Here is a 115343-nt window from a genome sequence, read left to right as displayed (position 1 = left end):
GACTGAAATAATCCAGGCATTGTTGCACTCTGAATATTGGCTTCTTTTTTCAGTGTGAATAACCAAAAGTTTTTCACTGACGGCCCCGGCATAAATTCCGGGTATTCTCTTTTGAATTCTTTGAAGAATATAAACATAATCTCAGGTCGTTTTGCGTGAATATTATCCTTTTGTTTCCACTACCCCAACATCGTATAGGAAGACGTCCCACCATAAACTCGTGGTACCACTAATCATCTCTTCAGAAACTTTAACCACAACGGTATGATTTTTAACAGTTTTGTCCTGATAAACTATCCTTCCGTCACGATAACCTGTAAAGGCCTGTTCAAAAGAAACAATGCCGTAATACAAGCCATTGGCTGCTTTTCTGAGCTTGCCTACATATTGAATATTAGAATATGACACCTCAACATTATCATACTTTAAAAGCTTGATTCGTTTGAGGTATTCACGGATCAGGTATTTCTTTTTTTCAGGACGACTGATACTACTTACTTCAACCCTGGCTTTATCGTCGAGGAAAAGCTCTATGGTCTTCTCAATGATTTTATTAGATTCATTAAAATCTGTTTCCTTGTTGGCCAGTATGGTAATTACGTTGGTAAATTCCCTGACCTTTGCCATTGCTTTCTCACTGTAATCTTCGAATTTAACCATCCCCAGTTCCCCCATGTCAATATCAGACATGTTATTCTGTATCGGAGCCAACACCGTTTTTTCGCTGTTTTCTTTATCAGCCTGGCTGATTGCAGGGTTTTTCATACCTGTTTCATGGCTTTTCAGCTTCGTCAGAATTTCTGCCACTTTCTCGGGATCAGCGATGAGTTTATGATGACCATCTTTGTATAAAACAGCCAGCACTTCCGACAAAACAATACTCTTACTTTCTCCGGATTGTGAAATATAGATTAACGGATCAATATCCTGATCTATTGTAACTTTCAGCATGTCAGAATTAGTAATAATCTGATCATACTGAGGTGAAGGAGCATTTAGTGTTATATTAAAATGTTCAGTAATACTTGTCGGATCAACGGCACCGTCAGTCAATTCAGCACTCGTCAGATAAGAGCCTTTTTCAGAAATAATCAGCAATGTTGTCTCCGTTTTTACCGAATAATTCGGTCCTTCCGGATTATCCGGCCTTTTATATTTGATTTTCTCGGGACTAACTTCCTGAATTTTACATGCCAGACTGGTATGATCTTTCAGGTAAATAACGTCCTGCCCCCAAACTGACGGAACTATATATAGGTTCATCAATATAAATTTCAATAAGTTCTGTTTTGTTATTTTTTTCATCGGATTTCAGATCAATTGATTTAAGATTTATGGCTTTTTCAAAGTATTTATCCTGGTAAGGGCAAAGGTGTCCTCTTTATCCGGAAATGCTCCGGACAGGAAATTATGTTCTGACTGTTTCACTATTTACCGGAAGATTATGCCAGTTTGATGACATATGGCATCCAGAATTTCTTACCATTCGGAAGGCTTACCTGTAAGTACAATAATTTACTGAAAGTCGGTAAACTGCCGGCACTTGCTTCGAACGTCAGGGTATAGTATTCTGCATTCCCTCTTAATAAATTTCCCAGTGTTCCGAAATAACTGATAAGCTGTTTAGCATCTTTCGCCCACATGAAACTACCTCCGGTATTGAGAGCCATGTTATTAAGTACATCAAAGCCAACATCTGTGCTCAGACCTACCGTATAGACCGGCACTTTTTTTTGAAGAGATAATGATTCTACGGCAGACTGACTGGAGCCTCCGTTATTCTGTCCGTCTGTAAACAAAATAACAACTTTATTTTGGGCTTTAGCATTTGCAGCAGTGTAATTAATTGCCCAGGCTGTTGATGTAAATAAAGGCGTATTTCCTTTAAGAATTGTATTCTTAAGTGAATCTAATGCCGGATAAAAAGTTGTTCCTTTAGCATTAAACCCTCCGTGTAAATGCACATTTCCACTCAATGAAGGATAAAGCTGACCTGTAGTAAAACTTCCTAATGCTACTTTATCATTATTTCCCATAGATTCAAGAAAAATCTGGCTTGACCTGATTCTCAGATTGTCCGGATCTGTATCATCCGTACTTCCGCTTTGATCCAGTAAGAGGAATGCATTGTAATCACCTTTTACGGGAGTTCTGTTGCCCCCTTTGATATCAAGTAACCTAAAAGAAAGCGAATATTTTCTTCCGGTTGTATCTTCCATCATCGTGAAATTTTGCGCTCCTAATCCACTCGCATAATTTCCGGCGCCATCTACTACATGCACATCTATCGTGAAAGTAGCTGTTTGTCCGGATCTGGAAGGAGTGCCAACTCTGATAATAGCCCCGGAAGCTTCTCCTGCGATCGGTACTTCAATAATACGCTCACAACTTTGCAGTATAGCCAATATTGTGATGATAAAGGCAGACCGGTAAATTAATTGTCTCATCATATCAGTTGTTAAAAATAGAATTAAAACACCCTGATAGTACCACTACAATTTTATTGGTTACATAAAGATTAATATTTTTTTAGTTTGTTTTAAACTTCAGTTGTTTGCTGTACACAACTCGCCCGGTGTTATCCTTAAAATAACCTCTCAGATAATAGCTGGTACCGGATTTCAGTGAGTCTAGCGGGAATTGTCTGTTCAAACCGATCGGAGAGCCATAAGGGTTAGTTTTTATCACATTTCTGTCTAATACTTTAATTCTTGCATATTTATCAAGGGTTGGAAACTGAAAATCAGTTGAAAGAAGAAATCCGTTTTCAAAAACAAGCCCTTCCGGGTTATTTCGCATGCTAAGAACATGATTCAGGTCTATCCCGGAATCTGAGGCAGAAGTAACAATATTGAAGAAAATTTCCTCCTTACATTTATTCTGAAGCAGATTCTTAACAGTTTCCAGGTCTTCACTACCGGGAGCATTTTTAGTATTTAACTTTGAAACGTCCTCATTCAGTATTGACCCAGGAACTTCAGATACCTGTAAGCCTAGGACTTTTCCGGTGAGAAACAGGATAACCCCCTTGAAGGTAGCCTTGTCCCAGTGATAGTTTTCATTAAGTACGAATTTCACAAAAGGCTGGGTGTCTGAAAGACGGATAATGCTTAAAACATCTCCGGTTTTAAACTTTAACAATCCGGCATTTTTCTGTTTACCGGAAAACAGGTTTTCAGCGGAAAACTCAATGGCAAAATCTTTTTTTTCGTTAATTCCGGCCTGTGCAAAATACAACTTTGTAATTTCAGGCTGCCAGCTTTCAAAGGCTTCTGCTATAGCTTCGTCCTGTTCTTTTAAGGTAAAATTCCCGGAATAATTAGTAATTCCGAACTTAATAAAGCAGGATTTCAGTGAACTTTGAATTTCTTCATCTTTCACAATACTATAATAAGAGAAACTATCTCCGGTTTTTAACTCTTCTACGCAGGCGAATACCAAAAACAAAGAAATTATCGCAACAATACTGGCTATCAAATACTTCATTCTTTTTTTATTAAAAACTTAGGTAAAATTCCAAGTGTAAAGTCAAGCCCCAGCAACCAGAAACCCGCTGAGTAATTTTGATTTACAAGCTGCTCACTTTCAAATTTAAGTGGCTGGTATCCTCCATTTAAAGATACCCTCCAATGATTCCAGGTACTTCCTGTCAGTTTTCTGTGCAAATACTCATAACCCAGGCCAAAATTAATTCCTGCCGACGGTTTCATCGTAACACCAAGTGTATTCCCCCCTCCTACGGAGAAATTCTGATATTTAAAATTTAAAGGATACATCAGCGAGGGGCCTACAGAAAGAATCAGACCTCTGGTATTATTATCTCTGACGTCAGAAATCAGTTTAAAGGCAATTCTGGGTTGAATATAGATTGAGGAACTGTTAAACCGTTCAATAGCAGATGCCTCATCTTTATAAGTATCAAACTGAAGTGTCTGAAGAGCATATTTAAAATCTATCTCATAACCAAGTTTTCGGGTATAACTATATCTCCCCAGTCGTAGCCCTGCAAACCCGATTCCGGCATTTGTGGCGTTAACTGACTCATTTCCTGAAACCAGATGAGGCTTAATAAAATCCAATCCTCCCAGCAATGACAATCTTGAAAAGGATCTGACTGATAAAATCTGCTTAAGTTCTTCCAGTTTTTGTGCCACATCTGCTGAGTCTTCCGGATAAACCAGATTAGAATAAATGGCAATTGATTGCTTAAAATATGAATCAGCTTTCAGGTATTGTTCCTTATTCAGAAAATGCTCTCCTATCCTCTTCAGAGAATCTCCGGTAATTTTCTCTCTTGCTCTTTTAGCAATCTGCCCCATTTGTTCAATCTCTTTTTTAGACAAAATGGTATAGGTTGAATCGATATACTCTGAAGCAAAACTTCTTATGTTCTTTTTAAAATTCATTACCTGCTCCCAATTCCCGGAAGCCATTAACTTACTGATGAAATATTGTCTTCTTTTACAACCCGGATGAGAATCTGACTCCTTACACTTTGCAGGTTCAAGCTCTTCAATGGACGGGAAAATCTGTAATAAATTCTTCGGATCAAATTGTCTGGCAATGGCTTTATTACTCTGATTTTTTTCGTAAAACTTCCGGAGAAACCAAATAGCAAAACCATCAGCTGTCAGTTCCTCAAGGTGTTTTTCACTGATAGTCATTTTTTTCTTGTCACGGTTATCCTGCTCTTCTCTGTAATAACTTTTGTTCAATTTTTTCAGATAATTATCGTAAGACTCATCATAGGGAAGCGTGCTGTGATAGTGATCAGAAACGATATGACCTAATTCATGAGCCAATACAAACAAAGTATTCAGCTCATTTTTCAGATCTATTTTATTGATAAACTGTTCATCATAAAGGATCATTAAAGGGTTCCCGTTAATCTTTTCCTTTTCGCATTTTTTTGCCAGAGCTCCATAGCCGGATACACAGTTCACGCTAAAAACATTCACTTCCAGTCTGATAAACTGAGGCAACCCTCTGGCTCTGAGGGCTTCGTTATAAATAGGTAAAAATATCTTGTTTACCCATTTATCTATTTTTTCCTTCGTAGCATCTTTCAGGGGAAAAAAGCTCTTATCCGGATTTCTGTTATTCAGTACATCCTCACATTCACATTTTGTGTTCTGACAAAATGCCGAAAAGTTAGTTATCAGAATTATTGCTATCAGGCCGTAAATTTTCTTCATTTTTATGAGGGACTAACTTTTCCCAATCATGGGTTTTATTGATAAAAAAGACTTGGTTATCCATTTTCAGGATAAACTTTTTATGTGACCAGCTATAAAATAATATCGCTCCTTTCGCAAAATCTTTAGTCAGGTCAGGAACTCTGAAAATGATTTCTGTAGGACTGGATAGAGAGTCCGGGTAAAAAAACTGATACATGATATCTTTTCCCTCATACTTTTCAGCCCGCCAGTTTAATGGTACTTTCGCCTCAACGGATCCATCTCCCTCAAATGCTCCTTTCCCGGTATTAGTGTTACCTTCAATATAACTCATTTGTCCGGTAACCAGCTCAGAACCACTTTCATAAAACCTTACATACCAATACATTAAACCTCCAAAACAAACCATCAATACCAGCATAACTAATACCGGTTGTTTTTTATTCGTCAGCATTTTCAAAACAATTCCCTTATTTTCACCTTCATGACGGGCGCTCCCCATCGGCTGAATATTAACAGCAGCTTTTATTTCATTTTCTGTAACCTCTTCCAGCCAGTCTTCCAGATTGGTCCACAGTTGAAAATCTCTTAAAAATGCTTCATCGGTTTTAAGTCTCTGATAAAAAAGTAATTCTGCTTCAGGACTAAGTTGTCCATGAAGAAACTTTTCTATTTCCTCAAAATTTCCGTCATTATTCGTTTTACTCATTTCTTTCCGGGTTTTTTACAAATGAAATCAATCAAATTCCGTCCTCTGTTCCCATACCAGTTGCTCTCAGGATCATCTACCTGAAGATTCATCCATTGAACCAGAGCTTTCTTACAGTCCTGCCTTTGCTGCGCTTCAGAAGCTTTATTTCCATAATCAGGGTCGGGGCTTTTTTTTAGCCAATCCGGAATATTATCAAATGTGGCAGCCATAACAATTATGGTAAACCTGCCTGGTCTTCCTGTCAAAAGTAACTTCATGGCCTTTCCACCATGAACATCCTTTATAGCCTCCAGCCCTTCCTGAATAAATGCAAATATTTCTTCTCTCAGATTCTGACGACCGGAGTAATCTATTTCATCATCAATATTTACCTTACTTTTATTCGGGTTAATTTCTTTTTTGCCTTCTTTCAGCTGATTCCTTAAAATACCCAGCCAGAACTGAATTATTGTTGTTTTGAGAACTGTATCACTTTCTTTTAACTTATTGAGCAGGATTTCCAGCGATCTGGAAAAAATATCGGGAAATGTATCAATCGTCTTCATTTCCTTCTCAAATCTGCCAAGCTGGAGGCGAACATTAAACCCTATTTCTCCCTCAATTCTGGTTCTCGAATTTTTATTCTGAGAAAAACGAAGCATAAAAACTGCGAAGGAATCCGTCACAATATTCTTTAGCTTCCGGGTCCTGTTATGTTTAAGATTTCTTTCTCCCGAAAGAATTTTATACAGGTATATATTGAAAGTAAACTCATTAATCCAGTCATGGCTGAGTTTGGCTAATGCAAAAGGCTCTTCCTCAGGAGTTTCTGACAATTCATTTCGCAAATGTTTTTCAGATAAAAAATTCAGCAAAGCCTGATTAACCTTTCTGAGTTTTCTTTCCGTACTCAACAGAGTTCTGTCTTTATGCGAAAGAAAAACCTTAAAATCGTTGTACAGTTTTTCTTCGTAATAATCAATAAGTAAAAAGTCTTTCAATGATTTGAACACTTCATCTGGAATATAATTGCACCCAATTACGGTGAGCAAAAAATCCTCAAAACTTTTGTTCACTGCACTACTTACTTCATCATTCCCGAATTGATCTTTTGCATATTTCGTCAATTTATGCGTAAATTCTGCCTTAAATTTATCAATAGCTTTTCTCCTGACTACTGAGTCTGTCCCCTGGTATGCCTGTATTACCTGCTGTAAGAGTAAATTTTCCTTCATATTTTCCTTTTTATTAAATATTCCCGGCATGAAATCAAAAGTTACTGCGTTGCAGCAAATCATTCACTCTTAGCTTTTCCGGTGAAAAACCTGACTCTTAGCAATATGGCTGAACTGATAAGCGCCAATGTAATCAATACAATCAGCCAGACAGGTAATCCGACCTTATCAGCAATCGGTTGATTACTTCCAGTAAGGATTAAATTCGCCCAGTAAAAAGGATGATCCAGATCCAGTCCAACGGAAGATTGGATAAAATCTACCTTTGCTTTTTGCAGGGCAATATCTTTCGGAAAACCCTTATTCAGGTATTCAAAAAACAACCCGCTGATGTAGGCACTTGAGCGGTCATGTGCCTTCCACTGTGCACCAACTACCGAACGACAGCCTGCTCTTGTAAAAGCATAGGTTAATGAAATAAGCCCTTCATTTGCCTCAAACTGACCATTTGCACTATTGCATGAGCTTATTTCCAGTAATTTACAGTTCTGTAAGGGTAAAGAGAGAGATTCGTAAAAGCCCAGTTTCCATTTCTCTTTTTTCGAATCCGGATAAAAATATACATAGGAATTTGCCGGATCCGAAGGATCCATGTCTGAATGAACCACCAGATTCAGCAGGTTATTTTCTTTAATATTTTGAATAAATGCTTCTTTGGTAGCCATTTTATCGCTGATCCAGCGATGACTCATTTTTTTAATCTGCTCGGAAGTTCTCAGTGCTTTTAAGGTATCTCCCTCTGCTGTAATCCGCTGGTGGTTAAATGGTACCATCGTAAGCAATCGATTCTTCGAAGTAGTTTCATTTTCATGCCGCAGCACATAACTTAATCCGGAATAAACATAGGTAACAGCATAATGATTAACCAGGTAATCGTCTTTCTTCTTCCCTGTTTCCAATACCTCGAAAGGAAGGTAATTAAGCGCACCATCACGGCAAATTATTAAACGCTCAATTCCGGCCAGAAAATGTTCTATGGGTTTGATCAGGTAATTATACAGCCGGATTCCCTCCTTATTCCCGAGGTATCCCTGAAAAATAGGATTAGTATGTAATTTTGGAATTAAACCGGAAACTTCGTCATAGAATTCTTTTGAAACAGGTATTTTCCTGATTATAAACGACTTACTACTTAATCCCATGACGAGTAAATTCCCGGAATCGGTAAATGTATAGCTCAGATAGGCTGTTTCTTTACTTAGTAATGCCGTTAGTTCCTTCAATAAAAATGTCTTTTCTGTATTCCGGTAAATATTAAACGGAAGGTGTTTTGAAATAGTCGCTTTTATCTGATAAAGTCTCAATTCGCTGTCTGTCAAAAGCTTTTTCAGACTATCGGGTTTTTCCCTGCCGGCATTTTGCAGGATCATTTGCCTCAGTCCTGAATTGATAGCCATCTCTTTCTTTTCATTGGAAAGCAGATCACCTGGTATCTTTGGTTCTTCAGTTTTATAACGTTCAACAAAATCATTCAATGAAACCGCTTTGTTGCTTTCAATTAATTCAAATAAAATAGTAGCTTTTTCCCTCGAAGGACTTTTGATATACCATTGATAGGTCACTTCTATCGCTTCATGGAAAACAGTTGTATTCGACTGTGTAAAATACACTTTATCATCCTGAAAATCAATCTCTTTTCTGTAATTATCTGCAAGCATAACGGCCAGCTGAAAAGTCTTGACTGAAGACTTAAGCAATTCTTCATTATGTGTTTTTTCATACAGTTGAAAAAGTAGTTTTCCTTTAAATGCCAGTAATTGAAATAATGTCTGCTGTCCGAGGTTTATCTGCGACAGCTCCGGATTTTTTTTAGGATTCAAATCGTCAAAATTCAGGACTACAGCCATCAAACCCTGCTGAATAAAAGACAATGCCTCTGAAATTTGTCCGTTTTCTCCGGCATTTCTTGCTTTTCGGTCATAACATAAGGCAAGGTATCGGCCTTTTAATAATCCTTTGGATAATTGCGCATTAATGCCATTGGTTAAAAAAAGATTGCTTTGCTGATAGGATTTAGTTCTTGATTCACAAAGACCAATATGATACAGAAGTCTCGTTTCCAATTCACTGTCCTCTGAAATGGCTTTCTTTCTGAGGAGTTTTCTGTAGAATTTCAGGCTTTTCTTAAAGTAAAATGCTGCGCTGGTATTTTGTTTAAGCCTTAACGAGTTCCAGCCCATAGATGAAAGTATATAAACCTGTTGAATATCTTCGGGTAAACCGAGTCTTTCAATCTGCTTATACAGGGTAAGGGCTTTCTCAGAATTACCCATCAGATCATAACTGTTGGCAAGATTATTCAGTAAAATCGGCCTGTAACGCTTTAGTCTATACTGATCCACAATCTGAATAGCTTTATTGATGCAATTAACAGATTGGATAAAATTTGCTTTATCTCTGTAGAACACTCCCTGATTACCCCAATGTGCGCAGACATAGTCGGGAATCTTCTCTGTCAGCTCATGAGAAATACCCGATAATTCGTTGCCGCGCTGAAAAAAGAATACTGCGGAATCTTCACGATCCTGCTTTACATAATTTGCCGCAAGGAATGAATACACTTTAAATTTAGAGACAAAATGCGGAGAAGGGGATTTTTCAATCAGTTTTAAAACAATTCTTCCTTTTGTATTGGCTCCGGGAAGATCATTACTGCTGTAGAGTTTCTCTAGTTCATCGATTAAGGTTTCAAAGAATTTCTGCTCTTTTTTGTTATTTTGGATAAGGGTAGATTTGTTATCAGACTGACCAGGGGTTTCTGATAAAGGCACAATAAGCGAACAGATCAGTGCAAGATAAAATGCTTTTGTATAACAGAGAAAATCGTTTACCCGATATTTCATAAATTTCAAACCCGTATTATTTTGGTGGTATTAAATGGTTAGGAGTAAAACCTTTTCAAATCGAAGGCTCCTCAACAAAAATGTTCAAAAATACCCAAAAAAGCAATCGGGAAGCTGATGTTTCAACCTATTAAAATTTAATATTTCTCCCTGAAACATGAATACAAAAACAAACCTTAATTTATTGACCACCAGATTTTTGCACAATTCTCTCTTTTTAGTGCTTTATCTAAAATTCTGATGAAAATTTCTCAGACAAAACACTTCATGGCAAAATCTGCGGCTCATTCATATTTACCATTTGGTAACAAAAAAAACAGATTATTTATAATTTATCAGAATATCAAATTCACCGGCATTATCTCCCTTTTCATTATCATTGACATCGAGACTTAAATCCAGGTACTGATTTGCTCCTACCTTAAATTCACATTCCGATCCGCAGGGATGCCAGCTTTTTTCCTGATTAAGTTTGTACATCAATGCCCCGAAATTTAACTCCGGAACGATTTTGTATCCTGTCAGCGGAAAACCAAACAAACCATCTGCCCTGCCATCAGGTTTGCCATATTGCAGCCATTGCCCGAACCAGATTTGTCCGGAGGCTTTAATGACAACCGTTCCCTCCTTTTCAATTTTCAGGCATTTATTTACCAGCGTATTTAACTTAAAAGATATGGGTAAAAAATTGCAATCCAGATCACGACATGAACTGGAATATAGCTGATTATATGATAATGAATCTTTAAGAGAAAGTGTTTTTATCTTATCATTCAGATACGGATTCATGATTGAGCTGGCATTGTCGGAGGTACCCATTCCTAAAAAAAGGCCAGCATGATAAGCAATGGCACGGCTAAGACTTTCCTTCGTCCAGGGATAAGTGTTATCAATTGAAATGATAAATTGTTTGCCGGCAAATTTACCGGAGGTAAGATTAGCAATTCCAATCGGGAATAAGCCGCCGCCTGAAAAGACCCGATCCCCTCCTATTTCTGATGGTTCAACAAATTTTATCAGTATTTCTGCCTTTTCAGGCACACTATAATTCAAAAAAAGTACATTTTTATTGGCTTTCTGCCAGACAGAAAACGCATCAGAAACAGCACTTAACTGAACTTTATCACTCAAACCGATAAAATTATTCCCCTGAGCATAGCGGATTAAACAGGCATCTGTCGCTTTTCTTGGAATATCATTCCTCACTCCGCTGATTGATTTGCTTAAAATGACGGGAGGCAGTTCCGTTTTACATTCAGTCAGGATCGCAACCGAAAGAACAGGTACAAAAGACATTATCCGGAAAAATGCTTTGCTTTTCATAGCAATCGGGTTAGGATTCAATCAAAGTTATAACATTATATAAAAATGTACTATCGATACGCCTGGGATTATTCATGGGTTCAATAGTACATTCATCACTCTTCTAAATCAATTTTCACCTTGGAAAATTATCTTTAAGCTCTTCTGCAAACCAGAAGAGCCGGTCATTTCCTGAATGCTATTGCCCCAACTTAAAAGTCAGGCCTAATCCGAATTGAGAACCATCCACTGTAAGAGCATAACCTTTAGACAAACCGAAACGAACTTCAGCATGTGCTCCTATCTTATCATTAAACATATATCCGCCACCTATTTGTCCGAGAATACCGATGTCCTTAAGACCTTCTGCGAAATATTTACCAATTGAAACCCCTCCGTAGATATTCACATTATCCTCTAATCCCATTAATTGTGCAAAATGATAATTTGCCCGTCCGTTCAATCCGAACTCACTGCTTCCGGTTCCTGAAGCCAATTCTACCTGACCTCCGACACTGATGTTATTGGCCACACCATACATCAGATTCGCTTTGAAAACCGTAAAGCCGCTTGGCAGATAAAGGCCTGCATCTACAGTTCTTGTCCCGGCAGACATATACTGGGCTTTAGAAGCCTGCGAGGTCAATGAGATAACAACAGCCACAAACAATACTTTGAGTAAGAAGATTTTTTTCATGAATTTTTGAATTTAAATTAAAAAATATGTTTAGGTAATCCGTTAGTTTGCCAGCCTTTCAAAATGCCGGAGTTTATTTGTTTGTTTTTACAACTATATTCCCCGCGGCAGGCGGCAGGTTACATAAAAAATAAATATTTCCTGCGTTTTTTTCACAAAATCCTCTTTCAGGCAGCTAACACACTCTTTATTAAGCCTTTCTATATTTTTTGCATCTGATATTTTAATTTAAATATCCTCCCTCTCAAAATTTTGCATGACTATGAGAGGTACTTTTAGTCCGATAATAAGGATTTTACACGTAAGTTTGTAAAAGGAAGCGGAAGGCTAAATACCATTTTGGGTGAGAAATGGCCTGTATTCAGTTTCACCTGAAGTATAAACCAGCGAAAACATAGGAAAATCGTTAAAATCTAATGGTTTCTCTTTCAGGGATTTGAAGAATTTCAGAAAGCTCAGCAGGCATTTGCCTGATTTTTTTCCGAAAACCGGATTAAAGCAGGCTTTTCAAGCGCTGAATCAGATTCTTCTCATACCGGAAGAATAAATTATTTAATTCATTTTTATTAATTGCAACAATTTTCAACAGTACTTTTATACATATTCTAACCAATTCGATTATTAAATGGCACAATCTCTGGCTGAATTACGCATTCTTTCCGTTGACATAGGAGGATCCAATATAAAGGCTACCGTTCTGAACAATAAAGGAGAACTTCAGGTAGAATATCAGAAAACGCCTACTCCCTCGCCGGCCGATCCGGATAGTCTGATAAATGCTTTAAAAGGACTAATCAGGAATTTCCCTGAATTTGACAGGGTTTCTGTGGGTTTTCCGGGTTATGTGCGGAATGGTGTGGTAATGACTGCTCCTAATCTTGGAACACAGCTTTGGGCTAAAACTGATCTGGTGAAAAAACTGGAAAAAGCACTTGGCAAGCCGACAAGGGTTGTAAATGATGCAGATATGCAGGGTCTGGGGGTTGTTGACGGAAAAGGTTTTGAAATTGTGATTACCCTAGGAACAGGATTCGGGACAGCAGTGTTATTAAACGGACAGCTTCTTCCTCATCTTGAACTTGCTCATCATCCGGTTACTAAAAACAGTACCTACGATGATTATATCGGAGAAAAGGCATTAGAGAAAGAAGGGGCCGAAAAATGGAATAAACGTATGAAAAAGGTACTGGACTATCTCAAAACCGTTTTCAATTATGATACTTTGTACATTGGTGGAGGTAACTCCAACAAACTGAATTTTACCTTAGACAGTAATATAAAAATTGTCAGCAATAAGGATGGAATCAAAGGAGGAGTCAGGTTATGGACTAATGATGACAAATTATAGAAATTCTTAAAACAAGCGATATAAGGCTAACTAACATATCTCTCAATATGAAAATAGGAATAGCAGCTGACCATGGCGGATACGAACTGAAAGAAAACATCCATTCATATCTGGTATCTTTAGGCCATGAAGTGCAGGATTTCGGAGCTTTTGAGTTAAACAATCTGGATGACTATCCGGATTTTGTAGTACCATTGGCAAGAGCAATTGCAGACCAGACTGTAGAGAGAGGGATTGCTGTTTGTGGCAGCGGTGTTGGGGCTTCAGTGGCAGCCAATAAAATTTCAGGAGTCAGAGCGGCGCTGATCAATGATCATTTTTCAGCCCATCAGGGTGTAGAAGATGATGATCTCAATATGCTTTGCCTCGGCGGAAGAGTAACCGGAAGCATGGCAGCCAGAGAATTAATTACTGCTTTTCTGAATGCCCGCTTTACGGCAGAAGAAAGACATATGAGAAGGCTTGGAAAAGTCCGTCTCCTTGAACATGAAAACCTGAGAACTTAGTCTGCATCCCCGGCAGAGGGTTTTACCATACAGAACTGACACAGTTGTCTGATCCCCCGACAGGCTTCAGTAAAATTCTGACATAAATTAACTATCAAAAATCTTAAATTAAACTTTCATTCAATAATGAGCAATTCAGCGGATAAATACAATTTTGGCATGATTGGCCTTGGAACAATGGGTCGCAACCTTTTGCTTAATATGGCTGACCACGGAGTAGCCGGAGCAGGATATGACAAAGATGCCTCTAAAGGGGCTTTATTGGAAGAAGAAGGCAAGAACACCAAGGTGAAAGGATTTAGTGATGTAAAGGAATTTACAGCCAGTCTGACAAGTCCGAAAGCCATTATGATGCTTGTTCCTGCCGGAAAAATCGTTGATAGCGTAATCGAAGAACTATTACCATATTTAGATAAAGGTGACATCCTTATTGACGGAGGAAACTCTCATTTCACTGACACTAACCGCAGAGTTGAATACCTTGAAAGCAAAGGCTTCCATTTCTTTGGCATGGGTATTTCAGGCGGCGAAGAAGGTGCAAGAAGAGGCCCTAGTATGATGCCTGGTGGTGACAAAGAGGCTTATAATGTAATGAAACCTATTCTTGAATCAATTGCGGCAAAAGTAGAAGGTGCTCCCTGCGTAACTTATATCGGACCAGGTGCAGCAGGCCACTTTGTTAAAATGGTTCACAATGGTATCGAATATGGCTTAATGCAACTTCTTGCTGAAACCTATGAAGTGATGCAGAGAGGCCTGCAATTGAAAAATGAAGAAATTCACCAGGTTTTCATCAAATGGAATGAAGGCCGTCTGCAATCATTCCTGATGGAAGTAACCAGAGATATCTTTGGTTATATCGCTCCCGGAAGTGATCATTTATTACTTGATGACATCAAGGATGAAGCCAAGTCGAAAGGAACCGGAAAATGGACTTCACAGGTAGCTATGGACCTTATGGCTCCGATTCCTACAATCGATACTGCGGTTTCGATGCGTGATCTTTCAAAATATAAAAGTTTAAGAGAAAAAGCGGATCAGATTTATAACCAGAGTTCTTTGGCACTTGATGTTGACAAAGAGGCATTTCTGACCGAATTAGAGCAGGCTTTTTATTTTAGCATGGTACTTTCATATGCTCAGGGTCTTCATTTGTTATCTAAAGCATCTGAAGAATTTGGATACGACCTTAAACTCGATGAAATTGCTAAAATCTGGCGTGGCGGCTGTATCATCAGATCCGGCTTCCTGAACGAAATTTATAACGCTTTCCAGAAAGCACCTGCATTACCACATCTTTTACTGGATGAAGCAGTAGCAGCACTGATCAAAGAAAGCCTTCCGGGCATGAGATCGGTAGTATCTAAATCCACTGCTGTAGGAATTGCCATTCCGGCATATACAGCTTCACTAAGTTATTTTGATGCTTTCAAAAGCGGAAGAATGCCTTCTAACCTTGTACAGGCACAACGTGATTATTTCGGAGCTCATACTTACGAACTAATTGGTAAGGAAGGTGTGTTCCATACGCAGTGGGTGGAGAAAATCTAACAAACAATTCTTTAAATTTTACTGATTAAATTTTATAATCATGTATTCGACAATCAAATCGCAACCAACGATATTTATTATTTTCGGTGGTACAGGTGATCTCAATCAGAGAAAACTGGCCCCGGCTTTATACAATCTTTTCCTTGAAGGCTGGCTGCCAGAGCAGTTTTCAATTATTGGCACAGGACGTACCCCATTATCTGACGAGCAGTTTGCTGAAAAACTACTGGACGGAATCAATCAGTTTTCAAGAAGCGGGAAAGTACAGCAGGAAAAATGGGATGAGTTTTCAAAACACATCTTTTATCAGGTTTCAGATGCAAAAGATGCCAGTACTTATCAGGAATTCGGTAAGAGAATTGAAAATCACAATGCAGAATGGAACACTAAAGCAAACGTAATTTATTACCTGGCTGTTTCTCCGAACTTTTTCCCGATTATTGCCGAAAACATTAAGAAAAGTAAATTGGCAGATGATCCTGAAAAATCCAGAATTGTTATTGAAAAACCTTTCGGACATGATCTTGAATCTTCAAAAGAGCTTAACAAATTATTGGCAAGTATATTTGATGAGCATCAGATTTATCGGATCGACCATTATTTAGGGAAAGAGACTGTTCAGAATATCATGGCCTTCCGTTTTGCCAATTCTATTCTTGAGCCAATCTGGAATCGTAACTATATTGAGCACGTTCAGATTTCTGTAACAGAGCAATTAGGTGTAGGTGACCGCGGAGATTATTATGACGGCGCAGGTGCTATGCGTGATATGATCCAGAATCACCTGTTGCAGTTACTTTGTCTGGTAGCCATGGAATCTCCGGTAAGCTTTAATGCAGACGAAGTACGTGACCGTAAGGTAGATGTGCTGAAAGCGATGCGCAGATTCTCTCCTGACGATGTCCGTTTTTCTGCGGTAAGAGGTCAATATTCAAAAGGATGGATTGAAGGCAAGGAAGTTCCGGGATACAGAGAAGAATCAAAAGTAAATCCTGATTCCAATACTGAAACTTTTGCGGCTGTTAAATTCTTTGTTGACAACTGGCGCTGGCATGGTGTTCCGTTCTATGTAAGAACCGGAAAAAGAATGCACCAGTCATCTTCAATCATTACCATTCAGTTCAAAGATGTTCCTCACATGATTTTCCCTACGGAAGCTTCTGAGAGCTGGCAGCAAAACAGATTGATTATCAGTATTCAACCGGAAATGAGTATTCGTCTGCAGGTTCAGGCAAAACGTCCTGGTCTGGATATGGTGCTTAATACAGTTGATATGGTATTTGATTACAAAGGTACTTATACCAATCAGGCACCTGAAGCGTATGAAACACTTCTTTTGGATACAATGCTGGGGGATCAGACTTTGTTTATGAGAGGAGATCAGGTAGAAGCTGCCTGGGATCTGATTATGCCGATTCTGAGTACCTGGGAAGCTAAGAAAAGTTTAAGTTTCCCTAATTATTCAGCTGATTCATGGGGTCCGGAAGTAGCGGAAGCGCTTATCGCCCGTGACGGTTTTCACTGGTTTTCTTTACCATTGGCAGGGAAAAAATAATATCATATGAAAATTAACGTATTTAAATCTGCCGATGAAGTACTGAGCGGTCTGGCAGAATATTTTGTTGAAACAGCAAATCAGTCAATCAAAGGAAAGGGCAAATTTTCAGTTGCTCTTTCCGGAGGTTCTTCTCCAAAGAAGTTATATGAACTTCTTGCCTCAGATGCCTTTAAAAACCGGGTAGACTGGAACCATGTATATTTCTTCTTCGGAGATGAGCGCAATGTTCCGCATACGCATGCCGACAGTAATTACCTGATGGCTAAAACAGCTTTGTTTGCGCCTTTAAATATTCAGGAATCTCATGTTTTTCCGGTAGATACAGCACTTTCTCCTGAGGCCGCTGCTGAAAAATATACGCAGGAAATTCTGGCATTTTTTGGTTCAGAGGATTTGCGTTTTGATTTGGTATTACTTGGTCTGGGAGACAATTCTCATACGGCATCTCTGTTCCCTTATACGCCTGTATTACATGACAAAACGGCTTCGGTAAAATCAGTATTCCTGCAAGATCAGCAGGTTTTCAGAATTACCCTTACTGCACCCTTGATTAACAAGGCTTTCAATATTGCGTATCTGGTTTACGGAGAAGGAAAAGCAATTGCTGTTCATCATATTATTGAAGATGAAGAAGACATTGATAATTATCCTGCTCAGTTAATTATCCCGGAAGAAGGGGGTGATTTACAATGGTTTCTTGATGAACCGGCAGCTTCAGAATTAAGCCATAAATCTGCTTAAAAGAAGTATTTCATGTCTATAAAAAAGGTGGCTGTTTCTGATTGGAAACAGCCACCTTTTTTGTATTTTCAGGAAGTAGTTTCAGAAGATTCTCTAATATAAATTCCATAGAGCCATTTTCACAGAACCTGTCTGCCGGCTATTGTTTCAACCCGAAAAAATCCAATTAAGTCAAAAGTAAACCGTTCTTCACAAATCCGTATAATGAGCTGGGTATCTCGCCATATTTGACCCACAAATTCATCAGGAAGGCCTTCTTAAGTGCTCAGATTCCTGTATTTTAAATATACTTACAACCAAAACAATTAAGCAAATGTCCATTTCTATTCCTACTATCATAAGCATTGCTGTGCCATTGCTATGTGTGTTTTTTTACAAATCTTTATTTCGTCTGTTGGGAATAATCATTGTGCCGGAAGACCGGATCGGGCTTGTTACTAAAAAGTTCGTCTTATTTGGAGACAAGAAGTCTTTGCCGGAAGGCCGCATTATTGCCATTGAGGGAGAAGCCGGATTTCAGGCAAAACCGCTCGCTCCCGGGATTTATTTCTGGTACTGGATCTGGCAGTATGATATTACACTTCAGCCATTGACAATTATTCCTACCGGAACAATCGGGTTAGTTCTGGCCAAAGACGGAAAAGAGCTTGAAACAGGATTTATTCTGGGTCGTAAAGTAGAATGTGACGGTTTTCAGGATACAGAAGCATTTTTACGAAATGGTGGCAGAAAAGGCCGGCAGTCGGCAGTCATCACTGCGGGGTCCTACAGGATTAATACATTCCTGTTTGATGTGGAAGTTACCAGTATGATCGAAATCCATGAAAACATGGTAGGAATTATCACAACAATGGATGGTGCATCAATTGAAGCAGGACAGATTGCCGGGAAATGGGTAGATGGTCATAATAATTTTCAGGATGCTGATGCCTTTCTGAGCAAAGGAGGAAATAAAGGACTTCAGCAACAGGTGATTCTGGCAGGATCTTATAACCTGAATCCCTGGTTTGCGAAAATTCAGGAAATCCATATGACCGAAATTCCGATTGGAAATGTTGGTGTAGTTATTTCATATGTAGGGGAAGAAGGTGTTGACGTCAGCGGTTCAGAATTTAAACACGGAAACATATTTTCCAAAGGCTTTAAAGGTGTTTGGGCTGAACCACTTGGTCCTGGAAAATATCCTGTCAATACTTATATCCAAAGAATTGAGATTGTTCCGACTACCAATCTGGTGTTGAACTGGGCAAGTGCGAGGTCAGAATCACATCAGTTAGACAAAAATCTTTCAACGATAACCGTCCGGTCAAAAGATGGTTTCCCATTTAATCTGGACGTTTCTCAAATTATTCATATTCCAAACTTTGAGGCACCCAAAGTAATTGCCCGATTCGGAAATATGAACAACCTTGTAAGTCAGGTTCTGGAACCAACAATCGGTAACTATTTCCGTAACTCCGCTCAGGATTCAGATGTAATCTCCTTCCTTGGTTCAAGAAAAGAACGTCAGGAAACAGCCAGAAGATATATCGGGGATGTTTTATCTCAGTACAATGTAAACGCTGTAGATACATTAATCGGAGATATTGTTCCGCCTGAATCATTGATGAAAACGCTGACTGACAGAAAGCTGGCAGAGGAGCAAAAAGTAACCTATGAAACTCAGAAACTGGCTCAGGAAACACGCCAGGCATTGGAAAAAGAAACTGCCATTGCTGAAATTCAGAAGGACATTGTTAAAGCTGATCAGGGTGTTGTTATTGCTGAAAGAGTTGCAGATGCCTCAGTGAAAAAAGCACAGGGAGAAGCACAAAGCGTAAAACTGCAAGCGGGTGCGGAAGCGGAGCGTGTAAAAGTTGCCGCCAGTGCGGAGTCTGAACGGATTAAGTTAATCGCAAATGCGGAAGCGGAGAAAATCAGTAAAACAGGTGCCGCGGAGGCCGGGAAAATTCTGGCAATCGGTAAAGCAGATGCTGAGGCCTATCAACTTGCGGTTTCAGCGATGGGTGAAAGTAATTTCACACAATTGAAAATCACGGAAAGTATTGGTAAAGAGAAGATTAAAGTAATTCCTGATATTTTAATTACAGGTGGTTCCGGAGACCAGAATGGCGCTTTAAGTGGTTTGTTAGGATTACGATTAATGGAGGAAGTCGGCAAAAAAGCAGAATCGGTTTCATCAAAATCCACCAAAGAAGAGAACCAGTAATAATTGATTACTTAATGGGATTGAAAAGCGCATTTTCAATCCCGTTTTTGTCAAATCCTCAAAACTTATCCAGCAGTTTCATCAATTCTTCTTCTTCAATCTTTGTGAGCTTTATTTCAACCACCTGATTTGCTTCAACGATATATTCCTTGATAAAGGCAAATATCGTTAATTCGCTTGTTGCTGCTATGGAAACGATCTTAACATGTTCTCCGACAGGAACAGGTAATGAAATATCGCCGTACACCTGGGCTAACGACTTGATTCTGTCAAAATACATGAATGTATAGATATATGAGATATTCGGAAATTCTGAAACAAATTTCACATTGGTTTTAGCGCCCTGAAAATCATAGAACCTGTCGCAATTTATCCAACCCAATTCTCTGGGAAACATCTGATATGCTTTCTGTCTGAAAAGTATTTGAGATACGGAATCTTTTGGCGCACCGGATGAATCTGAGGGTACCCAGTTTACAATTCCTTTTGATTCCTTTCCATAAAAAATACTCATCCTGGTGTCAACAGAATCCGCTGATATTATGACAGAATAACCTCCCGGAACAACTGTTAAACTCTGGTTATCTTTGAACGCCTTTATATTTATCTCTCCTCCGGTTACCAGTAATCTCTTATCGGAAACAGTAGGCATCTGGTTCGTTATCATGTCTTTAGGAGTAAGCAGTTCAATAATCTCCAGATCTACCGGATATTGAACAACCCGTCCATTCTCATCCACAAAAGTATTTGGCATAAATTGAAGAGAGGTACCGCCTTCACATTTTACAGTAGAATCAGGTTTAAGTTTTAAGGTGGCTTTTACAGGCTTTTTCTTCCATTTCATAAAAAGCGTGATGGGTGGTGCCGCAATAGCCTTAAGCTTCAGCTCATCCGCCGCTTTTTCTGCAACTTTAACTGCTTCAGGATCTTCTTTCTTCAAAACATCAAAACGTTCTTTGGAACAGGAACACATAACAAATACTACCAGAAATGGCAGAAAAGGGCCGAGGGATTTTAGAACTTTATTCTTCATATCAATTTATTGTTTAATATAGACGCGGACATTTATTGCTTTTATTCTGTTTAAATATCTGGGAAGGACAAACCAGTAAACCGGCTTCCAGATAACTCTCATTCCAGAGGATATTATATTTTACTTCTCCGAAAAAACGAATGGTCTTATTCCCATATGAAATGCCCATGCCGGCTTCAGGAAGGATGTTATTCCGGCCGGAATTGGATTTTTTGGTTTCTACATAGTCAATCCAGCGATTATACTCTACTCCTGCTGCGAGGTAAATATCAGGACGGGTTCGCTCATATAACGGTTTACGGCCATTGATTTTTTCATTTCCTTCTATGAGCAGGAAATGAAGGTTGGCTCCACCGTATAATTCATGGATCTTGTTAAATGACGGGACATACTTAACCTGCGGAACAAGTTCAACCCTATCCCAAACAGGAATTTGCGCCCTGACTCCTATTCCAATGTTTTTCAAAGGAATATTATACATTCCGGACACTCCGTAAAAAATCTCATTCTGAGCTTTGCTGTAAAAATTTGTGGAAGCAATAAGTAAAACTATTATACATATCTTTAAAACAGAAGGGTAAAATAATCGCATAGAATATAATTTAAAAATAAATCCGGGTTAGTTTTAAGCGTAATAAAAACTGGTAAATCTTTGAATAATAAAATCCGTAAGTCTTTATATCATTGAGATTAAACTCAAAGTAAAACAAAATTTCCGACATCCTTATCCTCGCTTACGTATATTTATTAAGTGGCTCGGAACGGATAACGCTGTAAATACACGTCTAATTAAAGATATCCGGCATTTAACTCATTGTTTCAATGGGTTATCAGGTTTTTTCTTCCGGAAAGGCTCCTGATTTAAGTCAAAATAAAAATGGCCGGCATAATGCCGGCCATTTTCAGGAATTCAGAATTTTATAATTATCGGGCTTATTTTGCCGGTTTTGTATAAAACTGGTCAATAAACAAATAGCGGTCTCTGTGTTTCTCAGTCATGGCTTTCGACTCAACATTCAAATGCATCACTTCCGCAGGAACGTTAGGTGTAACAGCCGGCCATTTAGGCAGGTCTTTTCCGTTTGGATTATGAGTTTTAATGAAGTTGGCAAAGTACTCCTGCATGGTTTTAGATACTTTATAATCATCTGCCGTCCAGTCATATACTTTATTTGAAGCAAGGTTTCCTAAAGCATACTCAATTTCAGCAGAGTGAACAGCCCCACGTGCAGGAGGCATTTTCGGAGCATCTCCCTTCACTACACCTCCGGCCAAACCGGCGCTGGCATTACCCATCTCAGCTCTCATAGCAGGTCTTGGTCGGTCATACATATATCTGTAAACAGGGTGTTTTCCGGTTTTGCTATGTAAATCACTCCATTTCCAGGTACTGAAACCAATAAATCTATCACTTGATAAATTAGTAGCTGCCTGTGCAACATCTTCATCCGTTGAAGCAGGGTATAATTTCAGAACCTCCTCTGCTTTATCATTGTAAAGCGCTTTTACTGCTTTTTCATAATTTTCTTTCGTTGGTTTTTCTTTTCCTAATATTCCGAAAAAGCCCAATTCCTCCGAATTCCAGCCTACTAATAATGGTACTTTCGACTGCATTCCTTCTGTGTAAAGTTCCATCGGAGATTTCGGAAAGAAATAATTGTCAACATTAGCCATAAATCTCGGAACTCCTGGTTTAGCGGTAGCTTCAAGCAACTGTTCTGCAGGAATAGCTCTCAATTCTGCCAGTGTTTTCGCTCCGGCAATTTCAGCAAATTTAATTCCGATTTGTTCTCCTTCAGTAAGAGAAATAGCTGGTAACGTACCAAGCATTGAGCCACTTTCACCTATCGCTGCAGAGAATAAATTCTGAGAAAGTGGTGAAACCATTTGGGCATTTACTGAAATTGACCCGGCAGATTCTCCGGCAATTGTTACTCTTTTAGGATCTCCTCCGAAAGCAGCCACATTTTCCTGAACCCATTTCAATGCAGCATACTGGTCCAAAAAGCCATAATTCCCTGAAGAATGTGTTGGAGACTCTTTACTCAACTCAGGATGAGAGAAAAATCCGAAAACTGTCAGACGATAATTAACGGTTATAGAAACGATACCCTTCTGAGCCATACTTTCGCCATCATAACGTGGTTCTGAACCATCACCCGCCATAAGTCCGCCTCCGTAAAAATATACCAGTACAGGCAGACGCTCCTTTGATGAATTTGCAGGCGTCCATACATTCAGATACAAACAATCTTCGCTTACCCCGTCTGAACGGAAACCCATGTCACCGAAAAGGGCTCTCTGCATCGCTCTCGGTCCGAATTTATCTGCTTTACGAACACCAGTCCAATTCTTTACCGGTTGCGGCTCTTTCCATCTTAAATCTCCGACCGGAGGCGCAGCGAACGGAATGCCTTTGAATGAACGTACTCCGGTATTTTTATCCAAAACACCTTCAAGCTGTCCGTTCCTGGTCTTTGCGCGTGCCTGAGAAAGCTCATCCTGCGCCTGCGCTGCCGACAAAGACGTTAATAATAGTAAAAAGGCAAAAATTCTTTTCATAATCAGGGATTGTTTTAGTAAGAAAATGGAATAATGAAACGATTCTTAACAAGATATTAATCAGGCAATTACAAGAAAAACTTATTATTGTCTCATTTTGTGACAATAATAGAGGAATTATTATTAATTACCAAAAATCCGGCCAGATACTCCGATTTTTTTTTGTTAATTGCGGGTAAATTATTTGAAATGAAGAATCAGCAACCTATTGAAGTAATTACTCATGACGGCGAAGGCTTACTTCCCGGATTAGCCATTGATGCCGTAATTTTCGGGTTTCAGCAAAATCAGCTGAAGATCCTGTTACTTGAACATAGTAACACGGGATTATTTGCGCTGCCCGGTGGTTTTATCCGCAATCAGGAAAATCTGAATGATGCTGCCAGAAGAGTACTTGCCCAGAGAACCGGATTACAGAATATTTACCTTGAACAATTTTATGTTTTCGGAGATTGCAGCCGTCATAACGCTGAGACTTTGCGAAAGATCATGATCGGAAAAGGGAATATTCCGACAGAAAATCACTGGCTGCTGAGAAGATTTGTTTCTGTCGGATATTATGCCTTGATTGATTTTGAGAAAGTAGTTCCTGTTTCTGATTTTCTTTTTGACAATTGCAATTGGTATGACCTTGAGAATCTTCCGGATCTGATTCTCGATCACAGAGATATGGTAGATAAAGCCCTTGAAACACTGAGAGCAAATCTTGACAGTAAACTGATTGGTTTTAATCTGCTGCCCGAAACCTTTACGATGGCAGATTTACAAAGTCTGTATGAAACAATTTTAGGAGAAAAACTACGCAGAACCAGCTTTCAGCGTAAAATATTAAGTCTGGAAATATTGGAACGGCTCGACAAGAAATGGACCGGAGAAGCTCATAAAGCTCCTTATCTGTACAAATTCATTAAAGATCAGCTATAAAGTTTCCTGATCAGCCAACACTTAAAAAGGGCAGATCAGATGAGACTGACATGCCCTTTTACTAAAATATAAAATGTCTGGTTTTTAATTCAAACTTCCTCTGAAAGGCATAAATCCTGATAAAAAAGCTTCTTCTTTCGCTCTTACAATTACCTGGATTCTATGACTGAAACGACAGAAATCACATTTAGCCTGATGATGAATTGCCATTAACTGGTTAATCATCTGTTCATCTTTCTCTCTGATTTTAAGGCTTGCTTCCTGATACAGTCCGATTCTTTCTCTGATGTCTTTTTCTCCCGAACTAAACTTTTCAAGGAAGGTACTGATCAGCGCATTATTCTTTGAGAAAACGTTAAATTGCATTTTGGAAAGATTGAGTGTCTCAGCCGTTAAACGGAGCTTTTCAATCCATAATTCATAATCTTTCAGCATAGCGGACAAATTAATCTGCCCTGAGGTAAAGAACGTCTCACAACATTCATTCGATTGATTTTCCATAAGTTTAACCGGTATGTTTATATAAATTCACCTGAATATCAATTCTATCTGCAATTTAATATGTATTTTGGATTTTTAGAAGAAAAAGCCGAATTTGATAATCGGTAAATGATCTTCTTCTGAAATTGAATACATTGCTGAAATCACGGCCACGTTAAATGGAGCGAACCAGAACCCGCCTCCGTAAGCATGATGCCATTTTGATGAGCTTTCATTCCGGCTCCAGACTCTCCCGATATCGTTAAAAGCCAGGATGCCTGCATAAGCCGGGAAAAAGTAATTTCTGACATTAAATAGTTTTAACCCGACTTCAGTATTATTGTAAAAAGAGGACTGCCCGGCAAACCTGTTTCTTCTGAAACCTCTGATATTGGATAATCCGTCAAGATAATTGGCCTGATAAAATTCATAATCTGTAAAATTGACGGCTCCCCCGAAACGGGTTGCAAAAATTACAGTTGCCGGAATTCTGGCTGACCAATAAAAAGCAAGATTCGTTTTCAGATTCATATATTCGTCCCTGGCAGAAGAACTTATACCATGTTGATACGTTGAAGCAAAATCCCATAAAATACCTCTGGTAGTCCAGATTTTTGAATCCCGGTTATCGATTGTGAATCCTGTTTTTACACCAAGGAAATCCTTCTTTTGATATACATCAGAACCGGGAGGTGCATATTCACTGAGGTAATGACCTGGATTTTCATCAATTTTAAAGGCATTCTGAATAACGCCATAGGAAAACACTGTTTTTCCCAGGTGATTTCTGAACATGACTGAGCTTTCGTAATTACTGTAATTAAACCGATAATAATCTATCTTCTTCTCTTTCTGATAAACCGTTTCATTTCCTATTCCGAAGAAATTACTGGTCATACTCGACTGTTGTACGGTAGATTTCAGTTCCAGATCCGTTGACCCGATTAAGTCAACAAATTCTCCGGTATAAGAAAGGTTAAAAGCATGAGTATTAAAGGCAAAATCACCCGATAAACTATGCTGACTGGCAAAAGGTTCTTTCCGGAACCCCTGTCTGGTATATTGCAAACCCGCTCCCGCAAAGATACCATCGTCCGGATTATAGGCAAAAGTCAGAAGCGGAGACAAACGGTCATACTTAAAGGAAAGCCGATCAAAATCATTGTCTCTCAAATACTTATCAGAAGTCATATCTTTTACCTCCGAACGGTTATAAATCGTTGTTCCCTTAATCCAGTCATAAATATAATCTTTTTTCCTTCCTTTTCTGATTCGGGAACTGTCTGCAAACAGGTCATTTCCTTTTCCTCCGAATAAGCGCAATTTTATAGCTCTTTCAGCCTCTCCATTTATGGTAAATTTATCAGCTCCGTCCAAACCCCAGATTCTTATTTCTCTGGTAAACTCCGGACTGAAAATTCTGTGATACAACTGTCTTGGTACTTCATCTTTTTTCGGATTATCGAATATGCTCACTTCGGTCTGCCCATCTTCCAGCCTTTTTACCTGAATAGTTTCACTTTTATTACTTCCCAGAATATCGACTTCTTTTGCCAGAAAATCATGCTGAATTAAAGCATAATCAGGCAAATGGTCTCTTCTGGATTTAAGTCTTTCGGCGATCAGCGCCGCATGATCATCCGGTTTCGGTAAATTTGTTACAGCAGAATCTATCAGTTTATCGCTCAGTTTCTGTTTAATTTCAACAGCCATATTCAACCAGTCTTCCCGGTTCATTCCGGTAAGAAAAGAGCGGTCAAAATACCTGGCGTTAAAATTCAGTCCGGGGACATCACGGATTTTACTATGAAAACCCTGTAATTTGGGCATAATCCATTTCCGGGAAAGTAAATTCAGTAAAATCCCGTCTCCCAAAAAGAAAGCCTGGTCTCTGTCTCGGGGAATTGGTTTCAGAATCAGCTCTTTTCCTTCCTCAAAACCCGCCCAACGCCATTGGTCGTCATGCCTGTCCCAATCGCCAATCAGCATGTCAAAAAGCCTTGCTCTCAAAACCTCTTTCTGATCTACCCGGTTATGATTATCCTGCGCCAGTTTTTCTACGACCTTCGGTGTTGAATAGTTTTTGGAAGAACCCTGAAAACCTTCGTCCGGTCTTTCCTCAAACAATGCCAGCTGGTTAGAAAACTGTTTTCTGTACTGTCTTAAAGTCGTATCTTCAGGAATAACTACCAATCTTGGATTGGTATGGAAAACTCCGGCGGCTTCAGCCAACGGCGGAATGACCAATGCGGCAAAAGGATGCGCTGCAGAAACCTGATCTCCGACAATATCCAGTGTAAAAGGGCTGAGAAGCGGAGGTGGAATAGCCTTTTCAGGAAACTTTTCAATGGAACGGGTAACAAATTTACCGCCGTTCCCGGCTTCATATCTTAGTGAAAGTGTCTGAAATCCCCCTCCTTTCTGAATAATATGCAACCCTCCCTGTTCTTCCTGAAAATTAAGCATCGGTACTGTAATAGGTTTTGTCCAGATATCCCGGTAATTTTTACCCAAAAACAGCCTTTTTAAACCTTTTGCCTTAAATTTCTTATTGGGCACTACTGTCAGCGATTTCAATTGATTTTGACGAAACTCCTCCCTTTGCTGAGTCAATCCGGATTTAACATTCAGCTCTGTCCTGAATAATTCTTTGCCTTCCTGCCCGTCTCCTTCATAGAAAAGCAGCATTATTTTACCATTTTCATAAAAATCCAGCCGGGCAAAACCTTTCACTGAAGCCACAAATTTTGTATCCTTTCCCTCCCTCGCCGCAGAACTTTCTGAGGCGGCACCAGAGGTAATATAATTAATTGAATCTCTGACAATTAATTGCAGATTATGGTCATGACCGTTTGCATAAATTACATTTTTATGGTTTTTCAGAATGTTAACCAATCCATTTCTCATTTCCTGATATTTCGGATGCTGAATATCCTGAATATTTCCGATAAATTTCCGGTAAAGCGGATAAACAGACCCGATTATGGGTAAAGGGATATTCAGACCCAGGGCATGAAGCGGCAGCAAATGATCTTTCAAAGTAAAATACCCTCCGTGCGAACCATGTGAATACATCGGATGATGTCCCATGACCAGCACTCTTTTATCCCGGTTTCTTTCCAGGATATCACTGACAGCACTGAATAGCCCGTCAAGGCTTTTTACCTCGCAGTCCGATTCAGGCCCGGGTTTATCCCATTGATGAAGAGGCCATTGCGTATCGAGTAAAATAAGACTCAATTGATTATTTACATAGATTTCCTGTGGCGTAGGGCAACCTCCTTTCGGGAAGAAAACCTTATCATCCTGCAGAAATTCTTCTACAAACTTTTCCTGATTTTTAACATATTCCCAGCCATTTCTACCGCCTTGCTGCCAGTCATGATTTCCGGGGACGATAAAAGATTTTCCTGCAAAATCCCTGATTATCTTAAGCTGTTCTGAAAGTCTTAATTCTGCCTCAGCTCTCTGATGGTTACCTTCCTCTACCAGTCCTTTCGGATAAATATTGTCCCCCAGCCATACGAGTGTCCCATTTTTACCGGATTTTTGTAATTGTGTCTGCAAGGACCTCAATACAGGATCCTTCCCTCCATGTATCGGTTCACCTCCGTCGCCCATCAAAAAAACAGAGTAAGCCGGCCCTGTATTTTGTGCAGAAAGCGGTATCTGAATGAGTATAAAAATAAGTAAGCTGTAGATTTCTTTTTTCATCTGGTCCAGGTTTTCTGTAATCGGAATTATTTACAAGACCCAAAACACTATTCCTCTGAAATACAAGCCGGTATCATCCCGATACTTCTAATTAAGATCAATAAAATAGGATATTCCAAAAGCAATTACCGATACTACAAAACCAAACATAAAAATATTATAAGAGATTCTGAGCATTTTATATTTATGAGCGAGAATCTGTCCTAAATCATAAAGATCTTTGGTCATTGAAGCATATAAAAAATCGGAATCATTCATCATTTTGTTGATTCCCGATTCATAATCCTTCAGTTCCATTTTATAAAAATTTCCGAAATACAGAATATTTGCCGTTTTATTATCAATCTGTTCCTGGGTAAAAATTCCCTTTGCCAGTTTGGGTCTGGTAGCCAGAATAGCAAAAACGATGGTTAAAAGACTGACAATTGTCAATAAAATAATCGGAATAAGCAATCCCGGCAAATCATCGAGTTTTCTTACTAAAATACTGATTACCAAAGAAACAATTACAGCATTTATAGAAATCATAATATGTGCTTTATGATCCGCCAGAGCAGCAAGGTTGAAATGATTTACAGAGGTAGATTTAAACATTGTCTCGACCCCTCTTACAGGCAGATCGGGCTGCTTTTTCAATATCGCAACCTCCTTATTTTCAGCAATCTGCATTCCTTTACGACTCTTTCCTACCTCATTATCAATCAGATCCGGCAAAACGATATCTTTCTTCCCGATATTTTTTTCAGACTTTTTCTCCTTTTTTTCCTGTTTCAGCTCATCCAGTTTCAGAAGAATCCTGCCTATATTCAGGGCTTTTTTATCTTCAAAATTTGCTTTACCGTAAGGACTGAAATATTCCACAGCGTTAATCTGCGCAAGGATGTATTTCAGCCATTTGCGCTTACCGATATGTCCTGTTGAAAAAATGGTTTCTTCCCTCAGCTTTTCCAGTTGTTCAAACAGATTATCCTGTGCATAAAAAGCATTAAAAACATCACACATAATCATTTCCGGCAGGTTTCCTGGTCTTTCAGGTGGTTTAATGACTTTGATGAATTTCAGGACTTTTTTGATCTTTCCGGCATCATAATCAATGCTTTTCAAAAAATCTTCGGCCATTTCCGCACTTCTCTTTTCAGGGGTATCATTTCCATTGGTATAACCTAAATCTATAAACCAGACAGCAACCATCAGTTTTTCAAAATCCTCAGCTTCCAGATCCGATTCAGCCCCAATTTTTCCGGCCAGTTTTACCGAATCAACAGTATGGGCATAGTTATGAAAAGAATATCTGACAGGCAGAGCATTCAGAATGGGTTCAACATGATTTTGCACAGCCTCAAGTACAGACTTCTTCATAAATGGTTTTTTAACGGTAATTTCCTTCTGTTTTCAGTCAGATTTCAATAAATGCTTTGATTTCACAAGCGATTTTCAGCGTTTTCCGGTTTAAAAGTCAGGGGCTGCCGTAACCTTCAATCCGATTCCAGTGAAGGTTATCTCTAACCATATTTCATATACGTCAAAGATTCCCCTGTTTTTCCGGAATGATGAAACTGATTACCTGTTTTAAGTTTCTTTTCTTTGATCTTTTTAATGTACAGAAATTTACAAAGAACTAAGCAAATTTAATAATTCCAGCCGGAAATGCGGGAATTATTAAAACTGTGTTCTTAACAGACAGGTCTATTTTAAATTATTGAATAAGAAAAGTACAACTTTGTTTCGGATGTACTCCGCATCAAACATCTTTCCAAAATGTGGCGCATCGGGCACGACGATCAACTCATGGCTAAGGCCGTTTAGCTGTAACCAGGAATTTAACAACACAGATTGATTGACCGGAACAGAAGCGTCTTTCTCCCCGTGAATAATCAGAAAAGGAGGATCATTTTTGTCGATATAACTAACAGGACTGGCAATTTTTGCCAAATCCGGCCTTTGCAGGGGAGCAGCTCCCAATAATATGGATACCGGATCTTTTAAATCTCCGGTTATTTTATCTTCATTTCTGATTCCTGCCAGAAAATCAGCAGGGCCGTAAAAATCAACAACAGCTTTTATGCTGAATCCGGCTTTTGCATTTTGCGGATAAAAGGATTTAATCTGGTTATTGTTCGATAAACCAATCAGGGAAGCCAGATGTCCTCCGGCGGAAAAACCCATCAGGGCAAATTTTTCTTTGCTCAGACCATATTTCCCGGCATTATCGTACAAAAATGCTATTGCCTGGTTACAATCCTGCACCTGCGCCGGAAATATTGCCTCTGTGCTGTAACGATAATCAATTGAAGCCAGGGCATATCCATTATCAAGAATTGCTTTCAGGGTATTTTCCATATACCCCATATCGGCATACTTGTTATTGAGCATCCAGGCACCTCCGTGAATCCAGATAACCAGCGGTGTATTTGCCTTTGCCTTTTCCGGCAGATAAATGTCTAAAAGATGCTTTTTCAAGGTATCATTTGCATAAGGAACGTTCTCTATAACCCTGGTATTGGGAGGAAAAAGTCGTAAAACAGGATTTGAAGACTGTGCTTTTCCATGGAAACCTGTAAAAATCACCAGCCATAAAGTAAGCTGAAATAAAGATTTGGAACGTAAGGTTTTAATCATTTTCATAGTTTTTAATTTTCAGGAGAAATGAGAATATCTGCTAAGAATCCAGGCCTAAAATAGATTTTACAGATATTTTCATAAAGATAAACGGTTAATTTTATTCTGAAAATAATCAGGCTTTGCATTGTAGAATCAGACCATTATTTCACAATTTTTCCCGAAATCATAGTAATTCCGCTACGCTGGATAAATAATAGCAATGGAAATATTGCAATGTTCAGCTTTTACTTACATTTACCTTGAATGATAACTATAAATCATTGGTAATCAAAGAAAACCATACCATGAAAACAATCATACTGAGCATTTTCCTGATCTTTATCGGGTCTGAAATAATCCTGTCACAAACAATTTCTCATCAAAACCCGAATACCATTGTGCTGGTACATGGTGCCTGGATGGATGCTTCCGTCTGGGATAAGGTTGTTCCTGTTCTCCGATCAAAAGGACATGAGGTAATTGCAGTTAATCTTCCCGGACATGGAAAAGACCAGACTGCTCCGGAAAAAATTCAACTTGATGATTATGTTATTGCTTTGAAAAAGGCTATTGGTTCCAGGAAAAACGTTACACTCGTCGGACACAGTATGGGAGGAATCGTAATCAGTCAGGCAGCAGAGCAAATTCCTGATCAGATTCATCAACTGATTTATGCAGGAGCGTATTTACCTAAAAACGGAGAGGCAATTATTCAGCTTGCCGACCTTGATAAAGGAAGCCTGATCGGAAAATACCTGAACATTGATAATCAACATGGTTCCGGAAGCATTGCCAAAGACGGTATTAAAGAAGTTTTTGCTGCTGATGCTCCGGAAAATGATGTCAGTAAACTGATTAAAAATCATAAAGCCGATCCTTTAAGTCCGCTGGCCACTCCGGTCAGCTTAACGGATTCCCGTTTCGGAAAAATACCAAAAACTTACATATATACTATTAATGATCAGGCGGTTACTTATTCACTACAACAAATAATGGTGAAAAATTATGGTTTAACAAAAACCTATAGTTTGCCAAGCAGCCATTCTCCCTTCTTTTCTATGCCGGGTGTTCTGGCAGCGATTATTTTGCAGGAAAGTCTTTAAAGTTATTCCGGAAAATCAATAAAAGTCCTGATTCTCCGGAATGATAAAACGGATGTTTTTATTTAGTTAACTCCAGTCTTCTGGCATTTTTCTGTGCTTTTAAGGCAAGCTCTGTTGCCAGAAAACAATGTTCCTGCGACATAGCTGTTTCAGTTCTGTTTAAGACATCATTAACAAGTTGTTCTCCGTACGGAAGAGGTTCTTTACTGCAATCCATATAAACCGTTTCCTTCTGATTTACCAGAAAAAGGTGGCTTCCTCCTTCCCGGCCGGCAATGTCAATATTCTTGCGAATTTCAATATAACCTTCTGTCCCTAAAATAGTTAATCTTCCATCACCCCAGGTTTTCAATCCATCCGGCGTAAACCAGTCAACTCTGATATAACCTGTTCCTTTGTCTCCTTTGAGCATCAAATCTCCAAAATCTTCAAATTTAGGATATTGAGAATGGTTCACATTTCCAATCTGAGAAGCTACCACTTCTGCCTTGGTAGAACCGGTAAAAAACAAAAACTGATCACACTGGTGCGAGGCAATATCGCAGATAATTCCTCCAAAATGTTTGCTGTCGAAAAACCAGGCAGGGCGGGAACTGGCGTTAATTCTGTGAGGTCCTAAACCAATCGTTTGAATTACAGTACCGATGGCTCCGGATTTTACCAATTCTCCGGCTTTTACCGTAGCACGGTTTTCAAATCTTTCACTGAACATGATAGAATAAATACGACCGGTTTCTTTCTGGACTTTACGCACTTCTGTCAATTGTTCAAGGGTAGTGATTCCCGGTTTATCAACCATAAAATCTTTGCCATGCTTCATAACTCTGATTCCCAATGGGGCTCTTTCATCTGAAATTGCGGAACTTAAGACAAGCTGTATCGTTTTATCTTCCAGAATTTCCTTCTCTCCTGATGCAAGTTTCGCCTGTGGATATTTCTTTGCAAAAGCTGTCAGTAAATCGGCTTCTTTGGCATAATATGAAACAAGCTGTCCTCCACCTCTGATCACTGCTTCTACCTGCGAATAGATATGCCCGTGATTCATTCCGATTACTGAAAATCTGATTCTGGGTTCAGCATAAACCTTTGGCAAATCCTCCGGAAAAGAAGATGTTTTGGAATGGCCATAGGCTTCTGATCCGATGGCAGAACCTACCATTAATCCTGCGGCAGTGCCTAATGAGTTTATTAGAAATGAACGTCGGTTATTCTGTTGTTTTTCCATCAGTTAAATAAAATTTTAGTACAAGTTTTGAATGTGCTGAAAAGATAAGAAATGCTGTAATTTCATCATTTTTTCATTTTATGCAATCGGTTGCTTTATGCATTTATCTGTTAAAGTCTTAAGTGTTTAATCTTTACCCAATTTTTATAATATTTTTAACAACTTAAGAAAAAACCCCTGATTTTATACTGATTATCAGCATATTACAAAAATTCATCCGGAAAACTTCATAAAACAGGTCATGCAACAATCCATAAATTAAGTACATTCGCTGAAATTATGAAATACAAACGGGATACTGTTTAAAGAACTTCTGAAAAACTATTTTAAAATCTCCTGTAGCATACCATTTAACTGAATTTTATAAACAATCTTCCTACTATGAACTGCAAAGTATTACTCAAAACGCTATTTTTCTTTATCATTTATTTTTGTTTCACTACTGTTTTACCGGCCCAGAAAAGTCCTTCCAAATTTAAGGTCATTGCTTTTTATACGGCTAAAAATGATCAGGCTCACATCAGCTATGTACATGAAGCGAACCGGTGGTTTCCGGAAATAGCAAAGAAATATCATTTTACTTATGACTCAACGAATAACTGGAACAATCTTAATGCAGAGTTTCTTGCCAAATATCAGGTAGTGCTTTTTCTCGACACCCGCCCCGAAGAACCTGCTCAAAGAGAGGCTTTTCAAAAATATATGGAAAATGGCGGTGCCTGGATGGGTTTTCATTTTGCAGGATTCGCCCTCACTCCTTCTACATATCCTCAAAACTGGGACTGGTATCATAATCAGTTTATCGGTGCCGGTTCTTATAAAGGAAATACCTGGAGACCTACTTCAGCTATTTTAAGGGTGGAAGATCCAAAACATCCGGCAATCAGACACCTTCCGGCAACATTCAAGTCTTCTCCGAATGAATGGTATAGCTGGACTAATGATTTGCGCAAAAATCCTGATATTAAGATCCTTTTGTCAATCGACTCTACAAGTTTTCCATTGGGAACCGGCCCCAAATTGCATGAAATCTGGCATAGTGGCTATTATCCGGTGGTTTGGACTAACAAAAACTATAAAATGCTTTACGTCAATATGGGTCATAATGATATTGATTATGAGCATAAGACAAACAAAGAACTTTCTTTCCAGTTTGCCAATGAGACTCAAAACAAGCTGATTATTGATGGGTTATTATGGTTGGGGAACCGGGCAAAGCGTTAATTGTAACTACATTGTAACTACATAGAAACATTGTAACCACATAGGAGCATAGGGCACATAGAAATATTATTACCACATTGTAACCACATAGGAACATTGTAACCACATAGGAACATAGGGCACATAGAAACATAGGGCAAGATAGCAGATACATATAGGTGCATAGAAAGGAAAGGGTGGAAAGAATTGAAACTTCCTGCTCCTTACTCTGTCGGGTATCAGGTATAAATAAAAATAGAGGTCAGTTAAACCATTTTATCAGGTTTATTTCCAATTAGCTCAAGGGTCCTTTAAAATAATTGTTCCAACTTTTCAGTAATATTTCATGAAGCTATCAATTATTTTATGGGCCTTATTGCTTTGGCAAATTGGTTTTGCTCAGACGAATAATTACTGGGAAATTAAAGGCAGAGTTCTTGATGAAAAACAAAATCCTGTTGAGTTTGCCAATGTATATGCAAACAATACCTCATTACATACTGTCAGTAATGAAAAAGGGGAATTCAGATTAAAAATCCCTAATACTATTCCTAAAATAAATCTGATTATTTCCTTTACCGGATTCGCTGCGATAAATCATACAGACCTCACAGTTCGGCTCAGGTCTAATATGCTGGAGGAAGTTAAAGTTGTTGCTAAAAGAGACAAGAGCTTCAAACATAAATGGAGGATTTTCGAAAGCGGGTTGCTGGGTGAATCTGAGTTTACCAGAAGTTGCAAAATACTCAATGCGGATGTTATTCATTTACAATACGATGAAGATAAAAATGTAGTAGCCTCCGCAGAAGAACCATTCTATATTCAGAATAATGCTTTGGGTTATAAAATGACTCTGCAAATGTCTTTGTTCATTTCTAACGGCATTGAAACCTATTTCACCATCGACAAGTTTTTTGAGAAGCTACAACCTGCCAGCGAGGAGCAAAAGATTTTGTGGGAGACAAACCGAAAAAAAGCCTATCAGAATTCATTTCGCAGTTTTCTTGTTTCACTTTCCCATAATAACGTGCAGGAAGCCTGTTTTGTCATTTTTAAAACCAATCACCTTAACAGAAAGTTTATTGCCAATAATAATACGATAGGAAAAGAAATTGCCTATCAGAATATTTCCAAATGTGATTTAGAGGATATATTCTTTTACGATGAAACTAATGAGGAATATGTACTTCATTCCGATAAACCTCTGATGATATTTCTTACGGATATTCCTGATTATCAGAACATATATCTCGACTATCCTTATAAATATGCGACGGTTGTCCTCCCCAATTCATCTATGTCATTTACTAAAAACGGCTGGATTCTAAAACCCAACAGGGTCTCTTTGCACGATTACTGGGGAAATGAAGGCTTTTCTGTACTTTTACCCGATGACTATGGCACAGAGTCTGAGTAAGAGCCGGGGCATAAAAAACGGAGACTGAAAACAAGTTTCAGTCTCCGGTAAATCAAAGGAAATTTCATCAGAAATACTAAAGGATATCTCCAACCAATGTGGTAACAGAACGGGCAGGAATGGTAATGACCTGATCCGATTTCGTTAATGCCGCAGGTTTTAAATCTGCATCTTTTGAAGTAATAAACGGACGAACAGCCGTTACCTTCAGATTTCTGATAGCAAGTTTTATATTGACCGGATTGATTCCTGAGTTTACAATAACCGTGACAAGCTGTTTTGCTGCAAGGTCTTTATAGGAAGAAACCAGAAACAGATTGCTTTGAGCGTCAGCGTTTTCAAGCGAGGCTGAAATACGCTCCGCTCCGGGTCTGATAAATCTGCTGAAATTGCCAAAGCCCCACAACATTTTACTGGTATTAAAACTACCGTCTGTTTTCGCTTTATCAATATAAATCAGCCCATCCTTATAGTCGTAAGGAGAAATCGCTACCCACCAGTGCCATGCCGAAGCATTTCCGTTTACCAGGTCATTATGGATAGTTCTTGCCACATACAATGCCGGATCAATACCGAGGTCTTTTTTATTACCGTTCATTTCACCGGAATTATCCCCAAGAATACAATATTCTGACATCCAGTACTTTAAAGAAGGAATAGCAGAAACACTTCCGGCCAATTGTCTTCTTTTTTCCGAAGCCTGTTCAAAAGGAGAACTGGTGAAATAGCTATGTCCGGAAATTGCTTTTTCAAGATTAGGCAGATTTCCGAGGTAATTAGGAGAATCCGTTCTGAAAAAATCTGTAACCTGATTTCCTTTCACAGGATTATTGCCGGCAGAATAAAGAAAGTCAAGCTGCCCTGCTTCTGCCACACTAATTTTGGTCGAGAGATTTTGTTTAATCAGACTTGCACTGAGTGATCGGGTAATGCCGGCAATTTCACTGTTATTAAAAGGCGTTCCTTCCTGTCCGCCATCACTCCATTCCCACTGAGGTTCATTGACCGGACTTATGTAGTCAAACAAAATCCCTGTTTTATTTTTCACCCCTTTGATAACATTGGTAAGGAAGCTGGCAAAAGCATCAAATTTATCGACACTCAGATTCGATTTCCCTGCTGTGGCAAAAGCTTTTTTATTGACTGTATATTGAACGGGCGGAGAATTTGTAAAAGCCAGGAACTGATTTACCCTGCGCTTTTTAGCCGCATTCAGAAACCATATTTGTCCGGCTTGTCTATCCCAGTTATAACTTCCGTCATCATTCAAGAAGGAATCCGCCCTTCTCCATTCATCGCCAATACCGCTTCCCTCATCTTGCAGGGTACTTCCTGCTCCGATATTGAAGCGCCAGACAGATAATCCTATTCCCAGAGGCTGGCCATTAGCGGTGGTATCCTGACTAAAAAGCAAATCCGCGATTGCATTTCTTCCGGCATCAGGCCAGTTTCCTACAAACTGACATGACCAGGCATCCGAAGCACCGAAATGATCTATTTTCTGGTATGTTCCGGAGGCATCAATCGTTATGACAACCTCCTTATTTTCCAGACCGGATTTTGCATTATCTGAGCTGATCTGCGCTTTAGAACAGCCTGTTACTGAAAATAGAAAACCGTAAATCAGCAGCCATTTCTTCTGCCGTGCGAATAATGATACTTTTTGTCTTTGCTGCGTTCTTAAACTCATTATTTTAGATTTGTGATTGACCGGCATTACAGCCTTTATTCATTTTAAAGCAGACTAAACTGCCAATTCTGATTAGTATTTCCTGAATATTGCCATTGTAAAATTCCTGCACCATTGGCTGTGCTCTGACCATTTACATCAAATACTTTTCCGCTGTGTTTGGCGACAATGGCATAGTATCCTCCTCCAATGCTCACAATTGCAAATTTCTGATTATCTCCTCCGTAATAATCCCATTGCTCAAGGTATGCGCCATTACTGTAAGCGGTTGCTCCTCCGTTCACATCGAGACCTTTACTGCTATGCTGCGCAATAAATTTATACACACCCGGATCTGTTTCTGAAATAATCCATTTCTGGTTACTCCCGTTTGCCCAATCCCATTGCTGTAATATGGCTCCGTTGGTAGTGGCAGCCGCGTTGATATCCAATACTTTTCCGCTATGTCTTGCCGAAACTTTATAAGTAGAACCGTTTGTTACCGGAATCATACTCCAGCCGTACTGGATTCTGGCAAGGGCTGAAATATTATTAAGCGACATTACTGATCCATTGAAAGTAAATAAACTATAGCTGTCTCCATCTCTGAGACCCGGCCAGTAAATACTTCCCATCTGGCTGCTTTTGATTTTATTAGTCATTCCCTGCAAATAGGCAACCTCAACGTCACCATTTGCTGCTCCAAGATAGTTTTTGCCACCTGTAAGTCCGGCACCAAATTCAGTTACAATGGTACGGCTGCCATAACTTCCGATGTGGTTCTGTACATTCTGTTCCCAGGCAGAGGGAGTTGTAAGGTTTCCGCCAAACCATGTATAATTATGCAAGGATAACAAACAACTGTTGAATCGGCTGTCCGCCCCTATATCTGTTACATTATCAGCATAGCCCGTACCATCCAAAATAATCCTGTCTCTCGGAACATTCGGATAATTAGTGAGGAAATCCGCATAAAGTGTTCTTAATTCAGTGGAAGAATAACCGTATGGTTCATTAAATACTTCAAAAAGCACTTTATCATTTGAACCGTATTTGGTAATAACGGTTTGCCACATATTCCAGAACTGGGTGCTGTCATCAACCTTTCCGTCTTTCGAAGAAGCAGATTCCCAGCAGCACAACACCACATTCATACCTTTACCGGTAGCTTTGTCGATCGCTCCGGTATAGGCATTCCACCATGATTCCAGTACAGAGTTTGGGTTGATCGGAAGTCTGATCGTATTCGCTCCTGCATTTTGAAAACCTGTCAGAACAAGATCGGATTTCGTCTGAACAGCAGCATAATTATCAGAAGCACTCAGTCCGGAAGGAATAACCCATCCGTCCACAAAATTGTCTCTGCCATCAGCCCAATTCATTCCTTTGACAGTATTGGCAACTACAGCAATCCGGCTGCTACTGTTTTGAAGCACCTTTGTATCATTCCGGATTTCACTCAAATTCATTTCGCTCTTGCAATTGCTAAGCAAACAAGCGATACTGAGGACTGTTAACAGATTTGTTCTTTTCATAGTTAGTTATAATCAGAGTTGTATTTAGTTTAGATAGAAACACCTTCCATTCAATCAAATAAGGTGAGGAATGGAAGGTGGTAAATTTATGGTTTAATATCCGGCCGTTTGTGCCAGTTTTCCGTTGGAAGCCTGAATTTCTGCTCTGGGAATCGGAAGGAAATAATTCTTTTCTTCAAAATGACGACCAGTCAGCGCCTCTTTGCGGTTATAGGTAACTGTATTGCCGTTTTTGATCACTTCAATACCGTATGCAGGAACATTTTCGGTAACGCCGGCAACCTTCCAGCGACGAACATCATAATACCGGTGTTCTTCAAAGGCCAATTCTACCTGGCGTTCCCGACGGATTATTTCCCGCATTTGAGCCTGAGATAAACCTGCCTGCAATGCCGGCATATTTACACCTGGTCTGTTTCTTATAGAATTTACTGCCGTATAAACTGTCTGATCCGGTCCGGCCGCCTCATTCTGTGCTTCTGCATAATTCAGGAGTATTTCGGCATATCTGAAATAAATCCAGGGTTGAGTTCCTGCAATATCCCAGGGATTATCAATCGGCAGGTTGTCATTCATGAATTTTTTAAGATAATACCCTGTTTTCGAAGTATTCCAGTTAGACGGGCCATCCTTACTGTCTTTCCCTCCCGGAAGATAGGATTGAACAGAGTTTGCTCTGTAATCTGCATTATTGTAAAGCACCGTCATGTAAAAACGAGGATCTCTGTGCTTATAAGGGTCCTGAGGATTATATCCCGAGGCAGGGTCGGTAATAGGCTTGCCATTATCCATTTCATAAGAATCCACAAAGTTCTGAAGCGGCACATTTCCACCCCATCCTCCATAACTATTCGGACCATTTGAAATTTCCAGACATACGTGACGTGCACCTTGTGTGTATAATCTTTCAAAAATGATTTCCGGGTTGTTTTCCGGAGTCAGGAATAACTTATCATAACCATTTGAAAAAAGGCTGTATTTTCCCATGTCCATAACTTCTTTGGCAGAAGCCGCTGCCGCCTGCCAGGTTCCGGTATTGTACAAAGGACTTGCTGCATACAATAACAACCTCGACTTTAATGCCAGTGCTGCCCCTTTTGTAGCTCTTCCCAATTGCCAGGAGTTACTGTTATTTACAGGTAAAAGTTTACTTGCCTCATCTAATTGTGCCACAGCATAGTCGATACAATCCTTGATGGGAGATTTGGTATAAATCGGTGCGTTGGCAAAGTCATCTCCCAGCTCAAGTACTTTATCGCTCATCAAAACTACTCCTCCGTAATTACGGATAAGATCCTGGTAACGAAATGCACGAAGAAATTTTAATTCTCCCGTCAGACGGTTTTTCTGTGCCACACTCATCGGTACTTTTGCAATATTGGTAAGGGCATAATTAATTTCCCTGATACTGCGATAACTTCTTCCCCAAAGTGTACCGGCAATTCCGGTATTTTCCGGAGCTAGCTGCCCTTTTTGTACAAGCCAGGTATTATCGTCATTGTTATAAATAGACTCATCTGTAAGAGAAGACCACATGGCATATTCGAAACCTCTTCCAAATCCCGGAGGGGTACCTTCCGCTTCTTTATCAGTTAATCTTACGCCCATGTAACGGTTTATTACATAAGATTCGAATAAAGATGAATCGGTAAGAATGGAGGCATCAGAAACTCTGTCCGTCGGAACGACATTCAGAAAATCCGTTTTACAGGCAGAAACAGAAAGGAATATCCCTGCAAGAATGGATGATACAGCAATTATATTTTTAGATTTCATTTTCAGATATTTTAACATTAAAACTTAACATTTACCCCAAGATTGATGATTCTCTGCTGCGGATAAAACTGACCGCTGGTACTGTTTCCTTCAGGATCATAATCTTTCACACCTGTAAATGTCAGGAGGTTGAAGGCGTTGGCATACACACGAATCTGTTGAATTTTAAGCGAACTCAGCAAAGATTTAGGCAAAGTGTATCCAATTTCAACATTTTTCAAACGGACGAAAGAAGCATCATTTAACCAGAAAGTACTGTTATACAAACCTCCGTTAATGGAAGAAGAAGCTCTGGTATCTACACGCGGATAAGTTCCGTCAGGATTACTCGGACTCCAGCGGTTATCTGCCCAGCTGCTGTAGAAGTTCCCTACCTGACCTGATTCCGGCAATACATACTGGCTCACTTTAGCCTGTCCGGATAAAACAAAAGAAAGATCGAAGTTTTTATAACCTGCATTGAATACAACGCCATACATAATCTGAGGCACATTTCCGTATTCTGTTCTGATCTGGTCATCTGCTGTAATCTTACCGTCTTTGTTATAATCCTCCAGAATTAAGTCTCCTAGTCTGGCTCCGTTTACATGCGGATATTTATCCAGATCTGCCTGTGTTCTGAAAATACCTATGGCATTATACAATTGATAGGTGTACAAAGGACGACCTGTCTGACGCTGATAAGGCAAAGCTCCCGCAGCTTCATCTATGAATACCACATTACTTTTGGCATAAGTAAAATTCGCAGAAATATTATACCTGAAATCTCCGGAATGGCTATACCCAACGCTGGTTTCAAAACCGCTGTTATCTACTTTTCCGATATTCTCATCAGGAACCAGTGCTCCTGAACCGTAAGGGTTAACTATTCCGGAAATATTAGGAATAGAAGCATTTCTGGTGGCAAGAATGTTAGAACGCTGCTGCTGAAAATAGATAAACTCCCATGAAATATTTCTGAACAATACTGCATTTAAACCAAGATCCATCTTTTTAGCAACTTCCCAGGTAATATCCGGATTAGCTAATTTGGTCAGGTCAATACCCGGGTGAATTACATTCGAACCGATTACATAGGTATTATTGAAGGAATAATTGTTATAATACTGGAACTGACCAACGTTATCATTCCCCAATGAACCATAAGAAGCTCTCAGTTTCAGGTCATCGACACCTTTTACCCTGTTTTTAAACCAGGGTTCTTCAGAGATTCTCCAGCCTGCCGAAACAGATGAGAAGAAACCATACTGTTTACCTTCCGGGAAAATAGAAGAGCCATCCACACGCGCCTGCACTTCTGCCAGGTATTTCTCATTGAAATTATAAGCGATTCTGCTGATATAACTTTTTCTGGTGAAGTTATAACTGCTTCCATAGTTGTTTTTATCAGTTGCAGCAGCTCCACCCTGTGATAATTCCGGTGTTGAAACTGTCGGGTAATTGATTCTTGAAGCACCGAACTTTTCCTGTTTGTTCTGGCTTTGCTCATATGATACCAGGGCAGTGATATTATGCTTTCCGGTATGTAAAGCATAATTCAGCTTAATGTTCTGCACGATATTCGAAATATTCGTTTCATCCTGCGTTAATGTCGCTGCTCCGGCAGATCCTCCCGTAATCACGCGGTTATAAACATCGTTTGCTTTGTCATATGAATAAAGCGGATATGGCGTATTGAATGTTTTGGTGAAATTATAAGACCTGTCAACCGAGTAAAAACCATCTATTGTTAAACCATTAACAAATGGAAGAGCATAACTTGCTCTCAGTATTCCGTTGAAAACAGTAGTCGGGTTTTTACTGAGTCCTCCGACTGAAGTACCCAGCATCACAGGGTTATTATTTTCAACACCCGTAGAAGGCAGTCCGTTCGGGTAAACTGAAACTACTGTAGGATATGCCCGGTAAATAGAACGGAAGATATTTCCTGCTCCTGAGGTAGGATATTGACGATCTTCCTGACGACCCGCCAATGACAAACTTACTTTCAAACGTTCAGTAATATTGGCATCTACGTTAGACCTGAAATTATACTGGTTGTATTGAGTTGCTCCGTTTTTGTACAATCCATCCTGGTAAATTGTCCCGATCGACAAATAGTATTTCGTATTATCCGACCCTCCGTTGATACTGAGGTTATGCTGATTTTGAAGAGCTACACTTTTGAGCGTTTCTTTCTGCCAGTCGGTATTAGGGTAATTAATCGGGTCTGACCCATTTCTGAATTTATTGATTTCATCTGCACTGTAATGCTGATTCATCCCTCCTGCCGGATTGTTGTAATAATCAATTTCATTAAGAATTGCAGCGTAAGTGGGGGCATCTGCCAGTTTCGGAAGTCTGGTAGGAGAACTGAAGCCCTGGTTAAAACTATATGAAATGGTAGGTTTACCCTTTCCTCCTCTTTTTGTTGTAACCAGAATTACACCATTCGCTGCCCTGCTTCCATATACGGCGGCAGAAGCATCTTTCAGAATTGAGATACTTTCCACATCATTCGGGTCAAGGCGCTCTAAACCACCAACCTGACCCGGCACCCCGTCAACTACAATCAGTACATCGTTGTTACCTGTAGAAGCAAAGCCTCTTACCGTATAGCTTGATCCATCATAACCTGGTTCACCTCCGCGGTTATTTGCCACAAAACCCGAAAAGCGACCCGCTAAGGAGTTCGATAAATTGGGCTGGGGACTTTTCACAATTTCTGTTCCTTTTACTTCAGAAACCGAACCGGTCAGTGTGGCCTTTTTCTGCGTACCGTATCCTACAACCACTACTTCTGTCAGGGCTGTATTTTCAACATTTAATTTAGCATCTACCACAGATTTTCCGGCAATAGGTATTTCCAAAGGACTATAACCTACAAAGGAAAATACCAATGAACCCGTATTATTCGGGACATTCAGGGAGTACTTTCCGTTTGCATCAGTAGAGGTACCGATGGAGGAACCTTTAAACTGAACACTTGCACCGGGAAGTGCCAGACCTTGTTCGTCAAGTACCGTTCCGCTGATCTTTTTTTCAGACTGGGAAAAAGCCGGAACGGACGTAATAAGCAGCAGTAAAAGATAAAAAAGCAAAGAAAATCCCGGGTTGAACAGGTTCATTTTTGCCGATTTTTTGCAGGGTAAGACCTGCCGGTCAGATAAAGTTTTTTTCATTTCTTAATGAAATTGTTTAAATGGAGAAAAATCGTGAGAATTATTATTGTAATTTTTTGTAGCAAAACTAGGACTATATCTATACAGCATAGGGGGTAAAATCCTTATAAAAAAGGGGGTATTTAAAGAAAAAGGCCTGAACAGATGCTGTTCAGGCCTTTTTCTTTAAATTTTTATAATAAAGCTATTCCGATTTCTTATTGAAAAGGTCTTTATTGATCTGAAGGTTATTGTGGAAAGATTTCCTGTATTTCTTTACATAAGCCGAAGGGTTCATCCCAAAGAGTTTAAAGAATTGCTCCCTGAAATACTTCGGATCATTGATACCCACCTGATAGGCAGTTTCAGCAACGGTACTGTCCGTAGTAATAAGGATTTCCGCTGCTTTTTTAAGCCTGATAAAGCGGATGAAACTATTTGGCGACTGTCCGGAGATTGATTTGATTTTATTGTATAAACCTGATGGACTCATGCCTATTTCAGTAGCAAGTACCCCTACTCCAAACTCTGAGTCGGTCAGGTATTTTTCTACGATTTCAATACAGCGGTTTAAAAACTCCTTGAACTCGGGAGAAATCCTCAGGGTATTAGACTGAAGCGTAATTTCATTATAGAAATACTTTTGCAGGTCGTTTCTGTTTTTCAGTATTCCTGTCACTCTTGCCATCAGAATTTCTTTTTCGAAGGGCTTGCTGATATAGTCATCAGCTCCTCCTTCGATGCCTTTCAGCTTAATCTCAGGAGAAGTACTGGCTGTAAGCAAAATCACAGGAATATGGTTTAAACTACTGTTTTGTTTAATTCTGTTACAAACCTCTATACCGCTTATACCCTGCATCATTACATCACTGATGACAATATCCGGCAAATACTCTTCCACTAACTTTAAACCCTCTTCCCCGTTGTCAGCTTCCAGGAGTTTGAAATCAGGTTTAAATATCTGTCTGAGGTATTGCCTGATCTGAGGATTATCGTCAATAATGACCATTGTTCTGGTGTCAGCATAAAGTTCTTCCATCAATTCTCCTCCCTCTTCTTCTGAAGAGACAGTTTCTTCCGGAATAAGCGGCTCCTCATGATCTTCCAGCAGTTCTTCCAATATTACAGAATTTACTTCCTCATCATTCAGGATTATTTCCGGGTTGAGGTGTTCATAGCCTTTCAGTAATTTAATGGTAAAAACTGTACCTTTTCCTGCTTCACTTTCATAACTGATTTCTCCCTTATGGTTATTGATAAAGGTTTTTGAAAGGTATAATCCGATGCCAAAACCACCTTTTGAAGGCGCATTGGTATTTTTCACCTGATAAAACATGGTAAATAACTTCTCCCCGGTTTCAGGGGCGATACCTACACCACTGTCTTCCACCTTAATAATTACATTATTTTCAGCTTCTTCTATCGTAAAATTGACGATTCCATATTCAGGTGTAAATTTCAAGGCATTCGAAACCAGGTTAAATAAGGCAATTTCCAGTTTTTCCCGGTCTCCGTAAACCTCAACTTTCTCTTTCTCACAAATGAAGTTATATTGTATATGCTTGTCTCTGGCCTGATAGGTAAAACATAAGAATACTTCTTCACAAAGGCTTTTCAGGTTGAGTTTGACTACTTTTAAAGCATCCCCTTCAGTATCTGCTTTTCTGAAAAGGAGCAATTGATCCACCAGACTTAGCAGACGGCGGGCATTGCGGTAAACGATATTTAAGTTGCTCGTATCTTTATCCTTTGAATCAATATAAAGTAGTTCTTTTACAGGATTGATTATTAAAGTCAGAGGTGTACGAAACTCGTGTGAAATATGGGTGAAAAATGAGAGTTTTTTCTCATTGAGTTCTTTCTCCTTTTCAGCCTCAATTTTTGCAATCTGAATCTGATAGGTAAGCCGGGTCTGCTTGTTTTTGTAAAGCTGATAATAGTAAATCAATACTCCGATCAGCGTAAAATAAATAATATAGGCCCACCATGTTTTATACCAGGGAGGCAGAATCGTGATTTTGATGCTGGCATAATCCTCGAACCAGATATTATCCTGATTGGCAGCTTTAACTTTAAAAACATAGTCTCCCGGATCGAGGTAACGATAAGTAGCAGACTTCTGCTTGTTTACATAATTCCAGTCGTTATCAAGACCTTCCAGTTTATAGGCAAACTGATTTTCATCCGGATAAGAGTAATTAATGGCACCATACTGAATTGAGAATACCGATTGACTGGGTTGTAAAACCATTTGTTGGGTTCCATTCAATTGCTCTGTAAGAATATGGTCTTTCTCCTCATTTTCTCCGGAAATAAGGGCTTTTCCAAACAACTGCAATCCGGTTATCAATATTTTCGGCTTGTAATTCAGCAGTTTTATCTGTCCGGGATAAAAAATATTCCAGCCTTCCGTTCCTCCGAAACACATATATCCCGACTCTTTGTTATAAATAGCTGAGCCACCATTAAACTGCCCGTTCTGAAGCCCGTCTCCCTGATCAAAATTATAAATTTTATTGGTTGCCAGGTCAATTTTAGAAATACCTTTATTCGTACTAAACCAAACTTTATCCGGGCTTTCTTCTTTTATTGCAAGAATGGTATTATTTGCCAATCCATTTTTTTCGCTGAATTTTCTTGACATCTGCTGCCGGGTATCATATAAAATCAGCCCGTTTTCCTGCGTACCGATCCAAAGGCGGTCTTTGTCATCGAAATGCAGCGCAAAAATTACCTCTCCCGACAAGTCCTGTGTATCTCCGCTTTTAGCCTGATACTGTAAATAGGTTCTGTCAGGCATAAACTGATATAAACCTTTTCCATAGGTTCCTATCCATAAATCGTTATTTTTCCCGCTGACAATAGATCTGACATCATTGGAAGGGAAATTTTTATTGACCGGATTATAGTTGGTAAAACTGCGGGAAGATGGGTGGAATAAGCTTAAACCTCCACCGTTTGTGCCAATCCACAGGTTTTTGGCAGCATCTTCATATATTACTCTTACATCATTGGCGGCAAGGCTGTTTCTGTCTTTGGCATCATGCCTGAAATTGATAAAAGAATCTGATTTTTTATCATAAAGGAATAAACCTCCTGAGTATGACCCGAACCACAGGTTTTCCTGACTATCCCTGAATGCCGAAATAATGGCATTGTCGGTCAGACTTCCTTTTCTGCCATCCGCTTTATAATGTTTTTGCGTTTCTCCGTTGATTGTTGTTTTATAAATACCATCACCATCCGTTCCAAGCCATAAAAAGCCATTATGATCTACTGTCATTCCGTAATATCGCTGATAGCTTTCTGAATTATTCTCGGTTATTTTCTGCTCAAATTTGAAAAAACGTTCCCGGTTATTATCAATCATATAAATACCTTCTCCGTACGTACCGACCCAAATATTTTTATCCTTATCGGCATACAATGCCTGCACTGATCTTTTCGTAAAGGCATGGGCATTGTTTCCTTTTACTTCCTGAAAAGAGAGCATTTCCGGACGGATTTCCTGTTTGCTTATATCAAGCCTGTAAAGTCCTCCGTCCTGAAAACCAACTAATAACTGCTTATTTTTATCTTCCAGCAAAGAAAGAAAGACATTACTTTTCAGATGAGAAGCCGAAGCCCGGATTATGTAAAATTTATCTTCTGTTCTTTGGTAAAAAACAAGGCCGTTCGAAGTCGCAATCCAGATATTATGAAGATGATCTTCGCAAATGCTGTTTATTCTGCCCGAAGCAATTTTATCTGAATTAACAGGTTTCTTAACAGTCAGTTTCCCGTTTTTCAGACTAAATACATTTAACCCTTCACTGTGCGTGCCTACCCACAGGAGTCCATGAGAATCCTCATAGGTGGTCAGAATGGTATTGCTTGATAAACCTCTGAGTGTTGATTGTCTGTAATTAATGCTGGTATTTGTTTTTTTATGATATCTGAAAAAGCCTTCGGAGGAGGACGAAACCCATAAATTGCCGTTTTTCCCTTCCGAAATACTGCTGACATCATTATTGGGTTGGACTTTACCATTCAGCCGGTAAGTAATAAAACGCTCCGTTTTAGTATCAAATTTTACCAGGCCCTTTCTGGAAGTAACCCATATCAAACCTTCAGCATCTTTGAAAATCATCTGAATATAATTGCCGGGGATACTGAACGGATTGTCTGAATCAAATTTAAATACTTTAAAATTAATACCGTCGAAACGATTCAGCCCATCCCCTGTAGCGAACCACATAAACCCATTGTCATCCTGAACGATACCGTTTACAATGCCGAAAGAAAGTCCTTCATTTAAATTATAATGTAACACCCTATGGCTTTCTGAAAACTGAGCCAAAGTATTGAATGAAAAGAGAAATAATGATATTAGAAATATTTTCATCCCTAAATATATAGATAATTCCCTATTAATCCGGTACAATCGGAGGACGGGCATGAGCGTTTAACTTTACTTAAAACGAAAAGTTTAAAATCTTACAGATATTTCCGGTAAATACGTATTAGGAGTAATATTATTTAATAAATGGTTCTTGCGAAAAGGATTTTTATTTGTTTAAAATCCGGAATATAGTTATTCCAAATAGAAAATTTTCAGTAAAACAACGTCAGTGGGTTTCCGGAGAAAAAGATGTTTCCGGATTGGATAGAGGTGGTATAATGAAGCGGGTAAGCTAACACATATTAATAATAAACTTATCAATCAGAATATTTAACTTTTACGGAATATCAGAATGCAGCTCCTTTTAAAAAACTTCCCGGAGCAAAGCCGGAGCTTTCATTTTACAGTCTTTCTTCTCTTCTCTAAAAATCTCTTTTCTTATCTAACTTTTCTATCAGACTGAAGCTATAGGAAATCTTACATTCTACGGCAAAAGTTTTGATGACATTATCATAAAGTTCTTCATAGGAATCGTAATAAGCATTATCAGAAATACAAAGTAATTTTTGTTCTTCTTTGAAAGGCTTCACTCTTTTCACAGCCAGGACATCATCTGTAACGATAACATAAACGTGGCCTGCCCTGATACTTGACCTGTCAATCTCTCTGATTATCAGGCAGTCACCATTTTGAATACCCGGCGTCATTCCATCTCCATAAACCTGTAAAGCCAGGTATTTTATCTTGTTACTGAACATTCCGGCGGGGAAAGTAAAGGCCGGTAAATCGTCTGTTTCTTTTATTTTCTCTAAAAACTGAGGAGCTCCGGCTTCGCTTACTGAGTCGATAATGGGTATTCTGACGTTCAGCTGATTGAATTCACTTTTTGTAAAATATTTAATCTTTCCCTCATATGCAATCGGGATGATTTGTTCCTCTGTCTTTTCCGGTTTCTCTGCAATAACTTCTTTCTGAAAAAGCATTTCTCCTTTTCCGGTCAGAATCCATTGCGGATTTAATTCTTCAAATTTATTGACTATTTTCGCTAGTGATTCAGAACCAATATTTTTCCTGGTTTTTATTGATTTTGATAATGATCCGTTGGAAAGTCCCAATTCAGCCTCTAATCTCGTCGGAGGGTAATTTCGAACCTCAAGAAAATGTCCTATTCTTTCTATGACTGAATTCATTTTTATAGAAAATAAATTATTTATTATTTGGATATATAGAAATTTATCTACACATTTGTATCATCATTGACGCCCCAAAATAATATAATCAATTTCAAAAAACAACACACACACCACGTAGTATCGCCACAATATGGTGATACTGTCTATAAATACTCTTTTTTTATCATTCCTCCTTTTCAAAATACAATCTTTTGGATTGTTTAGATGATGTATGATAAGAAAACAGAGCTACCTTTTTTCTTTAGTTTGTTTTCCGTTTAAATTGCTTTTGTTTTTTCACTTTTAAACTGTTTTAAGATTCGAATAAATTTATTCTGACATAGATTTTAATAGCTTCCTACTGTCCTCTCGAAGCGAAAACTGGTAATTTTTAGGGTGGGAGAAGTAGGCAAATAGCTCACGTTCCTAACGTGGGCTTGTTTGCTTCGCCCGAAGGCATACCAGTGCCCTGCTTCGAATGCATTCAGGTTCCACGTTATTTTCTTTCTCCGGAAATAAATTCATGGTGTTTCCTTTATCAAATTATAGCGTTTTGCTTATTTTTGTCTGACCGTGAATTGCTAAACGCATAGCTTCATCATATGCAGATTGCCCCCGCTCCCATTCTTGCAAATATTATCAGGCATTACCTGATTCTGGAAAATGATTCCGGCGGACAGGTAAATTATCGCTTGTTTTCGGATGGAAATACAGGAATGGTTTTTCATTTCGGGATACCTTTCTGGCAAATTTCAGAGAGAGATGCTACTTCATTCAAACAGCCTGAAAGTTTTGTTTACGGCCAGATCAGCCATTTTCAGAATACTTTTTCCAACGGTAAGGTCGGCATGCTGATTGTCGTTTTTCAACCTTATGGCGTTTATGCTCTTTCCGGTATTTCAGCCGGAGAATTAAGAAATTCTGTTATCCCGCTGAAAGAACTGATCGGTGCCGAGGCCTTACAGCTTGAAGAACAGGTTTTAACTGCTCCAGACCACTTTCAAAGGATACAACATATTGAGAATTTTCTGATAAAGAGGGTTAAAAAAGGGTTAAAATCTGTAGAAATTGTACAAAATGCCAGTCAGGTTATCACTTTTCACAAAGGACTTGCCTCCATAGAAATGCTCTGTGAAAAACTTCAGGTCGGTGAAAGACAGCTTGAAAGGAAATTTAATGAACATATCGGAATCTCTCCCAAACATTTTTCAGGAATCGTCAGGTTACAGGCCTTTCTTAAATTACTTCAGGCTGGGGTTGCAGATGAAGATAACTTAACACAAAAAGGATATGAGGCCGGATTTTATGATCAGGCGCACACTATCAGGGAGTTTCGGAAAAATGCCGGACTTACACCCCGTCAGTATCTGTCTCAAACCCGTTTACTGGCTATTAATTTCATGCAATTACCTGATTAAGGTTTCATCTCTGTCGGTTTTGTACAATTTCTCCATTAGCCACTCTTTTAGATTTGTGTTGAAATAATCCCCACAAACATCATTATGGAGCATATTAAAATCGCCACGGCTCAGTTTGAGCATAAAAGCAATGATAAAACCTATAATCTGAAAGTAATTGAGCAGCTTGCAGAAAAGGCAGCGAACCAGGGTGCACATGTTATTGCCTTTCATGAATGCTCAATTACCGGTTATACTTTTGCCCGCCACCTTTCCAATGCAGAAATGGTGGAACTGGCAGAGCCGATTCCTGACGGTCCCAGCATTAAACGGCTGATTGAAATAGCTGAGCAGCATAATATTGTTATCCTGGCAGGCTTATTTGAGAAAGATGCGGAGGACAACCTTTATAAAGCCTATGTCTGCGTAGACAAGAATGGACTGGTAGCCCGCTATCGTAAAATTCATCCATTCATTAATCCTAACCTGAAGCCCGGAGATAAATATGTCGTTTTCGATCTGTTCGGGTGGAAATGCGGTATTCTGATCTGTTATGATAACAATATTATTGAAAATGTAAGGGCCACGAACCTGCTGGGGGCAGATATTATTTTTATGCCTCACGTAACTATGTGCACACCTTCTACCCGTCCGGGAGCAGGTTTTGTAGATCCGGAATTATGGAAAAACCGGGAAAAAGATCCTACTTCATTAAGGGAAGAATTTAACGGTTTAAAAGGCAGAAGCTGGCTGATGAAATGGCTGCCTGCCAGAGCTTATGACAATGCCATTTATGCAGTATTTTCAAATGCTATCGGAATGGATGACGATCAGCTTAAAAACGGATGTTCAATGATTCTTGATCCTTTTGGGGATATTATTGCAGAATGCAGGCAATTAGATAATGACATTGCCATTGCTCTGATAACACCGGATAAAATTGAAAAAGCCGGGGGAACAAGATATAAAAAAGCCAGAAAACCAGAGTTATACCGGGATATCATCGGAAAAGAAAATATCTCAGAACAAAAAGTAGTATGGTTGGGGAATAGCGTGGAGTAACAGTACAATCCTCATATTCATCACCGTGTTCTATAGTTTACAGAACATTTTTTTAATATTTTTATGATATTTATGCCCGGTTGACCGTGGTTCGTGGTCCGTGTACCACGAACCTATTTAACTTATGCTCTGTGAGCCACAGAGCATGGATTAGATTACAAATGAATAATTTGTCTGTGACACGGTAAATCAGGAAGAGTAAGGACTGAGAAAAAAATGATAAAATGAAACTAATGTGTACTTTCCGTGTCACAGACTCTCTTTCCATTGATTATTCGTAGTCAAAAAGGCTATGGACAGGATTTGGAAGCTATGTTCTCTCATCCCGCAATACTAACAACTCCTACTTTAGCCTGAACCGTAGAATTAGCGGCTATAAACTTACAATTCTATGTTCAGGGGGAAGCATATCTACAATATCTTCATAATAAACTACCTCACCTTTAAACATTACGCCATCTTCGCAAAAATCATTTAAACCTAAATCCTCAAACTCAAATTCTGTTGCTCCATACTCAAAGCATAACTTTTTTAAATCTCTAAGAAAGCTATTTAAACGTGGCGTGTTTAAGTAGGCTAATTCTGAGTTATCTACCCAACAATTCTTACCGCCAATTTCTGGGTCTCGCTTTGTCTTCTTATTATCAATCCATGAATTGAATATGTCATTGTCTAAATAATAAGATAACTGAATTGCTTTTGTCCCTATATCTAATTCCACTTTTAAAGGCATTGAACTAGAATGAAAAATTCTTTTCCCTTTAGCCTCTTCCAATTCTAAAAGTGGTTCTATACAAATAATCTTCTTTGGTTGTTCTGTACTGCTTACAAACAAGACACTCGGGAATAGCCAATTATCATTCAGTATTTGTATAAAAAACAAAGGATTATGCTGTCTCTCATCTTCAAACTTACTCTTGTAATGAAAATACTCAGTTTCAAAATGATACATACTTTGAAAAGTCTTTACAGGTATGGCAATCCCATATTTCTGAGATAGGTTAATATAATCCCAAGTGAATGAAGTTATCTTGTCTGATAATAAGCGAATAGAATCAGAATTTTGCCATTTAAGAAAACCATAAACGCATAACTCACCTTCAAAATCAGACCAATAATTTGATGGGCTTCCAACTTTAATATTGAATTGTTTCATTACCATTCAGTATTTTTTATTACAAACCTACCTTGTACATTTTCTACATGTAGCTCAGAGATAGAGTTTATTAAATTATTTTTGTTTATTCCTCCTGCTTGATCGAGTAAATCAGTTTTAATTTTATTTATAAACTGTTGCTTGTTGAGATTATAATATGGGTTTGAAGAGTTATCAACATTTAGTTTACCATAACGATTTGGATATTGGCTTTTGATGTTTAATGACAGCTTTCACCGTGGCTAGTGGCACACGGATCACTTCCTTAGACTTATGCTCTGTGTATCACAGTGCATGGTTTAGCATACTACAGATCATCCTCAAAAACAAATAACTCATTGGCAGATGTTCTTAAATACAACTTACTGGTATGATAAATAACCTGAGCAAATTGCCCCCCTGCTGCCTGGGGTAACTCCTGCAAAAATTCAACCTGCTTACTCTCAATGTTGAAACATCCAAATTTTATTGGTCGTAATTCATCTCCATAGGAATGTACATTATCTGTAAAGTATAGTTTACTACCATACAAATACTGAGATTGCCCAAAGGTGTTTACATTTTCTAAGTTATTCATTGTTATTGGTTCTCCGATACTTATTTGTTCTTTATCAATATCAATGATTAGATAATTTTTTCCATTCACATTGCTAGCCCAAAAGGAGGTTAACAGCCCTTGTTCTTCATTGTATAACAAAAAAGTATTAGGAATATCTACTTCCCATTTGATATCGCCAGTTTGTAAGTTTATTTTTACAAGTTTACCTGCAAAAAAGTCACTTTTGTGTGTACAAAAGACTAAATACTCTCCTCTCACTGTCCATAGGTTGGTAGTCTCTATCCCCTCTCCACAATCATATTCCCAGTAAGTTTGCTCATCTAATAAATCACTGCAGCGAAAATATTTAGGAGGAGAAAAAGGGTCCGTAAAATGTAATCTATATTTACAGTTTAGTAAGTTGCCAGCTATATTTTCTTCCTCTTTGGCAAATAAATTTTCGCAATAGAATAAATATTTTTCTTCGTTCTTGCCGCATCTTATTACATAGTTTGAAATATCTTCAAGAATAGTGATTCCTACAGGAAAATCGGCTTTGAAAGTAGATACTTTTTCAAAATTCAAATTATAGACTTCTATGTCTGAGTTAATCGTAGCAAAAATGTATTGATTAGAATAAAAAACACGTTTATATGACTCAAAATTGATAGATTCTTTCTTAGAATTTGAATATATTTTCCCTTTCTTAACAATAAAGTCATTTTTAAAAGACCATAGAGTTTCAATTCCATATTGTAGTTCAACTAATTTCATTTTAGTAAAAAAATTTCGTTAAAATTTTGTTTCAAAAATAATTTTAAATCATTACCTGTTGCATCAAGCTTATTAGGAATAAATTTCTTCGCTAAATCATCGGTCAAATCCAACGCATCAATAGCTGCTTTCATATTAGATTCGAAATTAGGGGGATTTTTGGCGGCATCAAAGTACCATTTGAGTTGATTCAGATTGGCAATATCTCCATTATTTAAATCATTGATAAACTGATCTGCAAAGTTCGAAGGTGGTACACTTTTATATGATTTAAATTCAAAATAGCGATTTAATTTTGTGCCATCAGGTAATGTTACTGCATTACCATCCTGTCCGTAGAGTTCCGCAGTGCTCTACAGATTACAAATGAATAATTTGTCTGTGACACGGTAAATCAGGAAGAGCAAGGAAAGGGTGGGTTGGGCCGTGAGCCACGAACCACGGTGAGAGTACAATCAACACCTTCAATCTGCCAGCTACCCCACATATAAATCACTGAAATAAAGCCTATTAATAAATATCACCAGGTATTCTCTTTACATCAGAAAGCTTTGTATATTTATGTAAATCAATATACAGAACATATGAAATTAGGAGCTTTCTCGCTGAGCCTTAGTGTCAGGGACATTAACGCTTCAAAGCTGTTTTATGAAAATTTAGGCTTTACTGCTTTTGCAGGCAGTCTGGAAAAGAATTATCTCATTATGAAAAACGGGAATGCTTTAATCGGGCTGTTTCAGGGAATGTTTGAAAATAACATCCTAACATTCAACCCGGGTTGGGACGAAAATGCTGCTCTTGTTGAACAATTTGATGATGTGAGGGAAATTCAGAGACAGCTTAAAAGCAGAGGTATTAAAATCGAAAGTGAAGCCGACGAGAGTACTTCAGGTCCTGCCAGTTTTATTATGTATGATCCGGACGGAAACGCTGTTTTTATCGATCAGCACGTCTAACCTCCTGAAGATCAACTTCCTTTATTACTTATTCTGTTTTATTTCAGACAGCATTTCTCTGTAATATGGTACTACAAAAGCTCAGTCCCATTTTGTGGACAAAAAACTTACAGGAAACCATTCTGTTTTATGAAAGCATTTTAGGGTTCACCTGTTGCAACAATTTCCCGAATTTTGCATCATTGTCAAGAGATCATGTAGAAATAATGATTATTGAGCCAACGCCTGAACCCGAAGATTGCGAAAATCCTCTCAATAATCAGGAAGCTTTTTTCCCGAAACCAAAACTAACCGGCAGCATTTATATCTTCTCTGATAATGTTGATGAGCTTTGGGAGAAAGTAAAAGATAAGGCCATCATAAAGTCGGATATTGCTGACAGAGCATATTGGATGAGAGATTTCTCTATACTCGATAATAATGGTTATGAATTAGTGTTTGGACAGGATATCAGCAGTCAGCAAAAAGTTTAAGAAAGGAGTAACATATTTAAGTATTTTACAAAACAAAGAATCCGGAACATGATACAATCTTAAGTGGTCCGTGAGCCACGGAGCACGGTGAAATACTACCTGTAATTGCCTGGTTTAAATCATCTCTATTAATAAACACTATTTCCCATTTTAAAATAAAAATACTATGCGGTCAATAGCATTCTTTTCCCTGTTAATCCTGAGTCTTGGTTGTGCCGGCACAAAGAACCTGCGCAAACTAAACGGCACATGGATACCCCTTAAACAGGAGTTTTCCGGAAAACAGTTACCCGCTGTTGTCTTTGAAAAACAGAAACTCATCATCAATGACAATCAATATACCGTTATCGCAGAGTCTGTCGATAAAGGCGAAGTAGTTTATAACAGCGGTAAAATGGACATTTATGGTAAAGAAGGAGTCAATGCAGGCAAACATTTCACAGCCATCTACAAGTATGAAAACAACGTCCTGACAGTCTGTTACAACTTATCAGGCGGTAGTTATCCCGAAGCATTTGAAACAAAGGCTAAATCTCTGTTTTTCCTTTCAGTATTCAAAAAATCACAGTAAAGCAATACCATTAAAACCCAACATAAGACTATTGTCATTGAATATAAGAAATCTGACAGCATTTAATTATTCCTCCAAACCATAAATCACTATATCAAATGTCCCGACACTGTAATCAGCTCAAACCTCAGCAACCCAGAACAATTTCTATAATGACCTTAAAACTTAAGATTCTTCTGTTATTTTTCATTAGTGGATCAAATCTCTTTGCCCAGAATAAGGTTTCCGAAGTAGATGCCATCGTTCAACGGGAAATGAAAGAACGACGTATTCCAGGATTACAAATTGCGATTGTCCAACATGGAAAAATCATCCTGAATAAATCATACGGCATTGCCAACATTCAGGATTCTGTTCCGGTAAGCAATAAAAGTATTTTTTCAATCAATTCCTGCACAAAAGTATTCACAGGGGTTGCTATCATGCAATTGGTTGAGGAAGGAAAAATTGAGTTATCAGCTCCCGTTTCCCGATATATAGATGATCTTCCTGTCAGCTGGCAGCCCGTTACCATCAAACAATTGCTTACTCATATTTCAGGTTTACCGGATATTCTTAAGGTTTTTGACAATACAACCTATGGACTTGGGGCATTGGGAAGTGAAGCAAAGGCATGGGAGAAAACCAAGACATTGCCTATGGATTTCAAGACAGGGGAACAGTTTAGTTATAACCAGACAAATTACTGCCTGTTGGGTATGGTTATCGACAAATTAAGCGGAATGCCTTTTACTGAGTTTTTTACCGAACGGCAATTTAAAGTTGTCGGCATGCCTCATACCCTTTTCGGAGATTCGCGCGATGTTATTCCGCATTTTGCCCCAACCTATTTTTACAGAAAAAACCTTGACGGCCAAAAATTGAATGAAGAAAAACTGATTAATAATTATGCAGAGTTTCCACCTTTCCGAAGAGCTGCTGCAGGGATAAACTGTACTGCTGAAGACATGGCGAACTGGGTTATCGCTTTGCAGGATGGTAAACTTTTAAAAACAAAAGCTGCACTCAACACCATGTGGACCGCAGGTTCGTATAATAATGGCAAGCCTACACAATGGGCTTTGGGCTGGGGAGTAGCAAAATTCCGTCCCAGACACAAGGCCATAGGGATGACTGGCGGAGGACGTTCAGCTTTCCTCGTTTATCCTGATGATGATTTAGCGGTTGTTGTTTTAACTAATCTGGGAGGAGGAACGCCGGAAGATTTCATTGAAGAAATTGCAGGCTGCTATAATCCTGAAATTGCGGCGGCTGATCCGATTACTTTTTTACGTATCAATTTGCAGAAACAAGGATATGAAAAAGCCATTGAGCTTGTCAATGCAGAAAAGAAAAAAAATCCGGGTTTTCAACCGGATGAAAATGAGCTGAACGACTGGGCTTACCGGATCATGAGTAAAGGAAAATATAAAGAGGCTCAGGAGCTTTTTAAACTAAATGCCAGTTTGTACCCTGAAAGCTGGAATGTGTATGACAGCTATGGTGAAGTTCTTTTGAAAAATAACCAGAAAGAAGAAGCTGTTAAAATGTATAAAAAATCAATTGAGCTAAATCCTCAAAATGAAAACGGAAAGAAAGTTTTAGCACAAATTCTAAAATAGCACACAACATGAGCAAAATCTTTTTTGACAGCGGTATTTCACTGGACGGTTTTATGGCTGGTGACAATCGGGGACCACACAATCCCCTTGGCAATAACGGCACAAGCATTCACAACTGGATGTTTGTGCAAAAAGCCTTTTTCAGACATCATGGCGCGGATGGCGGAGTAGAAGACGGCGCAGACGGTAAACTTATTGATGATGTTTTTGCAAGAACCGGCTCATACATCATGGGGAAAAGAATGTTTGAAGAGGGCGAAGTTCACTGGCCGGAAGACTTATACAAAGCTGACGTATATGTCCTGACTCACGAAAAAAGAGAGCCATGGATTCAAAAAGGAACAACTACTTTTTATTTCATAAATGATGGTATTGAAAGTGCTTTAGAAAAAGCAAAAAAATCCGCCAATGGGAAAGATATAAGAATTCAGGGTGGCGCAGATATAATACAGCAATTTCTCAAAGCCGGCCTTGTTGACGAATTTACCATTCACCAGGCACCTGTTCTTATCGGAAGCGGTATTCGTCTGTTTGACAATATTGATAAGGATAAATACGACATAGAAATCGATGAAGTTATTCATTCAAGACTAACAACACATCTCACATACAGACTCAGGGCAAAATAAAACGATTACCGTTAAAAAATCATATCAACCTCTGATCCAGAGCTTTTCCGGAGTAGTAAAATATTTTGTTCAGCAATCAGGCTTCCGTATTAAATTCAGCCTGATTTTTTTCCTACCCGAAATCTCAGACCTTTAACTGTAATTCCAATAACCTCCAATGACAAAAAAAACGATTATTTTAATTGGTTTTATTATTGCTAAGTTTCTGTTACAATATTCTTTAATAAGTCCGGAATATGAATTACAAAGGGACGAATTTTTACATCTTGATCAGGGTCATCACCTGGCATGGGGTTACTTATCTGTCCCTCCCCTTACTTCCCTGATCTCTTATATCATCTATTTGCTGGGAAATACGGTATTCTGGGTAAAGTTTTTTCCGGCTTTATTCGGAGCATTAACCATAGTGGTGGTCTGGAAAGTGACAGAAGAATTAAAGGGGAGTTTGTTTGCATTGATTTTAGGAGCAACCTGTATCCTCTTTTCAGTTCTTTTAAGGTTAAACTTATTATATCAGCCCAATTCACTGGATGTTTTAAGCTGGACAACCTTTTATTTCCTTCTTATTAAATTCATTAATACGGAAAAACCCAAATGGCTTTTCCTCGCCGCCATTATATTCGCGCTTGGTTTCCTGAATAAGTATAATATAATTTTTCTGCTGCTCGGCCTTTTCCCTGCTGTTTTAATAACCGAACAACGCCGCATTCTCATTCAAAAGAAGGTTTATATGGCAATTCTTTTGGGATTATTGCTCATTTCACCTAACCTTTTGTGGCAATACAACAATAACTTTCCGGTTTTTCACCATTTAAAACAGCTATCAGAACTTCAGTTAGTTAACGTAAACAGATGGCTGTTTTTAAAAGAACAGTTACTCTTTTTTATCGGCTCTTTGTTTGTCATACTGACGGCCTTCTACGCTTTGTTATTTTATGCTCCGTTTAAGCCGTATAAACTCTTTTTCTGGTCAATAATTTTCACCCTTCTGATTTTTGTTTATTTAAAGGCCAAAGGATATTATGCCATAGGGCTGTATCCTGTTTACATCTCATTCGGTGCAGTTTTCCTTGAGAATCTTCTGAAAACCGGTTGGAGAAAATATCTCAGGCCTGTTAGCATAGCTATTCCTGTTCTGTTTTTTATTCCTATGTATTCTGTCATTTTTCCCAATAAAAGCCCTGAATATATCATAAAACATCCGGCAGCTTACCAAAAACTGGGATTACTTCGTTGGGAAGATGGCAAAGACCATCAGCTGCCTCAGGATTTTGCCGATATGCTTGGCTGGAAAGAACTGGCAGAAAAAGTAGATAAAATCACACTGGCCTCACCGGATACAGACCTGATTCTTTGTGACAATTACGGGCAAACGGGGGCCATAAATTTCTATTCAAAAAACAAGGCCATACGAGCCTCTTCTTTCGATGCAGACTATAATAACTGGTTTAGTTTCGACAAAAAAATGGTCAATGTGATTCTGGTAAAAGAGCTTGATGATGAGGATAAAGAAAGAAAAGAAGAAATACCATTATTCGATAAGGTGTTCTTAGCAGACAAAAGAGTCAATTCATTTGCCAGGGAACAAGTCATATCTATTTATGTACTCAGAGGAGCAAAAGTGGATATCAACAAACGCATCCGGGATGAAATGAATGAAAAGAAAAATTACTGACCATCATAAAATCACTTCCGGTAAACATGGCATAAGAAGAAAATCAGTCTTTTTCTTATGCCATGTTTTAGTGTAAAACCCCTCCTTTTTGTCTCTCATGATTAAACGGGTACTTTTACTCATATTTTTTCCTGCACGATAAGATAGTTTTGTTACATGATAATCAAATTTCAATTCATTGATTGTCAGACAACTAAGATGTTATTTCTTGGGTAAACCTCTTTTGCCCGGGTCTAACAAAACTCTAACATTTAAACTTGAAAAGTCATGTCAACAGTTCCTTCTTATGGTTCTCTTCAGAACAACTCAAACGGTGAATACAGATGTAATCATGCTACTCAATTAGAAAGCAGTTATTCTTCACCAAATTGTCTTATCAATTTTCAATTGCAAAGCGATGGTACGTACGGCATAAAAAATGTTGGTAACAACCAATATTATCAATGCAAAATCACAACGATGGTTGATACTATTACAGGTACATGTCAAAAATGGCGCTTACTGTATATTTCGGGGAACCAGTATTATGTGCAGAATGTTTCAAACAACGAATTTATGACTAGTCATGCTTCACAACTTTCAAGCTCAGCTGGTCCTAATGAAATCTGGAACATTGTAGAACGATCAAACTAAGTTTGTAAGTTAAAATGCCTTGTTTTAAAAGGAACCTGAAAATCCGGAAAAAATTGAATTTTTAACAAAAGAGGTTTGTCAAGAATCAATTTATGCTGACGTTTTCAGATGTCTTTAAAACAAGGCATTTCTGATATTTTCTAAAATGCTGTTACTGTAAATTATCACGATTCTCTTCTTTTTCCAAAACCGCTCTTCGTAATTTATTACACACCAACCATATATTTTTCTGAAATAATCCCCTTAATATCTTCAGCTGTTTCTTCTATATGTAAAATATGTCTGGACAAAACACTTTTTAATGCCATCGAAGAATACATTTTATGTTCCATGAAACTCAGTATTCGTTGATATATCTTCACCAGTAACTCATCTCCGAACTGGCAGGAAACGATAACTGTCATAGGATTATCAGAAGCCTTGGCAATACCGAAAAAAAACTGAGATCTGTCGATTCTCCCATCGTCATAGGTATCGGCTGCCCGTTCATTTTCCATAGATGCATGGAGAATCGGATTAAGCTCCTGAATCATCATTTCTCCTTCATCTATTTTCCGTTGAAAATACCTGAGATGTTTGGGACTATAGGCAGACTTGATTATCTTTCTGTAACCTTCCAACCTGTATTCATTAATTTTAAAAACACTTATCAGGTCATTCAGAATTTCTTCGCTATTTATTTTCATGGCTTTGTATAATGGTGAGTTAAAGGTTTAAAATAGTTATAAACAAGCAACACATCCTGCCGATTGCATGGCTGGATTCAAACAGTTTCCATTAAATTTTTATGGGCGAAATTTGACTGAAAGGCTAAAGAAAGATGAATATCTTTACTCTATAAAAAAAGCATGCCGGAATATATTATTGTAAAATATGAGAAAAAACGGGGAATTTTCAGGTGAATCCGTAGCCTTTTTTCTACTAATCTAAATTAATCAGTGATTCAGGAAATACCAAAAGTACCTGAATTAAAAAACTATTATCTTTTATACATCTTTCAAAACAAAAGAAGCAGAGCACATAACTGGTAGTATGTACTCTACTTCTTAACCATCTGATTTATGCCTGTCTTCTATTGCGGGAAGTCTTTGTGGAAATATCCTACAAATTTCCATACTTCTGCAATATCTTCTCCTAAAACCGGATAAGGCGCATAACGCTCATTTGTCGATTTCAGCACAAAAACATTTTTTTCATTGAGGTAATTAAATACTTTTTTAAGAACAATTCCTTCATCCTTGGTAACAACAATACAAATAGTGCCATTCCTGATATGATACCAGTCATCTACATATTCCGCAAAAACCAGAGAACCTTCCTGTAGCGGAAGCATGGAATCTCCCTGAATAGGAAAAACCCTGTATTTTTTATCCTGTGGTAAAAACGGTACCTGAAAGACAGGCAGTTTGGAAATAAATTCCGAATCATGGTAGCTATCAGTATACCCTGCTACTGCTTTAATAGGAACAAACTCTATGTTCTCATTATCATCTGAATCCACCGTAGTAGCCAGAATCCTCAGGTTATCCGTTTTTTTCGCAGGAGGTGGTGCTATATAAGTTGCCAGGTCTTTGGTCAGAAGGTCATCCGTACTGACACCGAAAAAATCAGCCAGTTTAACAATGTCTTCGACTTTAGGCTCTGTTCGCCCCTGTTCATAAGAACCATAGGTTGATTTAGCAAGTCCCAACTTCTCCGCAATTTCTCCCTGAGAAGGGTTTCCCGGATACCTTTTGCGTAAGTTTTGTAGATTTAAACCCAGTTTTGTGTTCATTTTTAAAATATTTTTTACAAAAATAACGAGTTTTGTGTTACAATCCTTGCATTATTCAAATCTTTTGACTTAATTTTGTGTTATCAATCATCACTGACACAGAGTAAAAATACAAAATGTAGTCAAAAAATGAAAAATTGACTTCAAAAATAATGGAACGTGCAATAGCTCATATGGATTTAGACTGTTTTTATGTCTCGGTTGAAAGGCTGTTGAACAGTAAACTGATTGGCAAACCCATTATTGTAGGAGGCACTTCTGACCGCGGAGTGGTTGCTTCCTGTAGTTATGAAACCAGACATTTCGGTGTGCGTTCGGCAATGCCCATGCGTATGGCCAGACAACTTTGCCCCGATGCTATTATACTGAGAGGAGACTATGAAGCTTATACTAAATACTCCGATATCGTAACTGAAATTATTACAGAAAATACCCCATTGGTAGAAAAGTCTTCCATTGATGAATTTTACCTGGACATGACAGGAATGGAAAGGTTTTTCGGTACCTGGAAATATGCACAGGAATTGCGGGATAAAGTCATTAAAGAAACAGGTCTCTCTATGGCTTTAGGCCTGTCAACCTGTAAAACCGTTTCCAAAATAGCCACCAATGAGTGCAAACCGGAAGGGAAATTACAGGTGTCAGGACAGGAAGTAAAGGGATTTTTATCCCCGCTTTCCATTTCCAAAATTCCGCTATGTGGGGCTGTCACTACCCAAACCCTGCGGAATATGGGCATTGCCAATATAGGAACACTAAGCCGGATGCCTCTGAAATTATTGGAGAGAACCTTTGGGAAAAATGGCAGAATGTTATGGGAAAGGGCAAATGGCATTGATAACACTCCTGTAGTACCTTATTCGAGTCAGAAATCCTGTTCCAAGGAAATCACTTTCGATCGGGACACTACTGATATCGTTCTGCTGCGGGGAATACTGATGAAACTGACGGAAGAGTTGTGTTTTGATCTAAGGCAAAGTGGTTTTAATTCCGGATGTATCACGATAAAAATAAGGTACAGCAATTTCGATACACACACCCGGCAAATTAATGTCCTCCCGACGACACTGGACCACGTTTTAATCGGGCATGTGCTGAATCTCTTTGAAAAACTATATGATAAAAGATTATTAATCAGACTGATAGGCATAAGACTAAGCAAATTAACCAGAGGCCTTGAACAACTGAACATTTTTGATCAAAGCTCGAAAATTGCTCCCTTATACCAGGCAGTGGATGCCATTAAAAATAAATACGGCAAAAATAAAAAGGGCAATGAACTTATCGGGAAAGCATTACATATTACACAACCTCACAACACCCAAGCATTATGTACCTGAACTGTCACACATTCTATAGTTTAAGATTCGGAACCATTCCGATCAAAACCCTGGTTGAAACTGCAGCAGGGCTGGGGATCAAACGCCTTGCACTGACGGACATTAATAATACATCCGCTGTATTTGATTTTGTGAAAGAATGTCGCAAAAACGATATTGAACCTGTGGTCGGGGTTGAATTTCGGAATGGTGACGACATGATGTATGTATGTCTTGCTAAAAATCCGGATGGATTTTCTGAAATTAATTCTTTCAGAAATCAATATCATAAAGCACAGAAGCCTTTCCCGCTGACAGCTCCGGATTTTAAAAATGTGCATGTAATTTATCCGCTGGAAGCTTTGAAAAGAATGCCAGCTCATACCTCTTCCGACAAAAAAAGTAAGACTATCGGTATTCAGGTCCATGAAATTTCACAATTGTATAAATATAATCATGACGACTTTGTCGTTTTACAACCTGTAACTTTTCTTGACAAACAAGGGTTTAACCTGCACAGGTTATTAAGAGCTATTGATAATAACTGTCTTTTAAGCAAATTGCCAAGGTATTCCCAGGCCAGAAATGATGAGATGCTCTTTGCTCCTGAGCAACTGCGGGAAACCTTTGCCGCTTATCCGCATATTATTGAAAATACAGAGAAACTGCTGAATGAATGCCATTTCGATTTTGATTTCTCTACTTCCAAAAACCGCCTGAACTACCTGGATTCAAGAGAAAGTGACCTGCTTATGCTAAAACAGCTTACCATGACAGGTCTGGTGAAACGTTATGGAAAAGATAATCAGGAAGCATTGGAGCGTGTAAGCAGAGAACTGAAAATTATTGATGAACTAAATTACAGTGCCTATTTCTTAATCACCTGGGATATTGTGGAATACGGCAAAGGAAAGGGATTTTATCACGTAGGACGAGGTTCGGGTGCCAATTCTATCGTAGCTTACTGTATCGGTATCACAGATGTCGATCCGATTGAACTTGATTTCTATTTTGAGCGCTTTATCAATCCGGGCAGAACATCACCTCCTGATTTTGACATTGATTTTTCATGGGATAACAGAGATGAAATCATTCAGTATATTTTTGAAAAGTTTGGCAGGGAACACGTTTGCCTGCTGGCTACTCATGTAACCTTTAAAGACCGTTCTGCTTACAGAGAGCTCGGAAAAGTATTCGGGCTTCCTGAGCATGAAATCGAAAGTTTAGTGCAGAATCTCCGCGCAGAGCCAGGTAACGAATATGCCCAGCTGGTGTTGAAATACGGCAAATTAATGGACGATTTCCCAAACTACCTGAGCATTCATGCAGGCGGTATCCTCATTTCCGAAAAACCTCTAAACCATTTTACTGCCTTAGTGCAAATGCCCAAAGGCTTCCCTGTTTGTGAATTTGATATGTATGTGTGCGAAGACATCGGCTTTGCCAAATTTGATATCTTATCGCAGAGAGGCCTCGGGCATATTAAAGAATCGATTGACATCATTCGGGAAAATCGTCAGATTGAAGTAGATGTCCATGCCATTCAGGATTTTAAAAATGATCCGAATATCAGGGAGCAAATGCGCAGACATGAAACGATGGGTTGTTTTTACATTGAATCTCCGGCTATGCGACAGCTCATCTGGAAACTCGGTTGCGATGATTATCTTACACTGGTAGCGGCATCTTCTATTATCCGCCCTGGAGTGGCCAGTTCCGGCATGATGCAGGCCTTCATTCTGAGGCATCATCATCCGGAGAAAGTGCAATACATACATCCTAAAATGGAAGAATTGCTTAAGGAAACTTATGGCGTAATGGTATACCAGGAAGATGTCATTAAAGTGGCTCATCATTTTTCCGGTCTGACTCTCGCCGAATCGGATATTCTGCGCAGAGCAATGTCAGGGAAATACCGTTCCCGGATAGAATTTGAAAAAATCGTAGACCGGTATTTTGAAAATTGTAAAACCCTGGGATATGATGATTATACTGCCAAAGAAGTCTGGCGGCAAATCGAAAGTTTTGCAGGATATTCTTTCAGTAAAGCCCATTCAGCCAGTTATGCCGTAGAAAGTTATCAAAGTCTTTTCCTCAAAACCTATTACCCTCTGGAGTTTATGGTGGCAGTCATCAATAATTTCGGAGGGTTTTATAAAACAGAATTTTATGTACATGAAGCAAGAAGACAGGGTGCCAGAATAGAACTGCCTGATATCAATCAGAGTAATTACCTTACCAGTATTCAGGGTATTACGATCTGGCTTGGTTTTATTCACCTGAAAGGACTGGAGAAAAATGTAGCAAAACAAATTATAGAACAGAGAAAAACAAGGAAATTCCACTCCTTCGATGATTTCTGTCGCCGGGTTCCTGTCGGGTTAGAACAATTGATTATTCTTGTCAGAATCGGAGCTTTCCGTAACCTGGGTTACACCAAGAAAGAACTGATGTGGGAATCACATCTTAAGGTTAATCATAGATACCTGATTCCGGCAGGAAATGAGTTGTTTGAAACCCAGGAAGTTCACTATGAACTTCCCGAACTGCTGCATGATCCCCTGGAAGATGCTTATGACGAACTGGAGTTATTGGGTTTTATCATGCAAAATCCATTTAACCTGATTTACAAAAAACCGGAAATTTCATTTCATGCAAACAACCTGCAGAGAGCTGTAGGACGGCATATCGAAATCATAGGCTATTTGGTCACGTTAAAATCTACCCGGACCAGGAAAGGCGAAAAAATGTTTTTCGGCTATTTTACAGATGAATACGGGGAATTTTTTGACACGGTCCATTTTCCAAAATCCTGCGAAATGTATCCATTTAAAGGCTGGGGACTCTACCACATGAAGGGTATGGTTACCGAAGAATTCGGCCATTGTGGCATTCAGGTAACCTGGATGGAAAAACTGGCCATCTGGGCCGATCCCAGAATCGATTAACAAAACCTAAGCAGTATTTTCTCCCGAAAACAGTTTACACATGAAAACATATTTTATTCTACTCTTAGAAAAAGCCTGAAAACCTTCCCGATTAATATTCAGGAAGGTTTTCAGATATAATTTACAATACAGATTGCTTCTTTTTCAGAATATTCTTTCCCCATTTCTCCAACAGGCTCACCAACAAATCGAGATGAATAGGCTTACTGATATAGTCGTCCATTCCAGCCTCAAAACAGTCTTCCTGGCTATCCTGTAACATATTGGCCGTCATGGCAACAATGACAGGCTGATGAGCACTCACTTCTTTTCTGATTAATCTTGTTGCTTCCAGACCATCCATTTCAGGCATTTGCAAATCCATAAAAATCAGGTCATATTCCCTTTTGGCACTTGCTTCCAGCACTTCTTTACCATTTTCTGCCAGATCCGCTTCATATCCCAGCTTGCTTAATACTTTCAATGCAAGCCGCTGATTCATCAGATTATCCTCCGCAACCAGAATAATCATCGGATACTTCCCGGCAAAATCACTCGAAAGTTTCTGGGCTTTTAATTCAGCAGGTTTCTCTACAGCAATAGGCTGGTCATTTTTAGTAAGTTCCTGCAAAATATTCCTCAAAAGGAAATGCTGCTTAACAGGTTTTGTCAAAACAGCACAAAACAGTTCTGTGTAACCTTTATGATAATCATGAGATATTGAACTCAATAACAAGATCGGCAAATCCTGGTGTGTTTTTCTAATGGCTAAAGCAAGACCTACACCATCCATTTCAGGCATTTGCATATCTGTAATTACCATGTCATAATGCACACCTTTCTCTATTTCTGCCATCGCCGCATTGCCTGAAGAAGTTAAAGTCGGGATCATTTCCCATAACTCAAGCTGGCCTTTTAAAATACTAAGATTCGTTGCATTATCATCTACCACAAGTACTTTTTTACCTTTCAGGCTTTCCAGATTATATGATACAGCAGGAAGCACCGACTGACTGATTTTAGTATGAATGGTGAAGGTGAACACCGTTCCTTTACCCAATTCACTATTCACACCTATAGTTCCTCCCATCAGATTTACCAGTTTTTCACTAATTACTAATCCAAGACCAGTACCGCCGTACTTACGTGTTGTAGAAGAATCTACCTGAGAAAAAGCAACAAACAAGCGATCAATTTTATCCTCCGGTATTCCTATTCCGGTATCTCTCACCTGAAAACCCAGCTCTACAGAACGACTGTCATCGTCCTTGCTGAGCAGATAAATCCTCACAAAAATTTCTCCTTTTTGGGTAAATTTGATGGCATTTCCAATCAGATTCATCAGAACCTGCCTTAATCTCAATCCGTCTCCGACAATTTGAAGAGGTACATCAAATTCTATCTGATACAGCAAGTCAAGGTTTAATTCTGCCACTTTAGCGGCAAAAACATCCAATACCTCTTCCACGCAGGTTCTCAGGTCAAAGTCTTTTTCTTCAAGATCCATTTTACCGGATTCAATCTTAGAAAAATCGAGGATATCATTGATAACTGTCAGTAAATCCTCTCCGCAGGCATGAATAGTATGCGTATAACCTCTTTGCTCTTCATTCAGAGTTGTTTCCTCTAATAAAGAAGTCATCCCGATAATACCATTCAAAGGCGTACGAATCTCATGACTCATTGTCGCAAGGAACACACTTTTGGCTTTATTGGCATGTTCCGCCTCCTTGCGGGCCTTTTTTTCCTCTTTTGTAGCCTGCAGCAACTGCGCTGTTCTAACTTCTACTTCTTTTTCCAGAAGGATCTTTTGTTTATTAATCCGGCCGATTCTATACTTATAAAAACCTAATGCTCCTCCGAGAATTAACAAGGCAATCAGCAATTTAAACCACCAGGTCAACCAGAAAGGCGGCAAAATAATAACCCTTACAGAAGTTCCTTCTTCATTCCAGATCCCATCATTATTTGAGCCTTTTACCCTGAAAGTATAGGTTCCGGGGTCTAGATTGGTATAAGTTGCAATTCTTCTGTTTCCAACCAGGTTCCACTCTTTATCAAAGCCTTCCAGTTTATAGGAATACTGATTCTTTCTTGAAAGCGTATAATTTAACGCAGCGAACTCAAATGAAAAAACAGATTGCTTATGATCAAGTCTGATCTCTGTGGTTTCACTGATTTCATTATTCAAAGGGGAATCTTTGTCTCCTACAAAAACAGATTTATTGAAAATCTGAAAATCAGTAATATAAACCGGAGGTATAAAATCATTGTCTCTGATACTATCAGGATAGAATGAATTCAGACCGTTGGGGCCACCAAAAAACATCTGTCCATCCTTTGCCTGAAATGCAGACTTTGCTTTAAACTCATTCCCCTGTAAACCGTCAGCAATAGTATAGTTTCTGAATATATTGGTCTGAGGATCATATTTCGCAACACCCTTATTGGTACTGATCCAAAGACATCCTTTTGAGTCCTTCAGAATACCATTGATCACATTATTAGGCAAGCCGTCTTTTTCGGTAACAACCTTAAAACTTTTGGTTTTCTTATCCAGCAAACAAAGCCCACCGCCCGTTCCGATCCATATTTTTCCCTTATCCGCACCCATAATAGTAAGAATATTATTATTCCGTATACTGGTCGGGTCTTTTGGATTATGTTTAAAATGCGTGAATTTACCCGATGTTCTGTTAAAAGCATCCAACCCATTATCAGTACCTATCCAGACTGTACCGTCAGAGTCTTCCCAAAGGATATTAATAAAGTTATCACATAAACTATTCGAATTATTAGGGTCATGTAAATACTGGGTAAACTTGTCAGCTTTACGATCATAAAAATTCAAGCCGCCGGCCCAGGTACCTATCCATAAATTAAGGTCTTTATCCTTAATAATGGTATTTACACTTGGTGCAGATAGGCTGTTTGAATTATTCAGAATGGGTAAATGATGTACAAAAACACCTGTTTTCCGGTTATATAAATCAAAACCACCTCTGTGAAAACCCAAAGCCAGTAAATCTTTCTCAACTTCCAGAACGGAAATAATATAATCCGTATTTGGGCTGTTTTTATTTCCGGATTGATTTCTGATCGCAGAAAAACTATGGTCTTTTCTATTGAAAAAGTTCAGGCCGCCTCCGTCTGTGCCAATCCAGATATTGCCATCCGAATCCCCTGCGACAGACAATACGATGTTATTATTGAGACCATTCTGATTCAGTATACTTTTATACAAGGTAAACTTATTCCCGAATTTTGGCAGGAAGTTAACCCCACCCGACCAGGTGCCAACCCACATATTCCCGATATTGTCTTCATAAAGACTGTATATTGAATTATTACTCAGGCTGTTATTATCATTGGGGTCATAGGCAACCGTTGTAAATCTGTCCTCCTTTTCGTTATAAATACTGATTCCACCATTTTCAGTACCTACCCAAAGTCTTCCGTTCCGGTCTTCCAGAATGGACAAAATATCATTGTGAGCGAGGCTGTTTGCTTTTTGCGGATTATGTTTAAAACTTTTAAACGTATTATTGACAGGATTATATTTCGCAATTCCCCCGCCCAGCATGCCTATCCAAATATTATCTGAATGATCTCTGTAAACAACTTTTATCCAGTTTGTTTCAAGGCTGTTGACCTTTTTAGCATCATGGAAATACTTTAGAAAAGTCTTTTTTTCAGGATTAAACCGATCTAATCCGTTTTTGGTAGCGATCCATAAATCACCGGATTTGTCTTCAATAATCTTGAAAATGAAGTCATTACTGAGGCTGTTCCGGTTATTCTGTTCATGCCTGAACTGGGTATACGAACCTTTTTTAAGGTCAAGTAAAAACAGGCCGGAAGAAGTCCCAAGCCACATACGATGTTTGCTGTCCTGAAAAATATCCCGAACATTCAAATGCATATCTTCCTTAAAAAAATGAGAAAATGCATTCTTTTTACGGTCAAATTTATTCAATCCATTGTTTGTACCAACCCAGAGGTTCTTATCATAATCTTCCAGAATATCAAAAACGATATTATCATCAATACTGGAAGGATTATCAGGATAGTGTTTGAAAAAAGAGAATCTGTAACCATCAAATTTATTAAGCCCTTCATCTGTTCCAAACCACATAAAACCCTTGCTATCTTTCAGAATAGCACTCACATGGCTTTGAGAAAGTCCTTCGGTAGTGGAAATCCTCCGGAAGAAAGGTTTTCGCCAGTCTGCAGAAGAAATGGAGTTTAACGTGAAATACAGGCAGAATATCAGTAAGATTTTATATTTCATAAAAGTTTGGCGGAATAGTCCACAAGCCGATTATATCAGAAATACGATAGAATTCATCTCTGAATTACAGCATTTATTATTTCTGAAAATACTTCAATAACGCTCGTCTGTGAACACGGATTTTTCAAAAATTAGCAAAAATTGTACCAATTACAAATATAAAAAAAATAAATCTGGTTATCAGATATAGATTAAAACCGACTTATAATTTAACCTAAAATTTCAATTGGGACACCGCCGGTCTATAGGTTTTCCCTACCGGTAAAGTGAAATTATCGCCAATAATCTCTCCATTCCGAATCTCTCTGACCTTGCTTAATGAAACCGCATAACTACGATGAATACGAACAAAACGCGAGGCAGGTAAACGCTCCATAAAACCAGAAAGCGGTGTCAGCGTCATATAGTTTTTGGCAGAGGTAACAATTTTGGTATAATCCTGCATGGCTTCCAGATAAACAATATCATTCTGCAAAATACGGATATGATTGTATCCTTCTTTTACAGAAAGTGACTCCTGCTCAAAATGTACCTGATATGCTTCAGCCCTTTGTCTGGTATCATGAAATTCCTGTACCCGGACAATCGTCTGTCCGAAACGTTCCTGCGTAAGCGGTTTAAGAATATAATCCAATGCTGAAAGCTCAAAACCTTCAAGGGCATATTCAGGATGAGAAGTAATAAAAACCGCCATCGGGGCATCCTTTTTCAAAGCCCTTAAAACATCCATACCACTCATTCCGGGCATTTCTATATCCAAAAAGACAAGATCCGGTTTCAGATCCTGCAAGGCCGTAAAACCATCTCCCGGATTTGAAAAATTTCCCAGACAATGTAAAAAATTGAATTGCTTTGCATATTCCGTAACGGCAAGTAAATCCAGTGCATTATCGTCAACAGCAATATATCGGATTGTATTATTTATCATAAACAGGATTCAGGGTACAATTAATGCATCAAACAAATTGAGGTAAGTATATTCCGGAAAAACTCCGGTTTTGTGTTTTAAATACTTTTTAAGTTCTGTTTTCTCTGTTAAAGCAATGATAAATTTCGCTTAAACACTTTGATAATGCAAGGCCGTACGATAAAGATATTCCTGATTTCACATAACAATCCGGCATCCAAAAAAATTACTAAAGCTCCCTTTCATGGTTTAAAGTACTCTTTCTTACTTATTTACCCATCAGTGCCATACCATTTCAAAGGGATTCCGCATCATTTATCCGGTAATTTCAAGGGGCTAAAACTGCAAAAATCCGCAAAAAATGTGCTAAATTCTGCTAACCAGAATCAAAATCCCAAAAATGCTTTGCAGATTTGCAGAGAGAAATTTCAGAAAAAGGTTTATGATTGAAAAAGCGAAAGTCCCCCCATTGCTCACAGCTCAATGGAAATCACTCAAAAAAGGAAGAAATGCCCGATACAGGTCCGGTCGTTTCAGAGATCATTTTATGAAACAATTTAATATTTCGAGCGTAGATTATTTTTATAAGATAATTAACGGGAAAATTGACATAGACCCTGGTTATATCAAATTTGCACAGGATCTTATGAATAATGTCAGGAATATCAGATAAGGCTTATGTACCGGAGTTTATTCAGGAAATTTCCGAAAAAGTGCCCTGACAGCTTTGTCCACATTTTCCGGTCTGTGGCTGTCTTTATCCAAAACTGTTGTAACAGCTGCTTCCCAGACCAGACGATTTTGTTTGACATCAACTAAATCCACAGACAAAGTGCCTTCTTTGTATCTGCCCACTTCTACCGTTTCACTTTTCCAGGAATATCTTCGCTGACCCACATAACGTGGTGCATCTCTGAAATTTGTTTCACGGGTCTGAATTTTTTCCTGTACCACCAGGCCAATGTTAACCAGCAAATCGGATTTCAAATCCGGATGGTATCCCCTGCTTTTCAGTTCCGAGGAAATGGCTCTCTTTATTTCATTAATTGTACTGGAATTTTTAATATCTCTGGTAAGTCCCTGAACTTCAATATCTGTCGTAAAACTAAATGTTTTGTAATTTTTAAAATCAACCTCTTTGTCAACATGATTATTAACGATACGATAAGGCGAGCAGGAAGTCAGTATTCCCAGGATGATAAGTGATGCTATAATTTTCATAATCAGATTTAGTTTATGTATGATACGTTCAGATTCCTACAGCAAATTACATAAAAACCAGGTTCCACTCACATTAAATTTCTTTCAAAAAACCCTGTAAATATCCTGATTTAAGAAGATTATACTAAACTTTATTTCTGGAAGAAGAGTCTCTCACAATTAATTCGCCTGCAACAATAACGGTTTTGGAGATCTGAGATTCTTCAGAGCCAGTCATTTTTTCCAAAAATAAAGAAGCAGCTTTTTGTCCGACCAGATAGGGGTTCTGGTGAATGGTTGTAAGACTTGGCTCAATCATAGCAGTCAATGATTCATCTCCAAAACCTACAATACAAATATCCTCCGGTACTTTAATTCCTCTTTCTTTTAATTTTACCATTATTTCTATCGCATTTTTATAGTGCATACAGAAAATACCATCGGGTTTTTGAGGCAAAGAAAGTAATCTTTCTATGCCCTCACTGGCATGTGCAGTACTGAAATCTCCTCTGATCATTAATTCAGACCGGACAGAAATATCATATTTTTGAAGCGCTTTAAGATACCCGGACTCCCTTTCCTGGCTGATAATAAGGTTCTCCGGTCCAGCCAGACAGGCAATATTTTTGCAACCCTGATTAAGCAAATGTTCGACCGCCAGAAAGGCTCCGCCTTCATTATCAAGAAGCACTTTCGGTGTATCAATTTCATTACAAACCCTGTCAAAATGAATGATAGGAATACCTTTTCTGTGCTGAAGTTTGATATGATCAAACGTTTCTGTCCGGATAGAATGACAAATCAGTAAACCATCTACTCTGCTGGCAACAAGTGCCTGCACATTTGCTACTTCTGTCTGATGCGACTCGTTTGACTGACAGATCATTACTCTGTAACCTGCCTCAGAGGCAACCTGCTGAATACCACTGACTACAGAAGCAAAAAAAGGCCTTTCGATATTTGGAATGATCACTCCGATGGTATGCGTTTCACTCAGAATTAATCCCTGCGCCAGTAAATTGGGCTGGTAATCCATCTCTCGGGCTGTCTTTAAAATCTCCTGTCTGGTAACCTCACTAATATCTGACTTACCGGAAAGCGCCCTTGAAACGGTTGAGGCCGAAACCCCAAGTCGTTCGGCAATGTCAATAATCGTTACCTGATTTTTCTTTCTGGATTTCCGGTCGGAATGCTCCGTAATAAAATGATAGGCACAGGATTTACAATAAAATCGCTGCCGGCCTCTTACAAACCCGGCCAGCTGAATAAAATCAGACTTATCACATTTAGGACAAACAACCATACATAAATATAACTTTTCTCAGATAACAATCTTCGGACTATTCCTTCTGTTAGAATATTAGGATTCGTATTTCAGACTAAAAAAAGGTTTTCTGAAAATATGTGTTTGTTAAAGATACCTATCGGTAACGATACCGCAAAGGATTACGATATTTTTAGTAGAAAAATCAGAAAAATTTTAATTATTCAATTTGTATTTAAGCCTAAAAACTAATTATCATCGCCTTGAATTCGAAGTAAAAGGAGATTATACTTTTACAGATATGAAAGAATTTCTTAGCGTTTTTGCATATTTTAAATAAACAGGAAATGTCATTTATTCAAACAATGCGGTGGTTTGGCCCTCAGGATTCGGTTTCACTGATGGATATTCGTCAGGCTGGATGCTCGGGGATTGTATCGGCATTACACCAGATTCCGGTGGGTGAAGTCTGGACTTCTGAAGCGGTTCTGGAAAGGAAACAAATTATCGAAGAGCAAAATCAAACATTCTCTCCATTACATTGGGTAGTGGTTGAAAGCCTTCCTGTTCACGAAGATATCAAGAAAGGTCTGCCTTCCAGAGAACAATATATCCGGAACTATATCGAATCTCTGAGAAATCTGGCAGCAAACAATATCTATACCGTTTGTTACAATTTCATGCCTGTGCTTGACTGGTCCCGTACCGATCTGAATTATACAATGCCGGATGGTTCAAAAGCGCTGAGATTTGTCTGGGAAGATTTTGCTTTGTTCGACCTGTTTATTCTGAAACGACCTGCCGCAAAATCGGATTATGATGAAAAAACCATCGAAAATGCTGAGAAACGATTCAGGGCGATGGATAAAACTGAACTGGAAAAATTAACCAATACGGTGTTATTAGGTTTGCCCGGTTCGGAAGAAGCTTTTGAATTATCTTCATTTCAGCAATTACTGGATAATTACAAAGAAATTGATGACCAGAAACTTCGTGAAAATCTTTATTATTTCCTCAGAGCAATCGGACCTGCAGCAGAAGAACTTGGCATAAAACTTTGCATTCATCCCGACGACCCGCCTAAATCATTGCTGGGTTTGCCTCGTGTAGTCAGCACCGAGGCAGATTTAATACAACTGACTCAGGCCTACGATTCTGTTGCAAACGGAATTACTTTTTGCACAGGATCACTCGGCGTAAGGCCGGACAATGATCTGGCCGGAATTGTTTCAAGATTGGGTGACAAAATCCATTTCGTACACCTGAGGGCTACAAAAAGAGAAGAAGATCCGAGAAATTTCCATGAAGCAGATCATCTTACCGGAGATGTAGATATGTATGAAGTAATCAAAGCCCTCAGTATTGAAGGGAAAAAAAGAGTTTCAGCAGGAAGAACAGATATTGACATCCCGATGAGGCCTGATCACGGACACCAAATGCTGGATGATTTACAGAAAAAAACTTATCCCGGTTATTCTATTATCGGACGCTTAAAAGGGCTGGCTGAATTACGGGGAGTGGAAATGGCTGTACTGCGAAGTCTTCAGACTATCTTACTGATATTCTGCTCTTTCCTTCCTGCACTGGCAGATGATGGCTACAGACTCTGGTTAAAATACGACCTGATTCAGGATGTAAAACTGAGAGCTGATTATGCCAGATCATTTACGTTCATCAGCACCTCTTCCGATTCTCCGATGATGAAAGTAACTGTCGCAGAACTGGAAAAGGGACTAAAAGGGCTTTTAGGAAATTCCCCCGCAATTACCAGACAGGCGAATGTACAAAAGCCCGGAATTATCCTGAAAATTGATAAAAATGAAACGCCTGATGAGGAAGCCTATCATCTTTTCCGGAAAAACGGTCAGACAATTATTTCCTCGAGAACAGAAAAAGGTCTGCTTTACGGGGCATTTACATTACTCAGAGCTATTCAAACGCATCAGAATCTTGACAAACTGGATTTATCAGATAGTCCAAAAATTCAGCACAGAATATTAAATCACTGGGATAATACCAATGGAAGTATTGAGCGTGGTTATGCGGGAGAATCTCTTTGGAAATGGTATGATTTGCCCGACAATACAGATCCTCGTTATGTAGATTATGCCAGAGCCAATGCCTCCATCGGAATCAATGGCACAGTGGTAAACAATGTAAATGCAAGCGCCAGATTTCTGACCGAAGAATATCTGTTGAAAGTAAAGGAACTGGCTAATATTTTCAGACCATATAACATCAAAGTCTTTTTGTCTGTAAGATTTTCAGCCCCTAAAAATATCGGTGGTTTAGCTACATCAGATCCGCTTGATCCTGAAGTACGGAAATGGTGGAAAGAGAAAGCGAAGGAAATTTATGGCATTATTCCCGATTTCGGAGGTTTTCTGGTAAAAGCTAACTCCGAAGGCGAACCCGGGCCACAGGATTATGGACGCAGTCATGCCGACGGCGCAAACATGCTGGCAGAAGCTGTTGAGCCTTTTGGTGGAATTGTAATGTGGAGAGCCTTCGTTTATAAAGCCAACCCGAATGGTGACCGTACCAAAGAGGCTTATGAGGATTTTAAACCATTAGATGGTCAATTCAACAAAAATGTGATTGTACAGGTGAAAAACGGTCCGGTAGATTTCCAGCCAAGAGAACCATTTCACCCGCTTTTCGGAGCTATGCCGCAAACACCAATCATGATGGAATTTCAGATTACGCAGGAATACCTCGGATTTGCCACGCATTGGGTTTACCTCGCTCCCATGTTTAAAGAGTGTTTAGATACCGATACTTATGCCGAAGGAAAAGGTTCAACCGTCGCAAAAGTCATTGACGGATCTCTTCATGGTTATAAAATCACTGGGATTGCCGGAGTAGCAAATACCGGATCCGACAGAAACTGGTGTGGCCATCCCATGAATCAGGCAAACTGGTATGCCTTTGGAAGACTGGCCTGGGATTATGCGCTTTCATCTGAAAAAATTGCTGACGAATGGACAAGAATGACCCTTACCAATCAACCCGGTTCGGTACAGACGATTAAGCAGATCATGCTTCAATCCAGAGAAAATACAGTTAATTACATGACTCCTCTCGGATTACACCACATTATGGGGCATAACCTCCATTTCGGGCCAATGCCCTGGTTATCAAAAAGTGCAAGACCGGACTGGACATCAATCTATTACCATAAAGCTGATTCTCTGGGAATCGGTTTCAACCGTTCTGCCAGCGGAAGCAATTCTGTAGGCTTGTACGCTAAGGAAATCAGGAAACAATGGGGAAATGCCGGAACCTGTCCGCCTGAATATCTGCTTTGGTTTCATCATGTTTCCTGGGACTATAAGCTTTCTTCAGGAAAAACACTTTGGGATGAATTGTGTTCCCGGTATTATCAGGGAGAATCAGCCGTTGAAAACATGCAGAATCAATGGAATTCAGTCAAAAAAGATATTGACCCCGAATTATTCAGATTCGTCGCAGGAAAGTTAAAAGTTCAGCAGAAGGAAGCACTGTGGTGGAGAGATGCCTGTGTATTATATTTTCAGCAGTTTGCCCGGAAACCCATTCCGGCACCTTATCAGAAACCTCAGCGATCTTTAGAAGACGTTAAGAAATTAGCAGAAATTTATCAGTTACGTTAATCAATATTACCTGTGGAAAACACTATTTTTTCTTTAAATAACAAGCTGGCCCTCATTACCGGAGGCGGAAGCGGCATCGGTTTTGAAATTGCAAAATGCTTTATCGAATACGGAGCAAAAGTAATCATTACAGGCAGAAGAGAACAGGCATTAAAAGACGCTGTGACCGAACTTGGTTCTCAGTCGGATTATGTGGTAAATGATGTAACCGATCTTGGAAAACTTCCGGCACTGGTTCAGCATATCGAAGATACATTCGGGGCGATCGATATTCTTGTCAATAATGCTGGTGTAAATATGAAAAAACCGGCATTGGATGTCAGTGATGAGGATTTTTACAACATTGTGCATACCAACCTGAACGCTGTTTTCTCTTTAACCAGAGAATGCGCCAGACGAATGATTCCGCGTGAAAGAGGCAGCATTATCATGATTACTTCAATGGCAGCCTATTATGGCATAGACCGTGTAGTAGCTTATGGTGCTTCAAAAACCGGTGTGGAAGGAATGATTAAAATCCTTGCTTCAGAATTTTCTCCGGCCAATGTAAGAATCAATGCAATTGCTCCCGGATTCATTGAAACCGCTATGATGAAAACTGCCATGAATGGTGACCCTGATCGTATTGCAAGAGCCATGCGCCGTACTCCGATGGGACGCTTTGGCAAACCTTCAGAGATAGGTTATGCCGCAGTATTCCTGGCATCTGAAGCCTCTTCCTTCATTACAGGAACTTCTATTCCGGTTGATGGCGGAAATTCTATTGGTTTTTAGTGTAATTTCGAAACAGCTTACCAGCATTTATCAATTTCAACCTGAACAACTGTTTAACTATCCGATTATGTTATCCATCCAGAAATTATCTCTGTCATTAATTCTTTTAGGAGGATTTTCGACTGCTTTCAGCCAAAACAAGGAAGCAAAAAAATTACAGCCGATTTCAAAACCTTTGGTTTCGGATATTTATACAGCGGATCCTTCCGCTCATGTTTTCGAAGGAAAAATTTACATCTATCCTTCTCATGATATTGAGGCGGGAGTGAAGGAAAATGATAATGGAGATCATTTTGCTATGAAAGATTATCATATCTTATCACTTGATAAAATCGGCGGAAAAGTGACAGATCATGGCGTCGCACTTGACATTAAAGATATTCCCTGGGCAGGCAGACAGCTTTGGGCTCCGGATGCTGCATATAAAAACGGCAAATATTATCTGTATTTCCCTTTAAAAGACAAAAACGATGTTTTTAGAATCGGAGTCGCTACCAGTACAAAACCAGCCGGGCCGTTCAGGGCAGAAAAAAATCCGATAAAAGGCAGTTTCAGTATTGATCCATGTGTTTTTAAAGATACAGACGGAAGCTTTTATATGTATTTTGGCGGTATCTGGGGCGGACAGCTTCAGAAATGGTCTAAAGGATCTTATGATGCCAAAGGCGCATTACAGGCAAATAATCAGGAGGCACTTGCTCCCAAAATTGCAAAACTCAGTAATGATATGCTAAGTTTTTCAGAGAAACCGAAAGATGTAAAGATTCTTGATGAACATGGTAAAACATTGCTTGCCGGAGATAATACAAAACGTTTTTTTGAGGCGGCCTGGCTACACAAATACAATGGCAGATATTATTTCTCATATTCTACCGGAGATACGCATTTCATTAATTATGCGATCGGAGATAATCCTTATGGTCCTTTCACCTACAAAGGTGTTATTTTGAAACCTGTTCAGGGCTGGACAAACCACCATTCTATTGTAGAATTTAAAGGGAAATGGTATCTGTTCTATCATGACACCGAAATTTCCGGGAAAACCCATTTGAGAAATGTTAAGGTAACAGAGCTGAAATACAATCCTGACGGAAGTATTCAGACGATTGATGCTTATAAGTAAACAGATCTTCCCCGATCAAATTTTGATGAAAGGCTGTGCATGCGAAAGGTATGTACAGCCTTTTTTACGACAGACCCTTCCCCAAAAGGGAACGATATGAATTGAATTTTTGTAAGCATATAAACGATGACGATGAAAAAGCGTATTTTGTCGGAGAAATCAGGAAAGGAGTTATTTACTGAAAATAGTTTTAATGTAAGTGGCCGGGAAACAACCGCCCAGACAGACCTGTCAGTTAAATATTTAGAAACATCACAATGAATAATCAGATTATCAATAATACCGAAAACAACCGATTTGAATTATCACTTGACAATGGGGACACAGCTTTCGTGGAATACTCTCTGAGAGAGGATAAAATTGCTTTTCTGCATACGGAAGTACCCGCAGCTTATGAAGGAAAAGGAATTGCTGCTGCGTTGGCAAAATATGTATTGGAATATGCAAAATCAAATCATTTAAGAGTAATCCCGATATGTCCTTACATCAAAGCCTATATTCAGAGACATCCGGATAGCATTGAGACAACGCACTAAAATATAGGTATTTCTCCATCCCTGATTATTCAAAATTAGAACAAACATGAAAACCAAACCAGTTCAGCAAATATTAGCCCCGCCAGCCCCGCACATGGTTGGTGACGGCTTCAGAGTACATAATTTCTTCCCGGGTGGTTATAACATGGGAGAACAAAGAATGAGTCCGTTTTTCTTAATGGATTACAATTCAAAAATCGACTTTTCTCCAAGAGAAAGCCCCAGAGGGGTTGGTGTACACCCGCATCGTGGTTTTGAAACAGTAACTATTGCTTTTGAGGGAGAAGTAGCACATCATGATAGTGCAGGAAACAGCGGAATTATTGCCAAAGGAGATGTTCAGTGGATGACGGCTGCAGCCGGAATTTTACATAAAGAATATCATTCTGAAAATTTCAGCAAGAAAGGTGGCCCCTTTCAAATGGTGCAGTTATGGGTAAATCTTCCCGCAAAAGACAAAATGTCAACCCCAAAATACCAGGGCATTACCCACGAACAGATGGGTAAATATGAGTTACCTGAAAATGGGGGAATTGTTGAAATAATAGCCGGAGAATTTAAAGGAGTCAAAGGACCTGCTTTTACATTCACACCCATTCAGATGTTTATTGTTAAATTGAAAGCTGGTCATTCAACGGCATTCAGTCTTCCTGAAAATTTTAATACCGGCATTCTGGTAATTGAAGGAGAAGTTCTTGTGAATGAATCAGATACGACACCGGCTGATCATTTTATCCTTTTTCGAAATGAAGGAGAAAACATTCATATTCAGGCCAGAGAAGACAGTACCTTATTGGTTTTAAGCGGAGAACCGATTAATGAACCGATTGCCGCTTATGGGCCGTTTCTGATGAACAGACATGAAGAACTTGAACAGGCATTCGCTGATTTTAATCAGGGTAAATTCGGACGTCTGGAAGATTAATTATTCAGATATTCTCCTGCTCTGTGTTCACAGAAGCAGGAGAATTGTAACAAGGCTCCTCATTACCGGATTTATCTCCTCAATCTTGCCTCTTCCAGATCAAGTGTATATTCTTCTTTTTTCACTAATTCATCATCATAAAACTGTTCTTTTCTGATAACAGAGAGCTCATCTCTTCTCACTTTCACCAGTTCCAGCAACATTCGTTTATATTCATTTTTGACGTAAGAAGACTTGGCAAAAGTCCCCTCCAATGTTTTATTGGCCAGTTCTATAAACTTTTTATAACGCTCCATTTCCCGGTTATAGGCCTCATACATTTCGCATTCACGCATGTAATTACTTTCAAGGTGCTGAAGGGCAGCTTTCCCCAATCGTACTTTAATTTCCAGCGACTGTTCTTTATGATTTTCAACAACTTCCAGTTTTAACATTTTTATTACCCAGGGAAGACTTAAACCCTGAAAAACCAGGGTAATAAGAATCACTACGAAAGTAATAAACAAAATCAGATCACGATAAGGGAAATCCTTGTTCTCAGAAAGAGTAAGTGGTACAGCCAGTGCCGAAGCCAATGAAACAGCTCCACGCATTCCGGCCCAGGCAATTACAGTAGAAGATTTCCAAGTTGGTTTCGGCACATCTTTGATCAATTTTCTGATAAACAGATTTGACAGAAATGCCGCAGGAAAAATCCAGATAATTCTGGTAGCAATCGTTACCAGGCTAATCACCAACCCATAAACTAATGCCTCTTTAAATGCAATTGACCCAAGATTCTGTATGATTTCAGGCAATTGCAAGCCTATCAGAATAAACACCAGACCATTGAGCATAAAAACCAGTGTTCTCCAGACGTTCAATAAGGCGATTCTTGAATCGTAAGCAAAAATATCATGCGACCGGAAAGACAGAAACAATCCTCCGCTTACCACAGCCAGAACCCCTGAATAATGGAAATGTTCGGCAATAATATACATCAGATAAGGCGAAATAAGACTTATAGCAGTGTCAATGCTGGGATTTGTTGGCAAAAACCGATGAATGGCATAAACAAGATGTGCAATAGCCAGTCCGATTAAAATTCCGAGTATAGCTACCGTAAGGAAATTCGTTCCGGCCTCCATCAGTGTAAAATGCCCCGTCAGCATGGCCGCTAATGCAAAACGGAAGACAATTAAACTGGAGGCATCGTTCACCAGACTCTCCCCTTCCAGAATGGACATGATATTTTTAGGAACTCTTAAGCCTTTCAAAACACTTGTAGCAGCCACTGCATCAGGCGGAGAGACAATTCCTCCCAGTAAAAAGCCCAAAGCCAGCGGGAAATCAGGAATCAGGTAGTGTGCTACCAATGCTACCGCCATTGCAGTAAAAATAACCAGACCAAATGCAAGAAAACCTATCGGACTTCTGTTACCCCAGAAATCTTTCCAGGAGGTATTCCAGGCTGCTTCATAAAGCAAAGGAGGCAGGAATATAATGAATATGATTTCCGGTTTGAGACTGATCGTTGGTATGCCCGGAACCAGGCTTATTGCCAGTCCTGCCAATACCAGAAAAATCGGATATGAAATATTAAGCTTCTCGCTCAACATGGTCAGCATAGAAACTCCGAAAAGCAAGGATAGAACAATAAGCAGATTACTCTCTAACATGTCTGACAGATTATTTAGATTTGATGAATGTTCAATATACCTAAATTTCAGAGAAAATCTGCAAAAAAGTATCTATTCCAGCCTTTCAGAGCATAATTTACAAATGACCAGCCTCCATCGGGTTTATTTTTTACGACTCTCTATATTTGGTAAAAACCCTGTGATAATGCCGATTAGGGGAAGAAAAGCACATAAATGAAATACATAATTGATGCTTGTCTGGTCTACCAGTTTTCCTAAAACAGCTGAACCCAAACCTCCCATACCAAAAGCCAGTCCGAAAAACAATCCGGAAATCATTCCTACTTTACCCGGAACAAGCTCCTGGGCATATACCAGAATTGCGGAAAAAGCGGAGGCAATAATCAAACCAATCATGATGGAGAAAGCCGCTGTCCAGAACAAATTCAGATAAGGCAAGGCCAATGTGAAGGGAGCCACTCCCAGAATTGAAATCCAGATAATGTATTTTCTGCCAAAACGATCACCTAATGGCCCACCTGCAAGGGTTCCGGCCGCAACAGCCGCCAGGAAAATAAACAAGTAAACCTGAGATTGCTGTACAGATAAATGAAATTTATCAATCAGGTAAAAAGTATAATAACTCGTCATACTCGCCATGTAGAAGTACTTGGAGAAAATCAGCAATAACAAAATAATCAATGAAAATACAACCCTGTTTTTTGACAACATGGGTTTAACTTCTTCTGCGCTTTGTTTCCCTACAGCCCTCAAATTCAACTGTTTGCGGTACCAGAAACCTATTTTAGATAAAATAAGAATTCCGGCAATCGCGACAAGTCCAAACCAGATAATATTAGACTGTCCGTAAGGAATTACAATGATCGCTGCTAAAAGCGGACCGATTGCACTTCCCGCATTACCTCCCAGTTGGAAAATTGATTGTGCTAATCCTCTTTTTCCTCCGGATGCCAGGTGAGAAACCCTTGATGATTCCGGATGAAAAATAGAAGAACCTATTCCTACCAGACTCACAGCCAGCAAGATGGTAGCGTAGCTGAGTGCCATAGAAAGAAAAATCAATCCCAGTAATGTAAAACCCATACCGATAGCCAATGAAAATGGCTTTGGCTTTTTATCGGTATAAAAACCTACAAAAGGTTGTAAGATCGATGCCGTAAGCTGATAGGTAAAAGTAATTAACCCGATCTGCGTGAAAGTCAGATGGAATTCATTTTTCAGTAAAGGATATACAGATGGAATTACCGCCTGTAACATGTCGTTTAATAAGTGGGTAAAGCTTATCGTAAAAAGTATGGGAAAAATGGTTTTTTGGACCATTTGTTTATTCGTTGTAATGGTTTCCATGATTATTTATGTGTTTTTAATGATAAATCAGATCATCAGATGATTATGTGAAAAAAAATTATTGCGAAAGATGGCCTGTAATTTTAGCTACAGTCTGCCAGGCACTTTTAGCATCCTGATCGATAATGCTGTTTAAAAGGTCACGGTGTAAAGATTCTGTCTTTATGAAAACTTCAGTATTTGAAAACTGGGTCAGGAAGATGTTTTTAAGCCGGATACAAAGTGTTTTATATAAATCGGCCAGAATATCATTTTTTGAAGCCTCAGCAATGGAGATATGAAACTGAATATCTGCTTCCACACATTCTTCCAGTAAATTATACTGAGCGGCTTTTACTCTTTTTTCCAGAAAAGAACTGATTTTCTCAATATCTTCCTGTGTTCTTTTCAACGCTGCCTTTTCAGCTATTTTCATTTCCAATAACTCTCTTACTTCATCCATATCTTCTGAAGTAGCTCTTTTCAATCGCCGGGTTAAAGGTTCATTAATGCCCGAATGATCTTCTACAAAAGTCCCCAAGCCTTGCCGGACCCTCAGATAACCGGAATTTACCAGAATTTTAATAGCTTCTCTCACGGTTGAGCGCCCCACACCAAAACTTTTCATCAGCTCAGATTCTATCGGCAGCTTTTGATTAATGGCATAAAATCCTTCAGAAATAAGTTCCTGAAGCTTTTCTGCTAATTCTTCCGCTAAAGATTTTCGTTTAATAAGTAATTCCGTCATGATACATCCTATCATCTGATGATTACAAATCTAACAGGAAGATTTTAATTATCATATCATTTTCTGAAAGAATTTATTGAGCCTGTTTGCTGACTCCGCGGACAGGCTCAATAAATAAAGTTTTGCAGGCTGCAATTACTCTCTGATCATATTGACGATTTTGGGGAAATTTTTGTCAAAATGGTGATTCCCTTCCAGAAATTTAACGACTAAACCGTCTGTTTTAAAGTTCTTCGCCGTGGCAGAATCTTCTTTATCACCGAATACGCAAACGGTTTTCACTTCTTTCAATGATTTTGTTTCGCTGATAACATTATAACTTTTCGAAGAACCGCCAATCCCCAGCATATCAGCCACATGTATCTCAAAATCGCTGGTTTCAGAAGGAGAAAGCATGGTAACTGATTTCATCTGGCTTTTCAGATTTTCCGGAAGTCTTCTAACGATAAACGGCATAACATCTGCTCCGAAAGAATAACCTACCATTCTGATTTCAGTTTTGTTCCATAACCTGGAATAATAGCTCAGTATTTTCGAAACATCTGCGGCTGTCTGTTCCGGTGTTTTCTGGTTCCAGAAATACTTCTGTGCATCCAGTCCTATCGAAGAGATCCCGGATCTGGCCAATTCTTTGGCAATACTATCATCAAAATCCGTCCAGCCTCCGTCACCTGAAATGAAAAACGCCATCTCCGGATTACTGCTGTTTCCGGCAAGATTCATTATGATCGGCAAACCTGCAGGCAATGCTTTTGGCAGGCTTTCGGCTGGTTTATGAAAAACAAGATTCTGGTGTGCTAAAATGGTCTGGAAAGATGCTTTGAACTGAGGCATCCAGTTTTTTTGCACGCCAAATCCATGGCCTACCCGGGTGAGTTTCACCAGATTGGCATTCGGCATATCTTTCAGGTAGGCTTCGGTAGCCTGAAAGGGACATACCTGATCTCCGGTACCCTGCAAGGCAAAAAACGGAGCACTAAGGTTTTTCACTTTTTCGATATAATAGCTTTTCTTTGGTTTTAATACATGCATGGTCAGGCCATTACCTTTGCAAAGAGGTCTGTCGATTTCAATATCAGGACAAAAACCCAGAGAGATTGCCCCGGCAAAAGTATTCTCAGGAGCCTGCGCAAGTGCAGCATATGCCAGTGTAGCACCGGAGGAATAGCCAATTAATACCGGTTTTACATATTGCGGAAATTTATACTTTTTTTGCAGAAACAGACTAAGGTTCTCAAAATCAGAAGCAGGGTAATAACATTCAGATTTAGAGGATTTTATCATTTTCAGGTAATGGATAATATTAATACCGGCCACCATAGCATTTAAAGGAACCAAAGCCTTTGCCATGTCCACCACGCCTGAATTCCATCCCCCATCTCCTGAAATAAAAAGAATCAATGATTTAGGCGTTTGGCTTCCTTTGTAAACCGAAACTTTTCCGAAAACATCGTAAGAAATACTGTCGCTGACTACATTTTGGGATTTTGCGGCAAGATTAGTAAAAATCAAGAGGCAAAGAAGCAGTTTTTTCATCATATTCTTAAGGTTTAATAACTTTGGATAAAGCCTGAGGAGCTTCTACCAAATCAAAATAATCATCATAAATCAGATATTTATTTACCCAAAGCGGAGCAAACTTATCTTTGTAATCGTGCAAGCCTTTGTATCGGGCAAACTGTTTGAGATTTTCAGCTGCAAATTTGATGGTTCTTTCCGGTAAATTCTGCGGGTTTTCAATGCCCGTCATGGGAGCAAACCCCAAATTAACGGCTTTATAATTTTTTGATTTAAAGTATTCAAACAGCGAAATCATGAGATAATCCATAATTCCGTTCGGTGCATCTTTTGTTTTCCGGATCAGATCATAAGTAGCCTCTCCCGGTACAAAATCCGGTATGACATTAATAAAAGCAACCACTTTTTCATCCGGACTTTCAACGGTCAGAATTGTTTGATTTTTCAATTCATTTTTGTCAAAAAGACCCTGAGAAAATACGATTTCATCATATTCTGTATCTTCCAGCCATTCATCCGAAACGGCTTTCAGTTTCTGCAATAATCCGTCTTTTACCGGAGCTTCATAAATTCTGGTAACAAATCCGGCCTGATTTACTTTGTTATAGGCATTTCTGATATTTTTCTTGCTTGTCGCCACAGAAAAGTCAGTGATGTCCAGAACCGCTTCCTGACCTAGCAAAAGACTGTTTTTTCCCAATTCTTCGTAAACACTCTTACTGCTCTCTCCTACCCTGTAATAAAAGCTCTTCATGCCGTTGAGTTGACAAAACTGATCAAATTGAAGGATCATCTTTTTCATTTCAGCCGGATCTTTACAAACGGGATCCTCCAGTACTACTGCTCTGTTTCCGGAGATTCTGTATGAAATAAATCCCTGAATATCAGCCGGAAAAAAGAATAATTTATCAAAATAGGTTTTGAAATAATCCAAAGGCCCGCTGCCATATTCATTTCTCAGACTTACTGCTTTTTCGAAATCCTCCTGTCCGGTCTGACTTTTAAAAATATAGGGTCTGACGAGCGTGTAAAGCAGGAATGCCATGGAAGTCAGGCCCAAAGCCCTTACCACAAAGATGAAATTTCTGGCAAAAAGTGTTTCAGGATTTATTTCATTACTCCCGATCTGGAAAAAATAAAGTAAGGTATATTTAACTGATTCCGTCAGACTAAAATCCTGGGAGAAATGGATCGTATCAAGGTAATAAAAGGCTCCTATACCAAAAATCATTACTGTTGCCATGGCAAAAACAGCAGTCATAATTCCGATTCTGATATATTTCCACTGGCTTTTTATATAATAAAGTCTGCGGGTATAAATCAGTGATAAAATCACAAAAAAGGCTAAAATTGCCTCTTCATAATCAATTGCTTTCGTCAGGTGGCCAACCAGTGAAATAACTGATAAAATTAAGGCAACATACCATGCTGCTTTAAGTCCTTTTGCCAGAAAAATTCCGATAATTATCAGAAAAACTCCTGCTACAAAAACCAGGTAGTTAGCAGTATTGATGGCTTCAACCGGAAGGTAATCAAGCAGTAAATCCAGGCGAAGCTGAATAGCCGGAGTAAGTACAGACAAGATATTGATTAGCCCGAGTAATACAATCAGAAAAGGTGGAATCAAACGCAGAATGACATTGTTTCTGACAAACAAAAAACTGAATATCCCCGCCACAAGTGGCAGCCAGAATTCAAAAAGACGATACAATAAAGTAATAGCTACTGCCTGTAATACCGAAAAACCATAACGGCCCAGAACCAGGGTCATAGAAACTTCTATTGCTCCCAGTCCCCTCAATAATGGTGAAATAATCAGGAAAATCACCGAAATGATATAAGCCACGGAAGCTCCTGTAAGGGAAAGTTCCAGATGAAAGGCTTTCATGGCAACAATCAGGTGCAGAATCCCTAAAAATTCAATCAGAACCGAACATAGTACTACGTACAGAAATTGCCGTTGGGAAATACGCTGTTCCCGGTAACCCATAGAAATCAGGTCAAAATCCGGATAAAACCTTCTGGCTAATCCATAAACAATTCCTCTGTTTTTCAATGAAATATAAACCCAGAATAGTAAACCCACCAATAAAAGCAATCCTGCAAGGCTTAACACATCGTTATTCGAAAGTCCCTGAGCTACAAACACATAACCCAGCACAGGAACACCCACCAGTAATACAGATAACAGCCCGACAAAGGCATAAATGGCAGAAGCAAAATGAATTTTAGCCTTGTCGATACGCTGATTTTCAAGATTTTTAGTAAAAAACAATAAAGATGCAATCCCTCCTGCGGGAAGAAAAACACTGACAAAATTTCTTTTCAGAAATAAATTCAGAGCGGAGAGAAATGAGACGGATGCCTCTACCGATTTAAAACTGAATACATACATCAGCGATTGTAAACTGATATACAAGCCAGAAATAGCAATACCGGCTAAAAGCCAGACCCCGTCGACATTTTTGAGAAGAGACTTGATCTGCACTAATTCATCGCCTTCATGCTTGAAGAAAAAAATCGCGGCACTTATAAAGAAACCTGTAAGTATAACCTGAAGAAAATTATATTTATATTCCCAGACAAAATCTCTGACAGAAGCTAATTTCAGTTTATCAATCATATAATTCAAGGTTCTGAGTAAATACTCCAATTTAAAAAATTCACAATAATTTAGCAAAATTCAAGCGGTTTTTAGCTTTCATTTTCCTTTCTTTGACTATGATGCAGAAATATAGTAAAAGGATTAAACCTTTGATTATTTTCCGGTTCAAATCGATGATTATCTCTTTAAATTAATAAAAACTCAACCCGTTCACAGATTATTTCAACTTGTTTCTTTCAAGCCCGATGGCTGTAAAAAGAATATATTTAAGGTAAGAATCTTTAATCTGAGAACCTAAAATTTTGATCTTATGGTATTGGAACAGCTCAAATATCTTATCTCTGAGAATGACCAGCTTCAATTAACTGATTACACTAATTCATTGAATCTCAATGACCTGGTAGATTCTATTGAAAAACTACCGCATCAGCACCAGACTACTGTTTTTGATACACTTTATCCTCCTTTGGCCTTGAAAACTTTCAAATTCCTGGATTTTAAAGCTCAGCAGACTTTATTGAAGGAATTACCCGGAGAAAAAGTTGCCCGGCTTTTAAATGATTTACCTCCTGATGACAGGACCGCATTTCTGGAAGAAATGCCCGGACATACTGTAAAGGAATTCATCAAACTTCTTTCGGAGGAAGAACGAAAAATTACGCTTTCTCTCTTAGGATATCCCGAACAAAGTGTCGGCAGATTGATGACTCCGGATTATATCGCCGTAAGAAAAGACTGGACTATTCTGGAAACGCTGAACTATGTACGCGAAAACGGGAATGATTCAGAAACTGTGAATGTCATTTATGTAATTGATGAGACCGGGAAGCTTATAGATGATGTAAGAATCAGGGAAATTCTTTTTGTGCATCCTTCCAAAAAGATTTCTGATATTATGGACAATCGTTTTCTCAATCTGCTTGTAACTGATGATGAGGAGGTTGCGATCAGTATTTTCCGGAAAAACAACCGATTTGCCCTTCCTGTAACAGATGCAAACGGCATTCTGCTGGGAATTGTAACGATAGATGATGTGTTGCGTCTGGCAGAGAAGGAAGATACGGAAGACATTCATAAAATCGGGGGTACAGAAGTTTTGGATGAACCCTACATGCAAACGCCTTTTCTTGAACTGATGAAAAAAAGAGCAGGCTGGCTTATCGTTCTATTTATCGGAGAAATGCTTACGGCAACTGCTATGGGGTATTTTGAAGATGAAATCTCTAAAGCGGTGGTATTGGCACTGTTCGTTCCACTGATTATTTCAAGTGGTGGAAATTCAGGATCACAGGCGTCAACGCTGATTATCAGAGCAATGGCACTGGGAGAAATTACGCTGAAAGACTGGTGGAAAGTCATGCGCCGGGAAATTATGTCAGGAGTCTTCCTGGGAATGGTTTTAGGAATAATCGGATTTATCAGAATTGCTGCCTGGACTTTATTCAGCAATATTTACGGGGCACATTGGTTACTGGTCGCTTTTACAGTAATGTTCTCTCTGGTAGGTGTTGTTTTATGGGGCACTATTTCGGGTTCAATGCTGCCATTAATTCTGAAAAAAGCTGGGGCCGACCCTGCCACTTCTTCTGCTCCTTTTGTAGCAACCCTTGTAGATGTAACAGGATTGATTATCTATTTTAGCATAGCATTTCTATTTTTTAAAGGAACGTTACTGTAAAAAGAATGTGGAATAATTGATTTTACCCCAAATATCAAAGGGCTTCTCTCTTCCGGAAAAGCCCTTTTTTAAAATTATAAACCCATTTCATCAGCACTCGGTCCATAACTTCCCGGAATAGGAATATCCAGTAAACGAAGAAATACCCCCAATTGAGCTCTATGGTGAACAATCTGACAGAAAATCATGCGGATTACCTCAGCTTTTGTCATCGTGAAATAAATCTCGTCTCCGTTTCTCATCGTCCATTCTTCTTCAAGTCTTTCTTCAGGCGTAACAGAAAGCTGAGCCTTGCTGTCTTCCAGCGCTTTTTCGAAAAATGACAATACCTCTTCTCTGTTATTTAAAACCTCCTGTTTAAAATCTCCCCCGCCAAAATCAAGAACATCTGTGGTAACAGCCAGAGTAATCATGGTTGGTAGTTCCGCAATATGCGTTGATAAACTACGGATGGTCATACTTTTAGGATGAGGACGCCAATCGAATTTATCGTTTGGAATAATTGAGAGCATCTTTCTGGTAGTCTGAGCTTCCTGCTCCATTTCTTTGACTAATAAAGGAATCATTGCCATAGCTGTAAGTTTTTTTGTTTGACGATACAAAGTAAACAGCCGGATATGACAGCAGTATGTCAGCAGTGTTTCAGCTTTTTACAGAATTTTACCTGAAGTCTGAAGCCTGTTTTATTCATTCTTATTAATCAGCAAAAAGTCCGTTTTCTGCAAAATTTATTATTTCCGGTTTACAGGCTAATGAAGACAAAAAATATTCATGTTTTCCTTTAAATTGCAGGCAATTATTTCCACATGTAATGTTAAAACCAAACCAGCTATGAAGAAAATAAACGGATTACTCCTCCTATTAATCATTACTGTAAATTCGGCACTGGCTCAGTCTCCGAGATTAATTGTCCGGGGAGATGACATGGGTTATTCTCATGCAGGAAATGAAGCAATTATTAAATCTTTTAAGGAGGGGATAGAAAGCTCTATCGAAGTAATTGTGCCTTCTCCCTGGTTTCCGGAAGCAGTAAAAATGCTGGAAAAAAATCCGGGAATTGATGTCGGGATTCACCTGGCTATCACCAGCGAATGGGATAATATAAAATGGAGACCCGTATCAGATTGTCCGAGTTTAAGAGACAAAGACGGGTATTTCTACCCAATGGTTTTCCCAAACAAAAACTATCCCCGTTTGTCAATCAGCGAAAATGACTGGAAAATTCAGGATATTGAGAAAGAGTTTCGTGCTCAGATTGAACTGGCACTCAGGAAAATCCCGCAGATCAGTCATATTTCCTCGCATATGAACTGCACCAATCTTACCACTGAAGTAAGAGACCTGACGAAAAAACTGGCAAAAGAATACAAAATAGACATAGACCTTGCTGATTATCAGGTTAGTTATATCGGATATGTCGGGCCCAACAAAACGGCAGACGACAAAGTGCAAAGCTTTATGAAGATGCTGGACAAATTAGAAAAAGGCAAAACGTATCTCTTTGTCGACCATCCGGGATTCGATAATGACGAGGTTAAAGCAATTCATCACATCGGCTATGAAAATGTTGCCAGCGACAGACAGGGAGTTACTGACCTGTATACAAATCCGAAAATAAAGGAATACATCAGACAAAAGGGTATTTCAATAATCGGTTATAAAGATTTAGTACACTAAAATATTTGTACCAACATAAATAACACTCTATTTTTAAATCAGAAAATCTATTCATCCTATGCCATTAGTATTTGTAAAAGAGCAGAAAGTAGAGGCAGGTGCGCGCCTCGGGTCTATGATTCTGGATCATTTTATCATGACCATGATCGCCATGATTTTTGCGGTTCCCGGAATGGTGGTAAATTTTGCAAAAGCATTTGAGGTAACTCATGAACAAAATCAGGTCAATTTTTTCGGAAAATTCATGTTTCTGAGCCTTTTGGGCTTTGCTCTTTACCTTTGTAAAGATAGTATCAATGGCAGAAGTGTCGGAAAGCTGGTAACAAAAATGCAGGTAGTTAATAATGTCACCGGAGAAGTTGCTTCTCCTTTCAGATGCCTGGTCAGAAATATTTTTTGCATCATTTGGCCGATAGAAGTCATTTTCGTGGTGATAAACCCTGAAAGGCGTTTGGGAGATATTGTCGCCGGTACCAAAGTGGCATTATTTGATCCGGAGACCAATCAGCCCAAACCCGATTTGATAAAAACAGGACTTGCCATAGTACTTGCTTACCTGATTATGCTGCTTTTGCCAGCCCTTTTTACTTTTTGCAAAAGTCCTTAGACAATAATATTACCTATGTTGAATCTTCTTTTAACCTGCAAAGCAGCAAAGCCACTGAAAAAGTGCTTACTGATAGTCTCGGAGACTATCTGACAGCAGATGTAAAAGTGTATGATAAAATAGTAAACAAGAATCTGAAATACGTATCTGTTATCCTGTTTCTGAAAAAGAACTATCTGGAAGATGACAGTCAGGCGAAGGAACTTAAAAGCATGGTGACTCCAATCATATACGGAATTTTTCCTGAGAAAACTTTTTCCGGAAAAATAAAGATGGTTTATCGTTCAGACAGTAATATGCAGATGCAGACTTCTTCCATCGGGCAGGATTTATAGCTTTTCCGGAGTGAATTACTGGTATGGCCGGACAACCATACCTGTAATTCATAAGATTCTGTGTTTTATTTTTACTGGTGTTGACCCGTTTCCTTTTTAAACCAAAGATGTTCTACCTCATCCAGTTCAAAGGATTCCTGAAATACAAAACCGGATTTTTCCAGTACTTTCTCTGATCCGGAATTTCCATGTTCTGTCATGGCATAGATTTCCTGAAGTTGCAATACCTCAAATCCGTACGTCAGAATTGCTTTGGTAATTTCAGTGGCATAACCCAATCCCCAGTATTTCCGGATAAATCTATACCCTAAATCATAAAAATTACTATGAGAATTTACCGGATTTTTCACCAGTTTCAATCCTGCCCATCCTACAAATGAATTGGTTTCCTTTTCAATAACAGCCCAGCTGCCTACCCCGTTTGAAACGTATTGTTCTCTGATAAACAGTATTACCTCCCGACTTTCCTCTATGGTCAAAACAGGTGTTTTTCCCAGAAATTCGTGAACCTCCGGATCAGCATCCAATTCAAACATTCCTGTATCATCCGAAAGCTGTAATTCTCTTAGCAGCAATCTTGGTGTTTCTAAAATAATGTCCATCTGTTTGTCTCCTCACTATGAAAAATCAATAACTTGTCTCATCCAATTTCACTTTTCCTCTGAAAGTCCAGAATACAAAACTGGTATAAACACCCACGAGCGGCACTCCGATTGCAGCAAAAGTAAGCATGATTTTCAGTGATTTATCTGTAGAGGCACCATTGAATACAGTTATATGCAAATCCGGGTCGATCGTGGAAAGTACAATATTAGGAAACAATCCCACTGCAACCAGCACCATCAATATCGCCGTAACCATAGCTGAAGAGAAGAAAGCAGCTCTGTATTTCCGTTTCGAAATCTGGCGGGTAATATTTGCAACTGCAAGAATAGCCAATACCGGAAATCCGAACATATAAGGCACTTCTTTATACCTTGCCACCATATGCGGTACAAAAAGCAAGGTTGTTACAGAAGTCAGCGCAAACATCATTACAAAGAAAATTGTCGTATTTTTTACCAGAATAGTCAGTTTGGCATAAAGACGGTTTTCTGTTTTCATCACCAGATAAATCGCTCCGTGCATCATAAAAAGTGCCAGTGTGGTCACAGAAATCAGGATCGCATAAGGATTAAAAAAGTCCAGAAAAGTACCTTGATAAACATAATTTTTATCAATGGCAAAACCCTGAATAATATTTCCCAGAACCAGACCCAGGGAAAGTGCAATGATAATGCTGGAAACACTGTAACTGATATCCCACATTTTTCTCCACCAGATCATAGGTTCTTTTGAACGAAATTCTATAGAAATAGCCCTGAAAATCAGCATCACCAGAAAAACCATAAAAAGCTCATAAAATGCCGAGAAGACTGTAGCATAAACCACCGGAAATCCGGCAAAAAGTGCTCCGCCTCCTATAACCAACCAGACTTCATTTCCATCCCAAACAGGGCCAATTGCATTCAAAGCAATCCTTCTGCTTTCTTCTTTCTTGAAAAACAGGTGCAATGCCCCAGCTCCCAAATCAAAACCATCCAGGATAGCATAACCACTAAAAACGCCTCCTACCACTAAAAACCAAAGTGTCGGAAGGGGTAAACCAAATATTGTTTCCATAAATAATTGTCTTTTATTGGTTTAAATATCTTTCTGCTGTTGCCCAAAAACCGCTAATCCAGAATCGGATTATCTCTTTTTGAAGATTCCGGAACTTCCTCTATGTGCATATGCGTATCGACAGGACCGTGTTTGATTTTTTTATTCAAAAGATATAAAAACAGGCAAAACAATAATATATAAACCAGTGTAAAGAGAATCAGGGAAAAAACAACCTGCTCGGCTCTCAAAGATTGAGAAAGAGCATCTGAGGTTCTTAAAAGTCCGTAAACCACCCAGGGCTGGCGACCAACTTCAGCGGCATACCAGCCTACCTGATTACCGATCTGTGGCAATAACACTGCCCAGGCGAAGATATGCAAAAGCCATCGCTGTTCGAAAAGTTTTCCTTTCCAGAGCAGAAAAGAAGCCAGAAGAGTAAGGCCAATGAGGATCATACCAATTGAAATCATGATATGGTACATCTGGAAGACGAAATTCACCGCAGTAGGCCGGTCTTTTTCAGGAATTGCGTTTAACCCTTTCACAGGAGTCTTAAAATCCTGATGCAGCAGAAAAGTCAGCCCTCCCGGGATTTTCAACCCCGAAACTTCCTGTTTCTTTGCATCTACCCAACCTAGCAGGTACATATCTGCCACCGCCAGTGAATCAAAATGTCCCTCAAAGGCAGCCAGTTTGGCAGGCTGATTTTTAGCAACCCCATCTGCCGAATGATGTCCGGTAAATAATTGAAGCAAGGAGGCTGCTGTTGCCACGGTTAAGGCAATTTTAAAGCCTGCTTTGGCAATTTCAAGGTGTTTTTTACGAAGAATATAATAGGCATTTACGCTTAAAACCAGAAAAGAGCCTGCTAAAAATGAACCGATAATTGCGTGAGAAAGCCTGTCCATACTTGAAGGGTTGAAGACCATCTCCCAGAAATCAGTGATAACTGCTCTGGCTTTCAGCCCCTCTCCCTCTATTCTGAAACCTGCCGGGGTCTGCTGCCAGGAATTTGCTACTACAATCCAAATGGCAGAAAACATAGAACCCAGGGCTACCATAATCGTGGAGAAGAAATGTACCCTGCTGCTTACCCGGTTCCAGCCAAAAATCAGTATTCCTAAGAATCCTGACTCTAATGCGAAAGCAAAAATGCCTTCTGCCGCCAGCGCACTTCCAAAAACATCACCAACATATCTCGAATACACAGCCCAGTTAGTCCCGAACTCAAATTCCATCACAATTCCGGTTGCTACACCAATCCCGAAAATTAAGGCAAATATTCTGATCCAGAACCTGGTCATTTGCTCATAAATTATTTTTCCGGTTTTCAGATACATTCCTTCCATAATGACAAGCACAATGCCCAGGCCAATGCTAAGAGGCGGATAGATGTAATGAAAGGCTATTGTAAAGGCAAACTGAATGCGGGAAAGGATTTCAGTATTCATAAGTGAGAAGTGTGTTTGAGATTTACACGACAAAGAAACTAACAAAATGCATTGCCTGCAGGTATTTTTCAACAAATTATCGGAAAGTATTTTAATTCTGTTCCATTTTACAAAAATATCAATGAATAGTAATAAGCCGTTTGCGATTACCCTTTCAAATGAAAAAAGGAGCAGCGGAATAACACCACTGCTCCTCTGAAAAATCTGATATTCTCCTGCTAGAAAATGTACCTTAAACCCAGCTGAGCCTGCCAGCGGGAAACTAATCCGTTATCATAATAAAAAGTAGATTTCTGTGCCGTATCAAAACTATATGTCGGCACACCGCTGCCATCAACAGTAACACCTAATGGCTGAACCAGACTGGTTATTGAGGCAACCTGACGAACACCCCATTTGGAATTAATCAAGTTTCCGATGTTTAATATATTCAGACTTATCTGTATTTTATTTTTGTTTGGCAGGATATAATCCTGTAAAATGCTCAGATCCCAGTTTGAGTACCACGGACTTGTATTACCATATTTTTCAGCAATTTGCCCGCGATGTCCTGAAAGGTATTCATCCTGTGCAATATAGGCTTTCAGTCCGGCCTTCTGATTGGCAATCTGTGTGGCAGCAGGAGTCGGATCATACTGATTTACCGAGAATTTCATGGCATCAATCTGCGCATCGGTCGGGATAAACATCAGGTCATTTAAACCTGAACCATCGTTGTTCAGATCACCTGAATAAGTATAAGAATAACGTCCGCCTTTTACATATTGTGCAAATAAAGAGATGGTCGTAGCCCAGTTGGAATAAACAAATTTCCTGGAAGCACTTCCTACAAAACGATGCTGATTTCCAAATACAGAGGGTGCCAGAATAGGGGTATTCGTATGAAGCGGATTGGCAGGATTGCGATCGTAAGCATCTGAAGAAATCTCTGCCTGAATTGAGGCCGCATCCTGTGCATTCAGGTAATTGTATCCAATGTTTACATATACTCCGTTTTTCCAGGTTTTCTGAGCCTGAATAGTCCAATTCCAGGAATAACCCAGATCTGTATTGGTGAAAACATAGGCATTTGTAGGATGTTCATCTGCCTTATAAACCGGCCTGGTATCTGCTCCTGTCAATTTTCCGGTTGGCAGTTTCAAACCATAATTGCGCACCATCATAGCATTAATATCCTTGGTATAAATCAGGTCAGTGGTCAAAATCCAGCCATTCGCCAGTTTTTTGTCATAACCTAAATTACTTCTCCAAACTTGCGGAAACTTGAAGTTGGGATCAGTAACACAATAGAAATAAGAATTAGGGTTAGCCACCTGGTTCCCAATCCACACAAAAGGAAAACGTCCGGTGAATAATCCCGACCCACCTCTGATTTGCTCGGAACGATCTCCTTTTATGTCATAATTAAACCCGATTCTCGGAGAAAACAAAGGCGTTGCTTTCGGTAAAACCGTGTGATCAAACTTGACTGGGTTACCTCCTTCGTCATAGTATTGCACACTTGGATCGTAACAGCAATTTCGTTTGATGTTTTCCTCTATTTTCTCTTTGGTATTGAAATACAACGGTTTATCCATTCTCAATCCTATGGTCACAGTAAATTTCGGTGACAACTGAATTTCATCCTGTCCGTAAAAAGCCAGCTGGCCAACCTCAGTCTGTGCCAGCGCCCAGGTATTTTTCGCATTATTATCCTTGAAAGTATTGATAGCAGCCTGCACATCTTTGTCTAAAGCACCGGAATTAACAGCAGTGACAAAATCCTGCACAGAAGGATAATCCGGACCAAATGTGCCGGCATAAGCTCCAAGGTTAAAAGAGTTGTCAAAGGAAAATTTCTCCAGGGAACCGCCTAAAGTAATGGTGTTGTTTCCGGCATAAATGTTGAAATTATCGTTGATTTGGAAAACATACTGATCCAATTTATTGTGAATGGAAAATGGCTCATGCCCCGCTACGATATAACGTGTCCCATCTTTATCAATGTTGACAATCGGAAAGGGCGTAGAAAAAGGATCTCTGGTATCATTGAAAGTTGAATACCCGGCCTGTAATTTATTGGAATACTTATTGGAAAAAGCAGATTTAAGTTCTAAAAACAAGGAATTCAATTTATTGTTAATCCTGTAGCCGGAGTTATAAAATTGCAGGGTCAGAAAATCAGGTCCCCTGCGGCCCAGTGCGGAAGGGTTGGCAGGTTTATCTTTTGAAGCATCCAGAAAGCTATAGGTTGCCGTCAGTTTATGTTTATCACTAATGTTCCAGTCTAATTTAAAAATGGCTTTGGTATTATCCGTTTTATGGGTAAAATTCTCATATGGCCCGGTTTGATAACCAAATTTATCAAATAAAGTTTTGGAAACTAATTGCAGGTCAGCCGCCTGGACTCTTGAGATATTGGAACCAGACCGATCTGTGCTTGCGGCCAGAAAACCTGAACCCAGGTCTGAACGGCGTTCAATTTCCATATTGGCAAAAAAGAATAATTTATCTTTGATAATCGGCCCTCCGACGCTGAAACCATATTGTCCCTGACTCAAATCCGGAACAAAGATTTTAGAACCGGCCACTGAGCTTCCTGTCATACTCTGGTTGCGAAAATACCCAAAAGCTACCCCTGTAAATTTATTCGTACCGGATTTGGTAACAGCATTAACCGAAGCTCCGGTAAAACCAGCCTGCGTTACATCATAAGGAGCAATAGAAACCTGAATCTGATCAATAGCATCTAACGAAACCGGCTGGGCATCTGTTTGTCCTCCGGGAGTAGCGGCATCCAGACCAAAGGGGTTATTAAAAATTGCTCCGTCCAGAGAAAAGTTATTAAACTGACCATTTCTGCCACCGAAAGAGTTATTATCTCCTGCCATAGGGGTAAGTCTTGTAAAATCAGAGGCAGAACGGGTAATCGTAGGCAAAGCCCGGAGTTGTTCACTGGAAATATTTGTGGCAGCTCCCGTTCGCTGGTTATTCATTAACGCATCTGCTTTAACGGTTACTTCTTCCAATTGGGAATTTTCAGATACTAGTTTGAAATCCTGGATAAATTTCTGTCCCAGACTCAACACAACGCCTTCTATCTTTGAGATTTTATACCCGACAAATGTAGCCTGTATCAGATAAGGTCCTCCAACCCTGACATTGGGAAAGTGAAAACGACCTGAAGAACTCGTAAGGGTTCCATATTTCGAACCGGAAGGTATGTGTATTGCGACAATTGTGGCTCCCGGTAAAACTTCCCCTTTTTCATCAGAGACCAGACCACTGATAGAGGAAGTTGTCACCTGTGCCTGTATTGAAAAAGTACAAATCAATAATAATCCTGTCAAATACCGGATTGAGTTTAAAGAGAAAAGTGATTTCATAGATACATGTTTTAGATTGTGAAAAAGTAGTTTGAATGCAAAAAAAAATCCATTGACAATAAACAGAGCTTGTTCATATACCAATGGTTTTCGGATTGTTTCTACACAAAAATAAAACAGTTTCTTAGAAATGAAACAGTTGGCTTAAAAATTTAATAATAGAATGATAAAAATTTCTTAACTGTTTTGATCATTAATTTGAATATAAAATCCCCGGATTTTATCTGAAAAAGGAATAAAATTCCGATTTACAGGAAAATCCGGGGAGGTAAAAATGGCAGAAGACTACCTTACACCTGTCTGTGCAATAGCTTTGTCTATTTCAGGTTTCAAATCTGTCAGACCACTTCTTTTCAATACAATTTCTCCCTGTCTGTAAAGGATCAGATAAGGAAATGAGGTTACCGTTTTCAAAGATGAAATCAATTGCGGACTATCTTCCAGGTTAATTTCCAGAATCTTTAAAGCAGCACCATTCTCTTTTCTGAGTGAATCGAGGATAGGTTTTACCTTTTTACAAGATCCGCAGTATAAGGAACCGATGTCAACCAGCACCAGCTTGTTAGAAGCTAATACATTTTTAAACTCCGAACTGGTCAGTTCCTTTTTTGCGGTAGTAAAATAAGGTTTACCACCTCCTACCCAGCTGCCTATCCCTCCGTCTAATACCAATATTTCTTTAAAGCCTTTGCTTTTTAAATCATTGGCAACACTCACACTTCTTCCATTTCCGATTGAATAGATAAAAACAGGCTGATCCGTTTTCAGAGATTTAACAGACTTTTCGTAGTTTTCAAATTGCTGATTAAAATTGAGGGAACCATTGATATGATTCAGGGCAAATTCTTCAGCACTTCTGGCATCAATAATCTGAGCATTCGACTGCGCAGACAGTTTCGCAGAAAATACACTCAGATTTACAACCGATGATTCATTTTGTGCCTTTATCAGGGTCGTAAATGCCAATATGATGGCCATTATCAGGTTTATTCTGGTTTTCATTACGTGTTTTTCGGGAATATTTTGTTAAAAATTAAGGGATTCAAAGCATGTATTCAGATATAAAAAGGCATTTAAGCACTACAAAGGGTATTTGCTGTTAATTTTCCAAGCCCCCCCTTCGAATTTTGCCAGTACATACGTGCCATTAAGTTGGGGTTAACCAACCAGCGCAGATCTGTATTCATTTTCTGCAACTGGCTCTTCTTCCTCTACTTCCGGGCCATTGAGAGATAACTCACTTCCTTCTTTTTTAGATTTAAGGATTGGCCACAGGAACTGGGCATACCATTCTTCCTCTTTATAACTTTTTATCCCATAGGAAGCAGGATATTGACGGGAAATCAGAGCCGTTCCGAAAGTAATGTCCCAAAGGAAAAACATGTTCCCGAAATTACCTTTATAGTGTCCTACGCCATCATCAAAAGTATCTGCATGATGTGCGTGATGCGTTGCCGGGGTTGAAATTGTTCTTTCTAAAACCCAGGCAAGCGGGTGAAGCCATCTGATCTCATAGAAAGGCTTATCCCATTTGATACTTGAATGGGCAAGTTTTGTAATAAGGGATTTTAGTCCTTTCACAAACAAGGCCGGATATCCTAATCCCAGGTATACCAGAATCGTCGTTAAATAGGTCTGAGAAAAGAACAAGGTATAAATTATATTCTGGCGGGAAGCCATTGCCATACCCATGTATGGTGCAGAATGGTGTGTTCTGTGAAAACGCCATAACCAGGGTATTTCATGGTGTAAACGATGGTACCAGTATTGAGTCAGGTCGTCATAAATTGCAATAATCAATGCTCCCCAGATGAATGGCACCCAGTCGAAAATGTTTTTTGCATTTGGCAAGGCAAAAGGTAAAAACTTCAAACCGAAATAGGTTATAACCGGAGTAATTACCAGTTTGGGCAAAGTATAGCAGACGATATCAAGCAATTTCTCATTGGTATTCCATTTTTTGCCATAAAGTCCCAGAGAAAACTCTGCGACGCCCAGAATCAGCGTCAGTGCAGTCAAACCCCAGCCATTGAGGTTTTCGAATACTGCTTCTATAAATTTTATCATAGCTGTTTTTGTTTAGTATTTGTATTGTTTGGTGGTTTTAGGTTTTGCATTCGGGTCTTTTTTCAACCAGGGTTTTTCTCCCGACAGGTAAAAAGAAATAAACATGAGTATCACAGGAAGCGCATAAATGAAAAGGCTTAACAGTGCATTTTTCAGAATTCTTTGTTTGATATGATGTTCCATATTGCTATTTTTTTGAATTAATCTGAACACCGGAATGAGCAGAGATCTCAGGAGTCAGGACTTTTGTGATAAGGTGGATTCCTGTCCAGAGTATAGCGAACGGAATCACTACCAGCAGAATACCTACTATGACTTTCTTAATCAGCAGGGTAAGGTCAGATAAAACCATATTCTTATTTGTTTAGTGTTTATATTGATTTTCTGAATTTCTTTGATTGAGTTGCTGAGATAACCTGTTATTTGATCTTGTTCCAGTCAACTACGCCTACTTTTGCAGACCAGGCCTCATGTTCTCTGGCCAATTCCTTTACTTTCTCCGGAAATTTCTCTGCAAGGTTCCTTGTTTCAGAACGATCTGTTTTCAGGTTATACAATTCCCAGGGGCTGTTAATTTCTGCCACCAGTTTCCAGTCGCCTTTCCTGATAGCCCTGCTACCTTCATGCTCCCAGCAAAGAGATTCGTGTTTCTTCCCGGGCTGATTCCTGAATAAATTGAGTAAACTAAAGCCCTCCAGAGGTTTCAGTTGTTTTCCATTCAGTTCCTTCGGATATGGCACATCAGCAAGCTCCAGACAGGTTGGTAAAATATCAATCAGATGAGTCACCTGAGTATTAATCGTTCCGGCTTTGATTAATTCGGGATAATAAGCGATAAAGGGAGAGGCAATTCCTCCTTCATGCGTATTCTTTTTAAACAGCTTAAAAGGTGTATTACTCACATTTCCCCAGGGACTTTCATAACTGTCAATAGAATTTACAGAACCGGGTTCACCTGATTTTTGCGTCACATAATTCCAGTTTTTCACATCATCGGCACTTCCGCCGTTATCAGACAGAAAGAAAATAATTGTATTTTCATCTTTCTTTAGTTCCCTGAGTTTATGCAGGATTTGGCCTATGCTATAATCCATTCTGTCGATCATTGCAGCATAAATCGCCATGCGGGTATCCCATTTGTCTTTTTCTGCATCTGATAGTCCGTTCCAGTCCGGGACTTTCTCAAATTTTTCAGAAAGACGCCACTCCTTTTTAATCAGACCCAGTTGTATCAGTCTCCGGTATCTTCTGATTCTCAGTGAATCCCAGCCTGTCAGATATTTTCCTTTGTATTTTGCAATATCTTCCGGAAGTGCCTGAATCGGCCAATGCGGGGCATTATAAGTCAGATACAGAAAAAAAGGATTTTTATCATTCCGGATTTCGTCCAGTGATTTTATGGCAAAATCAGTAATAGCCTGCGTCAGATAAGGGGAAGTATCCTGTCTTTTTATTTCCTGATTATCCAGTAAAAAAGTCACTTTTCTTCCGTCATTGTAAAGCGGTTCAGAATTGAAATAACTACTACCGTTATTTTGCATAGTAAACGATTTATCAAAACCCCTGTTGGCTGCCAGAGCGGAAGGAACCAGGCCTACATGCCATTTACCTGAAACAATCGTGTTATAACCTGCCAGCTTTAGCAATTGTGCTATTGTCGCACTATTTTCACTCAGAAAACCCTGATAGGCCGGAGAGCCTTTGTCCTGTACCATATCTCCGACGCCCGCCTGATGGGGATACAAACCTGTTAACAATGAGGCTCTTGAAGGGCAGCATCTCCCGCTGTTATAAAACTGACTTAACCTTAAACCGCCTTTGGCCAGTTTATCAAGATTAGGGGTTTCAATTTCTGAACCAAAGCATCCCAGATCTGCAAAACCCATATCATCGGCCAGAATGATAATGATATTAGGTTTCTGGCCGGGTTTCTTTTGCGCCGGAAGGTTAAATTGTACTAAAATCAATAGAAAAAAGCCTGAGCAAACTACTGAAAAGGGCATTTTATAAGTCATTGATCGATTTTTTAAAGGTTTTACCAACCCGGATTTTGTGTCAGTAATTTATTCAGATCGATTTCCTGCTGCGGAATAGGATATAACAAATGTTTGGGTACTGTCACATTGGTTTTTCCCACTTTTTTCAGAGCTGCTTCAAGAATGATTTTCCCGTTGGCGTCCTTTTCTCTGATTAAGTCAAACCATCGCTGATTTTCCCATACCAATTCAAGTCTTCGGTCCAGATAAACTGAATCTCTGAATGCCGCTTTACTTAATCCCGGTGTCAGGTTGTCTAATCCGGCTCTTTTTCTTACCCTGTTTATGGAGGCATATGCTTTGGCAGTCGGGCCATTTACTTCATTTTCTGCTTCAGCATGAATCAGAAGAACTTCTGAGAATCTGATAATTGGCACATTCGCTGCCGACTCACTGAGGTTTGAAACAGTGTTGGGATCCCAATATTTATTCAGGAAGGGTATTGAATCACCGGGAGCATTTAAGGTTGCATAAAACTTTCCGTCAGAACCTTTGTATTTTGTCACGAAAGTCCCGTTGGTTTTCCGCAAATCTTTAGGAGAATACAATTTATAAATACTGAAAAACTTATCATTTCCATTGGTATAAAATCTCACCTGATCTGCAAAAGAACCGATCATACCCGGCACACCTGGTCGCGCTGAGCGTGGTGCCTGATTATTCCCCTGTCCCAGAGAATTGGATTTAAACTGAGCAGAGAAAACATGTTCTTTCCCGTTTTTGGTAGCCGGAAGAAATACATCTGCATAATTAGCAAATAAGTCATAGCCATAGGGTCCGCTGATTACCTCTTCTGCCTTGGCAACGGTTGCAGCCCATTTTTCCTGGGTAAGATAGACTTTCGATAGCAAAGACTTCGCAGCTCCGGCAGTAGCTCTTCCGGCATCTGCCCCGCTATAAGTATTCAGAAGAACGGGAACAGCTTCATTCAGATCCTTTTCAATTTGTGCATATACCTCCTTTGCAGAAGTTCTGGCAATCTGTAAATCAGCGGTTTTGATCGAAGTCTGATCCTGCAAAATCAGTGGTACATCTCCGTACAAACGCACCAGATTGAAATAAAATAATGCTCTCAAGAATTTAACTTCCCCGACCAGGCGGTTTTTGAGAGTCTGGTCAAAATTAATTCCCGGTATTTTTTCGATAGCTACATTGGCTTTTTTAATACCTGCATAGTGCTGCTGCCAGATTTGTAAAACCCTCAAACCTGTAGATGAATGGTTCAGTACTGACTGTGAACGTACATCAGGGTTGGTTGCACCTGGTCCCGGATCAATGTCGTCAGACATAAAATCCATTCCGGTAGCAAACAAAGTATTGTAAGGAGTCTGGACTGTTGATCCTCCGGAATTTAGCAGAAAATATACGGCATTTACAGCGGTAAGAGCATCCGCCTGGGTTTTATAAAATTGTTCTGAAGAAATGAACGATTCAGGGCTTTCATTAAGGTTAACACAGGAACCTGCACTAAGTCCCAAGCCTAATATCAGAGCCAGATGTTTTAATGGTTTCATAAGAATATATAATTTTTTACGAAAAATCTTTCAATAAATACTTTAGAATGAGAGAGAGATACCTCCCAAAATTGTTTTGCTGTTCGGATACACACCATTGTCTACACCACTGTTAATCGCAGATTGCCCGTTTGAACTGGCCTCAGGATCATAGCCTGTATAATTGGTAAGCGTCCAGAGGTTTTGTGCCGAAACATAAAATCTGATGGTCTTGATTTTGGCTTTTGACAAAAGCTTTTCAGGCAGAGTATAACCCAATGAGATATTTTTCAATCTCAGATACGAACCGTCTTCAATAAACCGGTCAGAAATGGTTGCAGCCGGATCCTGATAGGCACTATGAACGTCCGTTTTCGTATTGGTTTCAGTGTAACGGTTTAAAAGTGTTCTGGTAGCATTGGTGTATCCGGTACCCAATTCCAGCGTAGCTCTGTTCTGGTTATAGATTTTACCTCCGTAAGAGGCCTGAAAGAACACCGCCAGGTCAAACCCTTTGTAGTTGAAGGTATTCGTTAAACCCGCTGTAAACGATGGCTGATTGGCAATAATGATTCTGTCTCCTGCCTGTGTGATTACCCCGTCATTATTCTGGTCGACATACTGCTGCCCACCTGCTGCTTTGTTCTGAGAAGGGGTTAACGCTTTTGCCGGAGGAGTTCCGACAGGAATTAATCCGTTTGTCTGGTACACGATGAATGAACCCAAAGGCTGTCCGACTGCTGCGATGGAAGGAAGGGAGTTATCAGGAATCAACTGAGAAACACCATCTCCAAGGCTCAGCACCTGGTTTCTGTTGATGGCAAAAATCAGGTTGGAATTCCATTTAAATTTTCCGATCAGGTTTTTTGAACTTACCGCCAACTCAATTCCTTTGTTTTCAACGGCTCCGATATTCTGATAAGCCTGCGCCTGTAGTGTTGTAAAATTCAGCAAACCACTGGTTGCAGGCAAGGTGACATTCAGGAGTAAATCGGTGGTTTTTTTATAATAGATATCTGCAACAATGTTTACCCGGTTTTTAAACAGGCCCAGATCTATCCCAAAATCATATTGCGCAGTTTTTTCCCAGCTCAGGTTCGGATTGGCAATCGTATTCGGCGCAAAACCTGAAACATTCGTATTTCCGAAATTATACCTGTAAAAACCTAATTGCGAAAGGGACTGGTAAGTCGGAATCTGCTGGTTTCCTGTCAGACCACCGCTTAATCTAAATTTCAAATGCGTGATTGTCGCAATGTTTTTGATAAATTCCTCTTCTCCGGCATTCCAGGCAAAGGCTGCTGAAGGGAACGTTCCCCATTTATTCCCACTTCCAAAGCGTGAAGAACCATCTGAACGGACTGTCAGGGTAAGTAAATATTTGTCGTTGTAACCATAATTTACCCTCGCCAGAAATGATTCCAATGCCCATTTACTGGAAAGCGAAGAAGGTGTCTGAGAAGTAATCCCTGCTCCCAGGTTATTGAAACTGAATGCATCTGTTGCAAATCCTGCCGCAGCAGCAACAGATCCCTGCGTAACAGAGGATTGCTGGGTAAAACCGATTATTGCATTGAAATTATGAATATTATTGATGTTTTTGGTATAACTCAATGTATTTTCATTGAGCCAGTTACTCGTAAATATCGAGCCAACCTGTGCAATTCCTCCTAAACCTGCACTTTCATAAACAGTGGAAGGACGATAGCGGTTTTGTTTGTTGTCGATGATGTCTGTACCTACCAGAACTTTCGCCACCAAGCCATCAAGAATGGTGTATTCTCCGGAAACGTTAGCCAATATACGATTAGTTCTTGTCTCGTTTACCTGATTCAGTAAGGTGTTAATCGGATTGGAATATGTCCCTTCAAACGGTGTTTTTATTAAGAACGAGCCATCTGGGTTATAAATCGGAACAGCCGGAGACATTAATAAAAGGTTAGGAACAACCGAAGCAGGCGCTACCTGAGCGTTTGAAGTACTTGCTGTGATATAGGTAGATAATCTCAGTTTTTTGCTATAATCGTGTTCAACGTTCAAACGACCTGAATATCTTTCAAAACCTGTATTCCGGATAACGCCATCCTGTTTGAAATAGTTACCTGAAATAGCCAGTCTGGTTTTCTCAGAGCCTGTTAAAATTGAAATACTGTGACTTTGTATAGCTGCCTCTCTGAAAGCGGCTGATTGCCAGTCTGTTCCCTGTCCAAGACTATCTAACTGGGCTTTTGAATATTGAGGGGCTTTTCCGGAGTTAATCAAAGCATCGTTTCTGAGGGCTCCCCATTCTCCCGCAGTCAGCAAGGGAATCGTTTTCACTACACTCTGCACCCCGTAATAACCATCGTAATTGATTGAAGACTTCCCTCCTGTACCTTTTTTGGTATTAATAATTACAACCCCGTTTGCTCCTCTTGAACCGTAAATGGCTGTAGCAGAGGCATCTTTTAAAACATCAATCGACTCAATATCAGAGGTATTAATTGAGGAAAGCGGGTTAATTTTAGGGCCATCAGTTACGCCTGCATCGTTTAGTGATTCATCATTATAGACAGGAAATCCATCTATCACATACAAAGGCTGTGTTCCGGCAGTTATAGAGCCGCTCCCACGTACCTGTACGCTCACACCACCTCCTGGTTGTCCGGTCGACTGTGTAACCTGCACTCCGGCAATAGCTCCCTGCAATAGTCTTTCGACCGAGCTTACCGGCTGGCTTTTTATTTCTATCGGAACTGAAGCAACTGAGCCTGTGATGTCACTTCTTTTCTGAGTTCCATAACCAATCACGACCACTTCATCCAATTTAAAACCTTTGGATTCTACCAGAGATATTTTCAGGGTTTCCAGTTCATATACCTCAATTTCCTGTTTTTTATATCCTACGAAAGTGGCTAATACAGTAAAAGGAGGCTTTTTATTGGATTTGAAAGTAAAATTTCCACTAACATCTGTAAGTGTTCCGCCAGGCGAACCCTTGATTGCCACCGCTGCTCCTATTATGGGCTCCTTGGTTTTCGAATCAATTACCTTACCTGTAATCGTGGAGGATTGCTGAGCAAATCCTTTCTCCGAAACGATCAGGGTAAAAAGCAATATGATGAGGAATTGTAAATTGCGCTTCATAAAAAACTTAGTCTATAGTATTTCTATTTTATTATTTTAAAAAAATTGACGGCCTCTTAGTAATCAATTGTAACAGTATTCAGCTTGCCGTTAAATTCAAAAGGTATTTTGTACTTTTCTGTGACTGGAGAAACAAGATCCTTTCCGATTTCTATACTTTCATAATTCCCGAGAGCTGCTTTCAAGGTTTTCTCAATACGTCCTTCTCCAACTTTTTCATTATTTACATAGAGAATTCCTGTACCGCCAGCTCCGGTCTGTCCGCCATCATATTTAAATTCAAACTTCAGTTGAAGTTTCCCGGTCGAAAGTGGTTTTTTAGCGGAGATATAGGTCTTTTCAACCCCGTTATTGTAAACAAACTGAAGCGTATTATTCTGAATGTAAAAGCTTATTCCGGCCGACCAGCCACCTGAGGAGAATAAAACCCCTTCTGCTGGTTTGCTGATATTAGTTTCTGCCGTTAAGGTAAACGATTTGTTATTCAGTCTCGGTGCCAGTCCATCAAATGCCTGTTTGATTCCTGCGTACAGCACAATATGATTGGTACTGTCAAAAACAGAAGGAGGTGTTGATGGGATCGACTCATCTTTTAAGGGATAAACATTGTATTTCCATGCCTGAGCATCAAAGAGTTCCTGCAATTCTTTCAGTTTTTCGGGAAATCTGGCAGCCAGGTCAAACCGTTCGTTGATGTCTTCATTCAAATTGTATAATTCCCAGACATCTTTACTGAAGTCCCCTCCTTTTTTATGCAGTGTTCCGGCCTTCCATCCATCTTTATAAATAGATCTTGATCCCATAATTTCATAATGCTGAATGGTATGGCGGCCTGGTGCACCGGCATATTCAAGGCTGTAAACCAGACTGGTTCCTTCTATAGGTTCCTGAGGATATCCATTCAGAATAGTAGGAACCTTTGCACCGGTCAGTTCGATGGTTGTAGGCAGAATGTCAATGACATGGCTGTATTGATTTCTGATTCCACCTTTTTCCTTAATTCCTTTCGGATAAAAAACGATGAGAGGATTATGCGTACCACCTTCAGAATTGGCATCCTGCTTCCAGTGTTTAAAAGGTGTGTTGGTAGCCTGCGCCCAGCCCAGAGGATAATTGGGTCTTGATTTTTCTGTTCCCAGGAGCTCTATCTGTTCGATATTTTTCTGAAGTCTTTGTTCCTCCGTCCAGGAAGGGTCAAAATTATTTATTTGTCCGACAAACGTTCCTTCCTTACTCGCTCCATTGTCACCGATTGAAACAAAAACCAGGGTGTTATCTAACTGACCGATTTCTTTCAGGTAATTCAGCACACGACCAATTTCATAATCTGTATGTGAAACAAAGCCTGCATACACTTCAAAAAAGCGGGCATACAGTTTCTTTTCATTGGCAGAAAGTGATTCCCAGGCTTTCAAAGAGGCATTTCTATCCGGTAAAACGGTTTCTTTGGGAACGAGACCCAGTTTAATTTGTCTCGCTAAAACCTCTGTGCGGTAAGCATCCCAGCCTTTATCAAATTTTCCTTTGTATTTATCCGACCAGACTTTGTCAACCTGATGAGGTGCATGACCTGCTCCCGGGGCGAAATACAGGAAGAATGGTTTATTCGCTGCCACTGACTTTTGTTCGGCAATATAGCCGATTGCTTTGTCGGCAATTAAAGTAGTAAAATGCTTTGAAGCGGGTTCAACATCTACTTTTCTGGTATCTTCCCAGACCTGAGGATGATACTGATCTGTTGAACCGGAAAGGAAACCATAATAATGGTCAAATCCTCTCCCGGTAGGCCAGCGGTTGAATGGTCCGGCCGGAGAAGCATCCGCATAAGGTGTAAGATGCCATTTTCCCAAGGCATACGTATTGTAACCGTTTTCTCTTAAAATTTCAGCGATAGTTGCTTTTTCAAAAGGCAGATATCCATCATAGCCCGGTGTTCCGATGGCAGTCTGCGGAAACAATCCCATATGAACTGAATGAGAATTTCTGCCTGTCAACAAAGCTGCTCTTGTAGGGGAGCAGATGGCTGTTGTATGAAAATTAGTATATCGTAATCCATTATTAGCCAGACTATCCAGATTTGGCGTCTCAATTAATCCTCCAAAAGCACTGGTTGCACCGAAACCCACATCATCCAGCAGGATCCATACAACATTTGGTGCGCCTTTGGCCGCTTTATTCCGGTCCTGCCAGACCTGTCTGGTTTCAGAAACTGTTTTTCCGAGCTTTCCGGTAAAAGGTATCGTCGGACTGTATTGAGCACTGGCATTTTTTCCGGTAAATATTGCCAGAAAGGTAACTGCTGCTATCGATCTGATTATATTTCTGTTAACTGAATATATAGGTAAAATCTTTTTCATTGGAGAGTTGTTTTAATTCGTCCGCTTTTTCAGCAACGTGTTTAATTGAAATTGAACGGTATTTTCCATAAAAACCTGCCTGATCCCAAGAAAATCCTGAGAACAGATTATTTTACGGTATAGTATATTCGTGCAGTACCGCAAATTTCCCGGAACGGAAAAATTTGTCATACCTGTCAGAATACTGCCAATAAATTAAATTTGCGTACCGGGTCATTCAAGACAAACCGGTTGTAGAAAACCTAAAGAATTATCTCAGGATCTGATAAGGATTCAATCAGTCAGGAGTTTCATTGGAAAATTAAAGGGAAAGACTCTTCTGTTAGCAACAACAGCAAGGTTGATATGAGGGATCCGGATATGAAAAAACCACCTCTGACGTCCTTTCAGGACGTGATAATAGTTCACAATTTTTCATTGTTTCTTTTTAGATTAAAGAATGTGATAACTGCTTAAATTTTACCTGCTGGTGGTTAACAAGGAAAATTTTAATTACTCTATAATTTCGATAGGCAAAGTTGTTTAATAAAATCTAAACTTCCAAATATTTTTCAGAAAACTGCGGTTATTTTATTTTAAAGGCTCTTTTATAGCAAAAATTTAGTCATTTCTACTCAGTATTATTCTATATCAGACATAAAAAAGGTAAAAATCAAACCTTTCGGGCAATTGATTTTTACCTTTTTTTAAGAATGTAATCTTTTATTTCTTACCGGTAAGCTTTTTAATTACATCCAGTTCTTCCTGTTTATATGGTTTACCATCTTTTGTAAAGATGTCATGGAACCATAATTTTGGTTCACCTCCGTCCGGCATTGGAGTATCCCAGGCGTAGATCGTATTGGTTTTACCTGCAACCAACCCCCAGTTGTATGCTCCGATGTTCTCTTTTTTCAAAATCGGCATGATATTACTAAAAAGGCTGTTTCTTGAACGTGCCATATATTCGGTACAAATCAGCGGGCGTTTTGAAACGCTTCTTAGAGTATCAATCCATTTTTGGTGATCGATTGGATCTCCGTAATTATGATAGGTTGTAACGTCAGAATTTTTAAGCTGGAAATCAGAAAGTTCTTTTAATTTCTTGTCCCAAACCCCTGCAGAAAGAGGCTGATCCGGATTTACTTCTCTACCCCATTCGAAAACTTTTTTCAGTAATGGCATGCTTTTATTACGATAACCAGAATTACCCGGTTCATTATATAAGTCCCAAAGCACAATTCTTTTATCATGTCCGAAAGTTGTCAAAACATCTTTCACGTAAATTTCAAGCGTTTCAGTCAGGGCATTGTCCTGATGAATCAGATCCCCCGGATCACGTACCCAGCCTGAATTATGAATTCCCGGTTTCGGATCAGGTTGCTTTCCGGCTTTATAAGTTGGATTCCAGCAGTCATCAAATAATACAAAAATGGTTGAAATATGATGTTTTGCCGCAATATCCAGGTATGTTCCTACACGTTTCTTGAAGCCGGTTTTATCAATTTCCCAGGCTTTATGGTGTAAATAAACACGCATTGAATTTAATCCGGCACTTTCTGCATAACCTAATTCCCTATCAATTGTAGCAGGATCAAACGATTCTGCCTGCCACATTTCCAGCTGATTAATGGCGGTACTGGGAATAAAATCGCTGCCACGGAGCCATCCCCACTTTTTATACCATGTTTTTGCCTTTTCTACAGTCCAGATCGCTCTGGGTTTCTGTATTAAATCAGCCTTTTTCGGCGTAAAATTCAGAAAGAGAAGACATGCCAGTATTCCCGGGATTAAACAGCTTTTTAACATTTTCATTTTTAAAAAGATTTATAGTAATACAATGAATTAATTTTTACCTGAAGGTATGTTGATTTTCTCACCTGCTTTTACGGGTTTGCCAAAATCCGGTGTTCCGTCTGCTTTCCAGCCAAATTTCTGAGCTCTGGGAGAACGATGCTGTCCGCAGCCTTGTCCCGATTCCGCATTGGCATGGTATAAGATCCAGTCTTCTTTGCCATCAGGTGATTTAAAGAAAGAATTATGTCCGGGTGCAAAAACGCCATTTTCAGGAGATTGTTTAAAAACAGGCTGGGCTGTTTTTTTCCAGTTTTCAGGATTCATTAAATCTGCTGAGGCCTCAGCAGTAAGCATCCCTAAAGCATAAAAATCTGTCCAGCAACCGCTTGCAGAATAAATTACAAATATTTTCTTTCCATGTTTTAGAATCTGAGGACCTTCATTGACATTTACATGAGGAGGATTGTATTTGTCATGCAGGTCACCATGTTTCTCCCAGTCATAATCCGAACCGGAAAGCTTTGCTCTCTTTCCTTCTATTGTCCAGGGATTTTTCATTTTTGCGATATAAATATTCTGTTGTCCGTTTACATCTCCTTCCCATCCTGACCAAATCATGTATAATTGTCCCAGGTGTTCAAAAACATCTCCGTCAATTGCCCATTTATCAGAAGCTTCTGACACTTTTCCTTTAAATATCCACTCTCCTTTCATAGGATCTTTTGAGGCATTTTCGAGAACATACATTCTGTGGTTATCATTTTTACCATCATCTGCGGCAAAATACATATACCATTTCCCCTGTAAAAAATGTAATTCCGGAGCCCAGAGTTCTTTTGAATGCATCGTTCCTGCCGACGGTGTCCAGATTGTTTTACTTTCTGCGGTAGCAAGGTCTGCCAAATTTCCGGTTTTCCATATCACCAATTTATCCTGCATTGTATTGGTATAATAATAGTATCCATCTTTATAAATGCTCCAGGGATCTGCACCGGAAGGCAAAAGCGGATTGGTAAAGGTGGATTGCCCGTTTGACTGTATGATGGCAGCCAGCAGACAAATCATGGTTAATATTACTTTCTGGTTTACTTTTTTCATTGTTTTAGTTTTACCTTATTCCTGACAATCAATATATTAAATTTATTTTTACTTTCATGCTGCAACGTTTGACCAGTCTTCAATAAATTCCTGCAATTTCAAAACCGGGACAAAGGATATTCCTTATCAATAAACAGGCCTTCAGGAGTTTCAGCGAAGTCTGTTTCAAAGCATCTGCTGTTTTAGCATCCTCTGATTCTCCTGATAAAAAGCATGTTTTTGAGTAAAGTGTCAAATCAAACATGCTGAGCCCGATAACCGGAAAAAGCCATTAGGTTTAGAAGATAAGGCGTCTCCTATGATTGTCCAAATTTTAAAGTTTAGGGAACAGGTAATTTAAATATTAAAGTTTTTCACTTAGTTATCTGTTACTTTGAGGTAATGAAAAGTATTTTGCTCAGGTTCAAAAACAGCTGTTTTTCCCTGTTTTTTCAGCATATGAAACTGAATAACTGCGGTTCTTCTTTTAGCCACTTTTTCTGCTGAATTGTGGGTATGAAAAACGTAATTCAGTTTCCCGTCTGCATCTCTGAAAAAATCACCGTGCCCTGTTCCGTTCTGCCCGATATTCTTTCTGCTCAGAATCGGATTTCCCTCATATTTCTGCCAGGGACCATAAGGGCTGGTGCTGGTGGCATAACCTACCGCATAGTCAGGATTTCTGAAATCATTAGCGGTATAAAAAAGATAATAAAGTCCATTTCGTTTCATTACAGTCGGACCTTCAGCAACAGGCCATTCTGCATTCGCAGTATTCTCCCAGGGCTCCGTTGCTGAAATGCATTCCTTCAGGGTTTCCGGTTTAATATCAGTTAATTCTTCATTCAATTCAGCGACGAAAAGTCTGTTCCCTTTCGCTAATCTGA

85 protein-coding genes (2 of these 85 cut by a window edge) are annotated in these 115343 nt (G+C 39.2%); 31 read left to right on the top strand and 54 right to left on the bottom strand.

What is annotated here, in order from left to right:
- The 10 genes from BM179_RS00775 to BM179_RS00730 form a co-directional block, all read right to left on the bottom strand.
- Positions 1–137, bottom strand: the beginning of a protein-coding gene (locus BM179_RS00775) for a hypothetical protein (RefSeq protein ID WP_092010657.1). It extends 757 nt beyond the left edge of the window; only the first 137 of its 894 coding nucleotides appear in the window; its start codon is at positions 135–137; the stop codon falls past the left edge of the window.
- A 25-nt stretch (positions 138–162) separates the two neighbouring features.
- Positions 163–1263, bottom strand: coding sequence for a hypothetical protein (locus tag BM179_RS00770; RefSeq protein ID WP_143095110.1), 1101 nt, complete (start codon positions 1261–1263; stop codon positions 163–165).
- 179 nt (positions 1264–1442) lie between these two features.
- Positions 1443–2450, bottom strand: a complete 1008-nt coding sequence (locus BM179_RS00765) for a vWA domain-containing protein (protein ID WP_092010652.1) — start codon at positions 2448–2450, stop codon at positions 1443–1445.
- 79 nt (positions 2451–2529) lie between these two features.
- Positions 2530–3486 carry a matrixin family metalloprotease gene (locus tag BM179_RS00760; RefSeq protein WP_092010649.1) on the bottom strand — a complete coding sequence of 319 codons (957 nt, stop codon included), beginning with the start codon at positions 3484–3486 and terminating at the stop codon, positions 2530–2532.
- Complete coding sequence (locus tag BM179_RS00755; RefSeq protein ID WP_092010647.1) at positions 3483–5195, bottom strand: hypothetical protein; 1713 nt, start codon at positions 5193–5195, stop codon at positions 3483–3485. Before BM179_RS00755 ends, BM179_RS00760 begins: the two co-directional genes overlap by 4 nt.
- Positions 5152–5886 (bottom strand): hypothetical protein, encoded by a 735-nt coding sequence (locus BM179_RS00750; RefSeq protein ID WP_092010644.1) that lies wholly within the window; start codon positions 5884–5886, stop codon positions 5152–5154. Before BM179_RS00750 ends, BM179_RS00755 begins: the two co-directional genes overlap by 44 nt.
- Positions 5883–7103, bottom strand: a complete 1221-nt coding sequence (locus BM179_RS00745; RefSeq protein WP_143095109.1) for a hypothetical protein — start codon at positions 7101–7103, stop codon at positions 5883–5885. Before BM179_RS00745 ends, BM179_RS00750 begins: the two co-directional genes overlap by 4 nt.
- A 59-nt stretch (positions 7104–7162) precedes the next feature.
- Positions 7163–9946 carry a CHAT domain-containing protein gene (locus BM179_RS00740; protein ID WP_092010638.1) on the bottom strand — a complete coding sequence of 928 codons (2784 nt, stop codon included), beginning with the start codon at positions 9944–9946 and terminating at the stop codon, positions 7163–7165.
- Positions 9947–10267: 321 nt separating this feature from the next.
- Complete coding sequence (locus BM179_RS00735; protein WP_092010635.1) at positions 10268–11269, bottom strand: matrixin family metalloprotease; 1002 nt, start codon at positions 11267–11269, stop codon at positions 10268–10270.
- Positions 11270–11447: 178 nt separating this feature from the next.
- A complete protein-coding gene (locus BM179_RS00730; RefSeq protein ID WP_092010632.1) occupies positions 11448–11945 on the bottom strand; it encodes a hypothetical protein in 498 nt (165 codons plus the stop codon).
- Between the two features lie 625 nt (positions 11946–12570).
- Here BM179_RS00730 and BM179_RS00725 point away from each other — a divergent pair.
- The 6 genes from BM179_RS00725 (at position 12571) to BM179_RS00700 (ending at position 19858) form a co-directional block, all read left to right on the top strand.
- The gene (locus BM179_RS00725; RefSeq protein WP_092010629.1) at positions 12571–13293 is read left to right on the top strand and encodes an ROK family protein; all 723 of its coding nucleotides are present in this window, start codon (positions 12571–12573) and stop codon (positions 13291–13293) included.
- 47 nt (positions 13294–13340) lie between these two features.
- Positions 13341–13799: an RpiB/LacA/LacB family sugar-phosphate isomerase gene (locus BM179_RS00720; RefSeq protein WP_092010626.1), complete on the top strand. Its 459-nt coding sequence runs from the start codon at positions 13341–13343 to the stop codon at positions 13797–13799.
- 126 nt (positions 13800–13925) lie between these two features.
- Positions 13926–15350 carry an NADP-dependent phosphogluconate dehydrogenase gene (gene gnd / locus BM179_RS00715; RefSeq protein ID WP_092010623.1) on the top strand — a complete coding sequence of 475 codons (1425 nt, stop codon included), beginning with the start codon at positions 13926–13928 and terminating at the stop codon, positions 15348–15350.
- Between the two features lie 40 nt (positions 15351–15390).
- Complete coding sequence (zwf, locus tag BM179_RS00710; protein ID WP_092010620.1) at positions 15391–16905, top strand: glucose-6-phosphate dehydrogenase; 1515 nt, start codon at positions 15391–15393, stop codon at positions 16903–16905.
- Positions 16906–16911: 6 nt separating this feature from the next.
- On the top strand, positions 16912–17649 hold the full coding sequence (gene pgl, locus BM179_RS00705) for a 6-phosphogluconolactonase (RefSeq protein ID WP_092010617.1): 738 nt from the start codon (positions 16912–16914) through the stop codon (positions 17647–17649).
- A gap of 313 nt (positions 17650–17962) precedes the next feature.
- Positions 17963–19858 carry an SPFH domain-containing protein gene (locus BM179_RS00700; RefSeq protein WP_092010614.1) on the top strand — a complete coding sequence of 632 codons (1896 nt, stop codon included), beginning with the start codon at positions 17963–17965 and terminating at the stop codon, positions 19856–19858.
- Between the two features lie 58 nt (positions 19859–19916).
- Here BM179_RS00700 and BM179_RS00695 read toward each other — a convergent pair whose 3' ends face one another.
- The 3 genes from BM179_RS00695 to BM179_RS00685 all read right to left on the bottom strand — a co-directional run bounded on the left by BM179_RS00695 (position 19917) and on the right by BM179_RS00685 (position 23453).
- Positions 19917–20891 (bottom strand): hypothetical protein, encoded by a 975-nt coding sequence (locus BM179_RS00695; protein ID WP_092010611.1) that lies wholly within the window; start codon positions 20889–20891, stop codon positions 19917–19919.
- A gap of 13 nt (positions 20892–20904) precedes the next feature.
- A complete protein-coding gene (locus tag BM179_RS00690) occupies positions 20905–21483 on the bottom strand; it encodes a hypothetical protein (protein ID WP_092010608.1) in 579 nt (192 codons plus the stop codon).
- 341 nt (positions 21484–21824) lie between these two features.
- Positions 21825–23453: a carboxylesterase/lipase family protein gene (locus BM179_RS00685; protein WP_092010605.1), complete on the bottom strand. Its 1629-nt coding sequence runs from the start codon at positions 23451–23453 to the stop codon at positions 21825–21827.
- 189 nt (positions 23454–23642) lie between these two features.
- Between BM179_RS00685 and BM179_RS00680 the strand changes: the two genes are divergently transcribed.
- A complete protein-coding gene (locus BM179_RS00680) occupies positions 23643–24377 on the top strand; it encodes an NUDIX hydrolase (RefSeq protein ID WP_092011951.1) in 735 nt (244 codons plus the stop codon).
- Positions 24378–24461: 84 nt separating this feature from the next.
- On the opposite strand, the gene BM179_RS00675 is transcribed toward BM179_RS00680, so the two are convergent.
- The 4 genes from BM179_RS00675 to BM179_RS00660 all read right to left on the bottom strand — a co-directional run bounded on the left by BM179_RS00675 (position 24462) and on the right by BM179_RS00660 (position 31190).
- Entirely contained in the window at positions 24462–24878 is a 417-nt protein-coding gene (locus BM179_RS00675) for a hypothetical protein (protein WP_143095108.1), read from the bottom strand.
- Positions 24879–24953: 75 nt separating this feature from the next.
- Positions 24954–28571: a metallophosphoesterase gene (locus tag BM179_RS00670; protein ID WP_092010599.1), complete on the bottom strand. Its 3618-nt coding sequence runs from the start codon at positions 28569–28571 to the stop codon at positions 24954–24956.
- An 87-nt stretch (positions 28572–28658) separates the two neighbouring features.
- Positions 28659–29930 carry a Pycsar system effector family protein gene (locus tag BM179_RS00665; protein ID WP_092010596.1) on the bottom strand — a complete coding sequence of 424 codons (1272 nt, stop codon included), beginning with the start codon at positions 29928–29930 and terminating at the stop codon, positions 28659–28661.
- Between the two features lie 327 nt (positions 29931–30257).
- Complete coding sequence (locus BM179_RS00660) at positions 30258–31190, bottom strand: alpha/beta hydrolase (RefSeq protein ID WP_092011948.1); 933 nt, start codon at positions 31188–31190, stop codon at positions 30258–30260.
- Between the two features lie 287 nt (positions 31191–31477).
- On the opposite strand from BM179_RS00660, the gene BM179_RS00655 reads away from it, so the two are divergent.
- Positions 31478–32275 (top strand): alpha/beta fold hydrolase, encoded by a 798-nt coding sequence (locus tag BM179_RS00655; protein ID WP_092011945.1) that lies wholly within the window; start codon positions 31478–31480, stop codon positions 32273–32275.
- Between the two features lie 58 nt (positions 32276–32333).
- Here BM179_RS00655 and BM179_RS00650 read toward each other — a convergent pair whose 3' ends face one another.
- Complete coding sequence (locus BM179_RS00650; protein ID WP_092010593.1) at positions 32334–33500, bottom strand: Gfo/Idh/MocA family protein; 1167 nt, start codon at positions 33498–33500, stop codon at positions 32334–32336.
- 381 nt (positions 33501–33881) lie between these two features.
- On the opposite strand from BM179_RS00650, the gene BM179_RS00645 reads away from it, so the two are divergent.
- On the top strand, positions 33882–34724 hold the full coding sequence (locus BM179_RS00645; RefSeq protein WP_092010590.1) for a ThuA domain-containing protein: 843 nt from the start codon (positions 33882–33884) through the stop codon (positions 34722–34724).
- 325 nt (positions 34725–35049) lie between these two features.
- A complete protein-coding gene (locus BM179_RS00640; RefSeq protein ID WP_092010586.1) occupies positions 35050–36120 on the top strand; it encodes a carboxypeptidase-like regulatory domain-containing protein in 1071 nt (356 codons plus the stop codon).
- A 76-nt stretch (positions 36121–36196) separates the two neighbouring features.
- Here the strand turns inward: BM179_RS00640 and BM179_RS00635 are convergent, their stop codons facing one another.
- The 6 genes from BM179_RS00635 to BM179_RS00610 form a co-directional block, all read right to left on the bottom strand.
- Entirely contained in the window at positions 36197–37810 is a 1614-nt protein-coding gene (locus BM179_RS00635) for a glycoside hydrolase (protein ID WP_177219265.1), read from the bottom strand.
- Between the two features lie 44 nt (positions 37811–37854).
- The gene (locus tag BM179_RS00630) at positions 37855–39324 is read right to left on the bottom strand and encodes an RICIN domain-containing protein (RefSeq protein WP_092010580.1); all 1470 of its coding nucleotides are present in this window, start codon (positions 39322–39324) and stop codon (positions 37855–37857) included.
- A 93-nt stretch (positions 39325–39417) separates the two neighbouring features.
- Entirely contained in the window at positions 39418–41100 is a 1683-nt protein-coding gene (locus tag BM179_RS00625) for a RagB/SusD family nutrient uptake outer membrane protein (RefSeq protein WP_092011942.1), read from the bottom strand.
- Between the two features lie 17 nt (positions 41101–41117).
- On the bottom strand, positions 41118–44261 hold the full coding sequence (locus tag BM179_RS00620) for a SusC/RagA family TonB-linked outer membrane protein (protein ID WP_229632869.1): 3144 nt from the start codon (positions 44259–44261) through the stop codon (positions 41118–41120).
- Between the two features lie 184 nt (positions 44262–44445).
- A complete protein-coding gene (locus tag BM179_RS00615; RefSeq protein ID WP_092010578.1) occupies positions 44446–48624 on the bottom strand; it encodes a hybrid sensor histidine kinase/response regulator transcription factor in 4179 nt (1392 codons plus the stop codon).
- Positions 48625–49043: 419 nt separating this feature from the next.
- The gene (locus BM179_RS00610; protein ID WP_092010575.1) at positions 49044–49811 is read right to left on the bottom strand and encodes a S24 family peptidase; all 768 of its coding nucleotides are present in this window, start codon (positions 49809–49811) and stop codon (positions 49044–49046) included.
- Between the two features lie 584 nt (positions 49812–50395).
- Between BM179_RS00610 and BM179_RS00605 the strand changes: the two genes are divergently transcribed.
- Complete coding sequence (locus BM179_RS00605) at positions 50396–51211, top strand: DUF6597 domain-containing transcriptional factor (RefSeq protein ID WP_092010572.1); 816 nt, start codon at positions 50396–50398, stop codon at positions 51209–51211.
- 84 nt (positions 51212–51295) lie between these two features.
- Positions 51296–52252: a nitrilase family protein gene (locus BM179_RS00600; RefSeq protein ID WP_092010570.1), complete on the top strand. Its 957-nt coding sequence runs from the start codon at positions 51296–51298 to the stop codon at positions 52250–52252.
- Positions 52253–52625: 373 nt separating this feature from the next.
- On the opposite strand, the gene BM179_RS00595 is transcribed toward BM179_RS00600, so the two are convergent.
- From BM179_RS00595 to BM179_RS25500, 3 genes are all read right to left on the bottom strand, one after another.
- The gene (locus BM179_RS00595) at positions 52626–53408 is read right to left on the bottom strand and encodes a hypothetical protein (protein ID WP_143095107.1); all 783 of its coding nucleotides are present in this window, start codon (positions 53406–53408) and stop codon (positions 52626–52628) included.
- Positions 53409–53715: 307 nt separating this feature from the next.
- Positions 53716–54720: a hypothetical protein gene (locus BM179_RS00590; protein ID WP_092010565.1), complete on the bottom strand. Its 1005-nt coding sequence runs from the start codon at positions 54718–54720 to the stop codon at positions 53716–53718.
- Positions 54717–54854 (bottom strand): hypothetical protein, encoded by a 138-nt coding sequence (locus tag BM179_RS25500; protein ID WP_218159129.1) that lies wholly within the window; start codon positions 54852–54854, stop codon positions 54717–54719. Before BM179_RS25500 ends, BM179_RS00590 begins: the two co-directional genes overlap by 4 nt.
- A 450-nt stretch (positions 54855–55304) precedes the next feature.
- Between BM179_RS25500 and BM179_RS00580 the strand changes: the two genes are divergently transcribed.
- The 7 genes from BM179_RS00580 to BM179_RS00550 all read left to right on the top strand — a co-directional run bounded on the left by BM179_RS00580 (position 55305) and on the right by BM179_RS00550 (position 61258).
- Positions 55305–55676: a VOC family protein gene (locus BM179_RS00580; protein ID WP_092010559.1), complete on the top strand. Its 372-nt coding sequence runs from the start codon at positions 55305–55307 to the stop codon at positions 55674–55676.
- Between the two features lie 92 nt (positions 55677–55768).
- Entirely contained in the window at positions 55769–56149 is a 381-nt protein-coding gene (locus BM179_RS00575; protein ID WP_177219264.1) for a VOC family protein, read from the top strand.
- A gap of 166 nt (positions 56150–56315) precedes the next feature.
- Complete coding sequence (locus tag BM179_RS00570; RefSeq protein ID WP_092010553.1) at positions 56316–56720, top strand: TIGR03067 domain-containing protein; 405 nt, start codon at positions 56316–56318, stop codon at positions 56718–56720.
- A 152-nt stretch (positions 56721–56872) separates the two neighbouring features.
- A complete protein-coding gene (locus BM179_RS00565) occupies positions 56873–58321 on the top strand; it encodes a serine hydrolase domain-containing protein (RefSeq protein WP_092011937.1) in 1449 nt (482 codons plus the stop codon).
- Positions 58322–58329: 8 nt separating this feature from the next.
- Positions 58330–58950 carry a dihydrofolate reductase family protein gene (locus BM179_RS00560; RefSeq protein ID WP_092010550.1) on the top strand — a complete coding sequence of 207 codons (621 nt, stop codon included), beginning with the start codon at positions 58330–58332 and terminating at the stop codon, positions 58948–58950.
- Between the two features lie 157 nt (positions 58951–59107).
- Positions 59108–60625 carry a glycosyltransferase family 39 protein gene (locus tag BM179_RS00555; RefSeq protein WP_092010547.1) on the top strand — a complete coding sequence of 506 codons (1518 nt, stop codon included), beginning with the start codon at positions 59108–59110 and terminating at the stop codon, positions 60623–60625.
- A gap of 267 nt (positions 60626–60892) precedes the next feature.
- Positions 60893–61258 carry a ricin-type beta-trefoil lectin domain protein gene (locus tag BM179_RS00550; RefSeq protein ID WP_092010544.1) on the top strand — a complete coding sequence of 122 codons (366 nt, stop codon included), beginning with the start codon at positions 60893–60895 and terminating at the stop codon, positions 61256–61258.
- 206 nt (positions 61259–61464) lie between these two features.
- Here the strand turns inward: BM179_RS00550 and BM179_RS00545 are convergent, their stop codons facing one another.
- Both BM179_RS00545 and BM179_RS00540 read right to left on the bottom strand, forming a co-directional pair.
- A complete protein-coding gene (locus BM179_RS00545) occupies positions 61465–61944 on the bottom strand; it encodes a hypothetical protein (RefSeq protein ID WP_092010541.1) in 480 nt (159 codons plus the stop codon).
- A gap of 386 nt (positions 61945–62330) precedes the next feature.
- On the bottom strand, positions 62331–63032 hold the full coding sequence (locus BM179_RS00540; protein ID WP_092010536.1) for an XRE family transcriptional regulator: 702 nt from the start codon (positions 63030–63032) through the stop codon (positions 62331–62333).
- Positions 63033–63184: 152 nt separating this feature from the next.
- On the opposite strand from BM179_RS00540, the gene dinB reads away from it, so the two are divergent.
- Together dinB and BM179_RS00530 are read left to right on the top strand one after the other, a co-directional pair.
- The gene (gene dinB, locus BM179_RS00535) at positions 63185–64372 is read left to right on the top strand and encodes a DNA polymerase IV (protein WP_092010533.1); all 1188 of its coding nucleotides are present in this window, start codon (positions 63185–63187) and stop codon (positions 64370–64372) included.
- A complete protein-coding gene (locus BM179_RS00530; RefSeq protein WP_092010530.1) occupies positions 64363–67299 on the top strand; it encodes a DNA polymerase III subunit alpha in 2937 nt (978 codons plus the stop codon). Before dinB ends, BM179_RS00530 begins: the two co-directional genes overlap by 10 nt.
- A gap of 121 nt (positions 67300–67420) precedes the next feature.
- On the opposite strand, the gene BM179_RS00525 is transcribed toward BM179_RS00530, so the two are convergent.
- The gene (locus tag BM179_RS00525; RefSeq protein WP_092010528.1) at positions 67421–71569 is read right to left on the bottom strand and encodes a hybrid sensor histidine kinase/response regulator; all 4149 of its coding nucleotides are present in this window, start codon (positions 71567–71569) and stop codon (positions 67421–67423) included.
- A gap of 214 nt (positions 71570–71783) precedes the next feature.
- On the bottom strand, positions 71784–72497 hold the full coding sequence (locus tag BM179_RS00520) for a LytR/AlgR family response regulator transcription factor (RefSeq protein WP_092010525.1): 714 nt from the start codon (positions 72495–72497) through the stop codon (positions 71784–71786).
- A gap of 379 nt (positions 72498–72876) precedes the next feature.
- On the opposite strand from BM179_RS00520, the gene BM179_RS00510 reads away from it, so the two are divergent.
- Entirely contained in the window at positions 72877–73149 is a 273-nt protein-coding gene (locus BM179_RS00510) for a hypothetical protein (RefSeq protein ID WP_143095106.1), read from the top strand.
- Between the two features lie 17 nt (positions 73150–73166).
- Here BM179_RS00510 and BM179_RS00505 read toward each other — a convergent pair whose 3' ends face one another.
- Both BM179_RS00505 and BM179_RS00500 read right to left on the bottom strand, forming a co-directional pair.
- On the bottom strand, positions 73167–73697 hold the full coding sequence (locus BM179_RS00505; protein WP_092010516.1) for a DUF4136 domain-containing protein: 531 nt from the start codon (positions 73695–73697) through the stop codon (positions 73167–73169).
- A 124-nt stretch (positions 73698–73821) separates the two neighbouring features.
- The gene (locus BM179_RS00500) at positions 73822–74979 is read right to left on the bottom strand and encodes a LacI family DNA-binding transcriptional regulator (RefSeq protein WP_092010513.1); all 1158 of its coding nucleotides are present in this window, start codon (positions 74977–74979) and stop codon (positions 73822–73824) included.
- Positions 74980–75287: 308 nt separating this feature from the next.
- On the opposite strand from BM179_RS00500, the gene uxuA reads away from it, so the two are divergent.
- From uxuA to BM179_RS00475, 5 genes are all read left to right on the top strand, one after another.
- Positions 75288–78572, top strand: coding sequence for a mannonate dehydratase (gene uxuA / locus BM179_RS25770; RefSeq protein ID WP_177219263.1), 3285 nt, complete (start codon positions 75288–75290; stop codon positions 78570–78572).
- Positions 78573–78584: 12 nt separating this feature from the next.
- The gene (locus BM179_RS00490) at positions 78585–79346 is read left to right on the top strand and encodes an SDR family NAD(P)-dependent oxidoreductase (protein ID WP_229632868.1); all 762 of its coding nucleotides are present in this window, start codon (positions 78585–78587) and stop codon (positions 79344–79346) included.
- A 67-nt stretch (positions 79347–79413) separates the two neighbouring features.
- On the top strand, positions 79414–80469 hold the full coding sequence (locus tag BM179_RS00485) for a glycoside hydrolase family 43 protein (RefSeq protein ID WP_092011930.1): 1056 nt from the start codon (positions 79414–79416) through the stop codon (positions 80467–80469).
- Positions 80470–80726: 257 nt separating this feature from the next.
- On the top strand, positions 80727–81005 hold the full coding sequence (locus tag BM179_RS00480; protein WP_092010506.1) for a GNAT family N-acetyltransferase: 279 nt from the start codon (positions 80727–80729) through the stop codon (positions 81003–81005).
- A gap of 46 nt (positions 81006–81051) precedes the next feature.
- Positions 81052–81930, top strand: coding sequence for a pirin family protein (locus BM179_RS00475; protein WP_092010503.1), 879 nt, complete (start codon positions 81052–81054; stop codon positions 81928–81930).
- 71 nt (positions 81931–82001) lie between these two features.
- Here the strand turns inward: BM179_RS00475 and BM179_RS00470 are convergent, their stop codons facing one another.
- The 5 genes from BM179_RS00470 to BM179_RS00450 form a co-directional block, all read right to left on the bottom strand.
- A complete protein-coding gene (locus BM179_RS00470) occupies positions 82002–83588 on the bottom strand; it encodes a Na+/H+ antiporter (protein ID WP_092010500.1) in 1587 nt (528 codons plus the stop codon).
- A gap of 123 nt (positions 83589–83711) precedes the next feature.
- On the bottom strand, positions 83712–84917 hold the full coding sequence (locus tag BM179_RS00465) for an MFS transporter (RefSeq protein WP_092010497.1): 1206 nt from the start codon (positions 84915–84917) through the stop codon (positions 83712–83714).
- A 58-nt stretch (positions 84918–84975) separates the two neighbouring features.
- The gene (locus BM179_RS00460) at positions 84976–85644 is read right to left on the bottom strand and encodes a FadR/GntR family transcriptional regulator (protein ID WP_092010494.1); all 669 of its coding nucleotides are present in this window, start codon (positions 85642–85644) and stop codon (positions 84976–84978) included.
- Positions 85645–85779: 135 nt separating this feature from the next.
- The gene (locus BM179_RS00455) at positions 85780–87183 is read right to left on the bottom strand and encodes an AcvB/VirJ family lysyl-phosphatidylglycerol hydrolase (RefSeq protein WP_092010492.1); all 1404 of its coding nucleotides are present in this window, start codon (positions 87181–87183) and stop codon (positions 85780–85782) included.
- 4 nt (positions 87184–87187) lie between these two features.
- Positions 87188–89785 (bottom strand): phosphatidylglycerol lysyltransferase domain-containing protein, encoded by a 2598-nt coding sequence (locus BM179_RS00450; protein WP_092010489.1) that lies wholly within the window; start codon positions 89783–89785, stop codon positions 87188–87190.
- Positions 89786–90077: 292 nt separating this feature from the next.
- On the opposite strand from BM179_RS00450, the gene mgtE reads away from it, so the two are divergent.
- Positions 90078–91445: a magnesium transporter gene (gene mgtE / locus BM179_RS00445; protein WP_092010486.1), complete on the top strand. Its 1368-nt coding sequence runs from the start codon at positions 90078–90080 to the stop codon at positions 91443–91445.
- A gap of 74 nt (positions 91446–91519) precedes the next feature.
- Here the strand turns inward: mgtE and BM179_RS00440 are convergent, their stop codons facing one another.
- On the bottom strand, positions 91520–92017 hold the full coding sequence (locus tag BM179_RS00440) for a DinB family protein (RefSeq protein ID WP_092010483.1): 498 nt from the start codon (positions 92015–92017) through the stop codon (positions 91520–91522).
- 259 nt (positions 92018–92276) lie between these two features.
- Between BM179_RS00440 and BM179_RS00435 the strand changes: the two genes are divergently transcribed.
- The 3 genes from BM179_RS00435 to BM179_RS00425 are packed head-to-tail and all read left to right on the top strand — an operon-like array spanning position 92277 to position 94064.
- Positions 92277–93122 carry a polysaccharide deacetylase family protein gene (locus BM179_RS00435; RefSeq protein ID WP_092011927.1) on the top strand — a complete coding sequence of 282 codons (846 nt, stop codon included), beginning with the start codon at positions 92277–92279 and terminating at the stop codon, positions 93120–93122.
- 58 nt (positions 93123–93180) lie between these two features.
- Positions 93181–93729 carry an RDD family protein gene (locus tag BM179_RS00430; protein WP_092010480.1) on the top strand — a complete coding sequence of 183 codons (549 nt, stop codon included), beginning with the start codon at positions 93181–93183 and terminating at the stop codon, positions 93727–93729.
- Entirely contained in the window at positions 93714–94064 is a 351-nt protein-coding gene (locus BM179_RS00425) for a hypothetical protein (protein ID WP_092010477.1), read from the top strand. The genes BM179_RS00430 and BM179_RS00425 overlap by 16 nt, the downstream gene beginning before the upstream one ends.
- Before the next feature lie 71 nt (positions 94065–94135).
- Here the strand turns inward: BM179_RS00425 and BM179_RS00420 are convergent, their stop codons facing one another.
- The 15 genes from BM179_RS00420 to BM179_RS00360 form a co-directional block, all read right to left on the bottom strand.
- Positions 94136–94666, bottom strand: a complete 531-nt coding sequence (locus BM179_RS00420) for a GNAT family N-acetyltransferase (protein ID WP_092010475.1) — start codon at positions 94664–94666, stop codon at positions 94136–94138.
- 25 nt (positions 94667–94691) lie between these two features.
- On the bottom strand, positions 94692–95726 hold the full coding sequence (gene cydB, locus BM179_RS00415) for a cytochrome d ubiquinol oxidase subunit II (protein WP_092010472.1): 1035 nt from the start codon (positions 95724–95726) through the stop codon (positions 94692–94694).
- 53 nt (positions 95727–95779) lie between these two features.
- Positions 95780–97159 (bottom strand): cytochrome ubiquinol oxidase subunit I, encoded by a 1380-nt coding sequence (locus BM179_RS00410; RefSeq protein ID WP_092010469.1) that lies wholly within the window; start codon positions 97157–97159, stop codon positions 95780–95782.
- 218 nt (positions 97160–97377) lie between these two features.
- Positions 97378–100524, bottom strand: coding sequence for a TonB-dependent receptor (locus BM179_RS00405; protein WP_092010466.1), 3147 nt, complete (start codon positions 100522–100524; stop codon positions 97378–97380).
- Between the two features lie 285 nt (positions 100525–100809).
- On the bottom strand, positions 100810–101526 hold the full coding sequence (locus tag BM179_RS00400; RefSeq protein ID WP_092010463.1) for a rhodanese-like domain-containing protein: 717 nt from the start codon (positions 101524–101526) through the stop codon (positions 100810–100812).
- 156 nt (positions 101527–101682) lie between these two features.
- Positions 101683–102591, bottom strand: coding sequence for a sterol desaturase family protein (locus tag BM179_RS00395; protein WP_092010460.1), 909 nt, complete (start codon positions 102589–102591; stop codon positions 101683–101685).
- Positions 102592–102603: 12 nt separating this feature from the next.
- Complete coding sequence (locus BM179_RS25655; RefSeq protein ID WP_177219262.1) at positions 102604–102774, bottom strand: hypothetical protein; 171 nt, start codon at positions 102772–102774, stop codon at positions 102604–102606.
- 4 nt (positions 102775–102778) lie between these two features.
- Positions 102779–102943 (bottom strand): hypothetical protein, encoded by a 165-nt coding sequence (locus BM179_RS25150; RefSeq protein ID WP_177219261.1) that lies wholly within the window; start codon positions 102941–102943, stop codon positions 102779–102781.
- Positions 102944–103010: 67 nt separating this feature from the next.
- Positions 103011–104606 carry an arylsulfatase gene (locus BM179_RS00390; RefSeq protein ID WP_229632867.1) on the bottom strand — a complete coding sequence of 532 codons (1596 nt, stop codon included), beginning with the start codon at positions 104604–104606 and terminating at the stop codon, positions 103011–103013.
- Positions 104607–104626: 20 nt separating this feature from the next.
- A complete protein-coding gene (locus BM179_RS00385) occupies positions 104627–106141 on the bottom strand; it encodes a RagB/SusD family nutrient uptake outer membrane protein (protein WP_092010457.1) in 1515 nt (504 codons plus the stop codon).
- Positions 106142–106183: 42 nt separating this feature from the next.
- Entirely contained in the window at positions 106184–109246 is a 3063-nt protein-coding gene (locus BM179_RS00380; protein WP_092010454.1) for a SusC/RagA family TonB-linked outer membrane protein, read from the bottom strand.
- A 56-nt stretch (positions 109247–109302) separates the two neighbouring features.
- A complete protein-coding gene (locus tag BM179_RS00375; protein WP_092010451.1) occupies positions 109303–111603 on the bottom strand; it encodes an arylsulfatase in 2301 nt (766 codons plus the stop codon).
- A 702-nt stretch (positions 111604–112305) separates the two neighbouring features.
- Positions 112306–113397: a glycoside hydrolase family 2 TIM barrel-domain containing protein gene (locus BM179_RS00370; protein WP_143095105.1), complete on the bottom strand. Its 1092-nt coding sequence runs from the start codon at positions 113395–113397 to the stop codon at positions 112306–112308.
- Between the two features lie 30 nt (positions 113398–113427).
- The gene (locus BM179_RS00365) at positions 113428–114477 is read right to left on the bottom strand and encodes a glycoside hydrolase family 43 protein (RefSeq protein ID WP_092010447.1); all 1050 of its coding nucleotides are present in this window, start codon (positions 114475–114477) and stop codon (positions 113428–113430) included.
- 357 nt (positions 114478–114834) lie between these two features.
- Positions 114835–115343, bottom strand: the 3' portion of a protein-coding gene (locus BM179_RS00360; protein ID WP_092010444.1) for a glycoside hydrolase family 43 protein. Its footprint extends 490 nt past the window's final position; only the last 509 of its 999 coding nucleotides appear in the window; its start codon lies off the right edge, out of view — the gene reads right to left on this strand; the stop codon is at positions 114835–114837.

This window comes from Pseudarcicella hirudinis, from assembly GCF_900115665.1.
Lineage (GTDB): Bacteria > Bacteroidota > Bacteroidia > Cytophagales > Spirosomataceae > Pseudarcicella > Pseudarcicella hirudinis.
The sequence above is the reverse complement of the archived record's forward strand: the minus strand, read 5'-3'. Positions and strand labels throughout refer to the sequence as shown.

Excerpts from the sequence above, each read along its gene's own strand:
- BM179_RS00770 (WP_143095110.1), bottom strand. The coding sequence starts at position 1,263 with ATGAACCTATATATAGTTCCGTCAGTTTGGGGGCAGGACGTTATTTAC.
- BM179_RS00765 (WP_092010652.1), bottom strand. The coding sequence starts at position 2,450 with ATGATGAGACAATTAATTTACCGGTCTGCCTTTATCATCACAATATTG.
- BM179_RS00760 (WP_092010649.1), bottom strand. The coding sequence starts at position 3,486 with ATGAAGTATTTGATAGCCAGTATTGTTGCGATAATTTCTTTGTTTTTG.
- BM179_RS00755 (WP_092010647.1), bottom strand. The coding sequence starts at position 5,195 with ATGAAGAAAATTTACGGCCTGATAGCAATAATTCTGATAACTAACTTT.
- BM179_RS00750 (WP_092010644.1), bottom strand. The coding sequence starts at position 5,886 with ATGAGTAAAACGAATAATGACGGAAATTTTGAGGAAATAGAAAAGTTT.
- BM179_RS00745 (WP_143095109.1), bottom strand. The coding sequence starts at position 7,103 with ATGAAGGAAAATTTACTCTTACAGCAGGTAATACAGGCATACCAGGGG.
- BM179_RS00740 (WP_092010638.1), bottom strand. The coding sequence starts at position 9,946 with ATGAAATATCGGGTAAACGATTTTCTCTGTTATACAAAAGCATTTTAT.
- BM179_RS00735 (WP_092010635.1), bottom strand. The coding sequence starts at position 11,269 with ATGAAAAGCAAAGCATTTTTCCGGATAATGTCTTTTGTACCTGTTCTT.
- BM179_RS00730 (WP_092010632.1), bottom strand. The coding sequence starts at position 11,945 with ATGAAAAAAATCTTCTTACTCAAAGTATTGTTTGTGGCTGTTGTTATC.
- BM179_RS00725 (WP_092010629.1), top strand. The coding sequence starts at position 12,571 with ATGGCACAATCTCTGGCTGAATTACGCATTCTTTCCGTTGACATAGGA.
- BM179_RS00720 (WP_092010626.1), top strand. The coding sequence starts at position 13,341 with ATGAAAATAGGAATAGCAGCTGACCATGGCGGATACGAACTGAAAGAA.
- gnd (WP_092010623.1), top strand. The coding sequence starts at position 13,926 with ATGAGCAATTCAGCGGATAAATACAATTTTGGCATGATTGGCCTTGGA.
- zwf (WP_092010620.1), top strand. The coding sequence starts at position 15,391 with ATGTATTCGACAATCAAATCGCAACCAACGATATTTATTATTTTCGGT.
- pgl (WP_092010617.1), top strand. The coding sequence starts at position 16,912 with ATGAAAATTAACGTATTTAAATCTGCCGATGAAGTACTGAGCGGTCTG.
- BM179_RS00700 (WP_092010614.1), top strand. The coding sequence starts at position 17,963 with ATGTCCATTTCTATTCCTACTATCATAAGCATTGCTGTGCCATTGCTA.
- BM179_RS00695 (WP_092010611.1), bottom strand. The coding sequence starts at position 20,891 with ATGAAGAATAAAGTTCTAAAATCCCTCGGCCCTTTTCTGCCATTTCTG.
- BM179_RS00690 (WP_092010608.1), bottom strand. The coding sequence starts at position 21,483 with ATGCGATTATTTTACCCTTCTGTTTTAAAGATATGTATAATAGTTTTA.
- BM179_RS00685 (WP_092010605.1), bottom strand. The coding sequence starts at position 23,453 with ATGAAAAGAATTTTTGCCTTTTTACTATTATTAACGTCTTTGTCGGCA.
- BM179_RS00680 (WP_092011951.1), top strand. The coding sequence starts at position 23,643 with ATGAAGAATCAGCAACCTATTGAAGTAATTACTCATGACGGCGAAGGC.
- BM179_RS00675 (WP_143095108.1), bottom strand. The coding sequence starts at position 24,878 with ATGGAAAATCAATCGAATGAATGTTGTGAGACGTTCTTTACCTCAGGG.
- BM179_RS00670 (WP_092010599.1), bottom strand. The coding sequence starts at position 28,571 with ATGAAAAAAGAAATCTACAGCTTACTTATTTTTATACTCATTCAGATA.
- BM179_RS00665 (WP_092010596.1), bottom strand. The coding sequence starts at position 29,930 with ATGAAGAAGTCTGTACTTGAGGCTGTGCAAAATCATGTTGAACCCATT.
- BM179_RS00660 (WP_092011948.1), bottom strand. The coding sequence starts at position 31,190 with ATGATTAAAACCTTACGTTCCAAATCTTTATTTCAGCTTACTTTATGG.
- BM179_RS00655 (WP_092011945.1), top strand. The coding sequence starts at position 31,478 with ATGAAAACAATCATACTGAGCATTTTCCTGATCTTTATCGGGTCTGAA.
- BM179_RS00650 (WP_092010593.1), bottom strand. The coding sequence starts at position 33,500 with ATGGAAAAACAACAGAATAACCGACGTTCATTTCTAATAAACTCATTA.
- BM179_RS00645 (WP_092010590.1), top strand. The coding sequence starts at position 33,882 with ATGAACTGCAAAGTATTACTCAAAACGCTATTTTTCTTTATCATTTAT.
- BM179_RS00640 (WP_092010586.1), top strand. The coding sequence starts at position 35,050 with ATGAAGCTATCAATTATTTTATGGGCCTTATTGCTTTGGCAAATTGGT.
- BM179_RS00635 (WP_177219265.1), bottom strand. The coding sequence starts at position 37,810 with ATGAGTTTAAGAACGCAGCAAAGACAAAAAGTATCATTATTCGCACGG.
- BM179_RS00630 (WP_092010580.1), bottom strand. The coding sequence starts at position 39,324 with ATGAAAAGAACAAATCTGTTAACAGTCCTCAGTATCGCTTGTTTGCTT.
- BM179_RS00625 (WP_092011942.1), bottom strand. The coding sequence starts at position 41,100 with ATGAAATCTAAAAATATAATTGCTGTATCATCCATTCTTGCAGGGATA.
- BM179_RS00620 (WP_229632869.1), bottom strand. The coding sequence starts at position 44,261 with ATGAAAAAAACTTTATCTGACCGGCAGGTCTTACCCTGCAAAAAATCG.
- BM179_RS00615 (WP_092010578.1), bottom strand. The coding sequence starts at position 48,624 with ATGAAAATATTTCTAATATCATTATTTCTCTTTTCATTCAATACTTTG.
- BM179_RS00610 (WP_092010575.1), bottom strand. The coding sequence starts at position 49,811 with ATGAATTCAGTCATAGAAAGAATAGGACATTTTCTTGAGGTTCGAAAT.
- BM179_RS00605 (WP_092010572.1), top strand. The coding sequence starts at position 50,396 with ATGCAGATTGCCCCCGCTCCCATTCTTGCAAATATTATCAGGCATTAC.
- BM179_RS00600 (WP_092010570.1), top strand. The coding sequence starts at position 51,296 with ATGGAGCATATTAAAATCGCCACGGCTCAGTTTGAGCATAAAAGCAAT.
- BM179_RS00595 (WP_143095107.1), bottom strand. The coding sequence starts at position 53,408 with ATGAAACAATTCAATATTAAAGTTGGAAGCCCATCAAATTATTGGTCT.
- BM179_RS00590 (WP_092010565.1), bottom strand. The coding sequence starts at position 54,720 with ATGAAATTAGTTGAACTACAATATGGAATTGAAACTCTATGGTCTTTT.
- BM179_RS25500 (WP_218159129.1), bottom strand. The coding sequence starts at position 54,854 with ATGAAAGCAGCTATTGATGCGTTGGATTTGACCGATGATTTAGCGAAG.
- BM179_RS00580 (WP_092010559.1), top strand. The coding sequence starts at position 55,305 with ATGAAATTAGGAGCTTTCTCGCTGAGCCTTAGTGTCAGGGACATTAAC.
- BM179_RS00570 (WP_092010553.1), top strand. The coding sequence starts at position 56,316 with ATGCGGTCAATAGCATTCTTTTCCCTGTTAATCCTGAGTCTTGGTTGT.
- BM179_RS00565 (WP_092011937.1), top strand. The coding sequence starts at position 56,873 with ATGACCTTAAAACTTAAGATTCTTCTGTTATTTTTCATTAGTGGATCA.
- BM179_RS00560 (WP_092010550.1), top strand. The coding sequence starts at position 58,330 with ATGAGCAAAATCTTTTTTGACAGCGGTATTTCACTGGACGGTTTTATG.
- BM179_RS00555 (WP_092010547.1), top strand. The coding sequence starts at position 59,108 with ATGACAAAAAAAACGATTATTTTAATTGGTTTTATTATTGCTAAGTTT.
- BM179_RS00550 (WP_092010544.1), top strand. The coding sequence starts at position 60,893 with ATGTCAACAGTTCCTTCTTATGGTTCTCTTCAGAACAACTCAAACGGT.
- BM179_RS00545 (WP_092010541.1), bottom strand. The coding sequence starts at position 61,944 with ATGAAAATAAATAGCGAAGAAATTCTGAATGACCTGATAAGTGTTTTT.
- BM179_RS00540 (WP_092010536.1), bottom strand. The coding sequence starts at position 63,032 with ATGAACACAAAACTGGGTTTAAATCTACAAAACTTACGCAAAAGGTAT.
- dinB (WP_092010533.1), top strand. The coding sequence starts at position 63,185 with ATGGAACGTGCAATAGCTCATATGGATTTAGACTGTTTTTATGTCTCG.
- BM179_RS00530 (WP_092010530.1), top strand. The coding sequence starts at position 64,363 with ATGTACCTGAACTGTCACACATTCTATAGTTTAAGATTCGGAACCATT.
- BM179_RS00525 (WP_092010528.1), bottom strand. The coding sequence starts at position 71,569 with ATGAAATATAAAATCTTACTGATATTCTGCCTGTATTTCACGTTAAAC.
- BM179_RS00520 (WP_092010525.1), bottom strand. The coding sequence starts at position 72,497 with ATGATAAATAATACAATCCGATATATTGCTGTTGACGATAATGCACTG.
- BM179_RS00510 (WP_143095106.1), top strand. The coding sequence starts at position 72,877 with ATGCTTTGCAGATTTGCAGAGAGAAATTTCAGAAAAAGGTTTATGATT.
- BM179_RS00505 (WP_092010516.1), bottom strand. The coding sequence starts at position 73,697 with ATGAAAATTATAGCATCACTTATCATCCTGGGAATACTGACTTCCTGC.
- BM179_RS00500 (WP_092010513.1), bottom strand. The coding sequence starts at position 74,979 with ATGGTTGTTTGTCCTAAATGTGATAAGTCTGATTTTATTCAGCTGGCC.
- uxuA (WP_177219263.1), top strand. The coding sequence starts at position 75,288 with ATGTCATTTATTCAAACAATGCGGTGGTTTGGCCCTCAGGATTCGGTT.
- BM179_RS00485 (WP_092011930.1), top strand. The coding sequence starts at position 79,414 with ATGTTATCCATCCAGAAATTATCTCTGTCATTAATTCTTTTAGGAGGA.
- BM179_RS00480 (WP_092010506.1), top strand. The coding sequence starts at position 80,727 with ATGAATAATCAGATTATCAATAATACCGAAAACAACCGATTTGAATTA.
- BM179_RS00475 (WP_092010503.1), top strand. The coding sequence starts at position 81,052 with ATGAAAACCAAACCAGTTCAGCAAATATTAGCCCCGCCAGCCCCGCAC.
- BM179_RS00470 (WP_092010500.1), bottom strand. The coding sequence starts at position 83,588 with ATGTTAGAGAGTAATCTGCTTATTGTTCTATCCTTGCTTTTCGGAGTT.
- BM179_RS00465 (WP_092010497.1), bottom strand. The coding sequence starts at position 84,917 with ATGGAAACCATTACAACGAATAAACAAATGGTCCAAAAAACCATTTTT.
- BM179_RS00460 (WP_092010494.1), bottom strand. The coding sequence starts at position 85,644 with ATGACGGAATTACTTATTAAACGAAAATCTTTAGCGGAAGAATTAGCA.
- BM179_RS00455 (WP_092010492.1), bottom strand. The coding sequence starts at position 87,183 with ATGATGAAAAAACTGCTTCTTTGCCTCTTGATTTTTACTAATCTTGCC.
- BM179_RS00450 (WP_092010489.1), bottom strand. The coding sequence starts at position 89,785 with ATGATTGATAAACTGAAATTAGCTTCTGTCAGAGATTTTGTCTGGGAA.
- mgtE (WP_092010486.1), top strand. The coding sequence starts at position 90,078 with ATGGTATTGGAACAGCTCAAATATCTTATCTCTGAGAATGACCAGCTT.
- BM179_RS00440 (WP_092010483.1), bottom strand. The coding sequence starts at position 92,017 with ATGGCAATGATTCCTTTATTAGTCAAAGAAATGGAGCAGGAAGCTCAG.
- BM179_RS00435 (WP_092011927.1), top strand. The coding sequence starts at position 92,277 with ATGAAGAAAATAAACGGATTACTCCTCCTATTAATCATTACTGTAAAT.
- BM179_RS00430 (WP_092010480.1), top strand. The coding sequence starts at position 93,181 with ATGCCATTAGTATTTGTAAAAGAGCAGAAAGTAGAGGCAGGTGCGCGC.
- BM179_RS00420 (WP_092010475.1), bottom strand. The coding sequence starts at position 94,666 with ATGGACATTATTTTAGAAACACCAAGATTGCTGCTAAGAGAATTACAG.
- cydB (WP_092010472.1), bottom strand. The coding sequence starts at position 95,726 with ATGGAAACAATATTTGGTTTACCCCTTCCGACACTTTGGTTTTTAGTG.
- BM179_RS00410 (WP_092010469.1), bottom strand. The coding sequence starts at position 97,159 with ATGAATACTGAAATCCTTTCCCGCATTCAGTTTGCCTTTACAATAGCC.
- BM179_RS00405 (WP_092010466.1), bottom strand. The coding sequence starts at position 100,524 with ATGAAATCACTTTTCTCTTTAAACTCAATCCGGTATTTGACAGGATTA.
- BM179_RS00400 (WP_092010463.1), bottom strand. The coding sequence starts at position 101,526 with ATGAAAACCAGAATAAACCTGATAATGGCCATCATATTGGCATTTACG.
- BM179_RS00395 (WP_092010460.1), bottom strand. The coding sequence starts at position 102,591 with ATGATAAAATTTATAGAAGCAGTATTCGAAAACCTCAATGGCTGGGGT.
- BM179_RS25655 (WP_177219262.1), bottom strand. The coding sequence starts at position 102,774 with ATGGAACATCATATCAAACAAAGAATTCTGAAAAATGCACTGTTAAGC.
- BM179_RS25150 (WP_177219261.1), bottom strand. The coding sequence starts at position 102,943 with ATGGTTTTATCTGACCTTACCCTGCTGATTAAGAAAGTCATAGTAGGT.
- BM179_RS00390 (WP_229632867.1), bottom strand. The coding sequence starts at position 104,606 with ATGACTTATAAAATGCCCTTTTCAGTAGTTTGCTCAGGCTTTTTTCTA.
- BM179_RS00385 (WP_092010457.1), bottom strand. The coding sequence starts at position 106,141 with ATGAAACCATTAAAACATCTGGCTCTGATATTAGGCTTGGGACTTAGT.
- BM179_RS00380 (WP_092010454.1), bottom strand. The coding sequence starts at position 109,246 with ATGAAGCGCAATTTACAATTCCTCATCATATTGCTTTTTACCCTGATC.
- BM179_RS00375 (WP_092010451.1), bottom strand. The coding sequence starts at position 111,603 with ATGAAAAAGATTTTACCTATATATTCAGTTAACAGAAATATAATCAGA.
- BM179_RS00370 (WP_143095105.1), bottom strand. The coding sequence starts at position 113,397 with ATGAAAATGTTAAAAAGCTGTTTAATCCCGGGAATACTGGCATGTCTT.
- BM179_RS00365 (WP_092010447.1), bottom strand. The coding sequence starts at position 114,477 with ATGAAAAAAGTAAACCAGAAAGTAATATTAACCATGATTTGTCTGCTG.